The organism is Sphingobium sp. JAI105, assembly GCF_015752145.1.
Lineage (GTDB): Bacteria > Pseudomonadota > Alphaproteobacteria > Sphingomonadales > Sphingomonadaceae > Sphingobium > Sphingobium xenophagum.
Genome location: NZ_JADOUC010000002.1, coordinates 742,501 through 857,843, shown reverse-complemented (window position 1 = coordinate 857,843; position 115,343 = coordinate 742,501). Strand labels below are relative to the sequence as shown.

The window sequence follows — 115,343 nt, the reverse complement described above, 5'->3', positions numbered from 1 at the left end:
CAGGAAAACGCGCTTGCGGTGCTGAGCGGCGATCTGCCAGGAACGGTTGATCGTGGTGGCACGCTTGATAACCTGCGTCAGCCAGCGGCGCCCTCGACTTTACCTTCCGAACTGCTTCGGCGCCGTCCCGACATTGCGGTTGCCGAGTATCGCCTCGCCGCTGCCGATGCGCAGATGCGGGCAGCCCGTGCGCAATTTATGCCATCGATCAACTTGGGCGCGAGCGCTGGCATCGCGATTTCGGATCTCCTCGCGGATCCGATCACCTTGTGGTCGGTCGGCGGCAGCATCCTCGCGCCGATCTTTCAGGGTGGACGTCTTACCGCGCAGCTGGACGCCACAACTGCACAGCGCGATCAGGCCGCTTGGGCCTATCGCTCGGCGGCACTCAACGCGTTCCGCGAGGTAGACGACCGCATGGCGGTGCTCGCCAATCTCACCAAACAGGAGGTCGCGTTGCGGGCCCAGAGGATGGCGGTGGCAGACGCCCTGCGCCATGCTTCAAACCGATATCGAGCCGGCTATACGGCCTATATCGAGCAAATCGACGCTCAGCGCGCGCTTTTGGGAGTCGACCTGTCTTTGATACAGACCAGAACCGATGAACTCACTACCCTAATCGGTCTTTACCAGGCGGTGGGAGGCGCGGCAGATTAGATGGCGCCGCGGCAAAGATGGAGAGGCTCTCGAAGCGGTCCATTACTCCTCAGAGCGAAATACTGAACATCGGCCTTCCAATTATCGTGCGGGGGGCAACGCGCTATATCGCCGCCCATGGCACAGACATATAGGCATAAAATCTCTCAATTGAGAGCATTGTTTGAGTCATGCCGGCAGTGCAGATTACCAGGCTGCGCCGGCTTCCACGCTCGACCCAGGCCGTCGTCAGACAGCACCCCAGATTGCAAGCGCTTAGACACGTTATGGAGATGGAGGTGCCGGGAGCACCGCCGTTTTCGCCGTCAACATATGCTGCCTTCAATCAGACGTCGACGACGGGCAATATGGTCGTCATCCAAACTCCGAGCGCCACAGCGGACGCCAAAAAGATGATCTTCATGGTGACACGCCATTAAAACTCATCAATGCTTGTGGCGAGATAGCAATCACGGGGGGCGAGTTGTCGAATTCGAACGATCTGTCATCGCTTTATAACGACCGGAAGCGGCTGCGCCGGCTGAATATCAATTTACTTTATGCTCTCCATGCTCTGCTCCATGCGCCTTCGCTGACCGCTGCGGCCCATAGCATCGCAATCAGTCAGCCAGCGATGAGCGCAAAGCTGCGACAGTTGCGCGAACATTTCGGCGATGAGCTAGTCCTGCTTGGGGAGCGACGCCAACTGACAGCTCTCGGCGAGGCACTGCGTCTGCGAATCAGTGGACTGCTTCGCGAGATCGATGACACGTTCAATCTGAATTTGGAGTTTGATCCGGCGACGACGCACCAGTCTATAACTCTTGCAGCGCCCGAGGTTGTCGAACTGATGTTCTTTAGCAGAGTGGTCCCGCGTCTGCGTGCCATTGCGCCGGGCATAGAATTGAAGATGATGCCCTTCATCCACAGTTCTGCGCGGCACTTACTCGACGCAGGCGCCGACGTTGCCATCGTTCCGCAGGCCATGGTCGACGAAGGGCTTGGCTCGGCGTTTCTGATCAATCATGAGCCAGCTGCACTGGTATGTTCAGCGCATCCATTGGCAGGACGTCGCATCGATGAGGAGGCATATCTCAGCGCCCCTCATGCCGCCGTTTACGAGGAAATGGAACGCGCTGTCAACGGGCACCGAAGATTCCGCAAAAGTGGGCATCTAAAATTCCCTAGTTTGGCGGGAGGGTTTGTGTCGGTGATCAGCCGTGATGGAGATCGGGCTTTTCCTTTGCTGGCGGGCGGCCGCGCCGTTTCGGCAAGGGCGGTGGGTTGATGGACGATGCCATGCGCGCATGCTCGGGCAGCAGATCGGCGTGCTGTCGCATGCGATAGCTGGAGCCCTCGATCTGGACGACCACAGCGTGGTGAAGAAGGCGGTCGAGCAGCGCGGTGGCCACCACCGGATCGCCAAAGACATCACCCCATTCGGCAAAGCCGCGGTTGGATGTCAGGATCATGGCACCCTTTTCGTATCGGGCGTTGACGAGCTGGAAGAACAGGTTGCCGCCGCCGGGCGTGACGGGAAGATACCCGATCTCGTCGACGACGAGCAGGGAGGATCGGCATAGGAAGCGGATCTTCTCGCGCAACGTGCCCTCGCGTTCAGCCTTGGTCAGTGAAGCGATCAGATCGGCGAGCGGAATGAAGTAGACGCTCTTGCCCGCCTTCACGGCCTCGACGGCAAGGGCCGTGGCGATATGGCTTTTCCCGGTGCCGGGTGGCCCCAGCAGATGCACCACCTCGGCCCGGTTGATGAAGTCCAGGCCAGCGAGCGCCAGGATGCGGTTGCGGTCGAGCGATGGCTGGAAGGAGAAGTCATATCCGTCCAGCGTCTTGATGATCGGCAGCCTGGCCATGCGCAGGGCCGCCTTGATCCTGCGGTTCTCCCGCAGCGACAGTTCTTCGTTCAGCAATATGTCGATCGCCTCAACGCCATCGATCTTGCCCTGCTCGATCCCGCGCAGGGTGGCGTCGAGCATTTCCAGGGCGCGCGGCATTTTGAGATGGACCAGACTGCGGCGGATATTATCAACGCGAGACGCAGCACCCCCATGGCTCATGGCCGTTCTCCTCGGGCCAGTTGGCTGCCGATCGCCTGATAGATCGCCAGGGAGCGCACAGCGACATGCTCGCCGATACGGCCAATGGTGATTGCATCCTTTGCGTGGTGACGACGCTTAGCGCCGCTGCCACCTGTCCGATGCGCAGGATCGATCCTGTACTGCCGGCGCCCCTCCAGGACAGGATGCTCGGCAATGACATTGCCCAGGTCGATGATCCGGATCTTGTCAGGCAACTGCTGGATTTCGACGACGCGCCGGGAGCGGTCGGGGACGCTGTAATAGTTGCCGCCGACAGAGACCATTCCATCGTGGCTGACCCGGCGCTCCAGCTTCAGAACCGCGTCGAAGCGCCCCGCCGGGAGCAACTGCAACTCAGGCTGCTCGGCGGCAAAGGCATCGGCGATGATCCGCTGCGTCGTGCCGTGGACACGGACGTTGGCGACGGTATCGAGCCAGTCGATCAGCTGGACATTGAGATCTTCCAGATTGCGGAAGCTCCGCCCCAGGAAGAAGTCCTTGCGGATGTAGCTGAACGGCCGCTCGACCTTTCCCTTGGTCTTGGCCCGATAGGGGCGACAGGCGCGTGGCACGAAGCGATAATGCCCCGCCAGGGTCAGCAATGATCGATTGTAGATGATGTGACCCTGATCATCTTCCCCGGTTACGGCGGTTTTCATGCGATCGTAGAGAATCTCGATCGGGACGCCGCCGAGCGCTTCAAAGGCCTGCATATGACAGCGCAACAGAGTTTGGAGATCCTGGTGCATGACATAGCGCGCAAACAGGAAGCGCGAATGTCCCAGCACCAGGCTGAATAGCCAGACGATCCGGCTGACGCCGGGCTCATCGGTAAATTCGACGACGAACCGGGCAAAGTCGACCTGTGCCTGCACGCCAGGCGGCGTCTCGAAGCGAACCTCGAAGGGCTTGGGGCCGTTTTCCGGTCGGATCGCTGCCAGGAACCGCTTTACTGCGGTATAGGCGCCCATATACCCCAGCTCACGGATTTCCCGCGTCAGACGCGCCGCCGTCAGATCGGGAAAGGCCGCCACTCGTTCGCGCAAAAATTCTAGATAGGGTGCCAGTTTGTTCGGTCGGCCAAGCATGCGCGGGCCGTAAACCGGGGCCTCGATGCCCCGTTCGATATATTTTCGGATGGTCTTGGGGTCGCGACCAGTGCGTCGGGCAATGGCGGATATCGATACGCCCTGCCGATGTAGTTCGAGGATCATCATCAATTCTCCAAGTCGGATCATCGGCCCCGTCTCCGCGTCTGCAAAGGAGATGAGGACAATGTCGGCTCATCTCATTCTGCCGGGGCTAGCCCCGGCAGAATGAGATGAAGGGGCCACCAACTAGGGAATTTTCAAAGCCCACTTTTGCGGAGAATTGCACGACCGATGACACGCGCGATATTCGGCGATTTTACGGCAGATAATGTGCTTGCCCGACGCAATGTGGTCGTGCGGACGGGCCTTCACTCAATGTTGCCTACACTGGCGATCGGATCCGATCTGATCGTTACGACAAGTATTTGGTTTGCACAGCATCAAGCCGCGTTCTTGCCCGTCGTGCTTCTCGATCTGGGTTTCAGCAATATGTCGACGAGCCTTGTGGCGCAGTGGCAACCCTATCGGGATCGGGAACCAATCATTCGCTGGCTGGTCACGGAGCTGGAATGCATCGCCGCCATGATTGAGAGGCCTGTCGCCCCCTGATTATGAGGGCATAACTAATTACGATTTGATGACAACGGCGATCGGGCGCAGCTTTTGGGTCGCCGAAGAACAGGATCGTCCGGTGGGCGCAGACCCCCCGCAAAAACAGCGACCAGCTTCGACACCGCAGAAAGAGAACCCTAGGCGGGCCGGGGGCCCAATGAAGATCAACCGTTCTGCCGATTGGCGGGACATCTGGTTTGGCTGTGAAGTGTTGCATTGCGATCCTGTTCAAAACCGTGCTCGGCAGGGTGTGAGGACGCATGGCTGCGACGCTCGGAAGGAGGCGTTCATGTTTAGTCGTCGTGCGGTGCTGGGGGTTCAGGTGGCGGCCATTGCTATGGTACCGGCACTCATAGCAGGGACACCCACGTCCGTTTTTGCACAAGATCAGCGTATCAATCTTCCTGCGATGCCACTTATGGAAGCACTTGCCCGCATCCGGCAACAAACAGGGACAGTCATTCACGCAGACCCGGACGCGGTGCGCGGCCTTGTCGCCGCGCGCGTTGCCGATGCGCGTGACGCGCTGACGGCTGCGAAGCAGGCAACAGGGAATACATCGCTTTCCGTCAGTCGCGAGCCCGATGGCAGTATCCTGGTCGTAAATCAGATCTATGTTGTAGCACATCGTGACGATGCCGAAACCAGCTTCATGGTGCGTGATACGACGACATCGACACGCACCGGAGAATCGATGCGCGATCAACCGCGCAACGTTCAGGTTCTGTCCGCCAAGTTGTTGGCTGAACAACAGGCACAGAGCCTGCCAGATGCGCTGCGTAACGCAGGTGGCGTTACGGTCAATGCAGCGACCGTGCAGGGCGGGGTGAGCTATACGGTGCGCGGCTTGTCGTCAGGCGGCGCAGTCAACGGCCTTCCTACGCCAGCCAACAGCTATTTTGCAGCCGGTAGCACGCAACCGATCGCCAATATCGAAAGGCTGGAAGTGCTGAAAGGTCCGGATGCAATCCTGCTAGGTGGCGAAAGTCTTGGAGGAACGGTCAATATCGTAACCAAGAAACCGAGTGCGGACGAACGCCTCTATATGTCCGGTGAGGTCGGATCGTTCGGTTCCGTTCGTGGGACGATCGATGCCAACAGGGCAATCTCGGCGGACAAGACGCTTAGCGCGCGCATAATCGCTACTGCCGCCACTGCCGATCGCAATTTTGGAGGTTATCGCGGCAACGAGGATTATCTGTTCGCGCCTTCGGTTCGCTACAAGAAGAATGGTACTGACATTATCGCCAATATCTCTGCGGGCAATCAGATCTTCGGAATGGTGCCTTATACATTATTCGACGAGGAGGCGAACAAGCCGATACCGATCAAGGCGGGTGTGCCGCTGGTCGGTGGGCAGGACCAATATACGCAGATCAAGAGCACGCTTTACGACGTGCAGGCGCGGCAGGAGATCGGTAATTGGTTGACCGTTGTGGGTCATTGGCAACATCAAAACTCCAACCTGTTCATTAGCCAATATTCACCCTTCGTGGTGCTGCCCCCCGACCTGCTGCTGATCAGCAGCAGCGGGGTAAAGCAGAAAAGCATCAATGATTCGATCGATGGATATGTCCGCATCGCCCTGAAGACCGGCCCTGTCGAACATAAGCTGATCGTCGGCGGAATGGCGACGAGATTTGATACCTCGACAGACGGTACAGCCATGGGGGACATGTTCCCCTATGATTATGTGGCAAAGGATCCGCCGCTGCCCCCGCTACCGGCCCGCTCCACCTTCACATTTCAGGATGCGATCGTCGGCAAACAAAAGTCCTTTTACGCCCAGTATCTGGTTAAATACTGGAAGCTTGCGTTGCTAGCGAGCGTCCGCAAGACCTCGTCTGACAGTACCACCAGGGCCGTCAACGAAGCGCCCGCCCGTTATACATCTAAGGGGGCAGTCACGCCGAGCTTCGGTGTGATTCTGGAGCTGACAGACACTCTGTCCGCATATGGATCGCTGGCCTACGGCTTCATACCGAGCTATCAGTTCGATCGTTCGCTCAACCTGTTGCCTGATACGCGCACCCGCAACGCTGAAGCCGGGTTCAAGTTGGACCTGCTGAACAAGCGCGTGTTTCTCAGCGCCTCGTGGTTTCGATTGAACCAAAGCAACTACAAGGTTCCCGACCCGATTGATCGGCGCTATTATATCAATCTTCCTGCGCAATTGGCGGAGGGTGTAGATGTGAGCGTTTCCGGCGAGCCGCTGGAAGGCGTAACGATAAGCGGCTCCTTCACCCGCACCAATTATAAATTGCTGACCACTGACAATCCCATGCTCGGCAACACCGTCGTCCTTCAACCGCGCGATCAATATAGCGCCTATGCCTCTTATCGCCACCGTGTTGCCAAAGACGTGACCGGCGGCCTGGGAGCCGGCGTATTTGGGCGGTCGAGTGCGGCAATTGACCCCCAGGGGTTGTACCGGATTGGTCCAGCAAGGCAGGTTGACGTGAATGGCTTTCTGACGATCGGCAAGCTCGACTTGAACCTGGGGGTACGCAATCTGTTCGATCGGCAGAATTACGGACCCACCCTCGCCACAACCTATGTTCCGCTCGGCGAGCCGCGCACTTGGCGCCTTACGGTCGGGTATCGCTTCCGATAATGAGAGTTCGCTGACCAATGCTTCCGCAACCTGTTCCCTCCGGAGAGTCCCGTCGCGAGGTGGGGCTCTCCAGTACCCAACCAGCAGGAGAGCGCTGGCGGCACGCTTTTGGGCTGCTGCGCGACTATTGGATGTCGAAGGAATGGAAGTTCGCCTGGAGCGCCCTGACAGTCCTGATCGCCTTCCAGTTTGGGGGCGCATGGCTATTCGTGCTGATGAACCGGTGGCAGCAGCGCTTTTTCGACGGCGTCGAAAATCGCGATGTGGCTGGTTTTGGATCGCTGTTGATCGCATTCGTCGGCATTCTGGCACTTCAGATGGTCTACGTGACCTTCGAACCATATCTCAGACGGATGTTGTGCCTGCGCTGGCGCATCCACTTGACCGAAACATATCTTGATCGATGGCTGTCGCGCAACCGCTATGCCGAGATCGAACGGCTGCGCATGATCGACAATCCAGACCAGCGGATCGCCGACGATATCGCGTTCATCGCCAATCCCAACGAAGGAATGCTGTCGATCCTGATCTCGCTGGTCGGCGCCGTCGTATCGGGGGCCTCGTCGATCATGATCCTGTCTGAAACCGCAGCGCCGATCCGCTTGGCGTTCATGGGATGGCAGGTCGTCATACCCGGGAGCACGATCATATATGCTGTGCTATATGTACTCATGAGTAGCGTGATCATGGTCCTGCTTGGCAAGCCCTACATTCGCGCAATGATGCGCTGGCAGCATCGCGAGGCGGATTTTCGGTCCAATCTTATCCATGTGCGGCGCAACGCGCCGCAGATCGGGCTGGCTGATTCGGTCCCGTCTGAACGCTTGTCATTGGGAAGCGCCCTGCAGAACGTCTATCTCGCGCAGCGCAGCGTGATACGCTCGCTCATCGGCCTGAATGCCGGCAACGGCCTGTACGACCGGCTAGGCTCGATCATTCCGCTTTTCATTCTCGTTCCGCGCTACTTTGCGGGTGCGATCACTTTTGGCCAGGTGATGGGTGGGCGTGACGCTTTCCAGGCGCTGGTACCGCAGCTTGGATTTTTTGTGCACCTCTACCCAAACATCGCCACGCAAATTTCATACATCAACCGGCTGAAGGCTCTGGACGACGCGATTGACGACCAGCGTCCGGCTGGAATAATCTCCATCGTCGGCACGCCTGCCGGAGTGGCAGTGGAGGCAATTGGCCTCACCATTCGACGCCCGCATGACGAAGCGCTGATCGATATCGGAAACTGGCGGGTACAGACGGGCGAACGCTGGGTGATCCGAGGTGCGTCGGGCGCGGGCAAGAGCACATTATTGCGGGCGATCGCGGGATTGTGGCCCGATGGTACCGGACAGGTCGCACTGGCCGACCGGACCACGGCGATGTTCGTGCCCCAGCGACTCTATCTGCCGCTGGGCGCGCTCAAGGCAGCCATCTGCTTCCCTGACACGGCGGAGGAGCACGACGATGCCAGTATCGCCGCGCTACTCGAATCGGTCCATTTGTCGCATCTGGTGGACGATATGCATGCAGTGCGAATGTGGGCCGAGGAATTGTCGCCTGGCGAGCAGCAGCGCCTGGCACTGGCGCGAATTTTGCTCCAGAAGCCGTCGTTGCTGATCCTGGACGAGGCGACGAGTGCGCTCGATCCCGACAATACACGGCATTTTCACGATATGCTCGAGCGGCATTTGCCGGCCGTAACGCTCATTAGCGTCGTCCATGATGAGCGACTGCACCGCTATCACGAGCATGCTTTGGTCATTGAGGACGGCCGTGGGGTTCCTGGTCCAATAGAGGACGCATCAAAATGACACGGCTGCTTACAACGGATGTCGACCGGATGCAGAATGTCGCGGCGCAAGCGCTCGATATGGCTCTATCCCTCGGCGCTGACCAGGTTGTCGCAACCGCCCGCGCCAATGCAGGTGTAGAGGTCACGGCACGTGAGGGTACGATCGACACCGCACTGCGAAATGCGGGCCAGTTGTTGACGATTACCTTATATCGCGGCGCAAGGGCAGGCACGGCCACCACAGCCGCATTCGATGCAGACGCGATCCGTCAGGCTGCTGAAGAAGCAAGCGCGATCGCCGCACTGGTTGCCGAAAATCCCGACGCGCTGCCTCCGGCACTCCAAGAGATGGCGGTGGATACAACCTTGCCGCCAATCGACGCGCCCGCTGAACACAGTGTTGCGGATTTGCGGACGATGGCGCTGGAAGGCGATGCGCTGCTCCGCAGCGGGTCGCGGCCGGGCGTCGTCGTCGAGACATTGGTATCAGGTATCTCGACGATTGAGGGAAGTCGTGCACAGGCTACGAGCGCGGGCTTTTGCAGGGGGCTGAGCTACTCCTTCCACAGCGCCTGGCTGGTTGCGCTGGCGCGGGGTGCGAACGGGTCGGTGAGCGACAGCGCCGACAGCAACGAACGGCGATTCGACCGTCTGGCTCCCTTGGAAACGCTAGCGGAACGTGCGATTGCACGCGCGACTGGCCAACTCTCGACGCGACCGGTATCCAGCCATTGCGGCCCGGTTTTGTTTGAGGCGCGGGTGGCTGCCGCGCTGATCGGCGATTTGGTCGGCGCCTTATCGGGACACGCACAACAGCATGGTAGGACGTTTCTGCCGCAGGCGCTTGATCGCAAGGTCGCTGCGGCCCATCTGGATCTTCTTGAAGACCCGTTCGAACCCTTTGGCCTTGCCAGCGGCGCATTCGACAGCGAAGGCATAGCGGGACAACGGCGCTCCGTCCTCGATGCGGGGACAGTCAAGGGGCTGTTCCTGGATATACGATCGGCCCGTCGACTAGGAAAGGCTTTTACGGGCAACGCAGACGGGCCGTGGAACCTGACGCTCGAGAGCCGAGCGGAGCGCGGATCCTTCGCTGCGCTATGCCGGCGGATGGGACGCGGGCTGGTCGTCCAGCGTCTGACCGGGGGCTCGACCGATCTGGTAACCGGCAACTGGACCTATGCGGTGGCCGGAATGTGGGTCGAAGACGGCATACCCATTCACGCCGTTACAGATGTAACTGTCGGTGGCAATATGCGTGACATGCTTACCGGAATCGTTGCGGTGGGCGAAGATACGGAACGCCGTGGCGCGCTCGGCACTGGTTCGATCCTGATCGATGCCATGCGGATTGGCGGTGCGGCATGAAGAACGACAATATGTTCGAGGAGGCCTGGACGCGGACGCTGGCGCCAGCCGGACTGGACATCGCTGATCTTTCTCGCACGCTCGGTGCGCTGGCAGGGAGGGGAACTGACCTTGCCGATCTCTTTTTCGAGAGAAGGCGAACGCGCACTTTCCGCTTGGAAGGCGGTCGGGTGATGGGCGGAACATTCCATATCGGGCAGGGCGTCGGCGCCCGCGCCGCGCGCGGCGGACAGGTCGCATTCGCTCATTCTGCAGATATGCGAAGCGGCGCGCTCGCTACCCTGGCGGAGGCGGTGCGGGCTCTTGCCGACAGAGGTGATGATAACGCGGCGGTCCCAATCACAGGCACACCGCCCGTCCACAGAATCTATCCGGCGATCGACCTCAACTTGCCCGGCACCGCAGAGCCCTGGATAATGCTCCTGGACCGGATAGACGCGATAGCGCACGCCTCAGACCCACGGGTCGCTCACGTCGAGGCATTTCTGCGTATGGTCGATCAGGCGATTGTGGTCGCCGACCTGGATGGCCGTATAGCCGGCGACGTCAGGCCGACCATGCAGTTGTTCGTGACAGTGATCGCCGAGGCAGGGGATCGCCGCGCACAAGGACAGTCAGGGCTTGGTGGTCGCTACGACATCGAAGCAATAACAGACGACAGGCTCCATGCTCTTGTCACCTCGGCGGTCGACATGGCGTGCATCAACCTCGATGCTCGTCCTGCACCAACCGGGATGATGCCGGTCGTGCTAGGGTCGGGCTATCCTGGTGTGTTGTTCCACGAAGCTATCGGCCATGGATTGGAGGGAGATCACCACCGCAAGAACCAGTCCGCTTTCAACGGCCGTGTGGGCGAAAGGATCGCGGCGAAGGATGTGAATGTTGTCGATGATGGCGGATTGTCCGGCCTTATCGGGTCGCTGGGGATCGACGATGAAGGGACGGCCGCTGCTCGTACCCCTTTGATTGAGGACGGCATCCTCACTGGTCTGATGCAGGATCGGCTCAATGCGGGGCTGATGAATGCTTTGCCAACAGGCAATGGCCGACGCCAGTCCTATGCCCATCTTCCGATGCCGCGCATGACCAACACATTTCTGCTCGCCGGGACCCATTCGTCCGACGATATCATAACTTCGGTGCGCGATGGCATTTACGCGACCGCCTTTGGCGGCGGACAGGTCGACATCGTGAGCGGCCGATTCAACTTCACCACAACCCAGGCCTGGCGGATCGAAAATGGTCGCATCACTGCGCCGATCGAGGGTGCTACCTTGATCGGTGTCGGTCACGAAGCGCTAAAGCAAATCAGCATGATCGGTAACGATCTCACCCTTGATGGCGGGGTCGCCAGTTGCAGCAAGCTGGGGCAACATCTCGATGTCGGGGTCGGTCAGCCAACGATCAGGATCGATGCGATGATGGTCGGCGGCAGCCTCTGATCCCTGCGCTGTGGCAATATATCCTTATCTTCCAAACGAAAGACACCTAACGTGACCACGATCACTCCTGTCTATAGCAACACACTCAATCCGAACGACAATGTCGCGGGCGAGCAACTTGAGTTACTATTATTCAGCGCAACCTGGTGCAGGCCATGCAAGGCGCTGGCGCCGGTAGTAGACGATATCGCGCAAAGCTATGCTTCTGAGTTGGTCATTACGAAGGTCGATATCGAAGCATCACCCGATATTGCTCAGGCGTTTGTCGTGCGAGCCGTTCCGACGCTGGTGCTACGCCGGGGTGAAGCCGAAATCGATCGCCATGTCGGCATTCTGACCCGGGCAAGGCTGGCGCTGATGATTGATGGTGGGCTGGCGGATCGAGATATGGGGGCATGAATGATGCTGTTCCTTCCTTTGCATTGGAAGCGCTGCGCCGCAATCTCGGCGTGGAGGATGCCGATCGCTGTCTGACCGGATTGGACGATATGGCGCGGCTTGCCTGCTGGATGATTGCCGCAACCCGGCCTTGGCCTGACACAACCCGGAATGTCATGCAGGCGCTGATGGTCGCGCATAGCGAAGGCGAGCAGGATGCGGTTCAATGGCGCCGGCTGCGGGGTGCCGCAGTGGCGCTTGGAGATAATGAAGAGGTAGAAATCCGGGCCTATGGCCGCGTCGCCGAGGCGGCGGCATGGCCGCTTGACAGCTCGCAGGCAGGGCTGGTCGATATCATGCAGGCAGTCTGTCTGCTGCGGGCGGAGCAGGTTTCCAGAGTGACGGGATGGACCCAGGCCGACGAAGCACTGGCGCAGGCCGTTCTGACGCGTATCGCAACCGGCGATGGTACGATACGTCCGCCACGCGAGGATATACCCGCGCGATTCAGGGCAGCAGATCCAATGCTCGAGAAACGTTTCTCAGCGCACACAAATGCCGCCAACGCCGCCTTCGAAGGCTTCCGCGCTGAAGTGGTCGCCTGGCTCGCGGGTGCGACCCGATAAGCGGCAATTTCATCAAAACCCAATTATGTCATGTCCGGCCCGATGGGAAACTTGGTGTGCGTAGAGCGATCCACCATATCCCTCATCCCTGCTGCCGCGCAAAGTGCGTATGCCGCATTGACGAGCTACGCTCTATCAACCGGCCCCGCAGCACCACCTTGCGCGCGGGCACGTCGGGGTTCGCAATACGATCCAGCAGCATCGTCATCGCCGTTCGTCCGATCTCGCCCAAAGGCTGTTCGATCACGGTTAGCCCGCCGCCGACAAATTCCATCCAGTCATTATTGTCGAATCCCGCCAGCGCGATATCATGGGGCACGCTGAGACCGAGTGCACGCAGCGCGCGCAGCACGTTCAACAGCATCACACCGTTGCTCGCGACGATCGCATCGGGAAGATCCTCTCGGTCCATAAGCATACGCAACATCGCGGCGCTCTCGCCATCGCTATGGGGAATGGCATATCCCTTGGTGGAGAGGCCAAGGCGCGCGCCGGCGCGTTCGAAACCTATACGGCGCGCCCGGCCGGTATCGCTATCGGCCCCGAACAGCCCGGCAATCCGCCGATGGCCATTGGCGGCCAGATGATCGACCAGCACGCCGGCCATAACCTCATTGTCCAACGACACGCAGTCGAGCGTGCCTCCGGGCACATTCCGGTCGATCAGCACCATCGGAAAGTCGTGGTTCGGCGGCCGCACGGTCGAGCGTGCGGGGGCAAGGATCACACCGGTGACCTGCTCCTGCGCCATCAGGTCGAGATAGGCGGCCTCCTTGGCTGGATCCTCGTCCGTATTGCTGAGGATGAGTCGCAGTCCGCGCTCCGCCGCGATCGTCTCGATGGTGTGTGACACCGCCGTGAAATAAGGGTTGCGGATGTCGGCCACTATCAGTCCGATCGTCTCGGAACGTTGCGAGCGAAGACGTCGCGCAGCCAGATTCGGTTTGTATCCGGTCCGTTTCACTGCCGCAAGCACACGCTCGCGCATCGAATGATCGACCGCCTTGCCCGAGAGCACGCGCGAAACAGTGGCCGGTGAAACGGCTGCCTCCCGTGCCACATCGCGTATTCCGATCGTCATGAAACGTTCTCTCACCAAAGTCGAAGGTTCATCGCCCTCTATCTGCAATCATGAAGATTTCGACGCATTTTCGCAAGCCTCTTGACAAAGTGTTTGAGAAAACGTTTTCTTACGTCATAGTGACGAGAGATCGCGGAGAGCAGGATGCTGGAAGATAGAGCTGCAGTCGCGCAGACCCAAGGCAACACGCATGTGAGAGTCAACGCAACGGCCGCATCAAAGGAGGATGCGATCCGGCAGGCCGGACAGCTCCTGGTCGCGGCGGGCGTGGCCGAACCCGATTATGTTCGCTCGATGCTGTCGCGCGAGGATGTGGCCAACACCTATCTGGGATCAGGCGTCGCCATCCCCCATGGGTTGAAGGAAGATCGCGCGCTGGTTCGCCGCGACGGGATCGCCGTGCTGCAATTGCCCGATGGCGTCGAATGGAATCCCGGCGAGACCGCCCGGCTAGTCGTTGGCATCGCCGCCAATTCGGACGGCCATATCGCAATTTTGCGACGACTGACCCGGCTGATTCAGGACGAGACTAGGCTCGAAGCACTGATCGCGAGCAAGGATCCCGAAGCGATCGCCCGCGCGCTTGAGGGCGAGGAAACCGCCGCCGCGCCCGCCGGGGCGGTCACCGACTATGCGCAAACTGCAGAATGGACGGTCGATTATCCCGCCGGCCTTCACGCCCGCCCCGCTTCGGCCTGGGTGGAGACGGCGAAGGGCACCGAGGCACGGCTGCGCGTGCGGCATGAGAATGATGTGGCCGATCCGCGCAGCCTCATATCACTGCTCCAGCTTGGCTTGCGCGAAGGGGACCGGCTGATCTTCTCCGCAGAGGGCAAGGATGCGCGCGCGGCGCTCGACGCGCTGGTGAAGACCGCGCGCAACCTGACCGCGCGCGAGCGCCGCGATGCGGAGCTTGCGGCGGAAAAGCAACGTGCGCCGGTGACGGGGTGGAAGCCGGCGGGGGATATGGCGATGATCGCCGGTGTCGCGGCCAGCCCCGGCATCGCGATCGGCACCGTCCATATCCTTTCCGCGCCCGATCCCGATGTGCCCGATATACCCGTCGATCTCGTCACTGGCGGGGCTGAACTGGACACAGCGCTGACGCGCACCCGCGCGCAGATGAAGGCGCTGATCGACGATACCACGCGGCGGCTGGGTGCCGCCGACGCCGCGATCTTCCGGGCGCAGGCTGGACTGCTCGACGATACCGATCTCATAACGCTTGCTTGCCAATTGATGGTGCAGGGTCATGGCGTCGCCTGGTCCTGGTACGAGGCGGTAGGGCGCGTGGCCGGGCAACTTTCGGCACTCGGCAACCCGGTGCTGGCGGCGCGCGCCGCCGATCTACATGATGTCGGCCGCCGGGTGCTGGCGCAGATCGACCCGTCGCTTGCCGCCGGATCGCTCGACGATTTGCCCGAAGGCGGTGCCATATTGGTGGCGTCGGACCTGTCACCATCGGACACCGCCACGCTCGATCCGGTGCGGGTGGCGGGCATCGCCACCGCGTTGGGCGGGCCAACCTCCCACAGTGCCATTCTGTCGCGTACACTCGGCCTGCCTTCGGTGGTCGCGGGCGGTGCGCGGCTGCTGGCCGTGGCATCGGGCACCACCGTCATCGTCGATGGCGATGGGGGGCGGGTGTGGATCGATCCAAGCGAGGCCGATCTTGCCTCCGCCCGGGCCTGGATCGCTGCGCAACAAGAGCGCCGCGCCGCGGAGGAGGCGGAACGCGGCCGCCCCGCGACGACGACGGACGGCGTCCAGATCGAAATCGCAGCCAATGTGAACCGTCCCGATCAGGTGCCATTCGCACTCGCCCAGGGCGGCGAGGCTGTCGGCCTGATGCGCACCGAATTCCTGTTCCTCGAAGCGGGGCATAGTCCCGAGGAGGACGAGCAATATGTGACCTATCGCGGCATGATCGACGCGCTTGAAGGCCGGCCGCTGATCGTACGCGCGCTGGATATCGGTGGCGACAAGCAGGTGCCCCATCTTAACCTGCCGGAAGAGGAAAACCCGTTTCTGGGCGTACGCGGTGCAAGGCTGCTGCTGCGTCGGCCAGACCTGCTCGATCCGCAATTGCGCGCACTCTACCGCGCAGCGAAGGACGCGCACGCCGAAGGCGGCGGGTTGTCGATCATGTTCCCGATGATCACTTCCGTTTGGGAACTGGTGCGTCTGCGCGAGCGATGCGAGGAAATCCGAGCCGCGCTGGATGCGCCCAAGGTTCCCGTGGGCATTATGATCGAGGTTCCTGCGGCAGCCGTCCAGGCGCGCGCACTGGCGCAGCATGCGGATTTCTTCTCGGTCGGCACCAATGATCTTACCCAATATGTGCTGGCCATAGATCGCCAGAGCTCGGAGCTTGCGGCGGAAGCGGACAGCCTGCACCCTGCCGTGCTGAACCTCATCGCCACCTGCGTAGAAGGCGCGAAAGCGCATGGTCGCCCGGTTGGCGTATGCGGAGGGATCGCCGGCGATCCGTTCGGCGCGGCGTTGCTGGCGGGGCTGGGCGTCGGAGAATTATCGATGACCCCGCGCGATATTCCAGCGGTGAAAGCTCGGTTGCGCTGCGCTGCGATGGCCGACCTGCGCGATCTGGCGCAACGTGCGCTCGCTGCGTCCGATGCGGACGAGGTGCGCGGGCTCGATGAACAGAATATTGGCGCGGCAGGAAACGGCAAATGAACGTCTTCACCCTCACCCTCAATCCCGCCATCGACCAGACGGTGGTACTGGACCGGCTGGAAGTCGGCGCGGTCCACCGCGCGCGTCAGGTACGGCAGAATGCAGGCGGCAAGGGCGTAAACGTCGCTTCCTGCCTCGCCGACTGGGGTATATCCGTGGAGGCTCACGGTCTTCTGGGCGCGGACAATGCTGCGTCCTTCGATGCGCTGTTCGTGGCCAAGGCTATCGGCGACCGGATGATCCGGATTCCGGGATCAACCCGCGTCAATCTGAAGATCGTCGACGATGCCGGGACTACCGACATCAACATGGCCGGCATCGCGATTGATGCGACGGTCGCGCATGAAATGACTGAGGCGCTGCGCCGCCGGATACAGGCAGGCGACCTTCTGATCCTTTCGGGCAGCCTGCCGCCCGGTGCGCGCGCCGACCTTTACGCCGACATCATCGCGATGACCAAGCGCGCGGGCGCGCGCGTGCTCCTCGACACAAGCGGTACGCCCTGGCGGCTCGCACTCGCCGCGGACATCTTGCCCGATGCAGTCAAGCCGAACCGGCATGAACTGGGCGAATGGCTCGGTCGACCAATCGAGACGCGCGAGGACCTGATGAAAGCCGTCGATCGTCTGCGCATGGACGGCGTCGGGTTAGTGGTGATCTCTTCCGGTGAGGACGGGGCGCTGTTCGCGTCGGACGAGGGAGCGCTCATGGCGCGGCTCTCGGTCGGCGATCTGGCCAGCACAGTGGGCGCGGGCGATGCGATGGTGGCCGGAATCGCAGCTGCCCTCGCCGAAGGCGCCGATCTCGAACGGATCGCCCGCCTTTCTACCGCCTTCGCCGTCGCGAAGCTGGGCATGGTCGGGCCGAACCTGCCCGAACTGGCCACGGTGCAGGCTCTGGCGCGTGAGGTAGCGATCGAATGGCTGCCCACGCCGGCGCGAGCGGGCAACGAGGGGTCGGGTGAATTGGGAGAGGAACAATGATCCGATATTATGCCATTGTCGATGATCCGCAGGCGGGGGTGCGCGCCTTTCTTGCCGCCGAAGCTCTACGTCAGGCCGCACAAGCGAGCGGACGCGCCTTTACCGTCGAAGTGCGCAGCGAACAGGGCGTGGTCGGCGCTCTTCCCGAAGATGCGCCTGCCCATGGGGACGTGCTGGTCCTGGTCGGACCAGCCGAGGCCGACGACAAAGCGCTCGCCGCCCGGGCCGATCGCCATCTCACGCTCGATGCCGTGCTTGCCGATCCCGACAGCGCCTTTGGCGACCAAAGCGGCCATACCGCCACAGCGGCGACCGGCAAGCGCATCGTTGCGGTGACATCCTGCCCCACCGGCATCGCACATACCTTCATGGCGGCCGAGGGGCTGCAGGAAGGGGCGAAGCGTCTTGGCCACGATATCCGCGTCGAGACGCAGGGGTCGGTCGGCGCAGGTACGCCGCTCACTGCTGAAGAGATCGCGGCCGCCGACATCGTCATCATCGCCGCCGATCGCGAAGTGGACCGGGCGCGCTTCGCGGGTAAGCTGGTCTTCACCTCCAACACCAAGCCCGCCATTTCAGGCGGCGCAAAGCTGATCGAGCGCGCGCTGGCAGAGGCGCAGACGCAAAGTGGAGCTGCCGTAAATGCCGACAGGGCGGGCCATAAGCAGGAACGCACCGGGCCGTACAAGCATCTGATGACAGGCGTTTCTTTCATGCTGCCCTTCGTGGTCGCAGGCGGCCTCCTCATCGCCATGGCCTTCGCGCTTGGCGGTATTGAGGTCAACGCCGATGCGGCGCAAAATACCTTCGCCCATGCGCTGTTCCGGGTCGGTGCCGAAGGCGCCTTTGCATTGTTCGTACCCGTGCTGGCCGGATACATCGCCTTTTCGATCGCGGACCGGCCCGGCATCGCGCCAGGTATGGTGGGCGGGTTGCTGGCCAATTCGCTCGGCGCAGGGTTTCTGGGCGGCATATTGGCCGGGTTCGTGGCAGGCTATGCCGTTCAGTGGATGAACCGTCTGATCGTCCTGCCCAAGAATCTGCGGGGGCTGATGCCCGTGCTGGTACTTCCGGTACTGGGCACGCTCGTGACCGGATTGCTGATGATCTATATCGTGGGAACCCCCGTCGCCTCAGCGGTCGCACTCCTTACCGAATGGCTGCGCACAATGCAGGGATCGAGCGCTCTCCTGCTCGGCGCATTGTTGGGCGCGATGATGGCGCTTGATATGGGGGGGCCCGTCAACAAGGCCGCCTATGCCTTCGCGATCGGCGTGCTGGCGAGCGGCATTTATGGGCCGATGGCGGCGGTAATGGCCGCCGGAATGTGCCCACCGCTGGCGGCGGCGCTCGCGACCCGGTTGTTCAGGAGTCGCTTCTCGACCGAAGAGCGCGAGGCCGGTGGCGCAACGGCGGTGCTCGGCCTCGCCTTCGTCACCGAAGGGGCAATCCCCTTCGCCGCACGCGATCCCTTGCGGATGATCCCCGCCTTTATCGGCGGTTCCGCGCTTGCGGGCGCTCTGTCCATGGCGCTTGGCGCACAATTGCGGGTGCCGCATGGCGGCGTGTTCGTGCTGCCGATCCCTGGCGCAGTCACCCATCTGGGGCTCTATACCCTCTCGATTGTGGCTGGCACGCTTTTGAGCGCAGTGCTGATCGGCCTTCTCAAGCGCACTGCGCCACCCGCAGCCATCGAAACGGCGATGTAATTCCACCTCCCTCTCGGAGATAGCTCATGACCGTGTCCATGCTTCACGGCGCCCATGTCGGCGCCGACGCCCCCGGCTTGCCTGCACGAATGGCTGCGGCGCTGATCGCTGCCGCCGCGCTCGCCCTGCCCTCGCCCGCTAACGCCCAGACGGCACAGGACAAGGGCGCGAGTACGGTTTCCGACCCACGGCAACCTTTGCAGCCTGCTTTGCCCACGCCCGGACCGCAAAAGGTCGAACCGTTCCAGCCATTCGCCGATGCGGGGATAACTCTTGCGCTGAACTATACGGGCGAAGCCGCCGCCAATCCTGTTGGCGGTCTGCGACAGAGCGCGGCCTATGCCGGGCAGGTCTATGTCGGTGCGGATCTGGACATGGACCGGATCGTCGGCATCAGTGGCGCGACCATCCATGCGGCGGTGACCAACCGGCACGGGGAAAGCCTGTCTGCGCTGGCGATTCGCAACAATACGTCGGTGCAGGAAATTTTCGGCACGCAGAACACCCATCTCGCCATCCTCACCTGGGAACAGCAATTGCTGAACGGCCGCCTGACGGTGGAAGCAGGCAAGAGTCAGGCGAACATCCATTTCCTGAATTCGCCGCTCTATTGCAATTTCCAGAGCAACGCCGTGTGCGGCAATCCGACCTTCGTTTTCAAGAACAGCAACTTCACCTATTTCCCGGCGTCGAGCTGGATGGCGCAGGCAAAAGCGGATATCGGCCGCGATTTCCACGTCCATGCCGGGATTTACGAAGTCAATCCCGAACGCAAGCGGCCCGACGATAACGGCTTCACCTTCAGCCTGCGCGGTGCGACGGGTTTCATCGTGCCATGGGAGGTCGAATATCGGCCCACCGATATGGGCGGTACAGGTCTGCCTGGAAGCTATATCATCGGCGGCTGGATCGACCGGGGCGACTATACCGATCCGCTACTGGACGATGCGGGCGGCATCGCCCTCCTCTCCGGTCGCGATCCGGCGACCCACAAGGGACGCTCTGGCATCTATTTCCGCGCGCAGGAGCAAATCAGCGGCATTGGCGGCGGGGATCCGCGCGGGCTTTCGCTGTTCGGCGTGGCGATGACCAACTTGTCGGGCCGGGTCGAGCTCAGCCATTTCTTCGATTTCGGCTTTGTACTGACAGGCACCTTCGCCGGGCGTGACCGGGATACGATCGGCTTCGTCATCAGCGATCAGCGCTTCTCCGATCTGGCGATGGAGCGCATGCGCGCGGCGCGCGGCAATGGCGACGTCAACCGGCATCAATATATGATGGAGTTGGCCTATGGCGCGCAACTGACGCCCGCGATCCGCATCTCGCCCAATATCCAGTACATCCTCCATCCCGACCAAAGCGGCGCGCCGCAACGGACCCGCGACATTCCGAACGCACTGGTGCTTGGCTTCAAATTCACCATCGACGCGCCGACGCTCTTGGGCGGTTGACGATGGCCGCCATGCCGCGATTTTCTTGGAAACCGTCCTAAAAGCCCATCGCGGATTAGTCGCGAAAGCGACAATGATTAACGCCAGAAAGCCAAGGCCGAATATAACTGGCCTGGGCAATGATGGCGTAACTGCAGGCCCAAAGTTCGCGCCTAACCTTTAAGCGCAACTTCGCGGCCAGCAATCAGACAGAAGGGCGACGCCATCCTACGGGCGTACGACGCTCTAGTGCTGAAAAATCTATATAACACCGATGGTTAGACTATCGGAACCATGAGATTGCATTCAAAGACCGAAGTCAGCTTGCCTTGCAGCATCCGAGATATCATAGGGCTGAGATTCAGGTGACGAAAGAGACTTATTGGCGTGAAAATCTGGGGCCGAGTTAATTCAACCAATGTTCGCAAGGTTCGCTGGTGTGCCGAGGAAATTGGCATCGACTATGAGCATATCGATGCGGGTGGATCGTTCGGTATGGTCGGCGATCCAGATTATCTTGCAATGAACCCCAATGGTCTCGTCCCTTGCCTAAAGGACGGTGATCTCATCTTATGGGAATCGAATGCAATCGTGCGCTATCTCGCGAGACGATACGGGACGGAACCGTTCGCATCGGCAGACGCCGGGGCTTGGGCGAGTGCAGATAAATGGATGGATTGGGCTTCCCTTTCCTTCGCAACCCCATTCCGTGATCTGTTCTGGAATCTCGTGCGCTGCAGGCCTGATCAGCGGAACGAATGCGAAATGAAGCGGGGTGAAGAACAATGCGTCCGCCTGATGACAATCGCGGACAAGGCGCTGTCGGACGCACCCTATCTTTCAGGCGTCGAGCTTGGGATTGGCGACGTCCCGCTGGGGGCCATCGCCTATGCGTGGTTCTCTTTGCCAATCGAGCGACCGGAACTGACGTACCTCCACGCTTGGTACGAACGCCTATGTTTGCGTCCAGCCTTTCAGAAGGCGGTAATGACGCCGCTTACATAGGGGTACATGCTCAATGATCGGCGAATTCCAGCCAAGGACTCAGGCTCTGCGATAGTGCAGATCGAAGTCGGAAGGGCGGTCCCGTGTCAATCGTGCCAACCTCGACAACTCCACCTGGAAATCATGAGCGGCCCGATGTCCGGCTCCCGCGCCACATGATCTGCCCCCGCTGAGTGGCCCAGAGACTATGATAGTCTGGACCCCGAAAGGGATGACGAATGCCGAGCAAGAAGCACTAACCGGAAGAGATCATCGGCAAGCTGCGTGAAGTTGAGATTGTGCTAGTGCTAGTGCTAGAGCAGGGGGCCTCCCCTGCCGAGACGTGCCGCCGGATCGCGATCAGCGAACAGACCTATCATCGCTGGCGTAAGGAATATGGGCGCTACGGCTACCGCCGGATGACGGCGTTACAACCCTCCCCCCGCATAGCAGCTTGGGCTATCGACCACCGGCCGCAGAAACGGCGGCACTAACAATCCAATCGGTCCACTCGGTGAGGGCGGATCACGCCATCAGGCAGCCTTCATGCTTTGCATGCGTCGCGAAAGATATACTGAACGGGTCGCTTTGATCGATTCCGACGGGTTCCTCGGTAGCGCAGCGCAGACGCGCCAGTAATTTATCCCGCATGCCAACTGAGAAATATTCTCCCGTTCCCGTTTTTGGCGTAGGGCGAGTACCGATGATAAACTGTGAATTACTGGATTTGCGCGCATTGATCGCGGTAGCGGAAGGTCGCAGTTTCCATCGCGCCGCGCAGCAATTGAACCTGTCTCAACCTGCACTGAGCCGACGCATCCAGAAGCTGGAGCAGTCCGTTGGCGCGGTTCTGATCGAACGCACGACCCGTCATGTCCGCCTCACTGCGGCAGGCCGAGAAGTGTTGCCGCTGATCCGGCGGATGCTCGATGAATTTGACGGGTCGCTAGTCGGGCTGATGGCGGACGGCGAGCGACAGGCGGGCCGCATCACGCTTGCCAGCGTGCCAAGCGCTACCGTGCGCTTCCTTCCTGAGGTGCTGCAGCAGTTCGGGCAGGACTATCGCAACACGCGCGTCCGCATCTTGGACTTGTCGGCAACGGAGTGCGCAGAGGCGGTGCGGACCGGCGAGGCCGAGTTTGGCCTGTCGTTGCCGGTATCGAGCGACGCGGACCTTGCCTATGAACCGCTTCATGACGATCCCTACGGCCTTGTCTGCCGTAAGGATGACCCGCTCGCATCAATAGCTAAGGTCGCATGGAGCGATCTGGCAGATCGCCGCCTCGTCACCGTGCACCGGGCCAGCGGAAACCGGACGACGCTGGAGGCCAGGCTCGCGGCGCAGGGCATTCATCTTACCTGGTTTTATGAAGTCACGCGGCTGACGTCGGCGTTGGCCTTGGTGGACGCACGGCTCGGGCCATCGATCCTGCCGCGCCTGGCCTGCGCCGGGCCGGAAGCGCGCGATCTGGTCTGGCGACCCTTGGGCGAGCCGGAAATTTTCCGCACCATCGGCCTTCTCAAAAGGCCGTCCGCGCCGATTTCTCCTGCTGCGGCACGCCTCGTCACCCTTTTGACGGAGGCTTGGCAGGCGGCCTGATCGGCCCGATCCGTGTCCCGCTCCACCGCGCTACCAGCAGCGTGGCACTGATATTCGCAAGGCCACTGGTCGTCGCCCGCATGGGCGAGAGGATGCGATCCACCGCGATCAGCATGGCCGTCGCGCCGATGGGTATGTCAGGAAGCAGCGACAGCGTCAGTAGAAGCGCGGAAAAGCCGCTGCCCGTCACACCTGCCGCGGTTTTCGATGTGGCAAGCATGACGGCAAGGTAGAGCGCCAGCCTGTCGGGCGACAAAGGGATTTCGAGCGCTTCGGAAAGGAAGAGGGTTGCAACGACGAGATAGACCGCCGTTCCCGCAAGATTGAGCGTGTAACCCAACGGCACGGTCAAGCCAACGACCGCCGGGCTGACCCCCATCGCCTCCAGCTTGGTAATGAGCCGCGGCAGCACCACCTCACTGGACGATGTACCCACCACGATCAGCAATTCATCGCGAAAGTGACGGATCAGGGTCCAGGCATACAGCCCGGTGGCAAGTTGCACGGTCGCAACCAGAACGAGAGCAAGGACAAGACAGGCAGCACCCAGCGTGGCGACCAGCATGCCGAGCGAACCGATGAAACCTATGCCATAGGCCCCGACAGTATAGGCCGTGGCGCCGAACGCGCCAATTGGGGCCAGGCGAACGAGGAAGCCGAAAATGGCGAACTGAAGCTGGGTAAGCGCGCGCAGGCCTTTCGCTATCGGCTCTCCGGCAGGACCGATACGGATGAGCCCAAATCCCACGAGAGCGGCGATGAAGAGGACAGGCAGGACATCCCCCGCCGTGAAGGCGGAGAAGAACGTATCCGGGATCATGCGCAGCAGGAAATCGCCAGGCCCGTTAATGGGCGGGCCACTAAGAGAAGAGTGGGCTGCATCGCTCATGGCGACGGATCGCAGGTTCAGCCCCGCGCCCGGCTGCATCAGCGTACCCACGATCAAGCCTGACAACAAGGCGAGCATCGTTATGGCCAGAAAGATAGCGAGCGCGCGAACTATCGTCGAACCGGTGCGCATCGCACCGCCATGAAGCACGATGCCATCGACGATGGTGCAGAACAGGATAGGGGGAACCATCATCCGCATGATCTTGATAAAGGCTAGCCCCAGCGGCGCGAGCGCGACGCCCATATCCGGCCAGACATAGCCTAACGCCGTACCGGCCAGCACACCGACCACCATCTGCACATAAAGCTGCCGGAACAATTGCGCCTCCCCATTTATGCGCAAAATGGATCACATATCCCATTCATTGCATTTGATAAAAATATGCCGCGGGGCGTAGATCGTCAACACAATGCGCTGCCCGGCCTCAAAAGGGGCCAGCATCGGCCAGTAAAGGGATGGGAGGAGAGGCGACGATGCGTGCGCAACGGAGCGAATTCGCATGAGCAGTTTGGCGCTTTGGTCTCGTCGCACGTTCTGGCGCATTCCGCTGGCTGCCGCTGCCACGCTTGTGCTGGCGGGATGCCAGACCGGCGCCGGCTCCTCTGCACGACCGGCCGAATTGCACGCCCTCACCTCCGGCGGCTTCAGTGCCGCCTTTGATGTGCTGGCGGCGCAATATAGCGCCGAAACGGGCGTGCGGATCGTGACCGCCCATGGGCCTTCCATGGGCGACACGCCCAACGCCATCCCCGCCCGCCTGGCCCGCCGCGAACCCGCCGACATCGTCATCCTCGCCCGCTCCGCGCTCGACAAGCTAGCGACGGCGGGACAGGTGGCGCCGGGCTCGGAAATCGACCTTGGCCTGTCCAAGATCGCCGTTGCGGTCAAGGAAGGCGCGCCAGTCCCTGATATTTCGACGGCGGAGGCGGTGCGCGCCGCCCTTCTGAAAGCCAAGTCCGTCGCCTGGTCCGACAGCGCGAGCGGCGTCTATATCCAGACCACCATGCTTGACAGGCTGGGCGTCGCCGACCAGGTCCGCTCCAAGGGCGCGATGATCCCGGCGACTCCTGTGGGTGAGATCGTCGCCAGCGGCCAGGCGGAGATCGGCTTCCAGCAGCTTTCCGAACTAAAGCCTGTCAAAGGCATCCGCATCATCGGTCTGCTTCCCGATTCGCTTCAAAAGGTGACGCCTTTTTCCGGCGGCATCGTCGCCTATTCGCCCCGGCAGAAGTCGGCAAAGGCGCTCCTCGCCTATCTTTCCTCCCCAAGGGCCTATGCGGTGATCCGCGAAACTGGCCTCGAACCGGCATCTGAGAAGGTGACACCATGACCGCGCAAAGCATTTCGCCACCGACCGACCTGTCAGGGGGACCGGCCCAGAAGAGGTCCGCGTTTAAATCCATCTTCATAGTCGCCAGCGGCAACTTCCTGGAGATGTTCGACTTCATGGTGTTCGGCTATTACGCCACCTACATCTCGAAAGCCTTCTTCCCGACCGGCAGCGAGTTTGCCTCCCTCCTCCTGACGCTGATGACCTTCGGTGCGGGCTTCCTAATGCGGCCAGTCGGCGCGTTGGTGCTGGGCGCCTATGTCGATCATCATGGCCGCCGCAAGGGGCTGCTGCTGGTGCTCGGCCTCATGGCGCTGGGTACGCTGGCGATTGCGATCACACCTACTTATGAGCAGATCGGCCTTGCCGCGCCGCTCATCATCCTGGTCGGCCGCCTGATCCAGGGCCTGTCCGCCGGTGTCGAGGTCGGCGGCGTATCGGTCTATCTGAACGAGATCGCACCGCCGCACCGCAAGGGATTCTTCACCTCCTGGCAGTCTGCCAGCCAACAGGCGGCGGTCGTGTTCGCCGCGCTGATCGGCCTTATTGTATCGACCAGCCTGGACGCGGAGACCATGCAAGCCTGGGGCTGGCGCATCCCCTTCATCATCGGCTGCGTGATGATCCCCTTCCTTTTCGTCATCCGTCGCCATGTCGAGGAGACCGAAGCGTTCCTCAACCGCAAGGAACATCCGCAGATCGGTCAGATTGTGCGCATCATCGGCGCCAACTGGGGCATTGTCCTTCAGGGTGCGCTGATGGCGGTAATGACCACGGTCTTCTTCTACATGATCACCGCCTACACCCCGACCTTCGGCAGCAAGGTGCTGAACCTGGATGCGGGCGATGCCCTGTTCGTCACCGCCTGCGTGGGCCTCACCAACTTCATCTTGCTTCCCGTGATGGGAGCGCTGTCGGACAAGGTCGGCCGCCGGCCGCTGCTGATCACCGCGACGCTGCTCGGGGCGACGCTCGCCTACCCGCTGATGAGCTGGTTGGTCGCTGATCCCAGCTTTGGCAAGCTGCTGGCGGTCGAACTGCTGCTGGCCGCGATCTACGCCACCTATAATGGGGCGTTCATCGTCTATCTGACGGAGATCATTCCTGGCCATGTCCGCACCGTCGGTTTCAGTCTGGCCTACAGTACGGCGACCGCGGTCTTCGGGGGCTTCACGCCGGCGATCAGCACCGCGCTGATCGGCGCGACGGGGGACAAGGCTATCCCCGGCGCCTGGTGTGCCGCCGCCGCTCTACTGTCGCTTCTGGCTTTGCTGATCGGCAGCCGGGTGAATCGCGCAAAGGCGGGATAGCCGCCAACCTGACTTATTCGACGCAATAACATAAATTTGGGAGACTTATGATGAACCGGACTCTGAAGGGCATGATCTGTCAAGGCACGGCGCTGGCACCGCTGGCGCTCGCACTGGCGCTCGGCGCGGCGTCCGCCGCTCAGGCGCAGGCCCCGGCCTCTCCGGCCGCCGAACCGGCGAATGCCACACCAACCGACGCAACCATGCTGGATGCCAGCGCGGAGTCGAGCGCGCCGGTCGCGTCGGATGGCGACATCGTCGTCACCGGCAGCCGTGTCGCCAATGGCTTCAAGACACCGACCCCCGTCACCATGGCGAGTTCCGAACAGTTGCGGGTCGCAGCGCCGACCAACCTTGCCGATGGCCTCAACCAGCTTCCTGTCTTCAACGGCAGCACCAAGACCTCGAACCCTTCCACCACCAACAGCCGCGGCGGCAGCAGCGGCCAGAATCTCCTCAACCTGCGTGGGCTGGGCGCGCAGCGCACGCTGATCCTGCTCGACGGTCGCCGCCTGCCTGCCACCAACAGCGGCGGGTCGGTGGACATCAATATCATCCCGCAGGGTCTGGTTAGTCGTGTCGACGTCGTCACCGGCGGGGCATCGGCCGCCTATGGTTCGGACGCGGTTGCAGGCGTCGTCAACTTCGTACTCGACACCAAGCTCAAGGGCTTCAAGGCCGAAGCGCTGACCGGCATTTCCACCCATGGTGATCTACCGTCCTTCGGCGGGTCCCTCGCCTATGGCACGTCCGGCGCCGACGACCGGCTGCGCTTCATCGCCGGCATCGACTATTTCTACCAGAAGGGATTGCGTGCAGACCAGAAGACGCATCGCGACTGGTTCGACGACAATGCGGGGCAGATCGTCAACCCGGTGGCGGGCGCGCGCCCACTAAACCTCATCATCCCCTCGATCCGCAGTTCGATCGGTACCTATGGCGGCCTGATCAGTTCCGGCCCGCTGCGCGGCACGCAATTCCTGGCGAACGGCGTGTCAGCGCCCTTTAACTATGGCACGATCACCGGCACCGCCTTCCAGAGCGGAGGCGATGGCGCGCGCGCCAATATCGGGCTTCAACCTACGCAGGAACGCTATAACGGTTTCGCCCGCGCCGAATTCGATATCTCGCCCGCTTTCACGTTGTTCGCCGAGGGTCTCTACGCGCGCAGCCACACCAATCAGGGCGCGTTCGTCAGCCAGAATGTGGGGTCGAACGCAGCCTACACCATTTATCGCGACAACGCCTACCTGCCCGCCGACATTCTTGCGCGCATGATCGCCGCCAACGTCCAGTCGTTCCAGCTCGGCCGGTTCGAAGGCGAATTGCCGCTGGTCGAGAATGAATCGACCATTGACGTCTATCATGCCTCCGTTGGCGCCCGTGGCGACCTTGGCGGCACGTGGAAGTGGGATGCATCCTATAATTTCGGCCAGTCGGATCAGGAATTGCGGTCGAACAACCTGACCATCGCCCGCAACCTCTATGCGTCGGCCGACGCGGTGCGCAATACCGCCGGGCAGATCGTCTGCCGTTCGACGCTGGCCGGGCTGGACGCAGGCTGCACGCCGCGTAACCTGTTCGGGCCGCAGGCGCCCAATCAGGCGATCACCGATTATGTCACGGGTGACAACGTCTTGAACCTGCGCCTGCGTCAGCAGGTGATCGCAGCGAACATTCGCGGTGATCTGGGCGAGAATATCCAGCTCGCCGGGCCCATCGCGGTAGCCGCAGGCGTGGAATATCGCAAGGAAACCGCCAGACAGACCACCGATGCCCTCTCGCCGACGCGCATCGACTTCACTGGCATTCGCGGAGGGCCTGCTGCGCTCAACGGACGTCAGGGGCCATATCGCTTCTTCAACCCGCTGCCTTTCTCCGGCGAATATGACATTCGTGAAGGCTATCTTGAGGTCGCCATCCCAGTCCTCAAGGATAGCGCGATCGCCCAGTCGCTCGATCTGAACGGCGCAATCCGCTATGCCGACTACAGCACTTCAGGTGGCGTCACGACATGGAAGCTGGGCGGCAGCTGGCAGGTGAACGACGCCGTGCGCTTCCGCGGCACTTGGTCGCAAGACATTCGCGCGCCCAACCTGCTCGAACTGTTCAATCCCGCAACCCAGCTCAACGGCAATGTCGTTTACCGGGGCGTGACGACGCCGCAGGTGAACTTCGCCACCGGTAACCCGAACCTGAAGCCGGAACGCGCCCGTACGCTGACCTTCGGCGGCGTCTATCAGCCTGGCTGGCTGCCCGGCTTCCAGGCGTCAGTCGACTATTACAAGATCAAGCTGAAGGACGCGATCACGACGCTGGCCGAACAGCGCGTGGTGGATGAATGCGCGGCTGGGAACCAGACCCAATGCGCCAACATAACGGTGCTGCCTTCGGGATCGCTCAGCATCCTGCGCCCCAACCTCAACCTGGCGGAGCAGACTGTTGCCGGCATTGACTTCGAGCTCGGCTACAAGACCGAGTTTGCCGGCGGCGACCTTAACGTGCGGTTGATCGGGAACCATGCAACCCGGAACGACTCGCAGACGCCAGGGTCGCCGGTGCGCGAAGGGCTAGGCGAGACGATCACGCCTAAATGGAGCGGCGTGCTTCAGGCCAACTGGTCGAACGAGGCCTTCTCGCTGTTCGTGCAGGAGCGCTTCATCGGCGCGGCGAAACTGGACGCGACACGGATCGAGGGAATCGACATCAACGATAACACGACGCCCGCTGTCTTCTACACCAATGTCACCGCGACCTATAATCTGAACCTGGGCGGCGGCAAGCAGCAGATCTATGTGTCGGTCGCCAACCTGTTCGACCGCGATCCCCCGCTCTCTCCGCCGCCCGTGACCACCTTCACCACGGCCGCCAGCAGCGCCTATGACCCGATCGGCCGCTACATCACCGCGGGCGTGCGGGTATCGTTCTGAACCATGCGGGGCGCGACACGCCATGTCGCGTCCCACAGCCCCATGGAGGGTAGAATGGCGAATATTCCTCCCAATATGCGACCCGTGCCCCAGGAGGTTCTCATCCATATGCTCGCAGGCATGTGCGGCCAGACCAGCGACGTTCTGATGATGCAATATGGCATCAGCTATAATACATGGCGCAAGATCAGAGCCGGCGATCCGGTCCGCAAATCGGTCGCCGAACGATTGGAGCAGCGGGTTTTTGGCGAAAGTCGGTAAGATATCGCATGACTTCGGGGCAGACGAGCGTCGCCCGATACTGACGGCCGTTTTCGATCTTTGGCGAAACGATGCCTGAACCTCAGCCACGTTATCGGGTTGTCGCGCTGGTGGTCGCGTTTGCGCTGTTCATGCAGCAATTGGATGCGACCGTGTTGTCGGTCGCGCTGCCCGCCATGTCACGGGATTTCGGTATTCCCGCGTCAGGTCTAAGCCTCGCGCTCACCTCTTATCTCGTCGCGCTTGCAGTGTTCATCCCGGCGAGTGGCAGGTTGTCGGACCGCTTTGGCTCGCGGACCATATTTTGTGCAGCGATCGCTGTCTTTATAGCTGGCTCAATCGCATGCGCCCAATCCGCCACTCTTTGGGCGCTCGTTGCCGCGCGATTCATGCAGGGCGTCGGCGGAGCCATGATGGTTCCCGTCGGGCGGCTGGTATTGCTGCGCACCGTTGATAAGGACGATCTTGTCGCAGCCTTGTCCTGGCTGGTGATGCCCGCGCTCGTTGGTCCCATAATCGGTCCGCCAATCGGTGGTCTGATAGTGACCTACCTGGACTGGCGCTGGATCTTCTACATCAACGTGCCCATAGGATTGGTCGGCCTTGCTCTGGCGATCTGGCTGATACCGCAGATCAGGATGGACAGGGCAGCGCGGGTGGATTTGCCGGGCTTTTTTCTGTCGGGTATCGCGCTCGGCTGCATCGTCTTCGGCCTTGAATTGGCGAGCCATCCTGTTCCCACGACCCTCATTGTCGCACTCCTCATCTGTGGCTTCCTGTTTGGCCTGGCCTATGTCCACCGCGCGCGAAACGTCGACGATCCTATCCTCGACCTGTCATTGTTGCGAACGCCCACCTTCGGTCTTTCCGTTGCGGGAGGGACACTCATCCGCATCGCCCAGGGGGGCATGCCGTTCCTCCTGCCTCTCCTCTTTCAGCTCTGCTTCGGATTGTCCGCCGCCACGGCCGGCACGATCATGATGGCCAATGCTCTGGGCGCTCTGGCGATGAAGCCGCTTGCTCCTATGATCATCCGGCGGTTCGGCTACCGCCACAGCCTAACCGCTGCCGGCATCGGGGCTGCGATGGCGATCGGCGGTTGTGCCCTGTTTAGCCCGGATTGGCCTCACTTGACGTTGGCGGCTGTCCTGTTTGCGGCCGGCTTGTTCACGTCGCTGTTGTTCACAGGGTATAATGCCCTGGCCTTTATCGATATAGACCAGACGAAAATGAGCGCGGCCACCAGCCTCTATGCCACGTTTCAGCAACTCAGTCTTTCGTTGGGGATTTGCCTTGTCGCCTCCTTGCTGGAATTGGCCGGAGCGGTGTCAATCGACGCCATTGCGGCAGCTTTTGTCGTTATTGGCATCACAGCCTTCTGCGCGACGTTCACAAACCAACTCCTGAAATCGGATACCGGGAACCCGCTCACAAACGCAGATGAGTAACGGGGCTGGCTTAAAACGACGGGCATTGCTCGACAAAGTCGGTAAATTGCACCCAAATATTGCCATTTGGCATTTATTTCACATATGATGCCAAATGGAGATGAATATGAGCATGTTACAACCCATTGAGACGGTCCCGGCGCCCTTCCGGCCAGAGCCGGTCACGCCGGATGAGGGCCGCGCGATGTTTCGTGCGGCCCTCAACCTGTTCGCCAAGTGGGGTGTGACAGACGAGCAGGCTGCTATGCTGACCGATATGCCGGTGCGCAGCTTCCGTCGCTGGAAGGCCGAAGGACCAGGTCGCATCTCGCGTGACGGGCTCGCCAGGCTCTCCAACATCATGGGCATTCACAAGGCCTTGCGCATCATCTTTGAGGAACCGCAGCGCGGCTATGACTGGATCAAGGCGCCCAACGCCGCCTTTGAGGGCGCAAGCGCGCTGTCGGTCATGCTGGGCGGCGAGCTGACCGACATCATGCGGGTGCGGCGCTACCTGGACGCGGAGCGCGGCGGCTGGTGACGGCGATTGATGGTCCGCCGGTCAACAGGATCGAATGGGAAGGTGCGGTCAGGATCATCCGCAGCATCTATCCTCCCATCGATCTGTTCGAGGATATTGCGGACCCTGCAGACTGGCCACTCCTCATTTCCGCCGAGCAGAAGACGAACCCGCGGATCATGACGGCGGTCGGCAATATCGATCTTGTCCCTCCCACGCGACGGGTCGGCGGCGTTGGCGCCTCCTATCTCATGGCGTCATTCACTCATGTCAGTCCCGATCGACCAAGCCGGTTCTCCGCCGGACATCATGGCGTGCTCTATGTCGCGCGCAGCTATGAGACAGCGCTTTTCGAAACGATCCATCATCATGCGCGCTTCATGGCCCTGACGGCCGAGCCTGCCGGATGGACGTCGCAGTTTCGCGAGATCATTCTGAAAGTCGATGCCGATTTGCATGATCTCAGAACGCACCCAGAGGCATTCGACTCTTGCCTCGATCCTGACAGCTACGAAGCAGCGCAGCAACTCGCCGCCACGCTGCGCGGTTCAGGCTCAGACGGTATTGCCTATCCAAGCGTCCGCCAGCCCGGTGGCGAATGCGTCGCGCTATTCTATCCTGACTGCGCCTCCAGCCCTGTTCAGGGTCGGCATCTCGACTATCACTGGGATGGCGGGCGGGTAGATCTTGTTCGCGATGCGGGCAGCGGCGCTGTGTTCAGGGTGATCGAGGGCGCGTAATCGGACAAGCCGCCAAATGAAGGATGCCACCAGCGATCGTCACGCTGGCGGCCCGCCTGTTAGGCATGCATCCAGATTATCGGGTTCATAGAGGAGCAGGATTTGATTGCCGCTGTCAACGAGCGAGTGAACGCCGTCGGTGAGCATGGAGGAAGAGCCGCTGATGGCTGCGGCCACGAATTTGGCGATGGCGATCCCGACATTGGCAAAGAGCGCCCCATACAGAACGATATTCTTACGGAGCGTGCCCGACAGGTCAGCCATGCTCCTCAGCCAGGATAAGGGCTGGTCGCGAGCAATCCTGCCAGATGCGCAGCATTTGCAGCGACCAAGTCGGCGGTCTTCGTCACCATGGCCGGTGTCTTGTCCAGATCCTTGAAGTCGACAGACCCCATCGCTTCGCCAACCCAATAGCAGCTGGCAACGGCAGGGATCGTCCAGCCGACATCGTTCAAAGCCTGAAATAGCTGAGCGGAGGAGAAATGTGCCCCATCCTCATTGCCCACGATCGCTGCGACCGCGACTTTTCCATAGCTCGGCATCCGCCCTTTGTCGTCGGTTTCGGAAAGAAAGGCATCCATCCGCTCCAATACCCGCTTGGCCGTGCTGCTGATCTGGCCCATCCAAATCGGTCCGCCCCAGATCAATATGTCATGGCCGAGAATTTTCTTGCGAAGGGCTGGCCAGGCGTCGCCATCACCTTCATCGGAGGTGACGCCGGGCTTGATATCGAACGCTGCAACCCGAACGGTTTCGCTCACGCTGACATCATGCCGCTTGAAGGCTTTTGCAAGCACCGCGATCATCGCATTGGTCGAGCACTCTTCCTGGACATCCGCTTTGAGCGTGCAGTTGAGCGCGAGAGCTTTAAGGGTCATTGATCACCTCCATAGGGTCAGGAACAATGTCCGGGTGCGCGCCAAATGCGACCACCCGTTTGTCACGCAGAGAACTCCCGGGGCCCCAATGGGTTCTTGAAGCAAAGGAGATAATGCGATGAGCGACACCGTCCCAATGATCCACGAGGATGCCCTGCCCGGCCATGAGAGCAAGCTGACCCCAGAGCCGCAATGGCAACCTCGGTACAAGGGCTCGGACCGCCTCGCGGGGAAAGTCGCCATCATCACGGGTGCCGACAGCGGGATAGGACGGGCGGTCGCTGCGCTCTACGCCCGCGAAGGCGCTGACATCGCCATAGTCTATCTGCTCGAAGAGGATGACGCACAGGAAACAAAGCGCATCGTTGAAGCCGAGGGGCGCAAGGCTATCACGATCCGAGGTGATATCGGCGAGCGCGCCTTTGCAGACGAGATTGTCGCCCGCACAATCGAGGCGTTCGGCAAGATCGACGTCGTTGTGAACAATGCCGGCGAGCAACATCCTGACAAGGACATCACAGACATCAGCGAAGATCAGCTTCGCCGCACCTTCCAGACCAACATTTTTGGCATGTTCTTCCTGGTGCAGGCCGTACGTCCCCATCTGAAGGCTGGCGCGGCCATCGTGAACTGTACCAGCGTGACCACGTACCAGGGCAGCTCGGAATTATTGGACTATAGTGCGACCAAGGGCGCCATAACCGCCTTCACCCGGTCTCTGTCCGAAAATCTGGTGAGCGACGGGATACGGGTAAATGCCGTCGCGCCCGGGCCAATTTGGACTCCGCTCAACCCTTGCGGTGGCGCCAGCCCTGAAAAACTGGAGAATTTTGGCGAAGGAACACCGATGGGCCGCCCCGGCCAGCCCAATGAGGTCGCACCGGCCTTCCTGTTCCTCGCCTGCGAGGATGCCAGTTACATGTCAGGCCAGGTGTTGCATCCAAATGGCGGGACAATCGTGAATGGGTGAATTTTTAAATCCTATCCTTTCTGGACATTCAACGTTCCACCTGCACGTCTCCAGGACGAATATTCGTTTAGCGAACACGGGCCTTTGCCAGGCGTTGCATCAACCGGATTTGCGCTTGGCCCTGACCCTGGAAGCCGGCAATTCCTCTGATGTGATACGGACCATCTGGGCAAGCCATTAACGGTCTTCCCATTTTTCCGCGTCGATCAGGAGGCAGGGCTTTGCACCGGGATAGGGAGAGGCTTCTGCCGCACCTGAAGCCAATAACCGCCCGCCAACCGTGGGCTTGACGAATAGCTGGTCGTCGCAGACCAAAGCGATCATTTTCCCATCGCAGTAAATGCCGAATTCGCCAAACATCGCCTTGGCTGAGACGGTGCCGGCGCCTGCCATCTGCTCAACAAGGAATTCAACGGTTTTACGATCGGACGCCATAAGGCGATATCATCGGTCCTGATGAAAAGGTCGAGGGTCAATTGAAGCTGGTGGGGCACTCATCCGGGCTGGGCTGGGACGGGTATATTTAGCAGCGCATCCTCTCGCCGCTCGGCATGACGCACAGCGGCGACGATAACACCCGCACGCTGATCGCTCACCGCGCCTCTGCCTATTACTCGCTTGGCACGACCTTCATCAACGCGCCGATCATCAGTCGGCACGGTCGGCTATGCCGCGGGCGGGCTGTATTCGACCGTGGGTGATCTGCTGCTGTGGGATCGTGCGTTCGTCCCCGGCAAGCTGGTCAGCCAGGCATCGCTTGGCGCGATGTTCACTCCAGTAAAGAGCAATTTCGGCTTCGGCTGGCGGATCGGCGAGCAGTTCGGTCGGCGGGAGATGGATCATTCGAGCAGCGACAACGGCTTCTCAGCCTGCATCATACGCCTCCCAACGGACAAACAGACCGCGATAGTGCTGAGCAACAGCGACCGCGCGTCGGCAGGCATGGTCGGCAATGCAATGGCTGCGATCGCCTTCGGCCAGCCGGTGATGATGCCGGTCGCGCAGCAGTGCTAAATCCTGTGGGATCGGATCCATCACGACGCGGTCGCCAGCGCCATAGCCCGTTATGGCGACCTGAAACGGTCTGGGGCGAAGCTCCACTTCAGCGATGATGCGCTCGTGAGACTGGGCTATGATCTTTACGAAGCCCAGCCATATGCGGACACCAAGGCTATCTTTCGCTTCAACCTGACGATCTATCCCAAATCCGCCGATAGCCATGATGGGCTGCCCAACATCGCGGTTGCCGAAGGCGGTCCAAGACAGCCCATCGAGTTGTTCAAGCAGTGCTGGCGCTGGACCCGACTAACACCTATGCCAGCGACGCGTTGAAGCGGCTGCAAGCCGCGGCTAGTCGATGATGGCACAGCTATCCTGACCATAATCAGGCCTTTTGGGGAGCAATGATGACGTATCGTTCCATATTATCGGTACTGGCGCTGTCGATCATCTCGTCCGCGGCATATCCGGCACCCCAGGTCGGCAAAGTGACGACGATCGATCTCGGCAAGGCGACGTTGGATCGGAAGAATGTCGAAGTCTCATCCGTTCGATACCGGGGAGCGAACGCGCTTTTGTTGACGACCGCCCCCGACGTCGCGGACGACGCGACTTTCGCTGCCATCAGGGGAGCCACGGCGAGCGATTTCGTCATCGAAGCCGTCCTGTCCGGGGCGCCTGTCGATGATACGACGACGGCCCGAGGGTTCGTCGGGATAGCGTTCCGGATTTCTGAAAACCGGGATCGGTTCGAGGCGATCTACCTCCGCCCGACCAACGCACATGCCGACGACCAGCTTCGCAGAAATCATACGGTTCAGTATATCTCGCACCCTGCACATCCATGGGAGCGCCTTAGAAAGGAGGCCCCGGGACAGTATGAATCCTATGCGGATGTGAAACCCGCTGAATGGATCAAGCTTAAGATCGTGGTCCGGGGCAGCGCCGCCCGGCTCTATGTCAATGGGCAGCAGGAACCTTCCCTTATCGTCAATGACCTGAAGCTGCCTCCAGCCAGCGGCGGCATCGGCCTTTGGGTTGGGCCGGGCTCACTGGGACATTTCAAGTCACTCAAAATTTCCGTTGAACGGCCATAATTCGCCCCCGTATAGAACCACACGCAGATAAGGCGACCGCATTTTTATACATTGCTGCTCGGGCGCCAATGGTCAAATAACAGGCGATAGCCGCCATGTCGGCGGCTATGGATAGCCCGCTTCCTTTTGGTGGCGAAAGGCCAAGATCGCCACTGTCCCGCTATCGAGACGATAGAGGGCGACTTAGCCACTATTGCCCAAGTCGATCAGCTTCTCCCGATAATCGGGGTCCATATCCTCCACCGGACGGCCGATGCGCGGTGATGCCGCCAGAATCCTGACCCCGGCCCGGATAGTCGCAACCACGCGGATCGCGGCTTCGGTATCCTTGGGCAAGAGCCAGCGATAGAGCCGCTGAACATCGGCCAGCGCATTCGGCGTCCAGATTAGCCGTGGCACTTAGGCGGCTCCGCATCCTCGCCCGCTTCGAGCTTCGCCAACCAAGCGTCGGCTTCCTCAAGCGTCAGATGCAAGCCCGTCTGCTGATATTCGTCCCATGCTTGTATGGCGTCCTGCCGGAACGTCTCGCGCTTTTCTTCGCGTTCGACATACTGTGTCGAGCCTACCGTATATCGGTGCGACGGCTCGGCAGCCCCTCTTAGCCAGGCAATCGCCTCTCGACCGGGCGGCGACGATTAGGCCCGACGCCGGGCTTGCAACCAGATGCTCGACCCACTTGCGCTCGAAGCGTCCAAGTTCCGCGATCCCGCCGTCGACTGCGACATGGCACACCCGCCCGTCATCGCCGCCTGTCACGATCCCTTTGCCGTCGGGGTGCGCGCATGCCGACAGGATCGCGCCAGCATGCACGTCCACCGCCCGGGCGTCATACTCGCCCACGATTAAGCGCACGCTCCCGTCCCTAAGCGCCACCGCCGCGATATCGCCGAGCCAGATTAGCGCGGTTGGCTCGGCATCAAGCGCTACGGGGCGCCCGTACCGGTGGACAAGCGCCTCATCCTGAACCGCCGTTGCCATCAGGCGGCACGCACCGCGCAGGCATCGAAGCCCTTCTGCAACCCGGCTGCGTCGAGGTTGCGGCCGATGAACACCAGCCGGCTGGTGCGGACCTCGTCGGGTTTCCAGTCGCGCTGGTGGTCGCCATTGAGCAGCATATGCACGCCCTGCACGACGTAACGCTGGTCCTCGCCCGGGAAGGCGAGCACGCCCTTTAGCCGTAGAATGTCCTGCCCTTGTTCCGTCGTGAGTTTGCGCAGCCATGGCATGAAAAGCTCGGGCCGGACCGGTGCGTCCGACTTGAGCGAGACCGAGGTGATTGCATCATCATGCTCGTGATCGTCTTCCGACAAAAAGTTGGGCTCGATCTCGAGGATGCGGTTGAGGAGGGTCGTCTTGCCGGCGCCAAGATAGCCGGTGAGGACGGTAACGGGGACAGTTGGCGATGCGGTCATAGTAATCTCAATAATATGATATATTGTCTTTTTACGCGATACCGTCGAAGCTTCACATTTTGTAACCGGCGCGCGAGCGTGCCGGCATATCCTCTATTCTAATATCGGCACACTTCCGGCCAGCACCCTACCCATGTCTAACGTCTGCTTCGCGTCGCAACACTCCATGCGGCAACGCTGCCGACGGCCCAATTGCGGCCGCAAATCTTGTCCAGCGGATCGTTCGCTTAAAGTCGGGTTTTGACGATGGACCTGCCGTTCCCCCCCCCCGTCCGGGAATGACGGATTTGTCCCACGACCCGGCGTTCGCCCCCCGGCAAAACCGACCCTTCACGGACGCTCAACATTCAATTTCGCTGCCAAGGTGCAGACCGTCCGCTATTTTCTAGGTGTTTTTACATCCCTCGCTCGGCTTTACGGCGGCAGGGATATCAAACTACCAGGTTCAGGCTGGTTCAGTCGCGCAAGGGTGCGAGTTCGGGCCTCGCAACCCATCGGGCCAATGTAGCACTGCCACTGGTCACAATCTGGTGCCGACCAGCGGAGAATTGCAGATCGCGCTCCAGAATTCTAACCATTTCATGTCGAAGCTACCCGACATCCGCCAATGGCATCGATGCGCCCGAAGCGGCCAGCGACTCTCTCACCCGCGCGGTCGCCATCTCCATCGGTGCGGTTTCACCCAAGAGAGCGAAACTTCCATTAAGGGCGAAGATGCAATGCCCATGGACGGTGGCCACCAGCGATCGGGCAAGACGCGGTGCGCGGTCCCGCACCTCAGCCGGCAACACCGCCGCGACCTCGCGCACAACGACATCGGTCAACGCGCCGCGCCGCGCTGCAAACCCTTCCGGCATGACCATGTCGGGCGGCAGGCGATGGTCGTAGATCGCGGTCCACAACGGCATATGTTCTTCTGCAAAACTGAAATAGCCTTCCACCAGCGCGGCGATCCGGTCGGTCGATGGCTGGGCCAGCCGCTCTTCGAGATAGGCGGCCCATTGTTCAAAGGTACGGGTATTGATGGCGACGATCAGCCGATCATAGCTGCCGAACACATTATAGAGGGTCCCGACGGCATAGCCGATGCGTTTGGCCACTTCGCGCGCGGAAAAGCGGGCAAAGCCGACTTCCGCCATATGGCGGTGCCCTTCGTCCAGGATCAACGCTTCCAGTTCAGCGCGGCTATGGTCGGATCGTCTGCCCATGAGGTCGCTGTACGACTTCAATTGATCACTGTCTAATATTTTAATTGATCACTGTCTAATTCCGTATTATCACGCACGGATCAATTGGAGGGTGAGTCATGCTGGTTGCGCTGGTCCTGATCGTGCTGGGGGTCGTGCTGTTCGACACCCGAGGCCGGATGAAGGCGCTGGAATCTCGCCTCGCCCTGATCGAGACGGATGCGCGGCCCGCGCCATCCGCCGCCATATGGCCATCCAGAACCGCAGCGCCGCTCCCGGTCGCTGCTGCCGTAGTGCGAAGGACGCCCGAAGCCGAGCCGGAAGCACCCATCCTGCCTATACCGGCAGTCGAGTCGAGACCGGTTGAACAGCCCGAGCCTGTCGTGCCTTCCCCTGCGGCTGTGCGCGATCCCGCCCCCGTCGCCGCCCCGGACCCGATACTATTCCCAGAGACTCAGGCCGCCTCTCCTGCCCAACCCGGCTTTGCGTTCGAGGATCTGTTCGGCCGTCGTCTGCCGATATGGGCGGGCGGTATCACGCTGGCGGTGGCGGGCGTGTTGCTGGTCAAATATTCGATCGACACAGGGCTGCTGTCGCCGGTCATCAGGGTCATGCTGGGCCTGCTCTTCGGTGGCGGACTGATCGCCGCTGCGGAAGGCGCACTGCGGCAGGAGGACCGGCTACGCGATCCCCGCGTGCGTCAGGCGCTGGCCGGGGCGGGCATCGCGACGCTGTACGCCGCCATCCTGACCGCCGCCAATCTGTATCATCTGATCGGACCAGCGACCGCCTTTGTCGGCCTGGCCGCTGTGACGGCGATCGCCATGGGGCTGTCGCTGCGCTTTGGCGCACCGAGTGCTCTGCTGGGTCTGGTCGGCGGCTTGGCTGCGCCAGCATTGGCAGGATCGAACGAGCCTAATGTTCCGCTCCTGTCCTGCTATCTCGCGCTCACCATTGGCGGGCTGTGCGCCCTGTCTCGCACCCAGCGCTGGCTGTGGCTGGGCATCGGCGCACTGATCGGCGGCGCAGGCTGGGGCAGCCTCCTGATCCTGAACGGCGCGCTCGGCCTTACCGCGTCTCTCTCGGTCGGCCTGCTGATCCTGGCGATCGGCGTGGGTTTCCCGCTGCTGGTCTTCTCCGGCGACCGTGCCATTTTGTTACGCACAGCCTCTGCTGTCGTCGCCTCGGCCCAGATGGCCATGCTGGCCGCCACCGGCGGTTTCGCGCCGCTCCACTGGGCCTTGTTCGGCCTCCTGTCGATCGCCTTTCTCTGGCTGGGCAGTCGCGAAGCATCGCTCCGCCGCCTGGTGCCGATCGGCTTGGCTGTTGCTCTAATACTCGCAGCCGTTTGGCCCTCGCCGCCGGTGCTGGTCTTTACCTTTGTCATGGCAGGGATCATCGCCCTCTACGGCAGCGCTGCACTCTGGCGGCTGTGGCGGCCGGGCGGCAGCCTGATCGAAGCCGGACAGGTCGCGGCGATCGCGCTGGGTGGGCTGACCGTCACCGCGCTCCATTTCTACCGCGCCTCGCCCGTCGACGGTGTCCGTTTCGTCTTGATCGCGCTGGTCGCCGCAACGCTGCCGATGCTGGCCATCGCGCTGGGCTGGAACAATCCCGACCGTCGAGACGATTCCCGCTTCGTCGTGCAGGCAGTGAGTGCCGCTATTCTACTGGTCATGGCAGGCGGCTTCGGCCTGCCCGGCTGGATGGTGCCTGTTACCGTAGCGCTGGTCAGCGCGGCGCTGCTGATCCTGTCTGACAAGGCGAAGGATCGGCGGGTCGAATATGGCGGCTGGGCCTTCACCTTCGTCGCGCTCACCGCGCTGGTCGTGGGCGACCGCGGCGTGGCGGAGGCAAGTCGCCTCATCGGCGATACCTTCCCGGTCACGCCATTGTCCGCATCGCTGCGCTGGGGCATGGTTGCCGCCGTTGCCGCCTTCTACGCCTGGCGTGCGCGCTTTGCCGAAGGGCGCGTCGTCGCCCAGGCCGCCGCCGCGATCGTCACCTATGGCGCGGTGGCGCAGGCTGCGCCGACATCCTGGCTCGCGCCGATCGCCGCCTTTTCCATTCCTATGCTCGCCTATGCAGGCCATCGACGGTCGCCACAGCGGCTGTTGCCCGCGCTGGCGTCCATGCTGATCATCGTGCTGTTATGGGCTGCCTGGCCTTTGATCGACTGGATCGGGCATGGCCTGCTTTCCCTGCTCGGCCAGCCGATGCTGGCGAGCGGCCTGCCGGATCTGTCGGACATGCTCCGCCGTCTCGCTCTACCTGCCTCGCTCATCGGGCTGATGCTGTGGCGCGGTCGATTCGGCACGATCGAGCGCTGGACCGGGGGTGCGGCGGCGTCGATCATGGGCGCGGTTGCCGTGCATATCCTGTACAAGCAACTGTTCGACATTGGCTCTGGCATTGACTTTATCCATGCGGGCCTGGCCGAACGAACGCTCTGGGAAGCGCTGATGCTGGGCGCGGGCTACGCCTTGTGGCGGATCGCGCACTATCGCGTCGTCGGCCTTTCATTGATCGCTGCGGCGCTTGCGCACAGCCTGCTCTACACCCTGCTGCTCCACAACCCGCTCTGGGCCACGCAAGCGGTCGGCAGCCTGCCGTTGCTGACGCTGCTCCTGCCCGCCTTTGCGCTGCCCTTCTTTGCATTGACGCTGGCAGGCCGGATCGCGCCAGACCTTGCCTTCCGCTTTGCCCGGACGATCGACGGCATCCGAATGCTGCTGGTCCTGTTCTTCACTTTCACCCTCCTGCGCCAGTTGTTCGAGGGGTCGCTCCTCAACGGCCCCACTCTGGCGGTGGGTGAGGATATCGGCCGTTCCGTGCTGGCCATCGTCCTGGCCATCGGCTTCCTGCTTTGGGGCATCCGCACCGGCAAGCGGGATTGGCGTATCGCATCCCTGCTGCTGATGCTGGGCGCGGTCGCCAAGGTTTTTCTGCTCGACGCATCGGGCCTGACGGGATTGCTCCGCATCGCATCCTTCCTGGCGCTCGGCTTCAGCCTGATCGGCATCGGGTGGCTCTACAGCCGCCAGCTCAGAAGCGATGCGGATTAACGTTCCGTCTACCCGCATCGCCAAGGCGTGGTGGATCAAGCCCTTCCTGCCGCTGTTCGATGCCTTCCCGGTTGACCCGACCAACCCCATGGCGGCCAAAGCGATGGTGAAAGCGGTGCGCGAGAGCCGAACGCTCGTCATCTTCCCCGAAGGCCGCATCACTGTCACCGGCGCGCTGATGAAGGTGTTTGACGGCCCCGGCATGGTCGCGGACAAGGCCGACGCGCCGATCATTCCCGTCCGTATCGACGGTGCCCAATATACCCCCTTTTCTCGCCTGCGCGGCAAGGTGCGGCTGCGCAGCTTTCCCAAGATCCGCTTGACCGTGCTACCGCCACGCCGCTTTGCGATCGAGGGTGAGATGACCGCCCGCGCCCGCGCCCGCCGCGCCATCGCCGGACGTCGCCTGTATGACGAGATGAGCGCGATGATCTTTGCCACGTCGAACAGGGATGAAACGCTGTTTCAAGCGCTGCTGGAAGCCCGGCACATTCACGGCGGCAAGGCTGCGGTGGTCGAAGATGTAAAGTGCGAGCCGATGTCATACGACCGGCTGGTTGTCGGTAGTCTGGCGCTGGGCAAGCCGCTGGCCGCTGTGACCCGACAGGGCGAAGCGGTCGGCGTGCTGCTGCCCAATGTTTCGGCCGTGGTTGCGACCTTCTTTGCCCTCCAGGCTCATGGCCGCGTGCCTGCGATGCTCAACTACACTGCCGGCCTCACCAACCTGAAGGCCGCCTGCACCGCTGCGAAGGTCCGCACCATCGTCACCGCGCGCGCCTTTGTGACGCAGGCCAAGCTCGGCGATATCGTCGCGGCGCTCGCGGAAGAAGGCATTACGATCCTCTGGCTGGAAGACATTGGTGCGGCCATCGGCATGGGCGCGAAGTTGCGCGCCCTCATCGCCGGCCGCTTTGCGGGACGTAGCCACAAGCGGTTACAGATCGCGCCCGATGCACCTGCTGTCATCCTCTTCACCAGCGGATCGGAAGGCCTGCCCAAGGGCGTGGTGCTGACCCACCGCAATCTGCTGTCCAATTGCCGCCAGCTGGCCGCGCGGATCGATTTCAACACGGCGGACACGGTGCTGAACGCGCTTCCGGTGTTCCATAGCTTCGGCCTTACCGGCGGCACATTGCTGCCGATCCTGCATGGCGTGAAGACGCTGCTCTATCCCAGCCCGCTCCACTACCGCATCGTTCCAGCCCTCGCCTATGACAGCAATGCGACGATCCTGTTCGGCACCGATACTTTCCTGTCGGGCTATGCGCGGATGGCGCATAATTATGACTTTTATTCGCTGCGCTACATTTTTGCGGGCGCTGAGCGGGTGCGCGATGAAACCCGCAAGGCCTATGCAGAGAAGTTTGGCCTGCGCCTATTGGAAGGCTATGGCGCGACCGAGGCTGGCCCTGTAATTGCGGTCAATACGCCGATGCATTTCCGGGCGGGCACCGTGGGGCGCCTGCTGCCGGGCATCGAACCGAAGCTGGACGACGTCCCCGGCATCACCGACGGCGGACGCCTGTCGATCCGTGGCCCCAACATCATGGCCGGTTATATGAAGGCCGACGCGCCGGGCGTGTTGCAGCCACCCGAAGAAGGCTGGCATGACACCGGCGACATCGTGACAATCGATGCCGAAGGCTTCGTCACCATTCGCGGTCGCGCCAAGCGCTTCGCCAAGATTGGCGGCGAGATGATCTCTCTCCCTGCTGTGGAAGGCTATGCGTCCGCGCTCTGGCCAGATGCCGAACATGCCGTTGTCACGCGTCCCGACGTACGCAAAGGCGAACAGCTGGTGTTGTTCACGACGCGCAAAGGCGCGAAGGCAAGCGAGCTCCAGTCATGGGGGCGCTCAAATGGCATCACCGAACTGGCCATTCCCCGTGACATTCGCGAAGTGGACGCGCTCCCGGTGCTCGGCACAGGCAAGCTGGATTATGTAACGATGGGGGCATTGGCAGCGGCATGACGCGCGTCATCTCGCTCGCTGGCAGGTGGTGAAATTCGGCATGTATCGCTGGATGCCGGTTCAGTTTCGCCGAATATTCCGGGCGCGTTTCTTTACTCCCCAATATAGGCAATTCCGGTCCATCCTCTTGGAACGGCCTGCCTGCTCGTCTAGACGGTGGTCATGCGGGGTCTGAACATCGCGATCGCAGGCTGCGGGCCGTGCGGACTGGCGGCGGCGCTGCTGCTGCATCGGGCGGGCCATCAGGTCACCCTTTTCGAGCGTTTCGACACGCCTCGCCCGATCGGGTCGGGCCTGATGATCCAGCCCACAGGCATGGCGGTTCTTGACGAGTTGGGGATGCTGGACGACGTGTTGCGGCGCGGATCACGCATCGACCGGCTGTTCGGCAAGGCGGAGGACCGGGTCGTCCTTGACGTCCATTATGCCGCGCTGCGCCACCGCGCTATGTTTGGCATCGGCATCCATCGCGCCAGCCTGTTTGCGATATTGCATGAGGCGGTCCAGCGAGCGGGGATCACCGTCCATACCGGGCGCACGCTCGTGGACAGCGAACCGGTCGGTGCGCAACGTGCGTTGCGCTTTGCCGATGGCGAAACCAGCATCCCCTATGATCTTGTGGTCGATGCGCTGGGCACGCGCACACCACTGGCGCCGCCGACCGGCCGGGAACTGGCCTATGGCGCACTCTGGGCCAGCCTCGACCTGCCGCAGGACGCGCGCTTCGATCCTCATGCCCTTGCACAGCGCTATGACCGCGCCAGCATCATGGCGGGTGTCTTGCCGATCGGCACGCCGCCGGGCGCGGCGACGCCAAAGGCCGCCTTCTTCTGGTCGTTGCGCGCCGATCGGCTGGGCGACTGGCATCAGGCCGGACTGGGGCCGTGGAAGGCTCGCGTTACCGCGCTCTGGCCCGCTTGTGCGCCGTTGCTCGACCAGATTGATGATCCCGACCAGTTGACCTTCGCCCGCTACGCGCACCGTACCCTGCGGTCACCGGCTGAGCGGGCATTGGTCCATATCGGCGACGCCTGGCATTCCGCCAGTCCCCAGCTGGGTCAAGGCGCCAACATGGCCCTGCTCGATGCCTGGGCGCTGGCCAAAGGTCTGGCGGACGCGAACGGGGTGGATGAGGGGGTTCGTCTCGGCATCAAGCTGCGGCGACGCCATGTCCTGACCTACCAGTGGCTCACCGCCTTGTTCACACCCGTCTATCAATCGGACAGTCGTTTGCTGCCCTTGATCCGCGATCGTTTTGTCGGCCCGCTGTCCAAATTTTGGCCCGCTACCAGCATACAGGCGGCGATGGTGAGTGGACTGGTCGCCGATCCGCTTGGGCCGCTGGGGCTGGAAAGTGCGCTTCATATGCCCGCGCCAGAATCGGTGGCCGCGTGAGCACCAATCCTGCCAGCGAGCACGGCCCGATCATCGTCTTCGACGCCATGTGCGTGCTATGCTCCGCCAATGCCGCCTTCGTGATGCGGCACGACCGGGCTCACGCCGCTGGCCCTGGATCGCAGCCAAATCGCAACCGCGCTGAACAAGCATGGACCAGATATAGTGGCCGCTCAAAAATCAATTTCAGCGTTCCAGTTTCTGACCGTCCGTTTCTCGCGCCAGCTCGGAAATATCACCCCGGCGTACTAGATTTTGACTTATGCGGGTAGGCGACAAATATCGACATAGCACATCAAGTGCCGCTGCCGGATCATGGCGCGCGCCGCACAGGAAAATGTCGACGGCAGCATAGCCATGTTCGGGCCATGTGTGGATCGACATATGTGATTCGGCGAGAAGGGCGACGCCGGTGACGCCCTGTCCTTCACCGAAATGATGGAGGTGAAGGCCGATCACTGTCGCCCCGGCGCTGTCCGCCGCGCCGCGCAAGGCGGCGTCGATCAGCGCGACATCGTCCAGCACGGGACATCCATAAAGGTCCGCCAGCAGGTGTCGGCCATCATAGGTCATGGGCGGAATCATAGTAGCGTCTCATGCGGATGTCCGATCGAAGATAGCGCCGCTTCCGCCGCGGCCATGCCACGATAATGGGCTTCCTCGAACAGCGACAGCCCGCTCAGGTCCGAATGGGCGCGGAAGAAGGGCGGCAGGATAGCCGCGCGTTGCCGCGGCGCGACATCCCACAGGAAACCCGGCGTCGGCCGGACCATGGCGTGACCCCACTTCCAGAGGTCGATCGACCGGATCGCGCCGTTCAGGTCCGGATTCATCCCAAGCAAATCGTCACGAACCAGCCGCCGCCAATCAGCATCGGACCGGTCGATCAGCAAGCGGCGGGCGGACGCGGGCGGCATGTCGGACAGGGCCATATACCAAGTCAGCACCGTAGGCCCCGTGTGCGAGTCGCTCTGGTGGGTGGCGACGACATAGCCGAGCGAAGCGCTGCTGGCCGATACATTATCCCAGGCAAGCCCGCTGCCCTTCCCCTCCGGTGCGCGATCGACGGTGACATTGGCGATCAGCCAAGGGGCATAGCTGTAGGCCGCATCGGGCTTCTTGCCCAGCAGGCGGGTGGCGATGAAATGCGGCATGGCAAGGATCACGGCGTCAACACGATAGCGGATGCTGCTGCCCTGCTGCGCATCGAACACATCAACCATCGCCCCCTTATCGTCACGCCGGGCACGAAAGGCGACCTGCCCCGTCGTGATGCGATCTCCCAATCGATCAGCAATCAAGCTGGTCAGGCGGCTATTGCCTTCAGGCCAGGTCAGTTCATTATCGCCCGAACCATCCGCAGTGAAGCCACGCCGGCTCGCAAAATAATGAATGCCGGCCCAGGCGGAGACGTCGGCTGGTTCGGTGCCGTAATCGTCACGGCAGGCGTAACGAACATGCGCGCGCAGCACCGAGGAGGTCCAGCCCTGCTGGTCGAGCCACTGCGCGAAGCTCATCCGATCGAGCGCAAGCAGATCGGCATCCCTTGCGCTATAGGCGATGGGAATGGCGAAGGCAGGCCGGCCTTCCGTATCGCGGCGACGGGAAAAGTCGGCCATGGTGCGGTTGAAGGCGGCAAGGTCGGCTTCGTCCTTGGAAGACAGGCCGGTTCGGGGTACCAGCCCCTCCTGCCATTTCCCCTGCCAGAGCAGCCGCTCCTGCAAATCGGCGCAGAGTTGCAGCGGGTCATAGACCGGCTTGCCATCCCGCTCGCCCACGATCACCCCCATTTGTCGCAGCATATGGCGCAGCCCGCGCGCTTCCTCGTTGGGAATGGGTAGGTAATGCGCGCCCAAGGGATAAGCTGACACGGCATTGCGACCGCCACGGGCATTGCCGCCAGGCTGGTCTTCGAGTTCGATCAGGCGGAAATCGTCGAAGCCGGCCTCACGCAATCGCCAGCCCGCCGACAGCCCCGCTACGCCACCGCCAGCGATCAGGAGCGGCACGCGCTCTTCGCGCACCGGTTCGGGGAAGGCGCCATCGCGCAGGCGGTGGCCAAGCGCCATGTCCGCTCCCCCGCTGCTGCCCGAAGTCGGCGTTTCACAGGCTGGCAGCGCAAGCACAGTGGCAGCCGCCATCCCGCCCTTGAGGATGGCGCGCCTGCTTGGGCCGCCCGCGTCAGCCTTCATAGCGCGCCCATTCCTCGGCAAAGCTGCGCACCAATGCCTGATTGTCCAGACGGTTCACCGGCACCGGGCGGCGCGTCATGTCGGGCGGAAAAACCAATGCCTGCCGGGCTGTCGCATCCGACAAAAATCGATTGCCAGGCAGCAGGCGCGTCGTCGTGCCAGGATCGACCAGCCCGGCCAAGATGAAGCCCCATTCGCCGAAGCTCGGCACATAGACATGATAGGGTCTGGTCTGGAAACCGGCGGCCTCCAGCGTCTGCGCCACCGTCCAGAAAGCGGCGGGCGCGACCAGCGGCGACGTGCTCTGGACCACTGCCATGCCGCCGGGCGCCAGATGCGGGCGCAACATACGGTAGAAGGTTTCGGTATAGAGCTTGCCCACCGAGAAATCGACCGGATCGGGGAAGTCGACGATGATGACATCGAAGCGTGCCTTCGTCTCGCGTACCCACCGGAAAGCATCAGCGTTGACGACATGCATACGCTTGTCGGTCAGCGCATCGCCGTTCAGCGCGCGCAGCAGGCCGGTTTGGCTGAACAGGCGGGTCATGGCGGGATCAAGGTCGACCAATGTGACATGCCGCACGCCGGGATGGCGGAACACCTCGCGCGCGGCCAGCCCGTCGCCCCCGCCCAGGATCAGTACATTGGCCGGGCGTGCTACACGGCCCATTGCCGGATGAACCAGCGCTTCATGATAGCGATATTCGTCGCGTGAGGAAAATTGGAGGTTGCCGTTGAGGTATAAGCGGATGTCATCGTCGTGTCGGGTCAGCACCAGCCGCTGATAGGGGCTGGACGTCGCGTAAATCACGCGCTCCCCATAAGCGGCGATTTCCGACCAGCGCTGGATTCGCTCGGCCGTCAGCAAGCCTGCGATCAGGCTCATCATCACGACCAACGCCAGAATGCGTTCCCGCATCAGGCTGGCGCGTGATGGTACTAGAAGCAACAGGAGCAGCGCGACACCGACATTGAGCAGGCCGAACATGAGCCCGGTTCGGATCAGTCCCAGATGTGGCACCAGCAGGAGCGGAAACAGCAATGAAGCAGCCAGTGCGCCGACATAGTCGAAGGTCAGCACGTTCGACACCGTCTCGCTGAAATCGAACCGGTCGCGCAGGATGCGCATCAGCAGCGGAATCTCCAGACCCACCAGAAAGCCGATGACAAAGACAAGGCCATAGAGGATGGGGCGAAACTGCTCCACCAGCGGGAAAAGCAGGAACAACCCCGCCGCCGACCAGCCACCCACCAGCGCCACCAATATCTCGACCCGGATGAACAGGCGCAGCTCGTCGCGCTTGACATAGCGTGAGCACCAACTGCCCACTCCCATGGCGAACAGATAGGTGCCTATGATGATCGAAAATTGCGTGACGCTGTCGCCCAGCAGATAGCTGGCGATCGTCCCGGCAAGCAGTTCGTAGATCAGGCCGCAGGTCGCGACAGCGAACACGCTGGCCAGCAGCAACCCGACCAGCGCGGTGCGCCTGCGCTCGGTCGGTGCCGATGCGTCAGCCATGAATAGCGGCAGCTACGATGATACCCAGGGCAATGGCGACGGCGCCAGCGAACTGGGCAACGGCGACATTCTGCTTGTCCCTTATCTCCTCCCACAGCTTGCCCGGCGTCAGCAGGTCCAGAAGGACGAAGCCGGCGACGAAAACGAGCATGCCGATCCCGGCATAAACCAACGAATTGAGCAAGGTCGGCAGAGCGATGATCATCGACGTCTCCTATTTATGGGTGGGGCCGTAGGCGCGGGCGGCGCCGGCAGTGCGTCCGCCGTCGGCGAAGGGCGAATAGCCCTGCGACGCGGCAGTCAGATAAAGACCCAATACGCCCAGGCACCAAAGGGCGTAGAGGAAGCTACTGCGGCTCATGGCGCTTCCATCCCCCGCAACCAGTCGTCGGAGTCGGCGGGTGAACCGTCCTTCTGCGCCAGCCGGGCATTTTCGAACAAGATGTGAAGGACCAGCATGAACAATGGCGGTAACAGGATCATCAGCACCGCCAGCCAGAAATTCGACGCAAAGCGAGCGCCGCGCGCCACCGTCAGATTGACCTCGATCGGGGGCTGGCCTTCGGTCTTGTAGGTACTGCTCGACGCGTCAAAGGTCCAATTGCCCGAACTGCCCCAATGATGCGCCTGCGCATCGACGACGAGATCGTAAGTTCCAGCAGGCAGACTCGCAACCTTCAAGGTCTGCGACCGCGCCCCTTCGGACCAATAGCCGTCCGAATCCCGGCCCGAATAATGCTCGTTCAGAGCATAGGCGTCATAGCTGTCCTGCGTCTTACGATTGACAAAGGCGACGTCGATATCGACCCAGCCTTGCTCCACACCGGGTGTCATCGCCTCGACCGTCATCGCCTGTTTGCCGAGCGGCAGCGTGATTGGGCCGAATGTCTGCGTCACTGTGGGGCCGTCGGGCGTCACCGACAGGCTGAACATTTGCGGTTGCATGGTCCTGCCGAACAAGGTCAGCAAAACCAGCAGCGCCACGAAGGACAGGGCAGCGATCGGCCACCAGCTCTTGATCCGCCGGGCATAGGGCGAAGGCTGGTGCGCCAGCGGCGTCATACCGGGTATCCAGACGGGCGGCGGATCGACATCGAATGCCGCCCGTATCTCCCGCCCGGTCAACAGTTCGCTGATCGTCCAGCTATTCTCCCGATCATCCTGTTCCAGGCTGAGCATGAAGCCTGGGCGTACATAGTCGCTCGCGCGCACTTCCTCGCCCGGCTTCACCCGCCAGTAGAATTCGCCCGCCACCCGCGTCACGCGCGCAGTTGTGACGCTGTAAAAGGGGGTGAAGCGTCGACCAGCGACGACCCGGTCCGGCCCGTCGCGCTGCGGCGCGGCGGTCAGCATCGCGCCCAGGCTCCACTGGCCATTCTGCGCGATCAGCCAACGATAGCCGGCATAGGGATTGAACAGCAGATATTCGTCCCAGATCGCCCAGCCGTCCGACCGTTGCAGCCAGCCGATCGCTTCCCATTCCACGCCGCGCAACGTGCCGCGCGTGCCGAGCGGGATCGCAAGCGAAGCCTGCATTTCATTGTAGCGGGTGATGATCCGCGCCGCCGGATCGGTCGCGTCGATCAGCGAGCCGCAATATTCGCAGGCCAGCGTGACCGTATAGCCGGCCGCGCGAAGGGCGATCGTCCCGCCGCAGGCCGGGCATGACAGGGCGCGGACGCTCTCCTCCTCAGCCATAAGCAGGCAGGCTCCAGCCGGGAAGCGGACGCAGGTTACGCGGTTGCAGCGAGGCCAGGTTCACATGATGGCCGACATAGAGGGACGGTCCATGCCGATCTTTCTGGAAGGAGGCGCAGCGCCCGTCGCGATTGCGAAAATCGACGCTCAGCGCTTCCCAGCCAATGGGCGCGGTGAAGGGCAGTTCGCCTTCGCAGCCGATGCAGCGCACGGTGCGGATATCGGCAACCTCATAGGATTGTCCGGCGATATTGCCGCTTTCACCCGGTTTGACAGGGGTATCGTTCATCAGGCGGCGGATGACCTGCGCCAACGATCCCGTCAGTTCCACCTCGCGCAGCGCCATGAATTGGCCCATAGCCTCCCCAAGCCAGGCGTGACTGCCGTCAGCCAGAAGCATCAGCCATTCGTTCCAGGCGCCATCGTCCCAGGCCCAGCGCACCCGACCGATGATCTGGAAATTCTGATCGAAACAGCGTCCTTCCGTCCCGATCTGGATCGGGCTGATATCGAACGGCAGGACGCCAGCCTCCCCCATCCCCTGCGCGCCCTGATTGTAACGCACCACGAGCGTGCGACAATAGTCGCACACCCGAACGGGCAGCGCCGACGAGCGGAAGGCAACCTCCGCGCCGCAAGTGGGACAGGTGACCAACTGCATCGGGTGCTATCGAATACGGCCCAGCAGTTCCGCCTTCTTCGCATCGAATTCGGCTTGGGTCAGCGCGCCCATATCCAGCAGCTTGTGCAGCTTTTCGATCAGCGCGAACGGGTCTTCGGCCGGGGCTGAGGGCGCGCTCGCTGTGCCGCCCAAGGCGCCGGTCATCGCCTGGCCGATGGCCAGCCCGGCCGCAGCGCCGGCACCGACCCCGGCCACGCCACCAGACTGAGCGGCAGCCGTCTCGATTGCTTCGGCTGCCTGGAATTTGGCGTAGCGGTCAAGATCGCCCAGCACGCGCATCGAACTGGCCTTGTCGAGATGCTTCTGTACCTCTTCGGGAAGGGACAGGCTCTCTACAAAGAAGCTTTCGACCGACAGCCCCCATTGGGCGAAGGCCGGCGTGACCGCGGCCTTGAGCGCTTCGGACAAAGCGGTCTGGCTGGCTGCCAGATCCAGGAAAGCAGTGCCGCCGCCGGCCACCCCCGTCGCAAGCGCAGTCTGGATCGCGGCACGCAGTTGCGGCTCGATATCCGCCACCTTCACCTCGCCCAGCGTGCCCATGATGCGCGAGGCAAAGGGTGCTACCTCTTTGATACGGAAGCTGTAACTGCCAAAGGCGCGGACGCGCAGCGGCCCCAGTTCGGGATCGCGTAGCGTCACCGGCTGCGCCGTGCCCCATTTCAGGCCGATCTGCTCCTTTTCGGAGAAGAAATAGACGTCCGACTTGAAGGGCGACTTGAAACCCTTGTCCCAGTTCATGATGGCCGTCATCAGTGGCAGAGTAGATGTGTCGAGCGTGTAAAGGCCGGGACCGAACATATCCGCGATCCGCCCTTCGTTGAAGAAGGCGGCGATCTGCCCCTCCCGCACCGTCAGTTGCGCGCCATTCTGGATTTCCCGGTCGGCGAGCGGTACGCGCCAGCCGAGTTGTCCCGGCTCTTCCACCCAGTCGATGACATCCACAAACTGTTTCGACAGAAAATCCAATATACCCATGTCGCTCCCCTACGCTGGTCGCCAGCTTAGAATAGCAGGCCCACGGGACAAGCGAAATTGCGGCATGCGAGACTTATGACCCTTTTCTGATCTTGTCCGAGTTCGCGATCCGGTTCCGCTTGCAACCCCTTTGGCGCCGTTTGACGCCTTACGTCCTGCTCTTAACGGCGGACGAGAGGTCGATGCCCACGTTGCCGAAGGGCATTGGTTACTCAACCGCGATTGTAAGAGCCATCAAACACTTGCTTAAACCGCAGCCGCAGACATTATGGCGCAAATCTCAGGGGGATGTTGTGCGGTTCACGATTTCTGTTTGCTTGGCGAGCCTGCTTGCCGGATCCACCGCTTATGCAGCGAACAGTAAGATTCAAACTGGGCCTGCGCCCAAATGGGCTGTCCAGTCGGAGCCTATGCCTGTTCCTGCCGACGCTGCAGGCGCGGTTTTCATCCGCCGTCAGGACACTGAGGTTCATCTCGATGACAAAGGGCAACTGCTCCACAACGGCTATCGCATAAAGATCCTACATCCCAACGCGCTTCAGCTTGGCAATCTGTCGCTGGCATGGAATCCAGCGGCTGGTTCGCCTGTCGTCCACGCAATAAAGATCCATCGCGAAGGTCAGGTCATCGACTTATTGAAGACGGCTTCGTTCGAGATTCTGCGTCGAGAAGACCAGCTTGAAGCGGCAAGGCTGGATGGCAATCTGACCGCCGTTTTGCGTGTGCCCGATCTCAGGGTCGGGGATGAAATCGAGTTCGGCGCAACGCTCCCTGCGAGTGATCCCACGTTGGGGAAGGACGATGCCGGCCTGCTTCTCCTTGCCGCCGATCCGGCGCCGGGCCGATACCATCTTCGTCTAAGTTGGGAGGAAAAAAACAAGCCCGCCATCAAGATGACCAACGATATGATGACGGTGGCTGAACAGAGCCCGAATGCCATCGATTATCGGTTCGACAACCCTGGCGTCCTGGCGCCGCCCAAGGATGCGCCCCCTCGTTATCAATGGCAGCGGGTCGTCGAGTATAGCAGTTTCAGCGACTGGCAGGGCATATCGCGCCTTTTTGCGCCGCTATTTGCCAATGCGTCGAGTCTGAACGCCAACTCCTCACTCAAGCAGGAGGCCGCCCGCATCGCCGCGGCCCATGCGAAGCGGCTCGACCGCGCTGCCGCCGCCCTGAAAATGGTGCAGCAGGATGTCCGCTATATTTATGTCGGGCTGAATGGCGGCAATCTGACACCGGCAGGAGCCGATGAGACATGGCAACGCCGTTACGGCGATTGCAAGGCCAAGACCGCTCTGCTGTTGGCATTGCTGCGTGAGCTAGGCGTCGAAGCCGAGCCGGTCCTCGTCAATAATAGTGGTACTGATGATGGCATGGATCAGCGGCTGCCCAGCCCACGCATGTTCGATCACGTGCTGGTACGGGCGCGCATCGATGGAAAGATCTATTGGCTTGATGGCACGATGCCTGCCGTTGTCCCACCTACGCAAGAACCGGTCATTTCCTATCAATGGGTTTTGCCGTTGACCAGGCAGGGAGGCGGTCTTGAGCGGCTTGGCTGGGCACCTGCTTCGCGACCGAATGAGATCACGCTATTCGAAATCGACGCGCGTGCTGGCTTCGACAAGCCCGCACGCATTACCAATACAACCATCAAGCGCGGAATCGAAGGCTTGCAGCAGGAGGTGCAATTTTCTGTAGCGACGCCCACGCAACTGCTCAGCGCGTTTCGTCAGAATGCGATCGGAAATACATGGCAGACCATCGAGGATGTTCAGTGGCGCTATGATGCGAAGGCGCAGGCCAGCATATTGACCGTCGTCGGCACAGGCGCCGTCGACTGGGACGATGACGGCGATGGAGTAAAATCGCTGGCGCTGCCGGGTGGTGGCTTCAACCCGCCAGAAAAGCGAATACGCGCGAAAGAGCAGGATCAGGCGCTGCCATTCTACAACAAGCCGGATTTTAGCTGTCACGTCACCACAGTCCGCCTGCCATCCACGACAAGGGCGGAACAGTGGTCGCACAAGGATGATATTAATAACCGGATGTTTGGCCGCGCATATTACCGTGCATTCGACATATATGACGGCTCGTTGCGCATGATCCGTGGATCGAGAACCTGATCTGCCCCCTGCTGAGTGGCCCAGAGACTATGATAGTCTGGACCACGAAGGGGAAAATGAATGCCGAGCAAGAAGCACAAGCCGGAAGAGATTATCGGCAAGCTGCGTGAAGTTGAGATTGTGCTGGCGCAGGGGGCCTCGACAGCGGAGGCCTGCCGGCGGATCGCGGTCAGCGAGCAGACCTATTATCGCTGGCGGAAGGAATATGGCGGGCTGAAGACCGACCAGGCGCGGCGGATGAAGGATTTGGAGAAAGAGAACCAGCGTCTTCGCCGGGCGATTTCGGACCTGACGCTGGACAAGTTGATCCTGCAGGAGGCTGCCAAGGGAAACTTCTGAGCCCTGCGCGGCGGCGGCGCTGCATCGATCATTTGCGACAAGAGCTTCCGGTGTCCGAGCGACGGATATGCCGGGTGCTGGGTCAGCATCGATCGACACAGCGCAAGGTGCCGCGCGGGGCGGATGACGAACAGGCACTGACAGAGGATATCATCGCTTTGGCGAAGCAATATGGTCGCTATGGCTACCGCCGGGTGACGGCATTGCTGTGCCATGCGGGATGGACGGTGAACCATAAACGCGTTGAGCGGATCTGGCGGCGTGAGGGGCTGAAGGTTCCGCTGCGCCAGCCAAAGCGCGGACGCCTATGGCTCAACGACGGATCCTGTATCCGCCTGCGGCCCGAATATCCAGGTCATGTATGGGCCTACGACTTCGTCGAAGGGCGCACGCATGACGGGCGCAAGTTCCGCATTTTGACGATCATCGACGAGGCCAGCAGGGAGTGCCTGGCGCTCATCGTCGCGCGGCAGCTCAAGCATGAGGATGTTCTGGCAGCGCTCGCCGACCTGTTCATCTCGCGCGGGCCACCGGCGCATATACGGTCCGATAATGGCAGCGAATTTATCGCGACTGCCGTCCAGAAATGGTTGGGGCAGATCGGCGTGAAGACGCTCTACATCACGCCGGGTTCACCATGGGAGAATGGCTATAACGAAAGCTTCAACGGGTCGCTTCGCGACGAACTGCTCAACGGCGAGATCTTCTACAGCCTTGCCGAGGCCAAAGTGCTGATCGAAGCCTGGCGGCGGCATTACAACACCGTCCGCCCGCATAGCAGCCTGGGCTATCGACCACCGGCCCCGGAAACGGCGACACCGCCATATCCGGCCTCCGGTTCCGCTTCGCTCCACCTCCACCCGGATATGGCGGCGATGAGCTTAATGCACTAACAAACCAATCGGTCCACTCGGTGGGGGCAGATCAATCGAGCCACACCACCAATTGGCGCGTAACGGCACCGGAAAAGTCCAACAAGCTCCCAGCTCTGTAAATTCAAATACTTAGAAAAAATAGAAGCGTCAAAAGCGGCTGTTTACCGCCATTCTAACTACCGCTACTTTTAGGAAAAATGTTAAGGAAATCTCATTTTTGGCTTTATCGCGATGTTCAATAGCTTGCTTGGCGGGACTCTTTGTACTGCCGTCACGAGAACCCCAAAGGCAATGTTCCCACCTAACTTTACTGTCACGAGCTCCACAACCTTTAGCGTCATATCAGGCTCATGTAATTTTCTATGATAGTTGAATACGTTTGAGATTGCTTCAACTGATCCATCTTGAAATCGATCGACCAAAGTTTGCCTCACGAAAGTCGTCGACAAGTTCGTCGACAATTGTCGCGACAGTACGAATGGAACGAGTAGTTCCTACTGAATGCCCCGCACCCCAGATATTTTTCCAGGCTTTGGCGTCACCGTGTAAATTAGAAAAATCGATCTTCTTTTTTACCTCGAGTATCTCGGGCGTAAATCCGGCGCGATCAAGACTCTCTCGTATCCAGTTTGATGCCACCCCCGTGACCGCCGGCGTGGTTACGATGTCACTCATACTCGCGCGTACCAGCATCTCTCGATTGTCATCCACCACCAGGCTCTCGGGTGCAGCGATAAAATGCGTCCCCATATAGGCGAAGTCTGCGCCGAGATCGAGCGCCGCGCCGATGGCACGTGCACTCCCGATTGCTCCGCCCAGGATCAACGGTCCGTCCCAAAAGCTGCGAACCTCTTCCACTAGAGCAAAGGGACTGTAATGTCCGGTATGACCACCGGCGCCGCTGGCGACGAGTATCAGCCCATCGGCACCTGCTGCTGCAGCTTTACGCGCCTGTTCCGGTGTGACTACATCCGAGAATACCGAACCGCCATAGCCGTGGATCCGATCAAGCACTCGGCGCGGGCTTCCAAGCGCTGTTATGACAATCGAAGGGCGGTATTCGCAAACAAGATCTAGTTCGGCCTCAAATCTTTCATAGGTAGGATGCACGATCAAGAAGACCGCGCCAAGACCAAAGTCATAGGCGCCTGCCGCACCGTCCGCCACGCCCTCGCCATGCGGCGACGTGTCGGGTGCCACGAAAATGAGGCTAAGCGCAGCGCACAGGCGGCGAACCTCGCCGTTCTCGGTCACGTTGGCGTGCGTGCAGGTCAGGCCCGAAAGATACCAGACCACCGGCAGCTTGGCGCCGCCGTCGTGCTCGGGCACATAGACGGAGAACGTCATGTCCGTGCCGGTGGCGGCAGAAACGTGTTGATACACGCCCTGCACACCCCCAAAGCTATGACTCGTCTATATCGTTTCGAGAGCCATGTCCTGCCTTACGCGTCAGTGAAGGTGTAGGTGCAGACCTTGTTGCCGGCCGGATCGCGCAGGTAAGCGGCATAGGCACCGGGGAGATGGCCACGAGCGCCCGCGGCGCCCTCGTCCGTTCCACCATTGGCCAGGCCTGCGGCGTAAAACGCGTCGACTTCTGCTGTGGTCGCGGCTGCAAAACCAATGGTCGCGCCATTGCTCGACGCCGCTTCGCCATTGCCGGGCTTGGCAATGATGAACGCCGGCTTGTCCTTGCCGTAAAGGACCCAGCCATTGCCGAACGGACCGAGGTTCTTCACACCCAGTGCGCCCAGAGCCGCGTCATAGAATTTAACCGAAGCCTCGACGTCATTCGCGCCAAGGAACACATGGGAAAACACGCCGTCGCCTGAGCTCGACTTTGTACGTTTTTGGTCAGGTCCAGGTCCAGAAGATGCTGTTTTCAGCGATGTGGTCGAGGGCTTGATCGAGTGGCAAGACGCATCCGCCCATATCGTCGATATCTTCCCATTTCCGCCGGTGTGACCAGTAGCCGAGCCTGACTTCGTCGCGCGAGCCGACAGGCTTGAGGCGGGCGACCGGTGCCTCGGTTTCCAGCAGATAGAGATGGTAAGCGCCCTTGTCCTCATACCATCCGACGCCGCCGCCGTTGGCCGCGTCGAACGTCTCGATGCGCAGAATGATTTCCTCGTCTTTCATGGTGCATCCATAGCTGCCGTCGGGTCACAGCATATTCGAGTCACCTCGCCGCATGGCAACAGCCTAAGCGTTGCAACGTGCTTCAGTCAGGATTCGAAGCATGGAATGCTGGACCAGAACAAGGCCGTTATCGGCGATCCCGTCCCCCAGATCCTGCGCCAATGGCTGCAGGCATGGCGTCCCTGCTTTACGGCTCCCAGCTGGGAGCATGTCCTTGTTCTTGTGATGGGCGGCCTGCTGGCCACGGGCAAACGGACCGTTACGACTTGCCTGCGTGTGACCGGCCGAGCCGATGCTGCCAACTTTGCAACCTATCACCAGATCCTCAATCGCGCCCGCTGGAGTTCGCGTGCCGTTGCCAGGCGTTTATTGGGCATTGTGGTCGAACGGCTCGTGCCCGATGGTCCTGTGGTCATTGGTATGGACGACACCATTGAGCGGCGATGGGGGCGCCGGATCACCGCACGGGGTATCTACCGCGACCCGGTCCGCTCCAGTCACGGCCATTTCGTCAAAGCCAGCGGACTGCGCTGGCTCAGCTTCATGGTGCTCACCCCGGTGTCATGGACCCGCCTGATCAAGGCACTGCCAGTCTTGACGTTGCTCGCTCCTTCGGAACGATCGAACCGTCAACGCGGCTGTCGTCACAAATTGCTGACGGACTGGGCCCGGCAGGGCGCGCTGCAGCTGTCTCGCTGGCTGCCGGGTCGGCGGATCATTTTCATTGGCGACAGCAGCTTTGCTGTCCACGAACTGGCGCATGCGATCGTCCGCCGGGCCACACTCATCAGCCGACTGCGGCTCGACGCCAACTTGTTTGCTCAGCCTGCGGGGCGAACGGCACGCACGATGGGGCGACCGGCGCAGAAAGGGCGAGCATTATCAAAACTCAAGACCCTGCTCGCCAACCCGGCGACACGCTGGACCAGTATTCTCGTCTCTGCCTGGTATGGCCATCTCAACGGCAAGACGCTCGAGATCACATCTGACATCGCCTTATGGTACAGGCCCGGCACTCCGGTCTTGCCGGTCCGCTGGGTCCTGGTTCGCGATCCTGACGGAAAGCGCGGCCCGCAGGCCTTCTTCAGTACCGACATCAGCCTCGAGCCCGCCGAGATAATCGCCCTCTACGTCCGCCGATGGCAGATCGAGGTCACCTTTGCCGAAACCCGCGCGCACCTGGGTGTCGAGACACAGCGCCAATGGACCGACAAAGCCATAGCGCGAACCACGCCGGCTCTGCTCGGATTATACAGCCTCATCTCGCTCTGGGCCTGTGATCTTCTCAACAGTACCAGTACACCCTATGCGGCCGCGTGGTATCGGAAAACCAGCCTGACATTTAGCGACGCCATCGGCGCAATCCGACTCCAACTTTGGGTCGGCGACATTAACTCACACTCCCCGCCCCGCCGGAAACCGCAATATATTCCAACAACCCGCATCGTACGTATGGCCCAAGCGCTATGCTTCACTACCTAATCGTACAAAGTCGAGCTGAGAGCCTGATTCAAAATTATCGGGCGTGATTTGATGGCCTTGCGATGCGGCGTGCGAAGAGCTGGATCGAGGCGATGAAGAGCCATGCGGTAGCCGATGCGATGGTCTGTTCAAAGTCCTTGGCGAGGCGGCGATTGCGGTTCAGCCAGGCGAGGGTTCGCTCGACGACCCAGCGTCGCGGGAGAATGACAAACCCCTTTGCGGCATCCGACCGTTTGACGATCTCGATGGTCCATTTGCCGATCCGGCGCAGCGCGTCCCTGAGTTTGTCACCGGCATAGCCACCATCGGCGAAGACATGGCGCAGCCACGGGAAGCGCCTGATGATCTCGGCCAGCACCAGCGGAGCGCCGTCACGGTCTTGGATGTCGGCGGTGTGGACTACGGCATGGACGAGATTGCCGTCGGTATCCGTCAGGATATGGCGCTTGCGCCCCTTTGTCTTCTTGCCCGCGTCATAACCCCGTGGCCCGCCGCTTTCCGTGGTTTTGACGCTCTGGCTGTCGATCACGCCGGCGCTGGGCGAGCCCTGGCGGCCTGCAGCTTCGCGCCCGATCAGCAGCAGGGTATGGTTTAACGACAACCACAGCCTGCTGTCCCGCCACAGATAGAACCAACGCCGCACCGTCGAGACCGGCGGAAAACACGGCGGAAGCATCCGCCACGGGAGGCCGCCACGCAACAGATACAGGATCGCCTCGACAATCCGCCTGGGCGGCCACTTGCGCGGACGCCCTACATGCGAGGGCGGCGGAAAGAACGGCTCGAGCAGCGCCCATTCGGCATCGGTCAAATCGCTTGGCAAAGCCAAGTCCGCACGGGCATACTGCGCCCGAGTGGTGTCGGTCCACATCGTTGATTTCCTTTGGTTTGTCGCAAAACCGCTGAATCAACGACAGGGCACGCCGTCAAGCTAACCCGCTGATACCACTCAACTTAATTTCGGATCAGGCTCTGAGATAACCGCCATATTCATTCTCCTCTAAAAAACCGTTTTTTCAGAACACCACGACGGAGCGGATGCTCTTGCCAGCGTGCATCAGGTCGAAGGCGGTGTTGATCTCCTCCAGACCCATGACGTGGGTAATCATCGGGTCGATCTCGATCTTGCCGGTCATATACATGTCGACGATCTTGGGCACGTCGGTCCGGCCCTTCGCGCCGCCAAAGGCGGTGCCGCGCCAGTTGCGCCCGGTGACGAGCTGGAAAGGCCGTGTCATGATTTCCTTGCCCGCTTCGGCCACACCGATGATGATGCTGGTGCCCCACCCGCGATGGCAGGCTTCCAGCGCGGTGCGCATCACATCGGTGTTGCCGGTCGCATCGAACGTATAGTCGGCACCGCCGTCGGTCATTTCCACGATCTTGGCCACCGTCTCTTCGCGCGAGAGGCCTTTGGAGTTGAGGAAGTCCGTCATGCCGAACTTGCGGCCCCATTCCTCACGGTCGGGATTGATATCCACGCCGATGATCTTGTTCGCACCGGCGAGACGCGCGCCCTGAATCACGTTGAGGCCGATGCCACCCAGGCCGAAGATGACGACATTGTCGCCCACCTGCACCTTGGCCGTGTTGATCACTGCGCCGACGCCCGTCGTGACGCCGCAGCCGATGTAGCAACTGCTCTGGAACGGCGCGTCCTCGCGAATCTTCGCCACCGCGATTTCGGGCAGGACGGTGAAGTTGGAGAAGGTGGAGCAGCCCATATAGTGGAAGATCGGCTGGCCCTTGTAGGAAAAACGGGTCGTGCCGTCGGGCATGAGGCCCTTGCCCTGGGTCGCGCGGATGGCGGTGCACAGGTTAGTCTTGCCGGAGAGGCAGCTTTTGCACTGGCGACATTCGGGCGTGTAGAGCGGAATGACATGGTCGCCCGGCTTGACCGAAGTTACGCCGGTCCCAACTTCGCGCACGATGCCCGCGCCCTCATGACCCAGGATCGAGGGGAAGATACCCTCGCTGTCGAGGCCGTCGAGCGTATAGGCATCGGTATGACAAATTCCGGTGGCCATGATCTCAACCAGAACCTCTCCTGCCTTGGGGCCTTCCAGGTCCACCTCGACGATCTCAAGTGGTTTTTTCGCTTCAAAGGCGACAGCAGCGCGAGTTTTCATGTCTTTGTCCTCATTTCAATCGAGTTAATCGGTGACATCCAAGCCTTGGCTTGGCTTGACTCGGACGCTTCGCACTAAAACGAGGTGCGCGGCAGTAAACACAACAGCGCCCTACGGGGAGATCTGGAAAGATCATCGGTTGCACCAGCCGAGTGCCGAGGCGGCAAAAAAGGCCTAGCCTGCGAACTCGGACCCATAGCGCAGAAATATAACCCCGACGTCGCTAGGATTCATTGAGGTAGTTGAGCGCCAGCATTTGAGTCCGATCGATGAACATTGGCGTTAGCGACCTTGCGGTCTCGGTCTCATGCCGCGTGTGCACCCAACCCAGATATGTAAGACTGCGCAGGAACAGAAATAGCGGAAGGAGTTCCCAGTCAGATTCGGGCAATGCACGAGCCGTCCGATAACCCTCCAAAATGGCGTTTCGCATCAAATCTAAATTTGGATCATCGACATGGAAATATAGGGCAGTGGCAAGTTCAAACATGTGCCACCCAAAGCCCGCATCGTCGAAGTCAATGAGCAACAGATCTTCGCCGCGCTGCAGCAGGTTCTCTGGTACAAAATCGGCATGAATGAGGCCGTAGTTCTGCTCCGTCATACCAAAATTGGCAAGATCCTGCCGCGCCTTGTCACAGGCACGCACAAGCAACGCCCGGGTCTGGTCATCGAGGGCGGCCAAGTCTAGGAAGCGTCCCCAAAATGGATCATCGCCCAGAATGCCTTCAGCGTCCCAAGCATGTCGCGCGAAGCCTTCGGGCAGCGACCAATCCGCAGTCTTGCTGTGGACTTCCGCCGCTAACTTGCCGATCCGCCTGAACAAGTCAGCGACCTCATCACCATTTCGGCTTTGAGCTTCCTCGATCGCGCCTACGGGATCGCCATGTAGCCATCCCAGTAAGTCGACCTGACGAGGCTCGGGTATGGCAGGATGCTCCACAATCACAAAAAGAGATCCGCTTCTGGACGGAATGACCGGCGGAGTGCCGACACCCTTATGAAGAAGTGCATCCATCCATTGAAGCTCGGACAGTAGCTCGCTGTCACTGTGATATTCCGAACGGTGAATTCTAAGCGCGTAGCGATGCCCGCTTGTGTCAGTTACCGAAAAAACCGCATTTTCCCGATATTTAATAAGAGCAATGTCGCCTGCCTCTATATCCCAATGCTCAACCGCAGTCCGTGCAAGATCAAGCATGCGCTCCGCCTGCTCTTCGGCGCTCTGTTGATAGAAATCAGCCACGACGAACCTCCCCGAGCACCACATCAAGCGTACTGACCAGAAGGTCCGCATTGTCTTTGCTGAAAGGCATGGGCGGCCTGATCTTCAACACATTGTCGTGAGGACCGATCTTGCTGATCAAAACCCCGTGCCGACGCATTTCGTTGACAATGCGCTTCGCTTCCGCCGTTGCAGGTGCCATCGTCTCGCGGTCGACGACGAGTTCGAGACCGCAGAACAGACCTTTTCCTCGAACGACGCCCACAAGATCATGTTTCGCTCTGAGCGCCTCGAGCCCAGATCGGAGATGTGAGCCGACATCCGTTGCATTCTCAAGTAGCCGCTCTTCCTCCAGAACATCAAGGACGGCGAGGCCTGCCGCTGCAGACACTGGATTGCCACCAAAGGTGTTGAAATACATCGCCACCTTCTGAAAGTAAGCGAGATAATCGGGACGGGTAACCACCCCTCCGATCGGATGACCGTTACCCATGGGCTTTCCCATCGTGACAAAGTCCGGAACGACTCCGTGCTGTTGGTAACCCCACATGGTGTCGCCCAATCGACCGAAGCCTGGCTGGACCTCATCACCGATAAAATATCCGCCTGCCTGTCGAACTAGCGCGACCACTTCAGCGAGATAATTGGCCGGAACTACCGGTAAGCCTTCCGTTGAGAACAGCGAATCCACCAGGATCGCGGCGACCTGGATGCCCGCTTCGCGGAACGAGGCCAATGCAGCCGAAACCTGAGCGACATATGCCTCGCCGACCGACTGCGCGTCGGCCCTGCCCTCACGAACCAGATCAGGTACATGGATGGTCCTCACAAGCGGTCCGACGGCCTCCGGCGAGGGTATTCCGGTCGTCGCCTCAGCCAAGGTTATGGAGTGGCCGTGATAGCTAAAATCGGTAACGATCAGCCCCTGCCCGCCACTTAGCAAACGCGACATCCGAATGGCGAGGTCATTGGCCTCGGTCCCTGTGCAGACGAACATTGCTACGGACAATTGCTCATCGAAGGTGCTTGTCAGACGCTCACCATATTCAACGACATTCTCGTGGAGATATCGCGTATGAATATTGAGTTTTTCCGCCTGCTTGACGATTGCCTCGACAACGCGCGGGTGGCAATGGCCGACGTGTGGAACATTGTTATACCCGTCAAGGTATCGCTTCCCGTCGGCATCCTCAACCCAGACACCGCGCCCCTCGACGAGCCGGAGCGGCTCGTCATAAAAAAGAGGCGATCCTGCACCAAGGACACGCTGGCGACGTTCCAGCAGACTGTTTGTCATGTCTACAATCCCATTAGATTAAGATGTGCCGGAGCGCCCCGGCTGCATCGGCTCGGTTCACATCTTCAGGGTCGGCACACAGACGACCGTGCTACCGCCGTCGATATTCATCACGGCGCCAGAAATAAGCCTGGAAGCATCCGACGAGAGAAAACAGCAAAGTTCCGCCACTTCGTCAGATGTTCCTGCGCGACGAAGTGGAACATCGGATGTCACATGTGCATAGGCACCTTCCAGCGAGACGCCTTCCCTCGCCATAATGGGCTGCATCTCCTCATCAGCCATTGGCGTCTTCACCCAGCCGGGACAGACGGCATTGGCGCGAACGCCTTCATGCCCATAGTCCATGGCAATTGAGCGCACGAGACCGATGACGGCATGCTTTGCGACCACATAGCCAGCCGTCATCGGCATTGCCTGAAGACCGGCAATGGACGACAATATGGTGAACGCGCCCTTGCTCTTTATTAATGCGGGCAAAGTTGCCTTGGCCGTGAAATAGGCGGTGTCGAGATTGGAATGAAGCTGTCGACGCCACGCATCGTCGGAAAGATCGAGCACAGCGCCGGTTTCGACCGTTCCAGCAGCTGCCACCACTGCATCAATTCTTCTAAACCGATCTATTGCTTCACGGACGATCCGATCCATCTGATAAGCACTTCCCGCGTCGCCCGCTGCCACCATTACAGCATCCGGAGCGTTCAACTTAGCCGCGACGGCTTCAATGGGTTCGAGACGGCGGCCCACAAGGATTGCGTAGCCCCCCTCCTCAACGACTTGGGCAGCTACGGCAGCGCCGATACCGGTGCCCGCGCCGGTAATCAGAACCACCTTATCTTTCATGTTTCGCATTGGCCCCTCCATTCCGTGTAACTCGACTATGGTCGAGTTACACGGAATGTCAACGCCCTTCATCGCTCAGCTTGAGGTCCAATCACCCTTAGTGATCCTCGACCGCGGTTTCAGGTCAACTGTAATCGTTTGTCGGTAAAATCGGGTTCAGCGCGTACCCTTCCAAAGAGCGCACAAAAATCACTTTACCGTCGCTAAACTCCTCACCCGTGGCATTTCCAGCGGGAGATAAACGCTGAGGTAGGCGATCGCGGCAGTCTGCGCGTCGGTTAACGCCTGGTCGGTCAATCGAGGGTGATCGAGCAAACACAGGCAAAACATAAGATCTGCGATTTCGATAGCCTGATAAAAAATCTCTTCGCGACGCGGGATTTCCGGAACAACGAAATGCTCTTCGATACGCGCTATTATGATGCGCGCGATTTTTCGGTCGTTGTTCCGATCCGATCTCTTGAGCTCAAGAGGCACCTTTGACCCCCAGATAAGTTGCCGTCGGAACGACCGGTCGTCGAGAAACGCAGCGCCCTGCATGAGAGCCTCTGAGACGATCCCCCGCCACCCCGCAGCGGGATCGGCGTCAAATTTGGAAAGCACTGTATCAAGTTCGTCGGCAATGCGAGTCGACAGCTCAGAATAGAGGTCGAAAATGTCCTTAAAGAACCAGTAGGCGGAGGCCTTGGGGACATCTGCTGCACGTGCGACATCACCGAGATTCAGTTCGTCGAGTGAGAACTGGTCGAGCAGGCTTTCTGCTGCGTCCAGCAGTTTCTGCCTCCTGATACGTCCTCGTTCCTGCGTCCTCATGCCAATCAAGCTCCAATTCCCCTCACCCTGCAGCGGCGGGTCTGCAGGTCATTGCTTTGTAGAGGCCATTGGCAATCCATGACAACCTTAGCTCGTTGCCTCATAGAATGGCGACGTGCACACTCATTGCCGCGAACACTATGAGCTGCCCGCTGCGTGAGTTTGCTCCTTTGGGTCCTTTCGACACAGCAGATAGAAACATACACCGACAATCATCGCGCCGCAGACGCCGCCTAGAACCGGCCAGGACAGTTGGAAGCACGCAACAACAGCTACGCCCGCCAACGCAAGCGTGATTGCTGCAAGAGCAGATCCAAAAGGAGCCTTGAAGGGCCGATGCAGGTCCATCCGCGTCATGCGAAGTTTTAGGAACGCCGCCAGCATGGCGACATATGTCGTGGCAAGCAGTAGAACGACACCCAGGAGGATCGAATCGGCGGGCAATGTGGAGATCGGCATTCCGATGATGCCAATTGTGACTAATGCCGCAGCAGGTGCGCCCCGCCGGTTTGTCGCGCCGAAGATGGACGGAACGCCGTTATCGCGCGCAAGCGAAAACAGCTGTCTCGAAGCAGCATAGCAGAGTGAGAAAAAGGTTGCGAAAAGCCCAAAGATGGCACCCAGACCGATAATCGCCGGCATCAACCCGGATGGTTTGCCTCCGGACCCAAATCCCAACGCGACATAAAGCGGGTCTCCCGCCTGGGCGACCGCTGCGGTGCCGGCGACGCCGGGCGCAAAAATCATCACGCCACACGCCGTGACAACGAGGATTGCGATGGCAACGATCAGCGCCCGCGGCATCGTTCGGCCCGGATCATGCGCCTCTTCCGATGCGATCGCCGCTTGCTCGAGTCCGAGGAACAGCCAGATGGCAAACGGAATCGATCGGAATATCAGGCGTGGCGAGAGCGAAGCACCGGATTGCGCGCCAGTAAGATTTTCGATGTGAAAATGTGGCAGGCAGGAAATGCAGAATAGAAGCAGCGATAACACCGCAACCACACCTGCGGCTAGAACGAGCCCCAGCGCCTCCCCTACACCGCAGAGATGAACTGCAATCACCAGCACGAACATGGCTAACTTGATCGGCCACCCTTCTATGCCCAACAAAGAGGAGACATAGCTGCCCAAAAAGTTGGCAGCTACGCCTGTCCCAATCGCTAATGCAACAAATACTGCGAAACCGGTCAGGAAGCCCGGGAAACGGCCGAAGGCCTCACGAACATAGGCTGAAAATCCACCAGCGCTCGGCAATGCTGCAGAGAGTTCAGCGACACATAACGCCAGACCCGTATATAGGGCAGCGCTCAAAAGTGTGGCCGCGAACATGTTGGACCAGCCATTCGCTAATCCAAAATTCCAGCCAGCAAATTGTCCTGCGACAACGGTCGATACGCTCAACCCGGCGATCAGGGGCCACCGAAGACGGCCATGCTGCAGTTCCATACATCACTCCTAAGATAACTTGATACTGCAGGAGTGGGTCCTGCCGCGCAGCAAACGCCAGCTCATTTGCTAAGCTTCGCCGTGTCCCTGATTATTTCCGAACACTTTGCAGGTACGCTATGACGTTGGCGCGGTCCTTGGCACTGGGAAGCCCAAAGAAAGCCATTTTGGTGCCTTTCACCACACCCTGCGGCTTCGTCAGAAACGCATCGAGCGTTTGCGGCGTCCAGCTGATGCCGGTGGACTTCATCGCGAGAGAAAAATCAAAGCCGCTAAGGCTACCGGCTTTTCGGCCTACTACCCCAAACAAGTTTGGGCCCATTCCGCTGGGTTTATTGGGAGCAACCGCGTGACAAGCGCTGCAGCGCGCAAAGACTTGCTGTCCTGTCTTGGCATCTTGGGCATATGCTGTGTGCGTTGGTCCAATTGCCATAAACAGCGCGCCCAGATGAACGACTATCGATCGCATTTCATTTCACTTTCGTAAGAGAACTGTGAGTTCAGGAGCGAAGAACAGTATTTACTTAGTGAAACGCGCCTTGCTCAAACCGTCCAAGAATATACGGATCCCCGGCGCATACCCACTGGCCGTCCACCTTCGTCCAGATAAAGAGGATAATAAAAGAGAAGGGTTTTTCCGATCCGTCTTTTGACGTCACGAAAAAGTTGGTCCAATCGTAGCCGTCGTCTCCTCTGACATAAGTACGAACAGACTCCACCTTGACGTTATATTTCGCTACGATCTTCTTGTACTCTTCAAGAAACGCGGCGCGGCCTATAGCCGGCTTACCGTCGGGGCCAACCGTTATCGCGTCGCTCGAATAAAAGCGGTTCACGATAGTCTCTGCATCCCCGTCGGCGAATGCCTGCTCTTTCAGGTCATAGAGCTTTTTGATCTCTGCTTTAAAGCGGGAAAGCTCTGCCGGGTCCGACTTGATCGCCTCACCCATAATCATAGATTGCTGAGGTGCTTTAGCCGTGGCGGCGTGCGCGCCAGTACCCACCATGGCCAAAGCAAGGGCGAGGAAACCGGTATTCAAGAAACGTTTCATGCATCAATCCTTCAAAGCAAGCATTTGTTTGGCAGCCCGCTCACCCTCGTCGGCAGCGGTCTCCCACATCTGGGCACCCGATACTTCGCAGTGGCTGAAAGCAATGCGGTGGAAGGGCTCGCGTAGAATGTCCTTCGGTGCCTTCTTCCCGTCTTTTCCGAAGAAGAATCCCGGTGGCCCAACAAAATAAGCGTGACCCTGGCGGTTCGTGATGATACCGGCAATGTCTCGCTTGTCATCGAAGCCGTAGGGACCGAACATCTTATTGAACTGGTCACGCACCTGCATCTCAATGTCTGCAAACGACATTGAGAACATCGCCATCCGACCTTGCGTACATTGCTCCGGCCAAGGTGTTCCAGTTGCCAAAAATGGAATATATTGTGTGAGCACAACCGGCTTGTTGGGATCGAGCGGTTGCGTTTCTTTTCCGTCCAAAACAAGGTTTTTGCGCAGGCTGGTCCACCAGCCGAGTCCATCGAACCAACGAATGGATGCCGCACCGAGCTTATCGAGAAACTTCCAATTGCGAAGCGCGACGTTCACCACGAGTATTGGCGCATGCTGGAAAGCCTGCATCGCCTCGCGGTAAGCGGGCGTGATGTCGTGGCATATATGCTTGTTCGCATGTTGCTGCCCTGCACAAATCACAGCCTTTGCGCGCACCGAAACCATCTTGCCATCCTTGGCATAGGTTACCCGTACGATCGATGCCTTGCCGGGTTTGCCTTCATGGACGACTGAGAACACTGTAGAGGAGAGCCGTAAACGATATTTTTGCCCCGGATTGTCGAGTTGGTCCCAGTTTACGGTGCTATACTGCAAGCCATAGAGAGACAAATCGCCGCTAAGCGCCTCGGGCTTAGCCAGCTTAAGAAAGCGCTTCGCGGCAAACGTATTTCCGCCTGGGAAAGTGGCAAGATATATCGAATCCGTGGGATCGGCGCCTCCATGCGCGTAACGCAGATAGGCATTCACACCCGGCATGAGGAAATTATACGCCGAATAAGCCGATATGACATCGGACCCTTGCCCGGTTCCCATGGCAGCCATGACGGGATCGAGATATTGGCAAACGCCGTCGATGCAATCCTCGGGAACATTGGCGACTTTGAGCAGGAACTCCTTATAGGTCATGCTGTCGAGCCAGCTTTCCCAATCGTCCCGCCGTGGAGGCGTTCGGAATAATTCCAGATCCACCAACGCCTTCTTCAGCTTCTCGGGGATCGGGGCATCCTTGAAGCCGTCCCGCCAGGGGTTCTTTACCATCCCCTTGCCTTCGTAGAAGAAAGCGGCGTCGGAGCGCTCCCACGCGATATGCATTGGGCTCCACATATCTTCAGGGATCTGGATCGGCTGAGAGAGGTTTTCCGCTTTTTGATAAGTGAAGGCTTCGGGATAACCAAGCTCCTTGAGAAAGGGAGCTACAAAACCAGACTCGATAGCGCGGGCAAATGGAACGACGATACCTGTCGAACCCTGCGGCGCCGTGAGATGATAGCCATCCACTTCGAAATCATTCTGTTTGGCTTCGCCGCCGAAAATCGCATGCTGGTCAAGCACAAGAACACGTGCCTCAGGACGTTCCTTGGTGTAGACATACGCAGCCGTGAGGCCGGAAATCCCGGCACCCACAATCACCAAGTCATAGACGTCGTCAACGACCTTGGCATTCGCTATCCGCGCGTCGAGGCTACCATTGCGGATGTCGCCATGCGCAGCATTGACAACCTCAGCTGTATTGCCGTTCTTTCCGGCATAGTCACCAATGCCGCCGGGCCCGGTCCAGTCTTCGCCAAGGCCTGTCAGAGGTGAATCAACCGCCTGGCCCTTCGGAGGCGCAGCTAGCGCAGGCGCGGACGCGCCAAGCAGGGCCGCGCCACTGCCTAACAGCGTACCTCCGACAAAATCCCGTCGCGTTATATCAGGCAAATGATCCTGATCTTTCTTGTCACCCACACTTCTCTCCAGTTCTAGATAAGAACCCTGCACCGCTTCACAAAGCGCCATTTGCTATGCACCAAGCAGTAAAACGCTTGTAAGTTTTTCATCCTACCTGAATTTAACTGTCACTTTTCTTGCAGGACCATGCTCTTAACCTATGTTTTTACACCGTCTTCGTCGGATTCGACGTCAAATTCACACTACCAAATATCAAGCACGTCTTGAACGGGCGATGACTGCGTGCTTTGAATTCACGATATCTCAAGCGCGTTCCAGATTGTGGTCGAGTTTGATCGATCGCATTTTTTTGTCAAGCGAATTCATCGACCCATCGTTCGGCTAATGATCGGGGCGCCAAACTTCGTGGCGTAAATCTGGGTTAGCGCTTCGATCACCAGAACGGGTGACGAAGTAGGCCAAGGCTCTGGCCGACATTGTGTTTGCACACTTTTAGGACTTGCCGCGTTGCAGCTTGCTATTCAGCAACGCCGCCGCCCTCGCAACTTTTGATCAGCGCCGAAGGCGGTTGACCGGTCCATCGCCGCACGGCTCGACACGAGGACGCAGCGTCGGAATAGCCGAGCCGTCGAGCGAGCGCCCCTGCGCGCGCACCATCGTCAAGCGCCTCGTGTAAGACGCTCATCCGCACCTCGTCGACGATGCTGCGCAGGCCGACGCCCTCGCCGGAGAGTCGACGCTGCAGCGTCCTGACAGAAAGGCCGAGTGCTTGCGCTATGGCTCTTTGGGTCACCGGTTGCAGGCCTAGGCGCCGCGCGACTTCCGCTTTTACGGCTTCAGCTATGTCTCGGTCCCGAACGGGCACCTCGATCAGGTCTCTCAGGTGCCGGCGCATGAACGGTAGATATGGCTGGACCCTATCACCAACGCGACGATTGCCCTCCTCCCGCGTGACAAACACGCCGTTAGTCGGCCGGGAAAAATAGAGAGGCGCGCGGAAAAAGCGCTGGAAAGGTAAAAGGTCCGCTGGAGCCGTTTGTTCGAAATGAACTTCAGCGGGGCTCCATCCCCTGCCCAGCCTCAACCTCAGCCAAGTCGTAACAACGCTTAACGTTAGAAGCGCGTCCTGTCGGCGTAAGTGCCGCAAGGACGGCGTGCGGATCCGATATGACCAGGAATAGAGGTCGGTGTCGGTATCAAGGGCAACCTCGGTATCCTCCTGCCACGCTTGCAAGAAAAGCTGAAGCTGAAGGAAGCCGTCGAAAATTGTTTCAGATGATATGAAAAGAACACCCAAAGGGCCAAGGTCGCCCACGTCGAAACGACTGCCGAGTTCAAGGCCGAGATGTGTAACGTCGAGGACGCGGGCTGCCTCCTCAAGATACGTGAGGTAGTCAAACAGCGACACCCACTCATAGGGGTCGATGTTGAGGGAAACCGGATCGAGCGGAGCGCATTGCCCACATTCGCTCGCAAGATTTTTTGTCGCGCGCAATGCGGACAGCATGACGCTTGCTCGAACGCGAGGGCGAGGGCGATCTGTTCTTGGCAGCTTTGTCATCATCACCCCTCCGTGGCGCCGATTAACAACAAAATGGCGCAAAATGCAAAATCAAAATCGGACCTGTTGCGCTAGAGAAGCGGTGACAGTTTCAGACGGGACTTGTCCGAGGACTTTGGAATGTACCCCATCCTCGATAGAGTAATAAAACGATGTTTTGGCCATGGCTGACGCGTGGACCTCCGCGTAGTTGGCCTAAAGAGCGACCGCCACGGTTTAACCAGACAGGATCACGAGCATCTTATGTTCAAGCTGCAATGTCTCTCTACAGCTATTCTGGCCCTGTGTTGCTTCACGGCTCCAGCTCACGCGCAGCTTGAACCCGAGGAACTTACCAAGGTAGAGCTTGCAGAGGTGATGAAACCGCACTGGGTGTGGGTGAATGACATTGCCTTTACTCATATGGTTGATGGGCGTGCCTATTTGATCGATGCCGACACGGGGCAGTTTCTTGGCATGGTGAGCGGGGGTTACAGCCACGGCTCTGTGCAACTCTCGCCGGACGGACGCACTTTTGCAGTGCCTGGTACATTTTACTCTCGCGGCACGCGCGGCGAACGCACTGACGTTGTCACATTTTATGACATGAAAGATTTAGCTCCAGGCGAAGAAGTTGTAATCCCGCCAAAGCGATTTGAGGGCATCGCCTTTTTAAGCGCAATGCCACTTACCGACGACGGGCGATTTTCGCTGATCTACAACTTCACGCCTGAGCAATCCGTCACTGTTGTGGATCTCGAAACGCGGAAACTAGTCGGTGAATTCGCGACCGCCGGCTGTGGCCTGATTTATCCAACCGGCGACCGGTCCTTCTTCATGCAGTGTGGCGACGGATCGCTCCGAAACGGTGTACTGGATGCTGGCGGAAAGATTACGCTTGGCGAACCATCCAAGCCGCTGTTCGACGTCAAGGATCCGGCGACGGAAAAGCCTGTTAGAATTGGCAAACAGCAATGGCTCTTCTTCACCTACAATAGCCAGGTCGTCATCATCGACGGTGCTGGAACCTTGCCCAAGGCAGTTGGCCGGTGGTCGTTGCTTGGCCCGCAGGATGCAGGCTGGCGCATTGGCGGCCTACAACCCGCCGCCATGCATCGGTCGTCGGGACGGCTCTTCGTTCTTATGCATAAGGGCGGGGTCAATACCCATAAGGACCCTGGTACGGAACTTTGGGTATTTGACGTTGCATCGCACAAACGCGTTGCGCGCTGGACGTTAGGAACACCAGCAACCACTCTTGGCATCAGCCAGGACGACAAGCCACTTCTCTACACCGCAATGTTCGGGTCGAGCGATCTGGCCGTGTTGGATGCCGAGACGGGACGGGTTCTTCGTACGGTATCAGGCCTCGGAGAGAGCATGACGACGATCCAGCCAGCTCCCCCAGCGAGAGAAAGATGATGATGGACCCCATCATCGATTGGATAACCCACCTGTTTGTGGGCGGTCTGCTTATCTTAGCAGGAGTGCACAAGCTTTCCGACTTGCGACGCTTCGGGGACGCATTGCGGGGATATCAGCTCTTACCTGAAACAAGCATCGCCATTGTGACCATAGTGGTTCCGGCAATCGAGATAACAACGGGAATGGTGACCTTTCTCGCAATGTCGCGTGCGGGCGCCGCCGGGCTCGTGGCAGGCGTCGGCATTTTCTGCATGTACGCAGCTCTCATACTCCTCAGCCTTGCCCGTGGCATCCGCTTCATCGACTGCGGATGCTTCGCATACGGCGCGCAACCGCCAAGACTAAACGCTGGTATGGCGGCAAGGAACCTCTGCATCGCAGGCTTTGGCACCCTGGGGCTTCTGCCAGCAAGTTCGCGAACCACCGGTTGGCTGGACGTCGCGGCGATCCTAGCAGCAATCGCGACGCTCGTGCTCTTGTACGCAATTTTCGAGTTCATTCTGCTCCTTCCCAAGCGAGACCTGATCCGATGATCACAACCTTGTCCGTTGCGTTAGCCCTCCTATGGCTTTTGGTGCTTGGTCTAGCCGTGGCCGTCCTTGTGCTTTTGAGGCAAGTGGGTCTGCTGCACGAGCGTCTAGGACCGGTTGGCGCTCTTACCTTGACGGGTGGCCCGAAGGCTGGCGACCCCAGCCCCCGCTTTGACCTAGAAGCCATCGACGGACGAAGTGTGAGCATCGGGCACCACACGCCTGGTCAATCGACGCTATTGTTTTTCCTGTCTCCAACATGCCCGGTATGCAAGACACTCCTGCCGATACTAAAGTCGATCGCGCGTGAGCAAGGTTCGCGACTTCGCGTGATACTTGCCAGCGATGGAGAACCTGAAAAGCAAAGAGCAATGGTTTCCAGCGAACGGCTGAGCGACTACCCTCTCCTGCTCTCAACGCCGCTCGGCCTGGCCTTCGAAGTATCCAAGCTACCCCATGCAGTCCTTATTGATTCGCACGGCATTGTTGTTGCCAAGGGCCTTGTCAATAACCGGGAGCATTTTGAAAGTTTGTTCGAGGCACAAGCCAGCGGCATCGCCAGCATCCAGGACTATAACACGCGTCGGCTCGCGCCGGAACTTACTTGACCCCTATGGCGAGAGGAACGTCATGAACCGGATTGATCGTATTACCGAGCGTATGGCGCGACAAGCCGCGCGGACCATTTCACGAAGGAGTTTCATTGGCCGAATGGGGATACTGCTCACCGCCTCGGCGAGCGCGCCTCTGCTCCCAGTGTCGCGGGCTTGGGCAGAAAAAACCGCCGTTCCAGTGCAAGAGAGCGAAACCGGCGATCCTGCATCTTGCGATTACTGGCGCTACTGCGCAATCGACGGCTTCCTGTGTGCGTGCTGCGGAGGATCCCCTTCTTCTTGCCCTCCGGGAACCGAGCCATCACCAATCACGTGGGTCGGTACATGCCGCAACCCGGCTGACGGGAAGAACTACGTGATTTCCTACAATGACTGCTGCGGCAAAACCGCTTGCGGTCGATGTGAATGCAATCGCAACGAGGACGATACTCCCGTCTATCAGCCTTCCATGTCTAACGACATCAACTGGTGCCTTGGCACCGCATCCAGCGTCTATAACTGCTCGACGTCGGTTGTGCTTGGCGTAGCCGACTAGCGTGTCGCGCCGGTACAAAGCTACGCTCCTTGCATCAATTGTTGCGGCGGGAGCCTCAGGCGTAATCCGAGCAGAGGATCATCCGCAACCGCGACATAGCCCCACAATTGACTACGCCATTCATTGTCAGGGCTGCCATTTGCCGAACGGTAGCGGGATGCCCGGCAAGGTGCCCAACATGCGCGGGTATCTTGGTAACTTCCTCCAAGTGTCGGGCGGCCGCGAATATATCGTTCAGGTGCCGGGGTCGGCCAATGCGCGTCTCGATGACGAGGCGCTGGCAGCACTGATGAACTGGCTTGTGATGGAGATGGGCCCCAACGTTCCTGCGAACTTTAAACCTTACACTGCGGCCGAACTAGCCGTGCTGAGGCTGAAGTGGCTGCGCAGCCCTGCGGAAACGCGCCAACATCTGGTCTCCGAAATCAACCGCCGCGGACTTGGTCAAAAAACGCGATAGCCGCCAGATGTCTACGTGACGACCACTCGCGGCCAGCGTAAAGATCACCTGACGAACGCATGCGCTTGTTGCGCTTCGTTCACGACGCAACGGTGTCCGTTTGCCGAAGGACAAGGTTGATTACCATGTCTGCAAGCTCGTCCGGACTGATTGGGCCATCCGGATCAAACCAGGTGTGCGTCCAGTTGATCATTCCAAATAATAACATCGCGCTTGCCCACGCCCTGGCTGGATCGTTTTTTAGGTCAATAAAGATGTCTTGCAGCAGCCCGCCGACCGCCTCGACGATGCCGCGTTGCTGCGCCACGATTGTTGATCGCTTATCTTCGGGAAGATTATCCAGCTCGTTCAGCAAGACTTTCTGAGACGCGACAGCGCCTGTGTAATGACGCATGAACCGATGCACAATTGAACGTAGGAGATCCCGCGGGTTCCCACCTTCACTAAGGATCTCGGCTACATCCTGCTCAAGCAGGTTAATATGCGATGCCATAACGGCGTGCAGTATTTCTTCTTTCGACTGATAGTAATGATAAAGCAGCGATTTCGATGTGTCGCACGCTTTCGCAAGTTCGGATATCGACGTCCGCGAGAAGCCGGATTTGGCAAACAACTGCGCTGCCTTAGCTACAAAGAACTCTCGGCGTTGATCATAATCAGGTGCTTGAGTCCTAGCCATCGTTTCCTACAGTCACACGCTGAGCAAAAGAGCCGCCTAGCACGACCAGACGTAGCGGAGAAGGCTTAACGTAATTGCCCCCATCGCGTTTAGCCGGCGCCCGCCCACACGCATGTTACGCTCTACCGCTTCCCGTTCAAGCAGAGCATGCAATCCGTTTTACTTTTGCTGGGCACCGATCGCGGACCGGCATTCAGGCCGCCAAGGCCGGCTGTTGAGAAAGCGAAACACGGCGCAGCTTGGTGGAAGACATAAAGTGTCAAAAATCCTTTCCCACCCAAAATTATAGTTTGACCGTCCGCTCGGTCAGTTATACGATGGCACCATAAACGCCGCTCGACGGGTCTCCTATTCACGGAGGCACTTGGTAGCGACCGCGAGATCGCCGTCATAAAAATGCCGGCTGGCTATTTGGGTGGAGAGTGGACTTTGGGCGAAGCCGGAATTCCTGGAATTGAGGTAGATCTTGATGGCAAAAGCCTGGCTGCGGTCCAGCTGGAACGATTGCAGGCCACGTTGCGCCACGCCTATGCCAATAATGCGCATTATCGTCGGTCATTTGATGAAGCCGGCGTCCACCCGGATGACCTGCTCAGCCTTGACGATCTCCAGCGGTTCCCGTTCGTTACAAAAGACGATCTTCGGCAGAACTATCCCTTCGGCTTCTTTTGTGTTCCGATGGACAAGGTGGCACGCGTTCATGCCTCTTCGGGCACGACCGGCAAGCCGACGGTGGTTGGCTACACCCGAAGCGATCTCGACACTTGGGGTATGCTGATCGGACGGTCGCTCGCTGCCGCGGGCGGCAAACCCGGAATGCGTATCCACAATGCTTATGGGTATGGCCTCTTCACAGGAGGTCTCGGGGTTCACTTCGGCGCAGAGATGTCGGGCTACACGGTGATCCCGATTTCGGGCGGACAAACCGAAAAACAGGTCCAACTGATTTGCGACTTTGAGCCTGACATCATCATGGTCACGCCGAGCTACATGCTGACTATCTTGGATGAGTTCAAACGGCAGGGAATCGATCCGCGATCAACCTCACTTAAGATTGGCATTTTCGGGGCAGAGCCATGGACCGATTCGATGCGGGTCGAAATAGAGCGCGCCTTTAACCTGAAAGCAGTAGACATCTACGGACTCTCCGAAGTGATGGGTCCAGGCGTTGCATCGGAATTCGCTGCTGATCAAAACGGCCCCACGATCTGGGAAGACCATTTCCTGGCCGAGATCATAGACCCCCAAACCGGCGCGCGTCTGCCTGACGGCGAATTGGGAGAACTTGTCTTCACGTCACTGACGAAGGAAGCGATGCCGATCATCCGCTACCGCACTCGCGATCTGACGCGACTACTGCCTGGAACGTCCAGTCAGTTCCGCCGACTAGGTCGCATCACCGGCCGTTCCGACGACATGCTCATCATCCGTGGGGTGAACGTCTTCCCAACGCAGATCGAAGAACAACTTCTGCGCTGTGAAAGCCTGACCCCGCATTATGAAATTGAAATAGCCCGCCCCAAGCGCATGGATGAGGTGCTCATCAGGGTTGAAGGCCGCCCTGAACATACGCCAGCCGAACATGATGCCGGCGCAAGAAGACTCGCGAATATGGTCAAGACAAGTATTGGCATCAGTGCAAAAATTGAAGTTTGTACATCTGGCCATCTCGCCAGGTCCCAGGGAAAATTATCCAGAGTTAAAGATCTAAGGCTAGTTCAATAATCAATTGGTTTACGTTGGATTGTTCGCAGGGGACCCAACATCATCGAATATAAAACAAATCTCGATGGATCATCTTAACAGAATAAGGGGAATACAAATGAAAATTGGCAAGTTTCTTCTTTGCGCTACGGCCTTTACGTCACTTCCGAATTTCGCGCACGCGGCGTTTACGCGCGTCGCACCGGCAGAAGCCAGCGTATCGGGCGGCGTGGCCGCGCAAGAAGCATCATCCGTTGCTCCGCAGGATAGCGCTACTGAATCAGCGGCAGCCGTCCAATCGTCTGGACCGGGCGACATCGTTGTAACGGCTCAGCGTCGTGAACAACGCCTTCAGGACGTCGGCATCGCGGTAACTGCCCTTGGGGAAGCTGCTTTGGCCAATCTTGGTCGCCAGGATATCAGCGCCTTGGCGATCCAAGTGCCGAGCCTTCAAACCAATCAATACAGTCCTACCATCACCGTATTCAATATCCGCGGCGTTTCACAGAACGACTTTGCCGATCAGCAGGAAGCGCCAATCGCGTTCTACAATGATGAAGTCTATGTCGGCGCCCTTGGTGCCATCAGCGGACAGACCTTCGATTTGCAGCGCGTAGAGGTCCTTCGCGGTCCTCAGGGCACCCTCTTCGGTCGCAATGCCACTGGTGGTCTTGTTCAGATTGTAAGCGCAAAACCCACAGCCGTTCCTGCCGCTTACGCAACTGTTACGGTCGGCAGCTATAATCAGATTGCATTTGAAGGAGCCGTCAGCGGTCCAATCACAGACTGGTTGCGCATGCGCGTATCGGCGACTTCAAATTATAGCGAAGGCTTTATCAAGAATCGGGTCGGGCGCGATGTAGGCGGGAGCAATTTTTATGGCGTGCGCGCGCAACTCGAAGCCGACGTAGGTGCTGGCGGAAAGCTTCTGCTGAAGTTCCAGGGCCTGCGGAACGACAACGAACCTAGCGCTGGTGGCTATTCGCATCAGGCCCTCGGAGTGGATGCCGATGGATTGGGATATGCCCTTCCGGCGAATGTCGATTTTTGGGGTACCGGCCCTGGGAACGACGCCTTCGGGTATCGCGAACCGGACAATGACCCCTATACCGCTTCCTTCGACCAGCGGACCAACTTTAATCGTAAATATTGGACAGCCACCGCTCGCTACACACAAGAGCTAGGTGCAGTCACCCTGACCTCAATCACTGACTATCAGAATCTAAAAAAGGCATATGTCGAAGATTCTGATATGTCTCCCAGTTCAATTTTCACCTACTCGACGCGGCAGAACCTCTATCAATTCAGCCAGGAGCTTCGCCTCTCGGGAGACACCGACAATCTGAACTGGCTCGTGGGCGGATATTTTTTCCGTACCCGGACGAATAACCAGTATATCGCAGACCTTTCGGACTCCATTGCCTTGAGCAGTATTTATGGCGGACGTCAGTTCACCGCATCGGAGGCCATTTTCGGTCAGCTCGAATATAAGTTCAGCCCTCTGATCAGCCTGACCGTGGGTGGACGCTATACATGGGACCGGAAAGATTATAATTTCCGCCACGACCAGACCGATTTCACCACCGGGGACGTGAGCACCTTCCTGTTCAATAGGGCTTTGAACGGCGATCTCGCGCGGGTTAAATCCAATGACTACTCCGGAAAGGTGCAGGTCGATATTCGTCCGACTGATGGCGTTCTGGTGTATGCAAGCATCAGTCGTGGCACCAAGGGCGGTGGCTTCAACGTGCAGGCGTTCCAGCCGATCGATCCAACCTTGCTGCCTTTCGGTCAGGAAACGCTGACCAGCTACGAGGCCGGGGCAAAGCTCACGCTACTGGACGGGGTGGCCTATTTGAACGGATCCGTGTTCCATTACGACTATAATGATTATCAGGCATTCACGATCCAGGGCCTGTCACAGCTGGTATCCAACAAGCCGGCCCGCATCAGAGGTTTCGAGGCAGACATTAACATCCGTCCCGCAACAGGCCTCTCTGTCCAGGCTTTTGTTTCTCATCTTGACACCAAGGTGAGCGACATTGTTCTGCCCAGCGGTCGCATAGTCGACAGGTTAATGCCGCAGGCGCCCTCCTGGAGCTTTGGCGGGTCCCTTCGCTATGCTGCCCAGATTGGCAACGGCGAAGCGGCTATCTCGACCGACTGGAAGTACAACACCGCCCAGTATCTATCGACGTTCAATGCGCCGATCGATCGGCAGGCGCGCTATGCAATCGGCAACGCCCGCCTCAGCTACAATATAAAGCCTGTCGAAATTGCCTTCTTCGTGAACAATGTCACCGACAAGCAATACAAGATCTTCAACCTAGACCTTGGTTCTTCGCTCGGTATTGGACAGCAAACATTCGCAAGGCCGCGCTGGTTTGGCGGTAGTGTGGGCTATCGCTTCTAAAGTGAAACGCAGGAGAGCGTGATGAAGCAGTATGATTTGGTAATCGACGGACAGCAAGTTCGCACCAACGACAGGATCGTCATCAACGATCCTGCAACCGGCGAACCTGTGGGCGCTAGCCCGGTCGCAACCAAGGCCGATGTCGACGCCGCCGTGCGGGCTGCACGCAAGGCGTTTGCAAGCTGGAGCGCTACATCCGACGAGGAGCGCCAGGCTGCGGTCCGTTCGATGGCTGATGCTTTAAGCGCCCATTCTGCCGAATTGGCCGAACTGCTCACACGTGAACAAGGAAAGCCCCTAAATGGACTTGGCTCCCGTTTTGAGTTGGGAGGAGCCGAGGCTTGGGCGCGGTACACCGCCGAACTAACCCTGCCGGTTGAAATCCTTTCGGAGGACGAGACCGGCCGGGTCGAACTTCACCGTAAGCCTCTGGGGGTGGTCGCTTCGATCACCCCTTGGAACTACCCCTTGATGATAGCGATCTGGCATATCGTTCCGGCGATTCGTTCCGGAAACACAGTTGTGCTCAAGCCATCGCCTTTCACGCCGCTGAGCACCATTCGTATGGTCGAAATTCTGAATGAGGTTTTGCCCGCGGGCGTTCTCAACGTTGTCGCTGGACATGACGACCTCGGGCCGATGCTCACGGAACACCCAGACGTTCAGAAAATCGTATTCACAGGATCGTGTTCGACCGGCAAGAAGGTGATGCAGTCCGCGTCCGACACGCTCAAACGCGTGACACTCGAACTTGGCGGCAATGATGCAGGGATCGTTCTCGATGACGCCGATCCCAAACAGATTGCGGAGGGACTGTTCTGGGGAGCGTTCATCAATAACGGGCAGACGTGCGCGGCGCTGAAGCGTCTCTACGTTCCCGACAATCTCTATGAACAGGTCTGTTCAGCCTTGGTCGAATATGGCTCGAAGGTTCCGATGGGCAACGGTCTCGCCGAGGAGAACGTACTTGGGCCGCTCCAGAACAAGGTGCAGTTCGATAAGGTCAACGATCTTGTCGAGGACGCGAAGGCACAAGGTGCACGCGTTCTTCTGGGCGGCGAGCCCATGGGCGGTAACGGTCACTTTTACCCGGTCACGCTCCTCGCAGATGTCACCGACGGTATGCGTATCGTCGATGAGGAGCAATTCGGTCCGGTTCTCCCGATCATCCGCTACCACAACCTTGAAGACGCAATCGCCCTCGCCAATGCGTCGGAAAACGGCCTAGGAGGATCGGCCTGGTCGTCTGATCCGGAACGAGCGAAGCAAGTTGCTGGCCGTCTTGAGGCTGGCAGCGTCTGGATCAACAATCATGGCGCCATCAAGCCCCACGCACCATTTGGTGGCATCAAGTCCTCAGGGATCGGCGTCGAATTTGGTAAGGAAGGGCTGGCAGAGTATACCTCGATCCAAGTCATACACGCGTAATTAGATGGGCAAGCGCCGCGGCAGCCCAGCTGTGGTGCTCCGGTGCTGGCAATGGTGCCTTGATGAAGTTAGAAAGCGAAGAGAGATGACAGTTAGTCTGCTGGCCCTTTACCAAAGCCCCGCCGACCCTGAGGCGTTTATGGAGCACTATGAGAAGGTTCATGTACCGCTTGTCCGTGCAACCCCCAAACTTCAGTCAATCGATGTCCATCGGGTGGCGAAGACAGTATACGGCGGTGAAGGCATTTTCCTAATCGCGCGTATGACATTTGCGGACAGGGCCAGCTTTGATCAAGCGATGGCATCGGCCGAAAACAAGGCTGCCGGCAAGGATCTGATGAGCTTCGCCGCCGGCGCAGTCACCCTTCTTGTGACCGATGACACAAGCGACACATAGCTACGATATACTATGATGTTAGCAGACTTCCATCGGTGAACTGGTCCGGGCTGGTTGATTGGCGATGTCTTTGGATAGAGAAACGTCTGAGATTCTACGCCTATGCGCGCGGGAAGCGCCGCTGTTCCGGCCTAACCGCGTTCGTAATAAGCCAATCCAGAAAGCAGAACACTTTTGGCTGATGTTCTCCATATTGGTGGCGCTTTTCAGCCGCATCTCGCCCGTACGTTTCGCTAGAAAAACAAGAAATCACATGGACGCCTCGAAAAACTCTAGCCTTTGAGGGGTAGATTTGATTCACTTCGCCGACGATGTGGCGGAGGCGATAATGGCGGGGCAGCCGGGTTTCTTCGATCTTTCGGACCGGTACGAGGCGCTGAGTGCGGCGGGCGATCCGCTTGAGCGATTGGGGGCAGTTGTGGATTTACCTGTGGTGGCCTTCGGCTCGAGGTTTTCCGTGGTCCGCTGGTGACAGCGCTTCGTCGCAGCGTTCGCGGCAAAGGCGGGCGACCGCCATTTGATCCGGTGCTCATGTTCAAGATCCTAGTGCTTCAGGCGCTCTATTCGCTGTCGGACGAGGCAACCGAGTTTCAGATCAAAGACCGGTTGTCATTCCAACGGTTCCTGGGCCTTAGGCTCGATGGCACTGTGCCGGATGCGACGACGGTGTGGCTGTTCCGGGAACGCTTGGTAAATGCCAAGGCCATAGATAAACTCTTCGCCCGCTTCGATGCTGCCCTCAAGGATCGGGGCTATCTGGCGATGGGCGGGCAGATCATCAATGCCACGGTCGTGCCAGCACCCAAGCAGCGCAATACCGAAGCCGAAAAGGCCGCAATCAAGGAAGGCCGGGTGCCCCAGGACTGGAAGCCGGCCAAGGCGCGGCAGAAAGATCGCGATGCCCGCTGGTCGATCAAGTACAGCAAAGCCAAGGTCAGGGAGGGCGCCGGCCCCAAAGCGGCCAAGCCGGTCGATCTCGCCATCCCGATGTTCGGCTACAAAAATCATGTCGGCATCGACAAAACCCATGGGCTGATCCGAACCTGGGATGCCAGCACTGCCAATGCCCATGACGGCGCACGGCTGCCAGTTCTGATCAACAAGGATAACACTGCCTCCGGCGTCTGGGCTGATACCGCCTATCGATCCAAGAAGAACGAGACGTTCCTGGCGGATGGCATGTTCACCAGCCACATCCACCAGAAGCGAAAGCCGCGGCGACCGCTGCCCGAACGGATCGCCAGGGCCAATACCAGGCGCTCAAAGATCCGCGCGCAGGTCGAGCATGTGTTCGCCGGGCAAAAGCACCGAATGGGCCTGATCGTGCGCACCATCGGCATCGCCCGGGCTACCGTCAAGATCGGCATGGCCAACCTTGTCTATAACTTCCAGCGCCTGGCCTGGCTCGAGGGGCGAACTGCGCCTGCTTGATGTGAGCCAATGGCCACCGAAGGTAAATCCGGCCCCAGCAGCACCGGAAAAATGAAAATCGCCGAAAAATACGCAGCACATCAGTCATGCCACGCCGCCGCAATCCACACCGTCGACCTTACGCCCAAATCCAGCGGTTCTTCGAGGTGTCCAGCTTCGTGGCCGAGCCAGTCGGAAACAAGCAGGAGCATGGGCGTCAGCAGCGCGCATAGGATGAGAACGCGCAGGACCAGAGAAGGGCGCGCATGTCCTAGGCGCAACGCGTAATGGATGCCGACAGTTCAGCCGCGCTGCACGTCCACCATGGGCTGCGACGTAACAGGATAACCGAGATGCGTTGGGATACACAAATGCTTCTCCCCGTCCCGCTCCTCCTGCCACGGTCTGATTTTTTCCACCGGATAGGCGGCGGCATGTTCGGCGAGCGCCTGCCACGAGGGGCAGAGTGCCAGTCGCTCGAGGTTTCGGCGCGTGGGATAAATAAGGCTTGCCCTACCTGCCTCGCACAACGCCAACGTGTCGGCCGCGCTGCTCCAGAGTAGACGGACATTCTCGGTCGTATCGACGCTTGCCACCTGTCCCTCGGGCGCGCGGGCGAGATAGAAGCGCGCATCAAACACGCGCATCGCCCGATCGGAGGGCGCGGGGTGCCAGCGGGCGAAGGGGATCAGCGCGGCGAGGTCGAGGCCGAGCTCCATCCGGTCGAGCAAGTCACCCAGTCCCTCCCCATTGTGAAGTCCGTCGCGTATCCGCCGCATCGCCGCAGCATCGGCCGGACCGGTAAGGCCAAGGCCGATGCCCGCTTCCTCAATAGTCTCGCGGATTGCTGCGATGCGTGCCGCCGCCTCGTCGATCGGTAACGGTCCGCCCAGCCTTGCAGCAAGGTCATGATCGCTCGCATCCAGCGCGCCGCCGGGAAAGACGAGAGCGCCGGCCGCAAACGCCATTTTCGACGATCGTTCGACCATGAGGATTTCGGGCGGCATGGCCGGCCGATCCTGCACCACGATCAACGTCGCGGCAGACCGGCTCGTATCTGTTTCATCTGCCATCTGAAAAACCTTCAGAACCCATCCCATGAGGAGTTGGGGCGCACTGCGGGGACCTTCCTCGACCAGCAAAGCTACGGCAACCCACCCTTCTCCCCTCCACCACGGCCAGCCGTGTAACGGCCTTCTGGTTACCAGACAACCGCCCGACACCTTCACCGCCATTGCCGCAGATGAGGCAATGGCAACAGAGGCTGTTGTTAAGGTCTCTGGCGTCAGCCTGGCCAATAATGTGTAGTCCTGATCGGTTGCCGATATCATCAACGGCAAGTTCGCTTTGTGGTGTACGCACGCCGGAACCTGCCGCCCGAAACGCGCAGTTCCCCAACGATGCTCCATTGCAAGCCTGCGGCACTCGCCAAGAACCACCGCAAGTTTATGGTCACCCTGGCAAACAAAGCCAGGGTGACCCCTTTTAAGCCGGCGGAGAGCGAAGACGCTACTGACGATAGGTCAACGTTAGTCCGATGGTCCGCGGTCGCATAATGATTCCGCGGAATAGGGGCGATGTCCGCGCCTCATGTGCCAGAGTGATGGGCTTGTCTGAATCAAACAGGTTGTTGACGAACATCGATGCGTCCAACGCCCCACTGATCAAACCTACCCGCAAATTGACAACGTTCGAAGAACGCAACCTGTAATAGTCCTGGTCATAGCTGATATTGTTAATGTTATTTCCAGCTACACGCCTCGGCTCACCCGACTGAAAGAGATAGTCGAGGTGGAGATACCCTGACTTATCGCCTGCAATTGGTATCGTATAATTGCCCGAAGCCGACACCTGCAGCGGCGGTCCCTGAACCCGGTCGCCAGCGCTGGCGACTGCCAAGCTGTTGGGCGAAGGAGATGGGCTGCCATAAACCGTATTGAGGAACTCGCCGTGAGTGTAAGCCACCGATACCGCCAAGTTAAGCGCGTCATTGGGACGCGCTTCAATCTGGAGATCCCCGCCACGAATTTTTGCCGAACCCAGATTGGCAACGAAATTGTCACCGCACCCTGCAAGCAGCACAGATTGCTGGATGTTCTTCCAGTCGATTTGGTACACGCTGGCGTTCACGCGAAACTTGCCGCCTGCAAAGCTATTCTTCGAGCCAATCTCGTAGCTCCAGACCGAGTCAGAGTTAAAGGTTTCCGGGTTGGTCTCTAGTCCAAGAGAGGCTAAATCACTCCGACACGTGTTGGGCAGCCGAGGATTATAGCCGCCGATGCGGAAGCCTTTTGCCGCAGTTAAATAGACATTGTTGTCCCGGTTGAAGTCGTAAACGAGACCGAACTTTGGCGTGATCGGATACTCATTTAAGGTGCCTGAGCTCGAGAGGGGTGTCGCCGATCCTACGACCGGGCCATATTTCGATGAGAAACCGTTGAACTTGGCATTTGCGTAGCGCAGTCCGGCGGTGAGCTTGAGCTGAGAGGTCAACTTGAAATCCACCTGGCCAAAGGCGGCAACCTGGCGATCAAGCGATTGATATGGGTCCTGAACATAGATGGAGTCCCCGTTGACCAGTCCGACGCCAAATATCGACGCAAAATCCAGACCAGTCACTTGGTTGAAGAAGCCCGGTAGAAATGCGGCCGGTACGTTCTGTGATGCGACCTGCTTGGCACGTTGATAGAACCCGCCTACGACCCATGTGAGCCGGTCGGAAAATTCGGAAGTAGACTGCAGCCTGACTTCCTGTGTGAAACTCTTCTGACGATTGTAGAACTCAGAATTGCTGAACGCGCCTTCCGGGAAATAGGGCGTGCCTACAAACAAGGCACTGTCATAGGTGGTATAGTCACTTGTCGCATGCTGACGACGGCTGAGATAGGACGAACTTGAGATGAGCGATACTGGGCCCAATTCAGCTTCGATTTTCAAGCTCGGAAGGATGAAACGGTCCCGATTGGGTGACGCGATCGCATTCCCGCTCCTGTAGGCCCTTTTTGACGGGTCGCTCAACTGAGCCCAGTACGTATCGGAATCGCGTTGAAGCAATTTCTGAAAGTATATGGAGGGTGTGATCGACACATCTTCTGAAGGTTTGATAAAGAGTGCCGCACGAGCCACAGTGACGTCGCCACTGTTGGCATTCTTATCGACCAGCGCGCCAGTGATATAGTTTACGCGGTCGACGTAGCCGCCGGTGCGCCGATGGGACACAGATAGGCGGATCCCCACCTTGTCCTCGACAAGTGGTACTCCTAGTGCTGCACCCGCCTCCCAGCTTGGTGCCCCCCCCTGCGTGAAGCCGAGCTCGGCGCGGGTGTATAATTGGGTCTCGCTCAAACTCGGGGTTGGCAGCAAGAAGCGCACGGTACCGCCTTCTGAACCGGCCCCGAAAAGCGTCCCTTGTGGTCCACGGAGGACCTCCACGCGTTCCAGATCGAAGATCTGAGGGTAAGCATTTCCCGAGCTGTATCCCAGATTGCGGATCTGGATAGGGGCATCATCAATATAGATGCCGGTTGTCCCCGCGCCTGAGTTGGAACTGACCCCGCGAATGGAAATGTTCGTGGTACTGTTTTGGGTTATGTTTGTTCTGCTGAAATTAAGACCAGGGGCGAACTTCGAAAGATCGTCAATACTCCTGACGCCGCGGCTATCGAGAGACTGGCGACCGAGCGCTGTGATACTGATCGGCACGTCCTGTACGGACTCAGTGCGCCGCTGTGCCGTTACGACGATGTCTTCACCCGGCGGGACGACGCTTGGGCCGGACAGGTCTGACTCATTAGAGGGCGGCGTATCCTGCGCCAAGGCGACGACCGACGTACTCGACAGGGCGAACGCAAGAAGTAAAGTCCTGCATTGATGATACCCGCGATAACTAATAGTCATTTTAAACCCCCTTCAATAGCTGCTATCTATTTATATTGTTTCGATGAGTAAATATCGCCACTTGAATTGCGTTATTGATCGGCTTCAATCATGTACGACATGGTAGCATTGACTTTCCACTCGCCGCTTTTTTTGGTCCAGCAGAACAGCACGTGGAATATCCAAGGCTTTTCCAGACTATTTCGTGGCTGAACTGGATAATAGACATAGTCCCATCCCTGATCGTCATTGACGAACGTCATCATCGACCTACATGAAACGAGATAGTTGGCCGTCACCTCTTCAAAGAATGGCCGCAATTCTTGTTCACCCCGTCGCTCGGGGTACCCCTGTCCCGTCCATAGGGCGTCGGGTGAGAAGAAGTGGTGGAAGAGAGGCTCTGCGTTCCGCTCTTCAAAGCATTTGCAATGCAGTGTGTACTTTTCCGCGAGCATGTTCTGGAACGAGGCGAGTTCACTCGTCGTCTGATTCATGGTTTTCTCCGCTGCAATCGTTGTAGTCATAATCTTCGAGGATCAACCGTATTGCGGCGCCATCCTGACCCGGACTGCCTGCTTCTTCGAAAGCATCGGTCCTGCTAAAATGATGGACTGAAACTGCATCCATACTGGCTGCCGGTCTTGCTCTGGCGTGCCAACGCTTGGATTCCGGTGCCAATTTGTATCAGGATCAGCGAACTTATGCCCCAGCCGCTGCACTGCGGGAACGCCCGCCGCCCCAAGTTCAAGCAGCAACACGTGCCCACTTGTAACTCGATTGTAATCGAATATTATCAAGTCGAGGCGCTGAGAATGAGGTCGCGAGAACCACGTCCAGCGTTCCGCGGGAGCACGAACACATAGACGACGCCAATAAGAGGGGCCGCAATGTCTATATCGAGCGGAAATTATCAGTCGGCTGGGAGGCACTCCATCGCGTGTTCACGCGACGGAGTCTTACGGTCGGATCCGGAAGGTCGCGTCGCATCCTTTATGTCGACGATGGAAGGAAAGTACGGCCACCATTCGGTTCAAGCGAAGGTATCGCGCATTCCCCCGCAGCTTGACCTGGCAAAATACGGCCCTTTTGACGTTGGTGTAGCGGTCGGTGGCGATCTCGCATGGCGGCGGTCAAACCATCAGCTCAAGGAAGAATGGCACGATAGCCTTTTCCTCCTGCTTCAACATCACGGACGGACGCGAGTTGATCATTGTCTCCAATCATCCGTCCTGCAAAGCAACGACCTGATGGTGGTACAGCCTGTAGGCGATTGCGCCTTCGAAATGGCAGGCGACAGCGCCATTGTTTCCCTGAACCTTCCGCGCGAATGGCTAGACGGCACGCATGCCGACCTTCTCTGTCTCGCCGGTAACCCCATAGATGGTTCACGCGGCATGGGCCGGGTACTTAGCACCACGCTTGGTTCACTCGCCAACGCCGACGCAAGTTTTGACGAGGAGGATAGGCTGGCGCTTTCCGAAGTGATCGTTGCTATTCTCGCCCGTTGTAAGAATGCCTCTTCGGGCATCACTGCGCCACGAAGCAGGTTGAGGCTTAATGATCTTAAGGGTTACGTCATAGAAAACATCCACGAACCGAGCATATCCCCCAAGATGCTGGCGAAAGTTGCTAACCTCTCTCTGCGACAACTTTATCGGCTTTTCGCTCAAGAAGGCATTGCGCCACAGGCGTGGGTATCCAATTTGCGTCTGGCTCAGGCGCATAAACAATTACAAAGTGCGGCACGCAGCTCTGTCACGGAAATTGCCTTTGCAGTGGGGTTCAATGACGCGGCCCATTTTTCTCGCGCTTTTCGCAAACGCTATGGGCTTACACCGTCGACAGTTCGCTCAAACTCCTGAGAGACAGGCGCACCCCTTTTCGCCAATCGCGAGCCGACGCGACGACGCGACGACGCGTCTCATTCGTTTAATTGAGGCCGCGCACTTTTTTTCCAAGTCAGCGCCAAAGCTATTTGCACGGTCTATCAAATCACGGCACGCACAGACAAGACTTTGCCGTCCTAGCAGCTAATTTCCACCCTGGCGGACGCCGCGGTGAGTGACAGATATCCCTGCTAACGAAGCGCTGACCGCTTTTTCCATCTTGCCCGTGATTTGGCGAAGGAAGTCGTGCGCATTCGTTTCCGGCAGTGGGCCGGCGGAGCCGGGGCGACCAACCAAGTTATAGGCTGCGCGCATCATCGCGATGCAATCGACTAAGATAGAGGATGCCCCCATGACCGAACATACCGAGACCCGTCGAGCCTTCATTAACGGGCACATATTTACGGCGGAGAATGGTCAGCCTTGGGCCGAAGCGGTCCTCATCGAGGATGGACTTTTCGTCGCGGTGGGGTCAAACGATGAAATTCGTGCACTGGCGCATAACGCAACCCTGCACGATCTCGGTGGTAAAATGGTCATGCCCGGTATCCATGACGCACACACCCACCTACTATTTAGCGGGTTGAAATTTCGCAGCGAATGCCGTCTTCGTGAAAATGCCGGACCGGATGAGATTGTCGACGATTTGTGCAGCTGTGATAGCTGTCTGGGTGGCAAACTAGGCGGCTGGATCGTAGGAGGCGAATTTAACCCCAACGTCTTCGAGGCTGGAAAACTGGACCGGAGCTTTCTGGATGCGGCATTTCCAGACACGCCTGTCTTCCTATATGAATATACCATCCATCATGGTCTGGCGAATTCGAAGGCGCTGGAACTTGCAGGGATCGACGCTTCAACGCTGGATCCCTGGGGCGGAAAATATGTTCGCCGTGAAGGGTCGAATGAACCGACCGGAGTCATGGTCGAGCGGGCAACATGGCCCGTCCAGCGTGCCATCCCGCGCTATTCCAACGACACCTATCGTGACGCCCTGGAGTGGGCGATAGCCGTCAATCACAAGATGGGCATAACTTCCGTTCAAGAAGCTTCCGCTTCGCACATCGAACTCGAGTTGCTAAATCAGTTGGACAGAGAAGGCGCGCTCAACATGCATATTGCCGCACATCTGGTGTGGCAGGAAGAAGGCTTTGGCGGGGGCGTCAGTTCAGAGGAACTTGATCAGCTGATAGTCGACCGCGCCGACTATGCGAGCGAGCATGTGAGGACTAACTTCGTGAAGTGCTGGCTGGACGGAGCCCCCCTACCGCCATTTTTCACGGAGGCGGGCCTAGATCCCGGCACCGGTAACGCCGACGCATCTTCGCTTCTAATTCCTGAAGACGAACTTGTTCAAGCATTGGCGGGTTTCGACCGCGCTGGACTGTCGCTCAAAATCCATTGTGCAGGCGAAGGCTCGGTGCGCGCCGCGTTGAATGCCGTGGAGAGGGTTCGTCAGCAAAATGGCCCAGGTGTCACACACGAGGTAGCTCACACGACCTTTTTTCATCCAGACGATCTAGCGCGGTTCGCTGCGAACAACGTTGTTGCAGAAATGTCCCCGGCCATATGGCATCTTAAGGGCCCGGAATTTGCTGGCCTGGCAAAAGGATATAAATTCGCGTCACTGCATAAGGCCGGCACCCACGTCACAATCGGTTCTGACTGGATCATCACGCCCGATCCCAACCTTTTCCCGGCCTTGCAAGGGGTGGTCGAGCGCGGCGAAGAAAGCGTCGACCTGGCGACGGCCCTGAAAATGATGACCATTGCAGGAGCGACCGCTGTAGGTATGGAGGAGCAGATCGGTTCTGTCAGTCCCGGAAAATCCGCTGATTTCATTGTTCTGGACCGAGACTTGTTCAGCATATCGTCGAGCGAGATTGGTGACACGAAGGTTTTGCTAACTGTCTTTGAAGGACGAACTGTCTTCGACCGCGGCAAGGAGGACTAAACGACAGCGCTGTTCGTTTCAAAGGCATGGTCGCCATGATGCCCCGCACGTTGCGTTGCGTAAGAACGGACAGCCACAGCTTAACGCGGAATGGCAATTTGGGGGTGCAATGATACCTATCATAGTCGTGACCGGCTTCCTGGGAGCCGGAAAAACTACTCTTCTTCACGAAATGCTGAAGGATGAAAGTTTTCATCGAAGTGCGATCATCGTCAACGAGGTAGGCGATATTGGATTTGATCGGGACGCCCTGCGAACGACCTCTACACCCGAGCCGACTCTGCTATCGGGCGGATGTGTATGTTGCGCAATGCGGCAAGATCTCGTTTATACACTGCGGGACCTGGTGCTGCGTCGTCGGAAGGGACTTGTCCCCGCCATCGACCAAATAATCGTAGAAACAACTGGAATTGCAGATCCCTCGAACATGCTTGCGCAGATCGCTGCGGACCCTTGGGCTCGATCCACCTTTGCGCCCGTGCGCGTGTTGACTGTCGTTGATGCCCTGAATGACGACACAACATGGGCCAATAACATTGAGGCAAGGAACCAGTTGGCCTTTGCCGACGCCGTCCATCTCAGCAAGTTGGACTTGATCGACGATCGCAAGCATGCCGCGTTGATCAAGAGCCTGGGTTTACGTGCCCCGTGGGCTGAGCGCCTCAGAGCAAATGATTTTGCGGGCTTGAAGGCGGCGCTGTTACAACAAACAGGTATGGCTAAATCATCCCCTCCACAACCCCGAAGGTGTTGCGATGGACATGAGGGTCACGCAATCAGCACCGCCAAGGTTGCCATTGAGTGCCGTATTGCTTGGGGAGATTTTAGCAGCGCCATTGACCGAACGGCGGCGCAGCACAAGCCTGACCTTTTGCGCTGCAAGGGCGTCGTGCGCGTGTCTGACGTGTCACAGCCGCTCTTAATCCAGTCGGTTCGCCACCGGTTTGCGCGGCCTGTGCCCTTCGAAGGCTACGACGACATAGGCTATCTGGCCATCATAGCGCGCGGCGACAAGGCAGCGCAAATCGCGGAAAGCTTGCGCGAGAACTTGGCGGCCGCCTTGATGAACAATGCACAGGTCATGACAGACGCGTCGACATAGGCTTTGCGCTTGAGCCCCGGCTCCAGGACGGAGCCGGGGTATGCACCTAGATGATGTCGAGCGCTTCCTTATATTCCGCAATCAGCTGCCGGTGGAACTCCAGGATGTGAGACCGGGGTTGTTGCAGCTGAAAGAACTCCAATTCAGGATCGACAACTTCGGTCGTTTCATCGGCGAGAGCTTCAAGAAGAGCGTGGCCGCAGAAGGGCACATAGGCTTCTGAATAACCGCCCTCATGAACGACCACCAATCGGCCATCGCTCAGTTCATCGGCCAATGTCATCATTACCTTCGTCATCTCCCGGTAGCTTTCGCTGTGCAGCATCATCCGCGCAAGCGGATCGACAGCACTGGCGTCAAGACCGCTTGCGACGACGATCAGATCGGGTCGATAGGCTCGTAGCGCTGGCGCGACGATCTGCTCGAGAGCGTGAAGATAGGTTTCATGACCGCTGCCCGGGGGCAGAGGAATATTGATGTTATGCCCATAACCTTGGGCCTCTCCACGATCCTCGATGCCGCTATATCCAGGAGGGAAACACCCATCCTGATGGAGGGAAATGGTGAGCACATCGCTACGATCGTAATAGATGCTTTGGGTCCCGTTCCCGTGATGAACGTCCCAATCCACAACTGCGACACGCGACACCTGCTTCTTTGCGAACGCAGCTTCGATGGCGATCGGAATGTTGGCTAGAAGACAAAAACCCATTGCCTGATCACGAAGACAATGATGCCCTGCCGGCCTGCAAAGAGCGTAGGCATTACGGGCGCGGCCACTCAACACATCGTCAACGGCTCGCTTGGCCAATCCCGCAGACATCGCTGCGATCTCGAAGCCGCCAATGCTGAAGGGAGCAAGCAATCCCACTTCGCCCCCTCCTGCAGCGCTGACCTCGCGGAAGCGCGATATATAGTCTTTCGTGTGCACACGGCACATATCTTCCGTAGTGACGGGTACAGCGCTCATGACATTGAGCTTGCCCGTCAATCCGGAAACTTGAGCAAGGTTTAGCAACCGGCGCTTTGAATCGGGAGTATCAGCACCATACGAACCGGTTGGGGGCTGCACCCATCGGTCAAGCGGCAGAAACAGGGACTGGACCCCTGTCGAGTGCCAGAACGTCCGTTCGTCCGTGTAAAAGTTTGTCATCCCGGTTGCTCCACAGGCTATGGCAGGAAGCGCCATATGAAAGTTCAACTCGGGCGTATCTTTGGCGCCAAACCTCTCCACCTGCTTGTCACAACCTGCCAAATTCTAGCATCTGTGTGCCAGACTCGGCCATCCCCACTCATGTCAGATGCCGCGCCACACAGCGGCGCGGCGCTCCTTGAATGCTGCGATGCCCTCTTGTTTGTCATCAGAGCTCAAAAGTTCCACGAAGCGCCTACGTTCGCGGCGCAGATGCTCATCTTCGGGCAATAATGACGCGTCTTTGATACTCGCCTTTGCAGCGGCCATCGCAAGAGGTGCGCGCGCCGCAATCTTGACCGCAAGCGCCCACCCTGTTGCATAAGCGTTGCCCGGATCGACAACGGAAGCGATCAGTCCAGCGTCGAAAGCCTGGTTCGCAGAGATAGTCTCGCCCGTCAGAACCATATGCATTGCGCGTGCACGCCCGATTAAACGCGTGAGCGTAGCCGTACCGCCCGCCCCCGGAATGATCCCAAGGTTGGTCTCAGGCTGACCAAAGCTTGCGCCTGCCCCGGCGACGACGATATCGCAGCATAATGCAAGTTCGCATCCAGCGCCCAGACACCATCCTTCAACCGTTCCGATAAGCGGTTTGGAAAACCCTCGAATTGCAGCCCAAGCTTGATAGCGCGGACTTTCGATAGGATCTGCGCTTGTCGCTTCAGCCAGTTCGTTGATATCCGCCCCAGCAGCGAACAGCGTGTCACTCCCCGTGATTATGACAGCCCGAATCTCCGCAGCGCCATCAGCCATCGTCAACTGTTCGGCAATTGCGGCCAGAAGAGACGTCGCTAGCGCATTGCGCCGGTCGGGCCGGTTCAAACGCAGCGTGAGAACATGATCATGCTGTTCAACCAGCAGGGCGGCTTCAGGCATCATAGTCCACCACGACGCCCTCGCCGACAGGCACCGACTGGCATGTAAGGATGTAGCCTGCGGCAACCTCCTCCTTACTTAATCCGTAGTTGGCAAGCATCTTCACCTCGCCAGACACCAGCTTAGCCCTGCAAGTAGCGCAGACCCCAGCCTTGCAGGCGTAAGGGGCCGAGAGGCCCGCGGCGCGCGCGCTATCCAATATGTTCCCCGCTGCAACGTCGAACGGAACGACGCGGCGGCGTCCATCGATGGCCACTTGCAGCGTCAGACCTTCGGCTTCGCGCGTTGCCTCCATCGCCGCTGCAGCGTCCGCGCCCGCAGGCCTGCCGACAGAGAAGCGCTCGACCAGGATGATGTCCGGGTTTACCCCGGCCTCTATCAACGCGGCCTCCGCCGCATCCATCATGAGCCCTGGGCCACAAATGAAAGCGGCATCGACTGAGGCAGGATCAACAACAGTCTCAAGCACCGTCGCAACCCGCTCCTGGTCAAGCCTGCCATTGAAAAGTTCGATCTCGTCCGCCTCGCCATCAAGGAAGTGATACACCTGGAAACGATCCAGATAACGATCCTTCAAAGCCGCAATGTCCTCGAGGAACATAACGGAGTTAGTCGTCCGATTGCCATAAAGAAGGATGAATTGGCTTTCCGGCTCAACAAGCAACCCGGTCTTCAAAAGCGACAGCACCGGAGTGATCCCGGAACCTGCAGCGAAAGCAACATAATTACGGCGCTGGCCCTGTTCGAAGTCCCAGGTGAAATGACCGCGCGGCGTCATCACGTCAATACGGTCACCCGGTTTGAGGTCATTGGCCGCCCAATTGGAAAACACGCCTCCTGTGACGCGCTTGATGGCAACACGTAGAAGGCGCTCTTGCGGAGAAACAAATAGCGAATAGTTCCGCCGCACGTCTTCGCCATCAATCATCGCCCGCAGTGTCAGATGCTGCCCCGGCTTGAACACGAAGTCCTTATCGTGCTCGGCATCAGGCTTCAATGTCAGCGCGATGGCGTCGCTGGTTTCCTCTGCGATATCGACGACCCGCAGGGAATGGAACTGGGTAGACATGATGGCACCTTTCAATGGCACTTGAATCGGTCGAACGGTTCGAGACAAGCGCGGCATTGCCATTGCGACTTGCAAGGCGTGGAACCAAACCGGCTAATTTCGCGCGTGTCTGTAGAGTTGCAGCGCGGACACGCCACTTTCTGTTCGGCTTGAAGCGAATGCGCTGCGGCACCCCGAGGCGGCGGCGCAATACCATATTCTCTCAATTGCTCCCGTCCCAGGTCGCTGATCCAGTCCGTCGTCCACGCGGGTGCCAGAGCAGTCCTGATCTGTACCGCTGAAAAGCCAGCGGCATCCAGAGCGCCTCTTACGGACGATTCGATCGCAACGGTGGCGGGACAGCCAGAATATGTAGGCGTAATGACAACGGCCGGCGGATCGCGTTCGATTCCCCGCACAATGCCAAGGTCTGTAACCGAGATCACAGGGATCTCAGGATCAGGAACCTTGCTAAGCGCGGCGAGGATTGCCGCCTCGTCTGCGGCGGAAAGACACATCGTTGTGTTCACCAGCGGGCGTCAGGGTAGGTCCGGGGCACATACTGCATGATTGCCAACAGATGTCCAAGATGCTCACTATGATGTCCCTTTCGACCGCCCAGCACTGCCCGCGGGTAAGTCGGCGATGGGAGCGATGCCGCAGCCATCGTGCGCTCTACCGCTGCGTCAAACGCCGGTCGCAAGGCGGCACGGTCCACAGCAATACTCTCGCCCGCCAGCGTCTGCTCGACATCGTCCATCTGGAACAATTCTTCCACGAAACGCCAATGCCAATCCAAGCCATCGATCATGCGTTGCCGGCTCTCATCCGTCCCATCGCCAAGACGAACGACCCAATCAGCAGACAGATCGACATGATAGCGCAGTTCCTTAATCGCCTTGGCAGCGATCGCTGCCAGCCGATCGTTGGAAGACGCCGCCAACTGCTCGTACAAGGCTACCTGAAAGGTCGTGAAGAGGAAATGCCGCGCGATAGTCTGGGCAAAGTCGCCATTGGGCTGCTCAACCATCAGGCAGTTCCGATAAGCGAGCACATCACGATGAAAAGCCAGCGCATCAGCGTCCCGGCCGCGTCCCTCTATCTCGCCTGCCAATTCCAGCAGGAGTGTGGCCTGCCCGATGAGATCCAAGGACAGATTGGCCAAGCTTAAGTCCACTTCGACTGAGGGCGCATGGCCGCACCACTCGGTCAAACGTTGACCCAGGATCAAGCTGTCGTCACCAAGTCGCAGCAGATATTCGACAAGAGCGGTCTCTGCGCGCGAGTCCGCCAGCGCGTCGAATTGGCCCTTCGTCGCAGCGCCTTCAGCAATAGCGACGTCTTCGGGTTGAATGGTTGGAAGCGAGGGCATCAGATGTGCTTCACAACGTCTGGGATGTCGTAGAAGGTGGGATGACGATATACCTTGCTGGACGCAGGTTCAAACATGGCCCCCGCTTGCGCGGGATCGGATGCAACTATATCGCTCGACTTTGCCACCCACAAGCTCACACCCTCCATTCGCCGCGTATAGGTGTCACGCGCATGCCGCAGCGCCATTTCGCCGTCGGACGCATGAACAGAACCCACGTGCTTGTGACTCAAGCCCCCGCGCGATCGAAGAAAAACTTCCCAAAGTGGCCAGTCGCGGCCAGCCTGCCGTGCATTATTCATATTCTGTCCTCCTGGCGCGCGCTTAAGCCGCGCGCCGCTGTGCCTGCTTGGCTTCGTAGGCGCTGGCCGCCTCGCGAACCCAGGCCCCTTCATCCCAAGCCTTACGGCGTGCCTGCATGCGTTCTTTGGCGACAGGCCCCTCCCCGCGCACGACTGCATAAAATTCATCCCAGTCGATCGCACCGAAGTCGTACCGCCCTTCCGCTTCATTCCAGCGAAGATCAGGATCCGGAACGGAAAGCCCCAAATACTCAACTTGGGGAACGGTCGTATCAACAAACTTCTGCCGAAGCTCGTCATTGGTGTCACGTTTGATCCGCCACCGCATCGACTGCGCCGTGTTCGGCGAGTTATCATCCGGCGGACCGAACATCATCAACGCTGGCCACCACCAGCGATCAAGTGCATCCTGCGCCATGGCTTTTTGGTCAGGCGTTCCCGACGATAGCTGCATCATGATCTCGAAACCCTGACGCTGGTGAAAGCTCTCTTCCTTGCAAACGCGAACCATGGCGCGCGCATAGGGACCATAAGATGTCCGCTGGAGCGGGACCTGATTCATGATGGCGGCACCATCCACGAGCCATCCAATTGCCCCCATGTCAGCCCAGGTCAACGTGGGGTAGTTGAAGATTGTACTGTATTTCGACTTACCGGAGTGCAAATCTGCGATCATCTCCTCGCGACTCACCCCGAGCGTTTCCGCCGCGCAATAGAGGTATAGGCCGTGACCGGCCTCATCCTGTACCTTGGCAATCGCTACTTGCTTTCGACGAAGAGATGGCGCTCGTGTGAGCCAATTGCCTTCCGGCAGCATGCCCACAATCTCACTATGCGCATGCTGTGAAATCTGCCTCACGAGCGTCTTGCGATAGGCTGCTGGCATCCAATCTTTCGGTTCGATAAATTCGTCAGCAGCGACACGCGCCTCAAACGCTGCAAGCAGCTCCGCAGGCTCACTTTCGGCAAGCGCCAACGGCGTTACAGTCTTGTCGAATTCGGTCGTGTACATAAGCGTTACTCCGTTTCCCGACTCGTTTATAATAGCCCGACCGATCGGTCAATTAATTTCGTCAGACCCGTTCGATTGCGAGCGCAATCCCCTGACCCACGCCGATACACATTGTGCACAGTGCTCGTGTGGCGCCACGGCGATGCAATTCTTCCGTTGCCGTAAGTGCCAACCGTGCGCCCGACATGCCCAACGGATGACCCAGTGCAATGGCTCCCCCATTTGGATTGACGTGCTCTGCGTTGTCAGGCAGGCCCAAACGACGCAAAACAGCGAGGCCTTGGCTGGCAAAAGCTTCATTGAGCTCGATAACGTCGAAATTAGCAATCGAGAAACCCAGGCGCGCCATCAGCCTTTCTGTCGCTGGAGCGGGTCCGATCCCCATGATGCGCGGCTCGACACCGGCTACAGCTCCGCCCAGGATACGAGCGCGCGGCGTCAAGCCATGCCGCCTGATTGCAACCTCGCTTGCGATGATCAGGGCAGCTGCCCCGTCATTAACCCCGGAAGCATTACCAGCCGTAACTGTCCCGTCGGGACGCGCGATCGGCTTGAGCCGCTGAAGAGTCTCCATATCGGTGACCCGTGGGTGCTCATCGCGATTGACCTGCACCGCATCGCCCTTCTTTTGAGGGATGGCGACGGCCACAATCTCGGCGGCCAGCCTTCCGCTATCCTGTGCGGCGGCCGCCCGACGCTGACTCTCGACCGCGAAACGATCTTGGTCTTCACGCGAGATGTTGAATTGCTGAGCAACGTTTTCCGCCGTTTCAGGCATTGAATCTATGCCATATCGTGCCTTCAGAGCCTTGTTCACGAAACGCCAACCAATGGTTGTGTCATATACCGCATTTGTGCGCGAAAAGGCAGCTTCCGCCTTGGGCATGACGAACGGCGCGCGCGACATGCTTTCCACGCCCCCCGCGACGATCAGGTCCGCGTCTCCCGAGCGGATCGCTCGTGCCGCCATTGCGGTTGCATCCAGCCCTGACCCGCATAGACGATTGATCGTCGTCCCCGGCGCCTCTTCTCCAAGTCCTGCGAGCAGAGCGGCCATCCGGGCGACGTTTCGGTTGTCCTCTCCGGCCTGGTTAGCACAGCCCATTATGACATCATCAATGATGCTCCAGTCCACGCCGCCGTTTCGCTCGCGAAGCGCTGCCAGCGGAACTGCTCCCAAATCGTCAGCGCGCACGGATGCCAGTGAACCCCCGTACCGTCCAATCGGGGTCCGAACGGCATCACAAATAAAAGCTTCAAACATTTTCAGGCCTCATGATGAAGAGCCGAGCCGCCAATACTTCTGGACAGCCCGTGAAAGGTGGCGATGTCGCGGCCGTCGCTCGTGGTGACGACAACCGAATAGCTTCCGCTCCGGCCGGCAATCATAATTTCGGAAGCTTCTGCGACAAGAATTTCGTTTTCTCGGGGACCGGCCAGAAATGAGATAGACGCCCCCTGCGCGACAGTGGCCACATCGCGGGAATTGCAGGCATAAGCGAATGCACTATCCGCAATTGTAAATATGATACCTCCGTGGGCAGTTCCATAGCCATTGAGCATATCCGCTCGGACGGTCATGCGAATACGGGCGTAACCAATGCGGGCTTCCTCGAGTTCGATCCCCAGCGCCTTGGCAATGCCCTCACGGGCCATCATCGCCAATGCGATTTCCCTTGCGCGATCATCTGTCATGCGCGGGCTAGCCACTTGGCAGGCAAATAGAGATTGTCTCCAGACGCTGTCGCGATATTTGTCAGCGCGAGCGCGACCCGGTCAAATCCGGCGCGTTCTGCCCAATGCAACGGACCTTCGGGGTGATTTGCTCCGTAGGTCATGGCCTCGTCGATAGCGGCCACTCCCGCAACATCGTCCTCAACCGCATCTGCAGCGGCATTGGCGAGTTGCGCGAGCGTCCGGAGCACGATCATACCGGGGCGGTCGGGAAGGAGCAGCGTAGAACGACCAGTAGCCTGAACTAGACCTGCAACCTTCGACGCAGCATTATCGTCCCGCGCCGTGATCACGATCGTATTCGTAATGCCAAAGTCGCGTGACACGTCGGCAAGAGCGTCGACATCGTCACGGACGGCGAGAGGACGTCCATCGGTCATTGCCAGCCGAACATCATCGACTTCGACTATGCCAAAAGGAAGGTCAGGGTCATCGTGGCACACCAGCCCAGCTTCACGAAACAATTTTACCGAAGTCCCGCCGGCCGCCGACACACGTATGGAGGAAGGCGCTGGTGCTGATGTCGCAAACGCCGGCGAAGGACGTTGACCAACTTTATAAACGCCCTCTCTGGACTTTCTTCCGAGCTTGCCGGCATCGACCAATGCACGCTGGGTCGGCTGCAACCGAAAACGCGTGCGGCCATCGTAAGCATCGAACACCGAGGCAGCGACTGCATAGTTGACGTCATGGCCGATCAGATCAGCCAGCGACAGCGGCCCCATGCGAAAGCCGCCGCAGGAGGTCAACGCATGATCTATGATGTCAGGGGCAATGCCTTCTTCGAACGCTGCAAAGCCCTCAGCATAATAAGGCCGCGCAACTCGATTGACGATGAACCCTGGAACGTCACGAACCAGCACAGGGCGCTTCCCCCATGCACGCATAAGCGCCATTGCAGCATCGACCACCTCTGGTGAGGTCCTCGAGCCAGGAACCACTTCGACCAGCTGCATAAGAGACGCCGGATTGAAGAAGTGTAGACCAATGAACCGCTCCGGGTAAGGTACCGACGCTGCAATCTGATCAATGGAAAGCGAAGACGTATTACTCGCCAAGACAGCATCATTTGCAACACGGTCCGACACGGCGGCGAAGAGTGCCGCCTTTGCCTTCTCATCCTCGATAATGGCTTCGATCACGAGCTTGGTATCTACGATATCGTCAATTGAAGTGGTCCAGATAATCCGGCTCGCTACAGCAGCAGCTTCGTCTGCATTCATCAAGCCACGCGTGACGGACGCCGTCAGGGCTTTTGTAACGCCCGCACTGCCATTCAGGAGCGCTCGCTCATTGGCATCGACGACCGTCACCCGATGTCCCGATAGGGCAGCGACCTGCGCGATCCCGGCTCCCATTGTACCAGCACCGATCACGGCGACGCGTGCATTGTTATCCATCATCATAGGGGCATATCTATACGCAACAATTTCTCTTGCCAATAGCCGTCTGACCGGGCAGTCTATTAATTCAACGGCACGGAGAGGCAGTTTGGCCTTCGATAACATTTTGGTGGATCACCACGGCGGAGTAGCGCGGATAACGCTCCACAGGCCGGATCGGTTAAACAGCTTCACGGTGGCGATGCATGGTGAACTTGCGAGTGCACTTGATGCGGCAGCGCAAGACCCCTCCGTCCGCGCTATACTGTTGACTGGAAGCGGTCGCGGATTTTGCGCTGGGCAGGATCTTGGAGATCGCGCTGTTGCCCCCGGGGACGCACCAGTTGATCTCGGCGAGTCCGTTGAGAGATATTACGCTCCGCTCATTCGGCGCCTCACGTCCCTCCCCAAACCCGTTGTTTGCGCAGTAAACGGCGTTGCCGCCGGAGCCGGTGCGAATATTGCGTTGGCTTGCGACATTGTCATCGCGGCCCGCTCCGCCAAGTTTATCCAATCTTTCGCCAATATCGGCCTCATTCCTGACTCAGGGGGAACATGGATACTCCCCCGCCTCGTCGGGCAGGCCCGTGCGCTTGGACTCGCGCTCACTGGCCAACCCATACAGGCAGACCAAGCTGCCGAGTGGGGCCTCATCTGGAAAGTCGTGGATGACGCCGAGCTGGCTGGGGAAGCCGAAGCGCTTGCCTCTCGTTTCGCCCAAGGACCAACCCTCGGTTATGCTGAAACAAAGCGGCTTGTTCGCGGATCTTGGGCGCATACGCTGGAAGAAGAGCTTGATCTTGAAAGGGACGCCATGCGCGCTCTGGGCGCGAGTGAAGATTACAAGGAAGGCGTCGAGGCCTTTATAGCCAAGCGGACACCGCAGTTCACTGGCCGATGAGCCCCTTTGTTTAGGACATAGACTATGACCACCCTTTTAAAAAATTACGCTAGCGACGTTTGGGTCGCAACCACCGGAACACCCGTTCCGCTTCATTCTGCAATCACAGGCGAGGTCGTCGCTCAACTCGGCACAGAGGGGCTCGATTTCCGTGCGATGCTGGATCACGCCCGCAACGTTGGCGGACCTGCACTTCGGGCAAAGACGTTTCATGAGCGAGCGTTCATGGTGAAGGCTCTCGCTCAAGCCATCATGGATCGCAAAGAAGAACTATACGCGCTGAACTGGGCGACCGGTGCCACGAGGCAAGACGGCTGGGTCGATATTGAAGGAGGCGCTGGCACGCTATTTACAACCTCGTCTAAAGCGCGACGTGAACTACCCGATGATGTCATCATTGCGGATGGGGACATGGAGCCGATTGGGAAACGCGGAACGTTCGTCGGACAGCACGTGTACACCTCGCTTCAAGGCGCTGCCATCCATATCAATGCCTTTAATTTCCCGATCTGGGGAATGCTTGAGAAACTCGGACCGACGCTGATTTCGGGGATGCCGGCTATCATCAAACCCGCGTCTCCCGGCGCATTTCTTGCAGAAGCAGCCGTACGCATCATGATTGAGGCGGACGTTCTCCCCCGCGGTGCACTTCAGCTCATCGTCGGTACGCCGGGAGATCTTCTTGATCATTTGACCTGTCAGGACGTCGTGTCCTTCACAGGTTCCGCAACCACCGCGATGAAACTTCAGGCACACCCTATAATCGCTCGCGAAGGTGTCCGTTTCATTGCCGAACGTGATTCCCTTAACGCATCCGTACTTGGGCCGGATGCTACCCCCGATAGCCCTGAATTCGACCTCTTCGTCAAGGAAGTGGCTCGCGAGATGACGGTCAAGGCCGGGCAAAAATGCACAGCGATCCGTCGCGCCTTCGTGCCTTCCCCGCTGATTGACGCGGTACAATCAGCCCTCGTGGCCCGCTTGGAAAAGATTGTCGTAGGCGACCCCCAAGCTGAGGGCGTGACTATGGGCGCGTTGGCGACCAAGGCGCAAGCCCAAGACGTTCGTAATCGCGCGCGCGAACTCGCCGAAGATGCAAAACTGGTCTATGGCAGTATCGACAATGTCGATCTCATCGGAGCAACGAACAGCGACACGTTCGTATCTCCATTGCTATTCAGATCCGATGATCCATGGGGCGCCAAGAACGTCCACGATGTGGAGGCATTCGGCCCGGTATCGACGATCATGCCTTACAATGGACTTGGAGACGCTATCGCGCTGGCCAATCGTGGCAAGGGATCGCTCGTCACCTCATTTTTCTGCCACGATCCTGAACTGACACGCCGCTTCATCCTCGGCACGGGATCCTTTCATGGTCGTATCGTAGTGATCGATCGAGACAGCGCCCGAGAATCTACCGGACATGGGTCACCGCTTCCGATGCTTATTCATGGGGGCCCCGGCCGTGCCGGCGGTGGCGAAGAGATGGGTGGCGTCCGCGGCATAAAACACTACATGCAGCGATCCGCTATCCAGGGTAGCCCACGTCAGATCGCGGCGACGATCGGTAGATGGGTGCCAGGCGCGCCACAGCCTGAAGGGGAGACGCACCCTTTCCGGCTAAACATGAGTGAACTCCCAATTGGGTACACTCTCCGAACGGCCGCACGCACCATCACGCTCAACGATATTGAACAATTCGCAGAGTTCACGGGTGACAAGTTTTACGCGCACATGGACGAGGAGGCAGCGGCGCGGAGCCCGATCTTCGGCGGGCGGGTGGCACATGGCTACTTAATTCTGTCGTTTGCCGCCGGGCTTTTTGTTGACCCTGCAGAAGGACCCGTCCTCGCGAACACCGGCTTGGACCGCCTACGCTTTACCAAGCCGGTCAAGCCAGGCGACTCGATCTGCGTGATTTTGACGGTGAAGGCAAAAACCCTGCGAACGGAAGATCAAGGCGAAGTCCGATGGGCTGCTGCCGTCATGGATCAGAACGATGAGCTGGTCGCGACCTATGACTTGCTAACGATGAACGCCAGATAATATTACCACGCCGGTTGCGCTGGTCAGCGCAACCGGCTTTATCCGTTCTCGCCCCCTAACCGAGTTTCGTCATGAGCCGGCCCGCTGCACCTTGCTCAGCGGCCAGATTACGATTGTAGGCCAGCAGCATTCGCCGGCTCCTCCAGCGCAGCGCGTCCAAGATGCCGGCGAAGCCCTCGCCGCTGGCAAACAGGTCCTGGTTGAGCCCGATCCGTGTCGAGTGCGTGCTGATACCCTTCAGCAGCCGAGCCATATCCTCCGCTGTCAAATCGGGCAGCGCACCTTGGTCAAAGACCCGCTGGATGATCGACCAGAAGATCGGCCCGATCGATCCCGGGTGTAGCGCCAAGCTGCCGATGTCATATTCCACGCGAGCCTTCACCGGCGGCCTGGATAGGGTCCAGCGCAGACCCCAGGTTTCCTGGCCCAAGATGGTATCGATCGGCCTGCCCCGAACCGCCGCTCGTGCCTTGTAGCGCCTCACTTGCGTATTTCGCAAAAGTCGGACAGCTGCTTCGCTAAATCCCGGACAAGCGCTTCAGTAAATCCGGGACAGCTGGTGTAGGCAGTGGATGCCTGGTTGCTGTCAGGGTTGAGTGATTTCGATATTTGCTTCCTGGGTCAAGCCATGCGGAGCTTTTTGTCGCCGCATGCTGTCTCCTTTCAGCGTGATGCGATGGGCATTGTGGACGATGCGGTCGAGGATAGCATCGGCGATCGTGGGCTCGCCGATCATTTCGTGCCAGGCCGCCACGGGGAGCTGGGCGGTGATGAGCGTGGATCTGCGGCGATACCGTTCCTCGAAGATTTCGAGCAGATCAAGGCGTTGCTGATCGTTGAGACTATGGGTACCCCAGTCGTCCAGAATGAGCAGCTGAACGCGGGCAAGCTTGTCGACGACGCGTGGGAAGCGACCGTCGAGGCGCGCGAGTGCAAGATCCTCGAACAGGCGCGGCATGCGCAGATATAAGACGGAGTGATCCTGGCGCGCCGCCTGTCGCCCGAACGCACATCCCAGCCACGTTTTTCCCGTGCCGGTTTGGCCGGTGATAATGAGATTCTCATTTGCCTTGAGCCAGGCACCCTGTGCGAGCGAGAGGATATTGCGGCGATCCAGTCCGCGATGCGCCCCGAAGTCGATATTTTCGACACAGGCGTCGACAAAGCGCAGTTTCGCGCTGGCAAGACGATTAGTCAGCCGTCGATCGGCGCGAGTGGCGATCTCGCGGTCCAGCATGAGCCCGAGCCATTCGTCTCGGGTCAGATCGCCAGCGGTGTCTTGCTCGGCAATGTCGCGCCACGCGGCCGCCATGCCCGCTAGCCCCAGGCTATGCATTTGATCAAGGGTAGGATGCGTCAGCACAAGATCGTCCTTTCATTATTGATAATAGGACCCGCCACGGATGTTGTCGTGCGCCGGTGTTGGTTTGAGCGGCCCCGCTGTCGGCTGGATCTTGTCGAGCCCGGCCTTGAGGATGGCGTTGAGGGATGAGTAGGTAACGGCGCCGATCACCAGCGCTCGATCGCAGGCGGCTTCAAGCCGATCGCGCTCGTAGCGCCGGGCCAGCGAGAGGACGCCCATGGCGGAGCGATAGCCCTGCTCGGGATGTGGCTTGTCGATCATCAGCCTTTCCACGAACGTCGCTGTGTTAGGACCGGTTTTCCTGGCGCGCTCGATCAGGCTCGCTGGCGATATATTCGCATAGCGCTGATGCGCCTTGGGCATGTGCTCATTCACGGTAACGTGCCCACGGCGCTGCGATGTCCGCATATGGCTGGCGACCCGCGCATGATCGTAGAAGATCTCGACCACTCGATGCGTCAGGCGGATATCGACCTGCCGGCCGATCAGTCCGTGCGGCACGGAGTAAAAGGTCTTGTCGACCTCGACATGATAATCAGGATGGACCTTGGCGCGTTTCCACTCGGCATATTCGAACACCGACGTAGGTAACGCCGCCAATGCCGTCCGTTCGATCTCGTCAAAGATTGCGCGACGGGATTTGCCGACATGGCGCATGGGCCGATCATTGAGATCAACCAGCAAGTCCGCGATCGCGGCATTGAGATCCGCCAGACTGAAGAAGCGCCGATTGCGCAGCCGCGCCAGGATCCAGCGCTCCACGATCAACACTGCGCCCTCGACCTTTCCTTTGTCGCGCGGCCGCCGGCTCCGGGTAGGCAGGATCGTCGTATCGTAATGCTCGGCCATCGCCGCAAAGGTCGCGCTGAGCGTGGGCTCGAACCATAGCGCTTTGGCAACGCCCGCTTTCAGATTGTCGCACACGATCGCGCGCGGAACGCCGCCAACAAAGGCCAATGCCCGGCACTGCGCGTCGATCCAGTCCGGCAACTGCTGGCTCAAGCTGGCCATTGCGAAGGTGAAGGATGAAGCACCCAGCACCGCTACGAAGATCTGTGCCTGGGTGATGACGCCCGTCACAGGATCGATCAGCGGCACAGTCTGCCCGGCATAATCGGTTTGCAGGACGGCGCCCGCCTCATACCGATTGCGAAAGCTGACATGGGTCCGCCGCTGGAAGGACAGGAACCGATCGCAAAACCAGGTATAGCCATAGCCATTGGGATGGGCAGCCCGATATTCTTGCCACAGCAAAACCAGCGTCACGCCCTTGCGCTTGATCTCCCGCGCAACCACTGGCCAGTCCGGCTCGCCCAGATCCTGAGGAGGGCGGCCGACACGGCGGAACACCAGCCGTTCGATCGCTGCGTCGTCGTCGTAGCCGGCCGGCAACGGCCAGCCTGTCAGCCCAGCCTCGCGCGCCCGCAGTAAATAGGTCGACACCGTCGTCTTGCTAAGCTTCAGCCGCTCTGACACGGCCCGTACCGACAAACCCTGATCGTAGGTCAGCCGGAGGATCGATCGCATGTCCTTCACGTCGGTTCGTCTCGTCTGCTTCCGCCTTGGCATCACCCCTCCCATCGCAACGATGAGGAGCAACAATGCCAGAGCGGCGCATCACAAAACCTAACCTTGATCCTGTCCCAAACCCTGTCCGGGATTTAGCGGAATCACTGTCCCGTATTTACTGAAATGCCTGTCCGCGATTTAGTGAAATAACTGTCCGGAATTTTCCGAAACACGCACCTCACTTGCGCCCGCCGGAATAGTGGCCCTGCTGTGATCCCCGCCGCTCCGGCCCAGGCCGCGATCGCCGCGACCGTCCGCGGTTAGATAGGCGGTCGCCCCCTCCCCGTCCGGATCGCCATTGTGGCGCAAAATCTGCAGCAACCGCGCCTCTGGATCAATGTAAGCGCCGACGGAAGGCGGCCTTGTTGCCGGCATCGGAATAGGAAAGCTCGCGGCCTTTGAGGAGGTGTGAGCATGGACATCGAGCAGTCAAACGAGCCTCGTATGAGCGGTCGCGGTGATGGCGGAGCGCTTGTACGGGTGGAGCGGCGTCGGAACTGGAGCGACGAGGAGAAGCTGGCGATCCTGAAGGAGACGACGGTGCCGGGGGCGATCGTCTCGGCCGTGGCTCGGCGGCACAGCGTTGGAACAGGCCAGCTTTATACCTGGCGCAAGCAGCTGCTTCGCGGGGCGATGGCGGGCTTCGTGCCTGTCGAACTGGCATCGTCTTCTCCGTCGGCCAAAGCTCGGCAGCCAGGGCGGATTGAGGTTCGAGGGCGGTGCGGCCTGACGGTGTTGGTTGATGGCGAGGTCGATCGGGCCGCCCTGAAACAGGTGCTCGATGTCTTGCGGGAGCTGGATCATTGAGCCTGGCTTTCCCGCCTTCGACGAAAATCTATCTGTCGCTGGCGCCGTGCGACATGCGCAAGGGGTTTGATGGGCTGTCGGCGCAGGTGCGCAATATTCTTCAGCTTGATCCCTTCTCGGGGGCGGTTTTCCTGTTCCGCGGGAAAAGGGGCGACAGGTTGAAGGCTCTGGTCTGGGACGGCTCAGGGCTATGCGTGTATGCGAAGCGTCTCGAGCGCGGAAAGTTTGTTTGGCCACGTGCCCATGAGGGTGCGCTGCGGCTGTCGGCAGCCCAGCTTGCGATGTTGCTCGAAGGCATGAACTGGAAGCAGGCGATCGTCCACGACGAGGTCATCACGCCGAGGCTCGCATAGCCAAAAAGATCAGGAAAGCCGCCATTTTATGTAGGATTTACCGTGGGCTTGGGCTATTATCGGTGGCATGCGGTTCGCCCTTGATCGCCTTCCCACAGACCCAGTCCTCCTGCAGAAAATGCTGCTGGAGATGGCCGATGCCATGGAGCAGGAACGGGCCGAACGGAGGGCCGCGGAAGCCACGGTCAAAGCCCAGACCTTGCGGATCGAAAAGCTCGAGCATCGCGTCGCGCGGCTGCTGCGCGTCCAGTTCGGTCGTAGCTCAGAGAAAATGGATATTGATCTGCCCCCTGCTGAGTGGCCCAGAGACTATGATAGTCTGGACCACGAAGGGGAAAATGAATGCCGAGCAAGAAGCACAAGCCGGAAGAGATTATCGGCAAGCTGCGTGAAGTTGAGATTGTGCTGGCGCAGGGGGCCTCGACAGCGGAGGCCTGCCGGCGGATCGCGGTCAGCGAGCAGACCTATTATCGCTGGCGGAAGGAATATGGCGGGCTGAAGACCGACCAGGCGCGGCGGATGAAGGATTTGGAGAAAGAGAACCAGCGTCTTCGCCGGGCGATTTCGGACCTGACGCTGGACAAGTTGATCCTGCAGGAGGCTGCCAAGGGAAACTTCTGAGCCCTGCGCGGCGGCGGCGCTGCATCGATCATTTGCGACAAGAGCTTCCGGTGTCCGAGCGACGGATATGCCGGGTGCTGGGTCAGCATCGATCGACACAGCGCAAGGTGCCGCGCGGGGCGGATGACGAACAGGCACTGACAGAGGATATCATCGCTTTGGCGAAGCAATATGGTCGCTATGGCTACCGCCGGGTGACGGCATTGCTGTGCCATGCGGGATGGACGGTGAACCATAAACGCGTTGAGCGGATCTGGCGGCGTGAGGGGCTGAAGGTTCCGCTGCGCCAGCCAAAGCGCGGACGCCTATGGCTCAACGACGGATCCTGTATCCGCCTGCGGCCCGAATATCCAGGTCATGTATGGGCCTACGACTTCGTCGAAGGGCGCACGCATGACGGGCGCAAGTTCCGCATTTTGACGATCATCGACGAGGCCAGCAGGGAGTGCCTGGCGCTCATCGTCGCGCGGCAGCTCAAGCATGAGGATGTTCTGGCAGCGCTCGCCGACCTGTTCATCTCGCGCGGGCCACCGGCGCATATACGGTCCGATAATGGCAGCGAATTTATCGCGACTGCCGTCCAGAAATGGTTGGGGCAGATCGGCGTGAAGACGCTCTACATCACGCCGGGTTCACCATGGGAGAATGGCTATAACGAAAGCTTCAACGGGTCGCTTCGCGACGAACTGCTCAACGGCGAGATCTTCTACAGCCTTGCCGAGGCCAAAGTGCTGATCGAAGCCTGGCGGCGGCATTACAACACCGTCCGCCCGCATAGCAGCCTGGGCTATCGACCACCGGCCCCGGAAACGGCGACACCGCCATATCCGGCCTCCGGTTCCGCTTCGCTCCACCTCCACCCGGATATGGCGGCGATGAGCTTAATGCACTAACAAACCAATCGGTCCACTCGGTGGGGGCAGATCACGCGGCCCCAGGTGGTATCGGATCTCCTTGGTCACCGGGATCCAGAGTCGGTCTCGGCCTATGTGCGGATCGCCACCGCATCCCTGCGCGAGATCGCATTGCCGGTGCCAACATGACCACCGTCGTCGTCCTGGAAGAGTTGAGGAACGACGCCGCGAGCTTTCTGGCATTCAAGCGCGCCATGGGCCATCCCTATCGACGCGGCGAGTTTGAGATCGAACGCTTCCTTCGCTTCGTCGAAGACCAGTGGGGCGACGATGTCGATATTCCGCTGGCCGAAGCGATTAGCCGCTGGTGTGGCCGCTTGCCCGACCGCAAGGCCGTCACGCTCGGCAATGAGTTCGGGGTCATTCGTCAACTTTGCCTGCATCGCCGTCGTCGCGATCCCACCAGCTATGTGCCCGAGCACGCCTTTGCGCCGGTGAAGGAGTCGACGTTCTTTCCTTATATTTTCAGCCGCGACGAGATCCGCTGCATTCTCGCCGCCGCGTCAGCGCACCAAGGCCGCTTCATATGGGCATCGATGCTGCGAAGGCTGATTCTCGTGCTTTACTGCACCGGCCTCAGGCTCGGCGAGGCGGTGCGTCTGACCATGGATGATGTCGATCTCGACCGTGGGACCTTGCTCATCCGCAACAGCAAACGGCGTACGCGGATCGTCCCCATGCGCGACGATCTTGTCGCAGAGCTTCGCCTCTATGTCGATGATCGATGCCGGTTACTTCACGATCGTGGTCAAGTGGATTCCGAAGCGCTGTTCGTTCGCCTCAACGGCGCGCCACTCCATACCCACGCTGCGTCCGAAGCTATTCGCAAGCTCCTGCGCCGCCTCGATATCAAGCCTGCGCAAGGGCGCGTCGGAGCGCGTCCATATGAGTTTCGGCATGCATTCGCGGTTCACCGCCTGACGGCATGGGCGGAGGAAGGTGCTGACATTCACGCCAAGCTCCCTTGGCTTTCGGCCTATCTCGGGCACCAGAACGTCATTGGGACCGAGGTCTATCTGAAGGCGACGCCGCAACTCCTGGAACTCGCGAGCACGCGCTTCGAACAACATATGCGACACGCCCGGCAGCCACGATGAGTAAGGCCGGACCTCAGATGCTGTTCGCTCTGGTGGAGTCGTTCTTCTCCAACTATCTGCCGCGTCAGCGCGGCGCGAGCCCACATACGACGCGCGCCTATCGCGACACGCTCAAGCTGCTGTTTCAATTCATTGCCCAGCATCGCAGCCGCGAGGTCGCCGCGCTTGTGCTGGAGGATCTCGATGCCGACACCGTCGCTGGGTTCCTCGATCATCTCGAGGGCGGAAGATCGAACTCCACCGCGACGCGCAACTGCCGCCGTGCCGCGCTTCGCAGCTTCTTCAAGCACCTCTTGCGCAACGATCTCGACAATGCCCTCCGTTACACGCAGGTGCTGGCGCTGCCGTCGAAGCGGGCGAGGCAAAAGCCCGCAACTTACCTCGAAGCAACCGACGTGCGGGCCATCATCGCCCATCCCGATCGGCGGACCCGCAGTGGCTGGCGCGACTACACGCTGCTGCTTTTCCTCTATAATTGCGGCGCCAGAGTGAGCGAAGCAACCGGCCTGCTGTGGCAGGACCTTCAACTGACGCCGCCACACCAGGCCCGACTACATGGGAAGGGCCGCAAGGAGCGGTTCGTTCCGCTATGGCGCGAGACGGCCGACGCGTTGCGGCGCCTGCAAAACCTGTCGGGTGCCGCGGGTCAGCAGCATGTTTTTATGAACCGACACGGCCAGCCGCTGACCCGCGATGGAGCGGCGTACATCCTTACCAAGCATGCCTCGCCAGTCGTCCAGGATCGGCCAAGGTTGGCGCGTGACCGCATCACTCCTCACGTTTTCCGCCACAGCTGCGCCGTCGCGCTCCTGCAGTCAGGCACCGACGTGACCGTGATCCGCGATTATCTCGGTCATTCCAGCATCGCGACCACGAACCGGTATATCTTAACGAACCTGAAGATGAAGCGCGATGCGCTACAGAACTTTTGGAAGCACGCTGGCATCGAACCCGCAAAGGCCACGCCTTGGAAGCCAAAGCCGGATCTGCTTTTGTACCTCCGGTCCCTATGATTTTATCACGAGGTCCACGCAGAGCTTTTTCGCCGATCCCGGACATCAGCATCGCGTGGCCCCAGATAAAACCATGCTCTGGATAATGGCTCTTATGTCGATCTCGACATAAGAGCCACGCGCGCCGGAAATTTACCGACATCTTGGACAAGAGCCCGTCACCGATCGCGGCGGAGGCGGTTGTGCGGATCGCCGAGCTCTTCGCCATCGAGCGCGACATCAAGAGCGCGCCACCCGATGAGCGACGACGCATCCGCCAGATCAAGGCGGTGCCGAAGCTGGAGGCGCTGCGCGTCTGGCTCGAAACCCAGAACCGAGGCTTGTCGTCTGACAGCAATCTGGCGCGTGCGTGTCGCTATCCGCTTAACCGCTGGCAGGCCATGATCCGTTACTGCGATGACGGTCGGCTTGAGATCAGCAACAATCTGGTGGAAAATGCCCTGCGCGGTGTCGCGCTCGGGCGCCGGAACTGGATGTTCGTCGGCTCCATGAAGGGGGGAGAGGCGGCCGCGTTATTTTACTCCCTGGCCGGCACATGCCGGCTCAACGGCGTCGAGCCTGAAGCGTGGTTCACAGACGTCATTGAGCGCATCGGCAACCATCCGATCAATCGGATCGATGACTTCCTGCCGTGGAAATGGCAGGCATCAAAGCTGAGCAACGATCTGGAGAAGGCTGCGTGAGCAACGGCACTGTGGTGCGGATGAAGATTGCGCTGGACGATGTCACACCGGCCGTCAGCCGAACGCTGGAGGTGCCGCTCAATATCCGCCTGGACCGCTTGCACACCGTCATCCAGACCGCCTTCTCGTGGACGGACTCTCACCTGTGGGAAATGAGCTTCGGGCAGACTGGCTTTGGCATCCCTGATCCTGAATATGGCTTCGACGGGCCGCTCGATGCCCGTAAGGCCACTCTCGCCCAGGTCCTGGCGGATACGAGGCGCAAGACCTTCCGATATCTCTATGACTTTGGCGACGCCTGGGAGCATAGCGTCAAGATCGAGCGCGTCAGCCCGGCCAGCCCGCACCTGACATATCCACTCATCCTCGACGCAGTAGGCATGCGGCCTCCAGAGGACTGTGGCGGCCCATGGGGTTACGCCGAAAAGCTCGAAGCGCTCGGCGACCCCCAGCATGAGTATCATGAAGAAGCGCTCGATACCCTCGGCGAAGACCATGATCCCAACGCCCAGCCCGATATCCCCCTGATCGAGGCAAGGCTGGAAGCGCTCGCGAAAAAATGGGCGCCGCGAACACGCCGGAAAGCCTGACAGGCCGCGTCAACGCCACCTTCCGTCGGCGCTTACGGATCAATCACCTACTCGATATGCGCAACGGCCACCGCAACGAGTTCGGAGGCGCGCAGCCGGGTGCCATAGGCGGTCGACAGGAGCGCCCGATGGCGTAGCCCCGACAAATCGTCCGGGCAGCTTTCGACCAGCGCGCGAATGTTGAGCCCGCGCGCCTTGTCGTGCTCGACGTCAGAAGCGGAAAAGGCATCAGGGTCGGAGTTCGGCGAGCACAGCTACCAGCACCGTCTGCTCGCGTAGCCGACGTCCTCACGCGCATCGCCGACATCCCGCAGAACTGTCTGCACGAACTGCTTCCCTGGAACTGGCGCGCTACAAACGATCAACGCCAAGCCGCCTGATCCGCGGCCTCCACCGAAGGCCTACTCACCAGACGCGCTTGCGAGCGTCGAGGGCTACATGCTCGACTGGCTGTTGGACCCGGCGCATTTCATATGAATTCGCGCGATACAGAAAGGCCCCGCGAGCCATTGGCTTGCGGGGTTCTGCGTTCATATAGCAATGGTGAAGTTATTATACTGGCATTGGTTGCGGGAGTAGGATTTGAACCTACGACCTTCAGGTTATGAGCCTGACGAGCTACCGGGCTGCTCCATCCCGCGTCACCAAAGGACAAAGGGCGGACCTTTTGGGTCCGCCCTTTGATGAACTGTGAATGGGTTTTTGTGTCCTGATATGCGCGTGCTTCAATGCCTGGCGACGCCCTACTCTTCCAGTGCTTGAGCAATAGTACCATCGGCGCAGACTGGTTTCACGGCCGAGTTCGGGATGGGATCGGGTGGGTCACAGACGCTATGGTCACCAAGCAATGAAGCAGGCGCATATAAGGGGTTATAATCGATACCGTGCACGTGTGTTTGTGAGATTTGTATCTGGCTGGCTTGATAACCGACCATGTCTGTCAGGCATCTGTTGTCCAGAGCTGTCATTGATGGTGGGACTCTGCGGTTCGTGATGAACCGTTTAAGCGCGAATAGGACAATTAGTATCGGTTAGCTTCATGCGTTACCGCACTTCCACATCCGATCTATCAACGTGGTGGTCTTCCACGGTCCTGTGAAATCTTATCTTGAGGGAGGCTTCCCGCTTAGATGCTTTCAGCGGTTATCCCGTCCATACATAGCTACCCTGCTGCGCCACTGGCGTGACGACAGGTACACCAGAGGTATGTTCAACCCGGTCCTCTCGTACTAGGGTCAACTCCTCTCAAATTTCGACGCCCACGGCAGATAGGGACCAAACTGTCTCGCGACGTTCTGAACCCAGCTCACGTACCACTTTAATTGGCGAACAGCCAAACCCTTGGGACCTGCTCCAGCCCCAGGATGTGATGAGCCGACATCGAGGTGCCAAACGATTCCGTCGATATGAGCTCTTGGGAATCATCAGCCTGTTATCCCCGGCGTACCTTTTATCCGTTGAGCGATGGCCCTTCCACGAGGGACCACCGGATCACTATGACCGACTTTCGTCTCTGCTCGACTTGTCAGTCTCGCAGTCAGGCGGGCTTATGCCATTGCACTCTAACAGACGGTTTCCAACCGTCCTGAGCCCACCATCGCGCGCCTCCGTTACTCTTTAGGAGGCGACCGCCCCAGTCAAACTACCCACCACAGAGGGTCCCTGCACCGGATAACGGTGCGAGGTTAGACATCAGAAAACAGCAGGGTGGTATTTCACCTATGGCTCCACTCAGGCTGGCGCCCAAGTTTCAAAGCCTCCCACCTATGCTACACAGCTCTTTCCTAATGCCACTCTGAAGTTGCAGTAAAGGTGCACGGGGTCTTTCCGTCTAACCGCGGGTACTCCGCATCTTCACGGAGAATTCAATTTCGCTGAGCATATCCTGGAGACAGTGGGGAAGTCGTTACGCCATTCGTGCAGGTCGGAACTTACCCGACAAGGAATTTCGCTACCTTAGGACCGTTATAGTTACGGCCGCCGTTTACCTGGGCTTCAATTCAGAGCTTGCACTCCTCCTCTTAACCTTCAGGCACCGGGCAGGCGTCAGGCCCTATACGTCGTCTTGAAGCCGACTTAGCAGAGCCCTGTGTTTTTGCTAAACAGTCGCTACCCCCTGGCCTGTGCCCCCCACAAGTGCTTGCGCATATGTGGGGCCTCCTTCTTCCGAAGGTACGGAGGCAATTTGCCGAGTTCCTTCAGGATACTTCTCTCAAACGCCTTGGTATACTCTACCATTCCACCTGTGTCGGTT

At 59.5% G+C, this 115,343-nt stretch carries 102 protein-coding genes, 1 tRNA gene, 2 rRNA genes and 6 pseudogenes (2 of these 111 only partly in view); 57 read left to right on the top strand and 54 right to left on the bottom strand.

Features of this window, described 5'->3' with window-relative positions:
- Together IWY39_RS21390 and IWY39_RS21385 are read left to right on the top strand one after the other, a co-directional pair.
- Positions 1-657, top strand: the 3' portion of a protein-coding gene (locus tag IWY39_RS21390) for an efflux transporter outer membrane subunit (RefSeq protein ID WP_107126546.1). 708 nt of this gene lie to the left of the window's left edge; only the last 657 of its 1,365 coding nucleotides appear in the window; its start codon lies beyond the left edge, outside the window; the stop codon is at positions 655-657.
- Between the two features lie 463 nt (positions 658-1,120).
- A complete protein-coding gene (locus IWY39_RS21385; RefSeq protein WP_107126544.1) occupies positions 1,121-1,924 on the top strand; it encodes a LysR family transcriptional regulator in 804 nt (267 codons plus the stop codon).
- On the opposite strand, the gene istB (IWY39_RS21380) is transcribed toward IWY39_RS21385, so the two are convergent.
- Both istB (IWY39_RS21380) and istA (IWY39_RS21375) read right to left on the bottom strand, forming a co-directional pair.
- Positions 1,851-2,711 carry an IS21-like element helper ATPase IstB gene (gene istB, locus IWY39_RS21380; protein ID WP_145169982.1) on the bottom strand — a complete coding sequence of 287 codons (861 nt, stop codon included), beginning with the start codon at positions 2,709-2,711 and terminating at the stop codon, positions 1,851-1,853. The genes IWY39_RS21385 and istB (IWY39_RS21380) overlap by 74 nt on opposite strands.
- Positions 2,708-3,970, bottom strand: coding sequence for an IS21 family transposase (istA, locus tag IWY39_RS21375; protein WP_145169980.1), 1,263 nt, complete (start codon positions 3,968-3,970; stop codon positions 2,708-2,710). The genes istB (IWY39_RS21380) and istA (IWY39_RS21375) overlap by 4 nt, the downstream gene beginning before the upstream one ends.
- A gap of 144 nt (positions 3,971-4,114) precedes the next feature.
- On the opposite strand from istA (IWY39_RS21375), the gene IWY39_RS21370 reads away from it, so the two are divergent.
- From IWY39_RS21370 to IWY39_RS21340, 7 genes are all read left to right on the top strand, one after another.
- Positions 4,115-4,432: a hypothetical protein gene (locus tag IWY39_RS21370; protein ID WP_107126378.1), complete on the top strand. Its 318-nt coding sequence runs from the start codon at positions 4,115-4,117 to the stop codon at positions 4,430-4,432.
- 160 nt (positions 4,433-4,592) lie between these two features.
- A complete protein-coding gene (locus IWY39_RS24405) occupies positions 4,593-7,049 on the top strand; it encodes a TonB-dependent siderophore receptor (RefSeq protein ID WP_181316874.1) in 2,457 nt (818 codons plus the stop codon).
- A gap of 17 nt (positions 7,050-7,066) precedes the next feature.
- A complete protein-coding gene (locus tag IWY39_RS21360) occupies positions 7,067-8,854 on the top strand; it encodes an ABC transporter ATP-binding protein/permease (RefSeq protein WP_107126380.1) in 1,788 nt (595 codons plus the stop codon).
- Complete coding sequence (locus tag IWY39_RS21355) at positions 8,851-10,203, top strand: TldD/PmbA family protein (RefSeq protein WP_107126381.1); 1,353 nt, start codon at positions 8,851-8,853, stop codon at positions 10,201-10,203. The genes IWY39_RS21360 and IWY39_RS21355 overlap by 4 nt, the downstream gene beginning before the upstream one ends.
- Entirely contained in the window at positions 10,200-11,645 is a 1,446-nt protein-coding gene (locus IWY39_RS21350; protein ID WP_107126382.1) for a metallopeptidase TldD-related protein, read from the top strand. The genes IWY39_RS21355 and IWY39_RS21350 overlap by 4 nt, the downstream gene beginning before the upstream one ends.
- Positions 11,646-11,696: 51 nt before the next feature.
- The gene (locus IWY39_RS21345; protein WP_181316875.1) at positions 11,697-12,044 is read left to right on the top strand and encodes a thioredoxin family protein; all 348 of its coding nucleotides are present in this window, start codon (positions 11,697-11,699) and stop codon (positions 12,042-12,044) included.
- Entirely contained in the window at positions 12,041-12,649 is a 609-nt protein-coding gene (locus tag IWY39_RS21340) for a hypothetical protein (RefSeq protein WP_107126384.1), read from the top strand. Before IWY39_RS21345 ends, IWY39_RS21340 begins: the two co-directional genes overlap by 4 nt.
- A gap of 82 nt (positions 12,650-12,731) precedes the next feature.
- Here the strand turns inward: IWY39_RS21340 and IWY39_RS21335 are convergent, their stop codons facing one another.
- Positions 12,732-13,730, bottom strand: coding sequence for a LacI family DNA-binding transcriptional regulator (locus IWY39_RS21335; RefSeq protein WP_107126385.1), 999 nt, complete (start codon positions 13,728-13,730; stop codon positions 12,732-12,734).
- Between the two features lie 144 nt (positions 13,731-13,874).
- Here IWY39_RS21335 and ptsP point away from each other — a divergent pair, with 144 nt between their 5' ends.
- The 7 genes and pseudogenes from ptsP to IWY39_RS21300 all read left to right on the top strand — a co-directional run bounded on the left by ptsP (position 13,875) and on the right by IWY39_RS21300 (position 23,130).
- On the top strand, positions 13,875-16,424 hold the full coding sequence (gene ptsP, locus IWY39_RS21330; RefSeq protein WP_107126386.1) for a phosphoenolpyruvate--protein phosphotransferase: 2,550 nt from the start codon (positions 13,875-13,877) through the stop codon (positions 16,422-16,424).
- Entirely contained in the window at positions 16,421-17,407 is a 987-nt protein-coding gene (gene pfkB / locus IWY39_RS21325) for a 1-phosphofructokinase (RefSeq protein WP_107126387.1), read from the top strand. Before ptsP ends, pfkB begins: the two co-directional genes overlap by 4 nt.
- Positions 17,404-19,116, top strand: coding sequence for a PTS fructose transporter subunit IIC (locus tag IWY39_RS21320; RefSeq protein WP_107126388.1), 1,713 nt, complete (start codon positions 17,404-17,406; stop codon positions 19,114-19,116). Before pfkB ends, IWY39_RS21320 begins: the two co-directional genes overlap by 4 nt.
- Before the next feature lie 89 nt (positions 19,117-19,205).
- Positions 19,206-20,567 carry a carbohydrate porin gene (locus IWY39_RS21315; RefSeq protein WP_107126404.1) on the top strand — a complete coding sequence of 454 codons (1,362 nt, stop codon included), beginning with the start codon at positions 19,206-19,208 and terminating at the stop codon, positions 20,565-20,567.
- A gap of 366 nt (positions 20,568-20,933) precedes the next feature.
- Positions 20,934-21,551: a glutathione S-transferase family protein gene (locus IWY39_RS21310; RefSeq protein WP_107126389.1), complete on the top strand. Its 618-nt coding sequence runs from the start codon at positions 20,934-20,936 to the stop codon at positions 21,549-21,551.
- Positions 21,552-21,799: 248 nt separating this feature from the next.
- Positions 21,800-21,931: pseudogene (locus tag IWY39_RS24480) on the top strand (helix-turn-helix domain-containing protein); the annotation flags it as partial.
- Between the two features lie 302 nt (positions 21,932-22,233).
- Positions 22,234-23,130 carry a LysR family transcriptional regulator gene (locus tag IWY39_RS21300; protein WP_181316876.1) on the top strand — a complete coding sequence of 299 codons (897 nt, stop codon included), beginning with the start codon at positions 22,234-22,236 and terminating at the stop codon, positions 23,128-23,130.
- Here the strand turns inward: IWY39_RS21300 and IWY39_RS21295 are convergent.
- Positions 23,096-24,340: a cation:dicarboxylate symporter family transporter gene (locus IWY39_RS21295; RefSeq protein WP_145169883.1), complete on the bottom strand. Its 1,245-nt coding sequence runs from the start codon at positions 24,338-24,340 to the stop codon at positions 23,096-23,098. The two genes, IWY39_RS21300 and IWY39_RS21295, sit on opposite strands and share 35 nt — an antisense overlap.
- 181 nt (positions 24,341-24,521) lie before the next feature.
- Here IWY39_RS21295 and IWY39_RS21290 point away from each other — a divergent pair, with 181 nt between their 5' ends.
- The 7 genes from IWY39_RS21290 (at position 24,522) to IWY39_RS21260 (ending at position 32,540) form a co-directional block, all read left to right on the top strand.
- Complete coding sequence (locus IWY39_RS21290; RefSeq protein ID WP_107126392.1) at positions 24,522-25,352, top strand: substrate-binding domain-containing protein; 831 nt, start codon at positions 24,522-24,524, stop codon at positions 25,350-25,352.
- On the top strand, positions 25,349-26,662 hold the full coding sequence (locus IWY39_RS21285; RefSeq protein WP_107126393.1) for an MFS transporter: 1,314 nt from the start codon (positions 25,349-25,351) through the stop codon (positions 26,660-26,662). Before IWY39_RS21290 ends, IWY39_RS21285 begins: the two co-directional genes overlap by 4 nt.
- 47 nt (positions 26,663-26,709) lie before the next feature.
- On the top strand, positions 26,710-29,592 hold the full coding sequence (locus IWY39_RS21280) for a TonB-dependent receptor domain-containing protein (RefSeq protein ID WP_107126394.1): 2,883 nt from the start codon (positions 26,710-26,712) through the stop codon (positions 29,590-29,592).
- Positions 29,593-29,646: 54 nt separating this feature from the next.
- The gene (locus IWY39_RS21275; protein WP_145169881.1) at positions 29,647-29,853 is read left to right on the top strand and encodes a hypothetical protein; all 207 of its coding nucleotides are present in this window, start codon (positions 29,647-29,649) and stop codon (positions 29,851-29,853) included.
- Between the two features lie 71 nt (positions 29,854-29,924).
- Positions 29,925-31,301: an MFS transporter gene (locus IWY39_RS21270; protein WP_107126396.1), complete on the top strand. Its 1,377-nt coding sequence runs from the start codon at positions 29,925-29,927 to the stop codon at positions 31,299-31,301.
- Positions 31,302-31,407: 106 nt separating this feature from the next.
- A complete protein-coding gene (locus IWY39_RS21265) occupies positions 31,408-31,821 on the top strand; it encodes an MbcA/ParS/Xre antitoxin family protein (protein ID WP_107126405.1) in 414 nt (137 codons plus the stop codon).
- Entirely contained in the window at positions 31,818-32,540 is a 723-nt protein-coding gene (locus IWY39_RS21260) for an RES family NAD+ phosphorylase (RefSeq protein WP_107126397.1), read from the top strand. The genes IWY39_RS21265 and IWY39_RS21260 overlap by 4 nt, the downstream gene beginning before the upstream one ends.
- A gap of 87 nt (positions 32,541-32,627) precedes the next feature.
- Here the strand turns inward: IWY39_RS21260 and IWY39_RS21255 are convergent.
- Positions 32,628-32,804, bottom strand: a pseudogene (locus tag IWY39_RS21255) (cation transporter); the annotation flags it as partial.
- A 5-nt stretch (positions 32,805-32,809) separates the two neighbouring features.
- Positions 32,810-33,418, bottom strand: a complete 609-nt coding sequence (locus tag IWY39_RS21250; protein ID WP_145169879.1) for a flavodoxin family protein — start codon at positions 33,416-33,418, stop codon at positions 32,810-32,812.
- 118 nt (positions 33,419-33,536) lie between these two features.
- Between IWY39_RS21250 and IWY39_RS21245 the strand changes: the two genes are divergently transcribed.
- Entirely contained in the window at positions 33,537-34,388 is an 852-nt protein-coding gene (locus IWY39_RS21245; RefSeq protein ID WP_107126399.1) for a glucose 1-dehydrogenase, read from the top strand.
- Between the two features lie 177 nt (positions 34,389-34,565).
- On the opposite strand, the gene IWY39_RS21240 is transcribed toward IWY39_RS21245, so the two are convergent.
- The gene (locus tag IWY39_RS21240; protein ID WP_107126400.1) at positions 34,566-34,823 is read right to left on the bottom strand and encodes a TfoX/Sxy family protein; all 258 of its coding nucleotides are present in this window, start codon (positions 34,821-34,823) and stop codon (positions 34,566-34,568) included.
- 116 nt (positions 34,824-34,939) lie between these two features.
- On the opposite strand from IWY39_RS21240, the gene IWY39_RS24205 reads away from it, so the two are divergent.
- The 4 genes from IWY39_RS24205 to IWY39_RS21225 all read left to right on the top strand — a co-directional run bounded on the left by IWY39_RS24205 (position 34,940) and on the right by IWY39_RS21225 (position 36,484).
- Positions 34,940-35,089, top strand: a complete 150-nt coding sequence (locus IWY39_RS24205) for a hypothetical protein (protein WP_229380832.1) — start codon at positions 34,940-34,942, stop codon at positions 35,087-35,089.
- Positions 35,082-35,402 (top strand): hypothetical protein, encoded by a 321-nt coding sequence (locus IWY39_RS21235; RefSeq protein ID WP_229380831.1) that lies wholly within the window; start codon positions 35,082-35,084, stop codon positions 35,400-35,402. The genes IWY39_RS24205 and IWY39_RS21235 overlap by 8 nt, the downstream gene beginning before the upstream one ends.
- Before the next feature lie 105 nt (positions 35,403-35,507).
- Positions 35,508-35,720, top strand: a complete 213-nt coding sequence (locus IWY39_RS21230; RefSeq protein WP_107126559.1) for a hypothetical protein — start codon at positions 35,508-35,510, stop codon at positions 35,718-35,720.
- Between the two features lie 71 nt (positions 35,721-35,791).
- Positions 35,792-36,484: a hypothetical protein gene (locus tag IWY39_RS21225; protein ID WP_107126558.1), complete on the top strand. Its 693-nt coding sequence runs from the start codon at positions 35,792-35,794 to the stop codon at positions 36,482-36,484.
- Between the two features lie 183 nt (positions 36,485-36,667).
- Here IWY39_RS21225 and IWY39_RS21220 read toward each other — a convergent pair whose 3' ends face one another.
- Positions 36,668-36,883, bottom strand: a complete 216-nt coding sequence (locus tag IWY39_RS21220; RefSeq protein WP_196871706.1) for a type II toxin-antitoxin system RelE/ParE family toxin — start codon at positions 36,881-36,883, stop codon at positions 36,668-36,670.
- Between the two features lie 264 nt (positions 36,884-37,147).
- On the opposite strand from IWY39_RS21220, the gene IWY39_RS21215 reads away from it, so the two are divergent.
- Entirely contained in the window at positions 37,148-37,330 is a 183-nt protein-coding gene (locus IWY39_RS21215; protein ID WP_107126556.1) for a hypothetical protein, read from the top strand.
- 131 nt (positions 37,331-37,461) lie between these two features.
- Here the strand turns inward: IWY39_RS21215 and IWY39_RS21210 are convergent, their stop codons facing one another.
- A complete protein-coding gene (locus IWY39_RS21210; protein WP_107126555.1) occupies positions 37,462-37,896 on the bottom strand; it encodes a GTP-binding protein in 435 nt (144 codons plus the stop codon).
- A 590-nt stretch (positions 37,897-38,486) separates the two neighbouring features.
- Positions 38,487-39,104: a TetR/AcrR family transcriptional regulator gene (locus IWY39_RS21205; RefSeq protein WP_107126554.1), complete on the bottom strand. Its 618-nt coding sequence runs from the start codon at positions 39,102-39,104 to the stop codon at positions 38,487-38,489.
- A 98-nt stretch (positions 39,105-39,202) separates the two neighbouring features.
- Between IWY39_RS21205 and IWY39_RS21200 the strand changes: the two genes are divergently transcribed.
- From IWY39_RS21200 to IWY39_RS21190, 3 genes are all read left to right on the top strand, one after another.
- Positions 39,203-42,148, top strand: a complete 2,946-nt coding sequence (locus tag IWY39_RS21200) for a DUF2339 domain-containing protein (protein WP_107126553.1) — start codon at positions 39,203-39,205, stop codon at positions 42,146-42,148.
- Entirely contained in the window at positions 42,138-44,120 is a 1,983-nt protein-coding gene (locus IWY39_RS21195; RefSeq protein ID WP_229380830.1) for an AMP-binding protein, read from the top strand. Before IWY39_RS21200 ends, IWY39_RS21195 begins: the two co-directional genes overlap by 11 nt.
- A gap of 162 nt (positions 44,121-44,282) precedes the next feature.
- Complete coding sequence (locus IWY39_RS21190) at positions 44,283-45,515, top strand: FAD-dependent oxidoreductase (protein WP_196871705.1); 1,233 nt, start codon at positions 44,283-44,285, stop codon at positions 45,513-45,515.
- A 186-nt stretch (positions 45,516-45,701) separates the two neighbouring features.
- On the opposite strand, the gene speD is transcribed toward IWY39_RS21190, so the two are convergent.
- The 8 genes from speD to IWY39_RS21150 are packed head-to-tail and all read right to left on the bottom strand — an operon-like array spanning position 45,702 to position 52,587.
- Positions 45,702-46,100 carry an adenosylmethionine decarboxylase gene (gene speD / locus IWY39_RS21185; RefSeq protein ID WP_107124070.1) on the bottom strand — a complete coding sequence of 133 codons (399 nt, stop codon included), beginning with the start codon at positions 46,098-46,100 and terminating at the stop codon, positions 45,702-45,704.
- The gene (locus IWY39_RS21180; protein WP_107124071.1) at positions 46,097-47,707 is read right to left on the bottom strand and encodes an NAD(P)/FAD-dependent oxidoreductase; all 1,611 of its coding nucleotides are present in this window, start codon (positions 47,705-47,707) and stop codon (positions 46,097-46,099) included. Before IWY39_RS21180 ends, speD begins: the two co-directional genes overlap by 4 nt.
- Positions 47,697-49,232 (bottom strand): polyamine aminopropyltransferase, encoded by a 1,536-nt coding sequence (locus IWY39_RS21175; protein WP_107124072.1) that lies wholly within the window; start codon positions 49,230-49,232, stop codon positions 47,697-47,699. Before IWY39_RS21175 ends, IWY39_RS21180 begins: the two co-directional genes overlap by 11 nt.
- On the bottom strand, positions 49,225-49,437 hold the full coding sequence (locus IWY39_RS21170) for a DUF350 domain-containing protein (RefSeq protein WP_107124073.1): 213 nt from the start codon (positions 49,435-49,437) through the stop codon (positions 49,225-49,227). Before IWY39_RS21170 ends, IWY39_RS21175 begins: the two co-directional genes overlap by 8 nt.
- A 9-nt stretch (positions 49,438-49,446) precedes the next feature.
- Positions 49,447-49,593, bottom strand: a complete 147-nt coding sequence (locus IWY39_RS21165; protein ID WP_165418786.1) for a hypothetical protein — start codon at positions 49,591-49,593, stop codon at positions 49,447-49,449.
- Positions 49,590-50,930: a DUF4178 domain-containing protein gene (locus tag IWY39_RS21160; protein ID WP_107124074.1), complete on the bottom strand. Its 1,341-nt coding sequence runs from the start codon at positions 50,928-50,930 to the stop codon at positions 49,590-49,592. Before IWY39_RS21160 ends, IWY39_RS21165 begins: the two co-directional genes overlap by 4 nt.
- Complete coding sequence (locus IWY39_RS21155; RefSeq protein ID WP_107124075.1) at positions 50,923-51,591, bottom strand: DUF4178 domain-containing protein; 669 nt, start codon at positions 51,589-51,591, stop codon at positions 50,923-50,925. Before IWY39_RS21155 ends, IWY39_RS21160 begins: the two co-directional genes overlap by 8 nt.
- Before the next feature lie 6 nt (positions 51,592-51,597).
- A complete protein-coding gene (locus IWY39_RS21150) occupies positions 51,598-52,587 on the bottom strand; it encodes an SPFH domain-containing protein (protein ID WP_107124076.1) in 990 nt (329 codons plus the stop codon).
- A gap of 191 nt (positions 52,588-52,778) precedes the next feature.
- Here IWY39_RS21150 and IWY39_RS21145 point away from each other — a divergent pair, with 191 nt between their 5' ends.
- Together IWY39_RS21145 and IWY39_RS21140 are read left to right on the top strand one after the other, a co-directional pair.
- The gene (locus IWY39_RS21145; RefSeq protein ID WP_231377807.1) at positions 52,779-54,716 is read left to right on the top strand and encodes a DUF3857 domain-containing protein; all 1,938 of its coding nucleotides are present in this window, start codon (positions 52,779-52,781) and stop codon (positions 54,714-54,716) included.
- A 60-nt stretch (positions 54,717-54,776) separates the two neighbouring features.
- A protein-coding gene (locus IWY39_RS21140; RefSeq protein WP_107124077.1) for an IS3 family transposase occupies positions 54,777-55,948 on the top strand; the annotation gives its coding sequence in 2 pieces (ribosomal slippage) (positions 54,777-55,041 and positions 55,041-55,948; 1,173 coding nt in all).
- Positions 55,949-56,320: 372 nt separating this feature from the next.
- Here IWY39_RS21140 and IWY39_RS21135 read toward each other — a convergent pair.
- The 3 genes from IWY39_RS21135 to IWY39_RS21125 form a co-directional block, all read right to left on the bottom strand.
- A complete protein-coding gene (locus IWY39_RS21135; protein ID WP_145246993.1) occupies positions 56,321-57,277 on the bottom strand; it encodes a nitronate monooxygenase in 957 nt (318 codons plus the stop codon).
- Positions 57,278-57,372: 95 nt separating this feature from the next.
- Positions 57,373-57,747: a VOC family protein gene (locus tag IWY39_RS21130; RefSeq protein ID WP_315897877.1), complete on the bottom strand. Its 375-nt coding sequence runs from the start codon at positions 57,745-57,747 to the stop codon at positions 57,373-57,375.
- 34 nt (positions 57,748-57,781) lie between these two features.
- Complete coding sequence (locus IWY39_RS21125; RefSeq protein ID WP_196871310.1) at positions 57,782-58,066, bottom strand: hypothetical protein; 285 nt, start codon at positions 58,064-58,066, stop codon at positions 57,782-57,784.
- A gap of 105 nt (positions 58,067-58,171) precedes the next feature.
- Between IWY39_RS21125 and IWY39_RS21120 the strand changes: the two genes are divergently transcribed.
- Positions 58,172-59,548 (top strand): IS701 family transposase, encoded by a 1,377-nt coding sequence (locus IWY39_RS21120; protein WP_196871309.1) that lies wholly within the window; start codon positions 58,172-58,174, stop codon positions 59,546-59,548.
- A 34-nt stretch (positions 59,549-59,582) separates the two neighbouring features.
- On the opposite strand, the gene IWY39_RS21115 is transcribed toward IWY39_RS21120, so the two are convergent.
- From IWY39_RS21115 to IWY39_RS21065, 11 genes are all read right to left on the bottom strand, one after another.
- A complete protein-coding gene (locus IWY39_RS21115) occupies positions 59,583-60,419 on the bottom strand; it encodes an IS5 family transposase (protein ID WP_196871704.1) in 837 nt (278 codons plus the stop codon).
- A gap of 145 nt (positions 60,420-60,564) precedes the next feature.
- A complete protein-coding gene (locus IWY39_RS21110; protein WP_107126163.1) occupies positions 60,565-61,677 on the bottom strand; it encodes an S-(hydroxymethyl)glutathione dehydrogenase/class III alcohol dehydrogenase in 1,113 nt (370 codons plus the stop codon).
- Positions 61,678-61,900: 223 nt separating this feature from the next.
- Positions 61,901-62,923 (bottom strand): phosphotransferase enzyme family protein, encoded by a 1,023-nt coding sequence (locus IWY39_RS21105; protein WP_196871703.1) that lies wholly within the window; start codon positions 62,921-62,923, stop codon positions 61,901-61,903.
- Positions 62,916-64,199: an aminotransferase class III-fold pyridoxal phosphate-dependent enzyme gene (locus IWY39_RS21100; RefSeq protein ID WP_107126161.1), complete on the bottom strand. Its 1,284-nt coding sequence runs from the start codon at positions 64,197-64,199 to the stop codon at positions 62,916-62,918. Before IWY39_RS21100 ends, IWY39_RS21105 begins: the two co-directional genes overlap by 8 nt.
- Positions 64,200-64,256: 57 nt before the next feature.
- A complete protein-coding gene (locus IWY39_RS21095; RefSeq protein WP_196871702.1) occupies positions 64,257-65,042 on the bottom strand; it encodes an SDR family NAD(P)-dependent oxidoreductase in 786 nt (261 codons plus the stop codon).
- Between the two features lie 189 nt (positions 65,043-65,231).
- On the bottom strand, positions 65,232-65,855 hold the full coding sequence (locus tag IWY39_RS21090; protein WP_107126160.1) for a TetR/AcrR family transcriptional regulator: 624 nt from the start codon (positions 65,853-65,855) through the stop codon (positions 65,232-65,234).
- A gap of 138 nt (positions 65,856-65,993) precedes the next feature.
- The gene (locus tag IWY39_RS21085; protein ID WP_107126159.1) at positions 65,994-67,304 is read right to left on the bottom strand and encodes an amino acid permease; all 1,311 of its coding nucleotides are present in this window, start codon (positions 67,302-67,304) and stop codon (positions 65,994-65,996) included.
- Between the two features lie 91 nt (positions 67,305-67,395).
- Positions 67,396-67,773 carry a c-type cytochrome gene (locus IWY39_RS21080; RefSeq protein WP_107126158.1) on the bottom strand — a complete coding sequence of 126 codons (378 nt, stop codon included), beginning with the start codon at positions 67,771-67,773 and terminating at the stop codon, positions 67,396-67,398.
- A gap of 55 nt (positions 67,774-67,828) precedes the next feature.
- On the bottom strand, positions 67,829-68,356 hold the full coding sequence (locus IWY39_RS21075; RefSeq protein WP_107126157.1) for a YybH family protein: 528 nt from the start codon (positions 68,354-68,356) through the stop codon (positions 67,829-67,831).
- A gap of 3 nt (positions 68,357-68,359) precedes the next feature.
- Positions 68,360-70,315 carry an NAD(P)/FAD-dependent oxidoreductase gene (locus IWY39_RS21070; protein WP_229380774.1) on the bottom strand — a complete coding sequence of 652 codons (1,956 nt, stop codon included), beginning with the start codon at positions 70,313-70,315 and terminating at the stop codon, positions 68,360-68,362.
- Between the two features lie 460 nt (positions 70,316-70,775).
- Complete coding sequence (locus IWY39_RS21065; protein WP_181316848.1) at positions 70,776-71,765, bottom strand: AraC family transcriptional regulator ligand-binding domain-containing protein; 990 nt, start codon at positions 71,763-71,765, stop codon at positions 70,776-70,778.
- 297 nt (positions 71,766-72,062) lie between these two features.
- On the opposite strand from IWY39_RS21065, the gene IWY39_RS21060 reads away from it, so the two are divergent.
- The 5 genes from IWY39_RS21060 to IWY39_RS21040 all read left to right on the top strand — a co-directional run bounded on the left by IWY39_RS21060 (position 72,063) and on the right by IWY39_RS21040 (position 75,362).
- On the top strand, positions 72,063-73,220 hold the full coding sequence (locus IWY39_RS21060; RefSeq protein WP_196871701.1) for an amine dehydrogenase large subunit: 1,158 nt from the start codon (positions 72,063-72,065) through the stop codon (positions 73,218-73,220).
- The gene (locus tag IWY39_RS21055; protein WP_107126154.1) at positions 73,217-73,756 is read left to right on the top strand and encodes a MauE/DoxX family redox-associated membrane protein; all 540 of its coding nucleotides are present in this window, start codon (positions 73,217-73,219) and stop codon (positions 73,754-73,756) included. The genes IWY39_RS21060 and IWY39_RS21055 overlap by 4 nt, the downstream gene beginning before the upstream one ends.
- Positions 73,753-74,361, top strand: coding sequence for a methylamine dehydrogenase accessory protein MauD (gene mauD, locus IWY39_RS21050; protein WP_107126153.1), 609 nt, complete (start codon positions 73,753-73,755; stop codon positions 74,359-74,361). Before IWY39_RS21055 ends, mauD begins: the two co-directional genes overlap by 4 nt.
- Positions 74,362-74,383: 22 nt before the next feature.
- Positions 74,384-74,902 carry a methylamine dehydrogenase light chain gene (locus IWY39_RS21045; RefSeq protein ID WP_107126152.1) on the top strand — a complete coding sequence of 173 codons (519 nt, stop codon included), beginning with the start codon at positions 74,384-74,386 and terminating at the stop codon, positions 74,900-74,902.
- Positions 74,903-75,059: 157 nt separating this feature from the next.
- Positions 75,060-75,362, top strand: a complete 303-nt coding sequence (locus tag IWY39_RS21040) for a hypothetical protein (RefSeq protein WP_107126151.1) — start codon at positions 75,060-75,062, stop codon at positions 75,360-75,362.
- A gap of 79 nt (positions 75,363-75,441) precedes the next feature.
- On the opposite strand, the gene IWY39_RS21035 is transcribed toward IWY39_RS21040, so the two are convergent.
- Complete coding sequence (locus tag IWY39_RS21035; RefSeq protein WP_107126150.1) at positions 75,442-76,041, bottom strand: TetR/AcrR family transcriptional regulator; 600 nt, start codon at positions 76,039-76,041, stop codon at positions 75,442-75,444.
- A gap of 429 nt (positions 76,042-76,470) precedes the next feature.
- Between IWY39_RS21035 and IWY39_RS21030 the strand changes: the two genes are divergently transcribed.
- From IWY39_RS21030 to IWY39_RS21010, 5 genes and pseudogenes are all read left to right on the top strand, one after another.
- A complete protein-coding gene (locus IWY39_RS21030) occupies positions 76,471-77,766 on the top strand; it encodes an AMP-binding protein (RefSeq protein WP_229380773.1) in 1,296 nt (431 codons plus the stop codon).
- A 97-nt stretch (positions 77,767-77,863) separates the two neighbouring features.
- A complete protein-coding gene (locus IWY39_RS21025; RefSeq protein WP_107126148.1) occupies positions 77,864-80,158 on the top strand; it encodes a TonB-dependent receptor in 2,295 nt (764 codons plus the stop codon).
- Between the two features lie 21 nt (positions 80,159-80,179).
- On the top strand, positions 80,180-81,586 hold the full coding sequence (locus IWY39_RS21020; RefSeq protein WP_107126147.1) for an aldehyde dehydrogenase family protein: 1,407 nt from the start codon (positions 80,180-80,182) through the stop codon (positions 81,584-81,586).
- An 85-nt stretch (positions 81,587-81,671) separates the two neighbouring features.
- A complete protein-coding gene (locus IWY39_RS21015) occupies positions 81,672-81,983 on the top strand; it encodes an EthD family reductase (protein ID WP_107126146.1) in 312 nt (103 codons plus the stop codon).
- Positions 81,984-82,311: 328 nt separating this feature from the next.
- Positions 82,312-83,414 (top strand): annotated as a pseudogene (locus tag IWY39_RS21010) (IS5 family transposase).
- Between the two features lie 281 nt (positions 83,415-83,695).
- Here IWY39_RS21010 and IWY39_RS21005 read toward each other — a convergent pair.
- The 3 genes from IWY39_RS21005 to IWY39_RS20995 all read right to left on the bottom strand — a co-directional run bounded on the left by IWY39_RS21005 (position 83,696) and on the right by IWY39_RS20995 (position 87,793).
- Complete coding sequence (locus tag IWY39_RS21005; RefSeq protein ID WP_107126145.1) at positions 83,696-84,466, bottom strand: NUDIX hydrolase; 771 nt, start codon at positions 84,464-84,466, stop codon at positions 83,696-83,698.
- Positions 84,467-84,902: 436 nt separating this feature from the next.
- Positions 84,903-87,290 (bottom strand): TonB-dependent receptor, encoded by a 2,388-nt coding sequence (locus IWY39_RS21000; protein WP_107126144.1) that lies wholly within the window; start codon positions 87,288-87,290, stop codon positions 84,903-84,905.
- A 71-nt stretch (positions 87,291-87,361) separates the two neighbouring features.
- Positions 87,362-87,793 carry a hypothetical protein gene (locus IWY39_RS20995; RefSeq protein WP_145169851.1) on the bottom strand — a complete coding sequence of 144 codons (432 nt, stop codon included), beginning with the start codon at positions 87,791-87,793 and terminating at the stop codon, positions 87,362-87,364.
- A gap of 468 nt (positions 87,794-88,261) precedes the next feature.
- Between IWY39_RS20995 and IWY39_RS20990 the strand changes: the two genes are divergently transcribed.
- From IWY39_RS20990 to IWY39_RS20980, 3 genes are all read left to right on the top strand, one after another.
- The gene (locus tag IWY39_RS20990; RefSeq protein WP_181316847.1) at positions 88,262-89,131 is read left to right on the top strand and encodes a helix-turn-helix domain-containing protein; all 870 of its coding nucleotides are present in this window, start codon (positions 88,262-88,264) and stop codon (positions 89,129-89,131) included.
- A 376-nt stretch (positions 89,132-89,507) separates the two neighbouring features.
- Positions 89,508-91,106 (top strand): amidohydrolase, encoded by a 1,599-nt coding sequence (locus tag IWY39_RS20985; protein WP_107126141.1) that lies wholly within the window; start codon positions 89,508-89,510, stop codon positions 91,104-91,106.
- Positions 91,107-91,233: 127 nt separating this feature from the next.
- Complete coding sequence (locus IWY39_RS20980; RefSeq protein WP_196871700.1) at positions 91,234-92,208, top strand: CobW family GTP-binding protein; 975 nt, start codon at positions 91,234-91,236, stop codon at positions 92,206-92,208.
- A 46-nt stretch (positions 92,209-92,254) separates the two neighbouring features.
- On the opposite strand, the gene IWY39_RS20975 is transcribed toward IWY39_RS20980, so the two are convergent.
- The 10 genes from IWY39_RS20975 to IWY39_RS20930 form a co-directional block, all read right to left on the bottom strand.
- Positions 92,255-93,361, bottom strand: coding sequence for a class II histone deacetylase (locus IWY39_RS20975; RefSeq protein WP_107126139.1), 1,107 nt, complete (start codon positions 93,359-93,361; stop codon positions 92,255-92,257).
- 144 nt (positions 93,362-93,505) lie between these two features.
- Entirely contained in the window at positions 93,506-94,282 is a 777-nt protein-coding gene (locus IWY39_RS20970) for an enoyl-CoA hydratase-related protein (protein WP_229380772.1), read from the bottom strand.
- Complete coding sequence (locus IWY39_RS20965) at positions 94,272-95,348, bottom strand: 2Fe-2S iron-sulfur cluster-binding protein (protein WP_107126138.1); 1,077 nt, start codon at positions 95,346-95,348, stop codon at positions 94,272-94,274. Before IWY39_RS20965 ends, IWY39_RS20970 begins: the two co-directional genes overlap by 11 nt.
- An 11-nt stretch (positions 95,349-95,359) precedes the next feature.
- A complete protein-coding gene (paaD, locus tag IWY39_RS20960; protein WP_107126164.1) occupies positions 95,360-95,845 on the bottom strand; it encodes a 1,2-phenylacetyl-CoA epoxidase subunit PaaD in 486 nt (161 codons plus the stop codon).
- 8 nt (positions 95,846-95,853) lie between these two features.
- Complete coding sequence (gene paaC / locus IWY39_RS20955; RefSeq protein WP_107126137.1) at positions 95,854-96,699, bottom strand: 1,2-phenylacetyl-CoA epoxidase subunit PaaC; 846 nt, start codon at positions 96,697-96,699, stop codon at positions 95,854-95,856.
- The gene (gene paaB, locus IWY39_RS20950) at positions 96,699-97,001 is read right to left on the bottom strand and encodes a 1,2-phenylacetyl-CoA epoxidase subunit PaaB (protein WP_107126136.1); all 303 of its coding nucleotides are present in this window, start codon (positions 96,999-97,001) and stop codon (positions 96,699-96,701) included. Before paaB ends, paaC begins: the two co-directional genes overlap by 1 nt.
- 22 nt (positions 97,002-97,023) lie before the next feature.
- Positions 97,024-98,013: a 1,2-phenylacetyl-CoA epoxidase subunit PaaA gene (paaA, locus tag IWY39_RS20945; RefSeq protein WP_107126135.1), complete on the bottom strand. Its 990-nt coding sequence runs from the start codon at positions 98,011-98,013 to the stop codon at positions 97,024-97,026.
- A gap of 61 nt (positions 98,014-98,074) precedes the next feature.
- A complete protein-coding gene (gene pcaF, locus IWY39_RS20940) occupies positions 98,075-99,277 on the bottom strand; it encodes a 3-oxoadipyl-CoA thiolase (RefSeq protein ID WP_107126134.1) in 1,203 nt (400 codons plus the stop codon).
- A 2-nt stretch (positions 99,278-99,279) separates the two neighbouring features.
- Positions 99,280-99,708, bottom strand: coding sequence for a hydroxyphenylacetyl-CoA thioesterase PaaI (gene paaI / locus IWY39_RS20935; protein WP_107126133.1), 429 nt, complete (start codon positions 99,706-99,708; stop codon positions 99,280-99,282).
- Positions 99,705-101,153, bottom strand: coding sequence for an FAD-dependent oxidoreductase (locus IWY39_RS20930; RefSeq protein WP_107126132.1), 1,449 nt, complete (start codon positions 101,151-101,153; stop codon positions 99,705-99,707). The genes paaI and IWY39_RS20930 overlap by 4 nt, the downstream gene beginning before the upstream one ends.
- A gap of 85 nt (positions 101,154-101,238) precedes the next feature.
- On the opposite strand from IWY39_RS20930, the gene paaG reads away from it, so the two are divergent.
- Complete coding sequence (gene paaG, locus IWY39_RS20925) at positions 101,239-102,030, top strand: 2-(1,2-epoxy-1,2-dihydrophenyl)acetyl-CoA isomerase PaaG (RefSeq protein WP_107126131.1); 792 nt, start codon at positions 101,239-101,241, stop codon at positions 102,028-102,030.
- Positions 102,031-102,054: 24 nt separating this feature from the next.
- Positions 102,055-104,079: a phenylacetic acid degradation bifunctional protein PaaZ gene (gene paaZ / locus IWY39_RS20920; protein ID WP_107126130.1), complete on the top strand. Its 2,025-nt coding sequence runs from the start codon at positions 102,055-102,057 to the stop codon at positions 104,077-104,079.
- Between the two features lie 55 nt (positions 104,080-104,134).
- On the opposite strand, the pseudogene IWY39_RS20915 reads toward paaZ, so the two are convergent.
- From IWY39_RS20915 to istA (IWY39_RS20905), 3 genes and pseudogenes are all read right to left on the bottom strand, one after another.
- Positions 104,135-104,575: pseudogene (locus IWY39_RS20915) on the bottom strand (integrase); the annotation flags it as partial.
- A gap of 90 nt (positions 104,576-104,665) precedes the next feature.
- On the bottom strand, positions 104,666-105,415 hold the full coding sequence (istB, locus tag IWY39_RS20910) for an IS21-like element helper ATPase IstB (RefSeq protein ID WP_231377638.1): 750 nt from the start codon (positions 105,413-105,415) through the stop codon (positions 104,666-104,668).
- Between the two features lie 42 nt (positions 105,416-105,457).
- A complete protein-coding gene (gene istA / locus IWY39_RS20905; protein WP_107126060.1) occupies positions 105,458-107,011 on the bottom strand; it encodes an IS21 family transposase in 1,554 nt (517 codons plus the stop codon).
- A gap of 414 nt (positions 107,012-107,425) precedes the next feature.
- Between istA (IWY39_RS20905) and tnpA the strand changes: the two genes are divergently transcribed.
- Positions 107,426-107,818: an IS66-like element accessory protein TnpA gene (gene tnpA / locus IWY39_RS20900; RefSeq protein ID WP_107126048.1), complete on the top strand. Its 393-nt coding sequence runs from the start codon at positions 107,426-107,428 to the stop codon at positions 107,816-107,818.
- Positions 107,815-108,171: an IS66 family insertion sequence element accessory protein TnpB gene (gene tnpB, locus IWY39_RS20895; RefSeq protein ID WP_409994392.1), complete on the top strand. Its 357-nt coding sequence runs from the start codon at positions 107,815-107,817 to the stop codon at positions 108,169-108,171. Before tnpA ends, tnpB begins: the two co-directional genes overlap by 4 nt.
- Positions 108,172-108,208: 37 nt before the next feature.
- On the opposite strand, the gene IWY39_RS20890 is transcribed toward tnpB, so the two are convergent.
- Positions 108,209-108,394 (bottom strand): hypothetical protein, encoded by a 186-nt coding sequence (locus tag IWY39_RS20890; RefSeq protein WP_107126049.1) that lies wholly within the window; start codon positions 108,392-108,394, stop codon positions 108,209-108,211.
- Between the two features lie 119 nt (positions 108,395-108,513).
- On the opposite strand from IWY39_RS20890, the gene IWY39_RS20885 reads away from it, so the two are divergent.
- The 5 genes and pseudogenes from IWY39_RS20885 (at position 108,514) to IWY39_RS20865 (ending at position 113,089) form a co-directional block, all read left to right on the top strand.
- A protein-coding gene (locus tag IWY39_RS20885; RefSeq protein ID WP_107124077.1) for an IS3 family transposase occupies positions 108,514-109,685 on the top strand; the annotation gives its coding sequence in 2 pieces (ribosomal slippage) (positions 108,514-108,778 and positions 108,778-109,685; 1,173 coding nt in all).
- 146 nt (positions 109,686-109,831) lie between these two features.
- The gene (locus IWY39_RS20880; RefSeq protein WP_145169986.1) at positions 109,832-110,803 is read left to right on the top strand and encodes a tyrosine-type recombinase/integrase; all 972 of its coding nucleotides are present in this window, start codon (positions 109,832-109,834) and stop codon (positions 110,801-110,803) included.
- The gene (locus IWY39_RS20875) at positions 110,800-111,816 is read left to right on the top strand and encodes a tyrosine-type recombinase/integrase (RefSeq protein ID WP_145169984.1); all 1,017 of its coding nucleotides are present in this window, start codon (positions 110,800-110,802) and stop codon (positions 111,814-111,816) included. The genes IWY39_RS20880 and IWY39_RS20875 overlap by 4 nt, the downstream gene beginning before the upstream one ends.
- Positions 111,817-111,941: 125 nt before the next feature.
- Positions 111,942-112,499: pseudogene (locus IWY39_RS20870) on the top strand (IS66 family transposase); the annotation flags it as partial.
- Positions 112,496-113,089: a plasmid pRiA4b ORF-3 family protein gene (locus IWY39_RS20865; protein ID WP_229380777.1), complete on the top strand. Its 594-nt coding sequence runs from the start codon at positions 112,496-112,498 to the stop codon at positions 113,087-113,089. The pseudogene IWY39_RS20870 and the gene IWY39_RS20865, both read left to right, overlap by 4 nt.
- Before the next feature lie 50 nt (positions 113,090-113,139).
- Here IWY39_RS20865 and IWY39_RS24195 read toward each other — a convergent pair.
- From IWY39_RS24195 to IWY39_RS20850, 4 genes and pseudogenes are all read right to left on the bottom strand, one after another.
- Positions 113,140-113,301 (bottom strand): annotated as a pseudogene (locus IWY39_RS24195) (integrase); the annotation flags it as partial.
- A gap of 352 nt (positions 113,302-113,653) precedes the next feature.
- A tRNA-Met gene (locus tag IWY39_RS20860) sits at positions 113,654-113,730 on the bottom strand.
- Positions 113,731-113,819: 89 nt separating this feature from the next.
- Positions 113,820-113,934, bottom strand: a 5S ribosomal RNA gene (gene rrf, locus IWY39_RS20855).
- A gap of 157 nt (positions 113,935-114,091) precedes the next feature.
- Positions 114,092-115,343: ribosomal RNA gene (locus IWY39_RS20850) — 23S ribosomal RNA — on the bottom strand (it continues 1,546 nt past the right edge of the window).

Bases quoted from the DNA above. Each gene is read 5' to 3' on its own strand.
- tnpA (WP_107126048.1), top strand. From the start codon at position 107,426: ATGGACATCGAGCAGTCAAACGAGCCTCGTATGAGCGGTCGCGGTGAT.
- IWY39_RS20985 (WP_107126141.1), top strand. From the start codon at position 89,508: ATGACCGAACATACCGAGACCCGTCGAGCCTTCATTAACGGGCACATA.
- pfkB (WP_107126387.1), top strand. From the start codon at position 16,421: ATGAACGTCTTCACCCTCACCCTCAATCCCGCCATCGACCAGACGGTG.
- IWY39_RS21115 (WP_196871704.1), bottom strand. From the start codon at position 60,419: ATGTGGACCGACACCACTCGGGCGCAGTATGCCCGTGCGGACTTGGCT.
- IWY39_RS21290 (WP_107126392.1), top strand. From the start codon at position 24,522: ATGAGCAGTTTGGCGCTTTGGTCTCGTCGCACGTTCTGGCGCATTCCG.
- istB (WP_145169982.1), bottom strand. From the start codon at position 2,711: ATGAGCCATGGGGGTGCTGCGTCTCGCGTTGATAATATCCGCCGCAGT.
- IWY39_RS21275 (WP_145169881.1), top strand. From the start codon at position 29,647: ATGGCGAATATTCCTCCCAATATGCGACCCGTGCCCCAGGAGGTTCTC.
- IWY39_RS21155 (WP_107124075.1), bottom strand. From the start codon at position 51,591: ATGCAGTTGGTCACCTGTCCCACTTGCGGCGCGGAGGTTGCCTTCCGC.
- IWY39_RS21165 (WP_165418786.1), bottom strand. From the start codon at position 49,593: ATGAGCCGCAGTAGCTTCCTCTACGCCCTTTGGTGCCTGGGCGTATTG.
- IWY39_RS20875 (WP_145169984.1), top strand. From the start codon at position 110,800: ATGAGTAAGGCCGGACCTCAGATGCTGTTCGCTCTGGTGGAGTCGTTC.
- IWY39_RS21060 (WP_196871701.1), top strand. From the start codon at position 72,063: ATGTTCAAGCTGCAATGTCTCTCTACAGCTATTCTGGCCCTGTGTTGC.
- IWY39_RS21180 (WP_107124071.1), bottom strand. From the start codon at position 47,707: ATGAAGGCTGACGCGGGCGGCCCAAGCAGGCGCGCCATCCTCAAGGGC.
- IWY39_RS21320 (WP_107126388.1), top strand. From the start codon at position 17,404: ATGATCCGATATTATGCCATTGTCGATGATCCGCAGGCGGGGGTGCGC.
- IWY39_RS21150 (WP_107124076.1), bottom strand. From the start codon at position 52,587: ATGGGTATATTGGATTTTCTGTCGAAACAGTTTGTGGATGTCATCGAC.
- IWY39_RS21020 (WP_107126147.1), top strand. From the start codon at position 80,180: ATGAAGCAGTATGATTTGGTAATCGACGGACAGCAAGTTCGCACCAAC.
- IWY39_RS21160 (WP_107124074.1), bottom strand. From the start codon at position 50,930: ATGGCTGAGGAGGAGAGCGTCCGCGCCCTGTCATGCCCGGCCTGCGGC.
- IWY39_RS21035 (WP_107126150.1), bottom strand. From the start codon at position 76,041: ATGGCTAGGACTCAAGCACCTGATTATGATCAACGCCGAGAGTTCTTT.
- IWY39_RS20930 (WP_107126132.1), bottom strand. From the start codon at position 101,153: ATGATGATGGATAACAATGCACGCGTCGCCGTGATCGGTGCTGGTACA.
- pcaF (WP_107126134.1), bottom strand. From the start codon at position 99,277: ATGTTTGAAGCTTTTATTTGTGATGCCGTTCGGACCCCGATTGGACGG.
- IWY39_RS21335 (WP_107126385.1), bottom strand. From the start codon at position 13,730: ATGACGATCGGAATACGCGATGTGGCACGGGAGGCAGCCGTTTCACCG.
- IWY39_RS21240 (WP_107126400.1), bottom strand. From the start codon at position 34,823: ATGGCGTCCGATCGTAAAACCGTTGAATTCCTTGTTGAGCAGATGGCA.
- istA (WP_145169980.1), bottom strand. From the start codon at position 3,970: ATGATCCGACTTGGAGAATTGATGATGATCCTCGAACTACATCGGCAG.
- IWY39_RS21055 (WP_107126154.1), top strand. From the start codon at position 73,217: ATGATGATGGACCCCATCATCGATTGGATAACCCACCTGTTTGTGGGC.
- IWY39_RS21125 (WP_196871310.1), bottom strand. From the start codon at position 58,066: ATGAAAGACGAGGAAATCATTCTGCGCATCGAGACGTTCGACGCGGCC.
- IWY39_RS21095 (WP_196871702.1), bottom strand. From the start codon at position 65,042: ATGAAAGATAAGGTGGTTCTGATTACCGGCGCGGGCACCGGTATCGGC.
- paaD (WP_107126164.1), bottom strand. From the start codon at position 95,845: ATGTGTCTTTCCGCCGCAGACGAGGCGGCAATCCTCGCCGCGCTTAGC.
- IWY39_RS20975 (WP_107126139.1), bottom strand. From the start codon at position 93,361: ATGACAAACTTTTACACGGACGAACGGACGTTCTGGCACTCGACAGGG.
- IWY39_RS21000 (WP_107126144.1), bottom strand. From the start codon at position 87,290: ATGACTATTAGTTATCGCGGGTATCATCAATGCAGGACTTTACTTCTT.
- IWY39_RS21190 (WP_196871705.1), top strand. From the start codon at position 44,283: ATGCGGGGTCTGAACATCGCGATCGCAGGCTGCGGGCCGTGCGGACTG.
- IWY39_RS21085 (WP_107126159.1), bottom strand. From the start codon at position 67,304: ATGGAACTGCAGCATGGCCGTCTTCGGTGGCCCCTGATCGCCGGGTTG.
- IWY39_RS21025 (WP_107126148.1), top strand. From the start codon at position 77,864: ATGAAAATTGGCAAGTTTCTTCTTTGCGCTACGGCCTTTACGTCACTT.
- IWY39_RS21065 (WP_181316848.1), bottom strand. From the start codon at position 71,765: ATGCTGTCCGCATTGCGCGCGACAAAAAATCTTGCGAGCGAATGTGGG.
- speD (WP_107124070.1), bottom strand. From the start codon at position 46,100: ATGATTCCGCCCATGACCTATGATGGCCGACACCTGCTGGCGGACCTT.
- paaC (WP_107126137.1), bottom strand. From the start codon at position 96,699: ATGCCCTCGCTTCCAACCATTCAACCCGAAGACGTCGCTATTGCTGAA.
- paaZ (WP_107126130.1), top strand. From the start codon at position 102,055: ATGACCACCCTTTTAAAAAATTACGCTAGCGACGTTTGGGTCGCAACC.
- paaI (WP_107126133.1), bottom strand. From the start codon at position 99,708: ATGACAGATGATCGCGCAAGGGAAATCGCATTGGCGATGATGGCCCGT.
- IWY39_RS21195 (WP_229380830.1), top strand. From the start codon at position 42,138: ATGCGGATTAACGTTCCGTCTACCCGCATCGCCAAGGCGTGGTGGATC.
- IWY39_RS21315 (WP_107126404.1), top strand. From the start codon at position 19,206: ATGGCTGCGGCGCTGATCGCTGCCGCCGCGCTCGCCCTGCCCTCGCCC.
- IWY39_RS21205 (WP_107126554.1), bottom strand. From the start codon at position 39,104: ATGGGCAGACGATCCGACCATAGCCGCGCTGAACTGGAAGCGTTGATC.
- IWY39_RS21285 (WP_107126393.1), top strand. From the start codon at position 25,349: ATGACCGCGCAAAGCATTTCGCCACCGACCGACCTGTCAGGGGGACCG.
- IWY39_RS21350 (WP_107126382.1), top strand. From the start codon at position 10,200: ATGAAGAACGACAATATGTTCGAGGAGGCCTGGACGCGGACGCTGGCG.
- IWY39_RS20990 (WP_181316847.1), top strand. From the start codon at position 88,262: ATGTCGACGATGGAAGGAAAGTACGGCCACCATTCGGTTCAAGCGAAG.
- paaA (WP_107126135.1), bottom strand. From the start codon at position 98,013: ATGTACACGACCGAATTCGACAAGACTGTAACGCCGTTGGCGCTTGCC.
- IWY39_RS20970 (WP_229380772.1), bottom strand. From the start codon at position 94,282: ATGATGCCTGAAGCCGCCCTGCTGGTTGAACAGCATGATCATGTTCTC.
- IWY39_RS21200 (WP_107126553.1), top strand. From the start codon at position 39,203: ATGCTGGTTGCGCTGGTCCTGATCGTGCTGGGGGTCGTGCTGTTCGAC.
- IWY39_RS21005 (WP_107126145.1), bottom strand. From the start codon at position 84,466: ATGGCAGATGAAACAGATACGAGCCGGTCTGCCGCGACGTTGATCGTG.
- IWY39_RS21170 (WP_107124073.1), bottom strand. From the start codon at position 49,437: ATGATCATCGCTCTGCCGACCTTGCTCAATTCGTTGGTTTATGCCGGG.
- IWY39_RS20880 (WP_145169986.1), top strand. From the start codon at position 109,832: ATGACCACCGTCGTCGTCCTGGAAGAGTTGAGGAACGACGCCGCGAGC.
- IWY39_RS21015 (WP_107126146.1), top strand. From the start codon at position 81,672: ATGACAGTTAGTCTGCTGGCCCTTTACCAAAGCCCCGCCGACCCTGAG.
- IWY39_RS21210 (WP_107126555.1), bottom strand. From the start codon at position 37,896: ATGACCGCATCGCCAACTGTCCCCGTTACCGTCCTCACCGGCTATCTT.
- IWY39_RS21100 (WP_107126161.1), bottom strand. From the start codon at position 64,199: ATGACAAACAGTCTGCTGGAACGTCGCCAGCGTGTCCTTGGTGCAGGA.
- IWY39_RS21225 (WP_107126558.1), top strand. From the start codon at position 35,792: ATGATGACGTATCGTTCCATATTATCGGTACTGGCGCTGTCGATCATC.
- ptsP (WP_107126386.1), top strand. From the start codon at position 13,875: ATGCTGGAAGATAGAGCTGCAGTCGCGCAGACCCAAGGCAACACGCAT.
- IWY39_RS21120 (WP_196871309.1), top strand. From the start codon at position 58,172: ATGCTGGACCAGAACAAGGCCGTTATCGGCGATCCCGTCCCCCAGATC.
- IWY39_RS21245 (WP_107126399.1), top strand. From the start codon at position 33,537: ATGAGCGACACCGTCCCAATGATCCACGAGGATGCCCTGCCCGGCCAT.
- istA (WP_107126060.1), bottom strand. From the start codon at position 107,011: ATGCCAAGGCGGAAGCAGACGAGACGAACCGACGTGAAGGACATGCGA.
- IWY39_RS21090 (WP_107126160.1), bottom strand. From the start codon at position 65,855: ATGAGGACGCAGGAACGAGGACGTATCAGGAGGCAGAAACTGCTGGAC.
- IWY39_RS21355 (WP_107126381.1), top strand. From the start codon at position 8,851: ATGACACGGCTGCTTACAACGGATGTCGACCGGATGCAGAATGTCGCG.
- IWY39_RS21270 (WP_107126396.1), top strand. From the start codon at position 29,925: ATGCCTGAACCTCAGCCACGTTATCGGGTTGTCGCGCTGGTGGTCGCG.
- IWY39_RS21175 (WP_107124072.1), bottom strand. From the start codon at position 49,232: ATGGCTGACGCATCGGCACCGACCGAGCGCAGGCGCACCGCGCTGGTC.
- IWY39_RS21045 (WP_107126152.1), top strand. From the start codon at position 74,384: ATGAACCGGATTGATCGTATTACCGAGCGTATGGCGCGACAAGCCGCG.
- IWY39_RS20965 (WP_107126138.1), bottom strand. From the start codon at position 95,348: ATGTCTACCCAGTTCCATTCCCTGCGGGTCGTCGATATCGCAGAGGAA.
- IWY39_RS21370 (WP_107126378.1), top strand. From the start codon at position 4,115: ATGACACGCGCGATATTCGGCGATTTTACGGCAGATAATGTGCTTGCC.
- mauD (WP_107126153.1), top strand. From the start codon at position 73,753: ATGATCACAACCTTGTCCGTTGCGTTAGCCCTCCTATGGCTTTTGGTG.
- paaB (WP_107126136.1), bottom strand. From the start codon at position 97,001: ATGAATAATGCACGGCAGGCTGGCCGCGACTGGCCACTTTGGGAAGTT.
- IWY39_RS21360 (WP_107126380.1), top strand. From the start codon at position 7,067: ATGCTTCCGCAACCTGTTCCCTCCGGAGAGTCCCGTCGCGAGGTGGGG.
- IWY39_RS21040 (WP_107126151.1), top strand. From the start codon at position 75,060: ATGCCCGGCAAGGTGCCCAACATGCGCGGGTATCTTGGTAACTTCCTC.
- IWY39_RS21135 (WP_145246993.1), bottom strand. From the start codon at position 57,277: ATGACGTTCTCCGTCTATGTGCCCGAGCACGACGGCGGCGCCAAGCTG.
- IWY39_RS20890 (WP_107126049.1), bottom strand. From the start codon at position 108,394: ATGCTCGAGCTTTTCGATCCGCAAGGTCTGGGCTTTGACCGTGGCTTC.
- IWY39_RS21080 (WP_107126158.1), bottom strand. From the start codon at position 67,773: ATGCGATCGATAGTCGTTCATCTGGGCGCGCTGTTTATGGCAATTGGA.
- IWY39_RS21280 (WP_107126394.1), top strand. From the start codon at position 26,710: ATGATGAACCGGACTCTGAAGGGCATGATCTGTCAAGGCACGGCGCTG.
- istB (WP_231377638.1), bottom strand. From the start codon at position 105,415: ATGCATAGCCTGGGGCTAGCGGGCATGGCGGCCGCGTGGCGCGACATT.
- IWY39_RS24405 (WP_181316874.1), top strand. From the start codon at position 4,593: ATGAAGATCAACCGTTCTGCCGATTGGCGGGACATCTGGTTTGGCTGT.
- IWY39_RS21265 (WP_107126405.1), top strand. From the start codon at position 31,408: ATGAGCATGTTACAACCCATTGAGACGGTCCCGGCGCCCTTCCGGCCA.
- IWY39_RS21340 (WP_107126384.1), top strand. From the start codon at position 12,041: ATGAATGATGCTGTTCCTTCCTTTGCATTGGAAGCGCTGCGCCGCAAT.
- IWY39_RS21250 (WP_145169879.1), bottom strand. From the start codon at position 33,418: ATGACCCTTAAAGCTCTCGCGCTCAACTGCACGCTCAAAGCGGATGTC.
- IWY39_RS20995 (WP_145169851.1), bottom strand. From the start codon at position 87,793: ATGACTACAACGATTGCAGCGGAGAAAACCATGAATCAGACGACGAGT.
- IWY39_RS21075 (WP_107126157.1), bottom strand. From the start codon at position 68,356: ATGAAACGTTTCTTGAATACCGGTTTCCTCGCCCTTGCTTTGGCCATG.
- IWY39_RS21110 (WP_107126163.1), bottom strand. From the start codon at position 61,677: ATGAAAACTCGCGCTGCTGTCGCCTTTGAAGCGAAAAAACCACTTGAG.
- IWY39_RS21300 (WP_181316876.1), top strand. From the start codon at position 22,234: ATGATAAACTGTGAATTACTGGATTTGCGCGCATTGATCGCGGTAGCG.
- IWY39_RS21215 (WP_107126556.1), top strand. From the start codon at position 37,148: ATGCTCGACCCACTTGCGCTCGAAGCGTCCAAGTTCCGCGATCCCGCC.
- IWY39_RS24205 (WP_229380832.1), top strand. From the start codon at position 34,940: ATGACGCACAGCGGCGACGATAACACCCGCACGCTGATCGCTCACCGC.